Origin of the sequence: Stygiolobus caldivivus (genome assembly GCF_019704315.1) — an archaeon.
In the GTDB taxonomy this organism is placed as follows: Archaea; Thermoproteota; Thermoprotei_A; order Sulfolobales; family Sulfolobaceae; genus Stygiolobus; species Stygiolobus caldivivus.
This window is the reverse complement of sequence record NZ_AP024597.1, coordinates 2183979-2299321: the sequence shown is the minus strand read 5'-3', so window position 1 is coordinate 2299321 and position 115343 is coordinate 2183979. Positions and strand designations below refer to the sequence as shown.

Sequence of the window (115343 nt, the reverse complement as noted above, 5' to 3'; positions counted from 1 at the left end):
TGAGTCTTATTTCCTCCTTTTAAAACCTAAGATAGTCAAAACGGTAGAGGAAAGAGAGAATGAAATAACCCGTAACGATATGGAGAAGTAACATACTATATTAAATAGCGGGTAAAGTGCTAGACTTATTATATACTTTTCATATCCACCTAAACAGCGAGTAATGTACATAACTTGACAAAGCTGACTAGAAGCCTCGCTTTTTAAGTTGGGCTAAAGCTTTTTAATCTTGGTATTGGTTTAAAACGTAGGCTGTGTGGGAGAGCCGCTCCAATCGGGTAATTATCAGGTTCCCTTATTATGTCCCCTCACAACTCTGCATATCTCCTAGTCCCGCTTGTTTTATTCACTTAATGGTATTAGAGCACGTTGGATTTCTCCGCCAAGGGGTATATAATCTCCTTAGTAGCTTTATATGTCTTTCTGGAAGGTTAAAGTAAGTCACCTTTAATTTAAGTACTCCTTATGATGGAAGCTGAATTCTAACCCCTTATATCCCGATAATTTTTTAAAAGTGAGTAACTTACATAATTATCAGTGCGGCCGTAGTCTAGCCTGGATTAGGACGCCTGCCTGCCACGAGCTCGCAGGAGACGCAGGAGGTCCCGGGTTCAAATCCCGGCGGCCGCATATTGATGGATATCCCTCTAATACCTCCATTATTATCTTTCAATTTTAGATATAATTCGACTACGTCAATTAAGGGACCCACGTAAGTTTCCTTTAAGTTACCGTCCACCGTTTCCAACTTATAGACATATTACCGCCCTTTCCTCTCACGTATAATTATATCGCCATATTTATAACGGGGCTTCCGGTCTCTCATTATTATTTTTATCACTCGACCTTAGTTTTAATAACCGACTTATGAGCATTAACAGTTAATTTTTATCATGGGGGAGGGGGTAAGTACACCTAGTTAGAAAAGACAATAAACAATTTACTACTGGGTTTTCCCCAGCTATCAGGACGGGCCTTGCTCGGAGTGCTAATGTAGTCCTTCCACTAGCAATAATAAATTATATCGTGACTAGTTGAGTATAGGTGAAATTATAATAGGCAAAATTCCCGATACTGCCGTTATAAAAGGTAAGGTATCATTCCTTTATTCCTTGATCTCTATTTTGGTCATAGCTTTATCTACTACTCTGTCTGTATCAATAGTCCCTTTAGCGGTAACTCTTGGTCTATTATTTAGGAGACGTAATATAGTCCTTCTCGAACTCCTGATATCGCTTACTTCCTTTGTCCTCCTATTTGAGTTCCAAAAACTCTACCTATACGTCTTTACTCTCAGGGCTTTAACTTATATAAACTTGTACTTTTTGATGTCAGATTATGTTGACTATCACACGGTCTTAAACTTATTGGGCGAAAAGGGAGTCCCGTTAGTGGTCGGGCTCGCTTACTTCCCCTTATTTAACGAGGTAATGAGTCAGATAGTATTTAATGCCAGAGCTAGGAAGATAGGGTTTAAGCCTTCGAAGCTCCTTTTACCTTTCGTTGTACAGACTGTGAAAATAGCAGAGGACCTATACGTAGCATATACGATAAAGCTCTACGGTAAATATAGGGGGCATATAACTATTGCTCCTTCAAGCTTAGACTTGGCCTTTACGCTAGTAAGCGTAATTATACTCTTACTAAGTGTTTTCTTTCCTCTAAATCTACCACAGTATCACATATCGATATGAGGTCTTCATCATGAGTAGCGATTATTATACCCCTTCCTTGTTCCTTAAGGGCTTTGATCATCTCATAAAAGCTCAGGAGGGCTTCTCCGTCCATTCCTACACTGGGCTCGTCCAACCCTATTACCTTATACGGAGAAGCGAATGCTGTAGCTATCAAGACTCTCATTTTCTGCCCGTAACTTAGAGAGAAAGGACTTTTATCTGCAATATCTTGGAGCCTAAAAAGTTTGATTGCCTCGTCGTCCTTTACCTCGTCTCTAACAGTAGGGTTGAAGAACTGTAAATCTGGGTTCTGGAATATTAAGTACACTTTTCCTACAAGGCCTTTGAGAGTAGTAGTCTTTCCAGCCCCGTTTCTGCCTATAATACAGAACACTTCTCCTTCTCTAACTTTAATCCATTCGTGTTCAAATATTAATTTCCCAAAAGTGGTCTGGATAGGCTTTAGTTTAAACCCCCTTAAACCTTTTTCTATCAGGAATTTTTCGTCATATAACATAACCTTGTCTATTTCCCTAGCACCGTCCTTTGTAAGGAGGTAAAACCTATCTCCCCATTCCCTCACTTCCCTAACTCTATGTTCCGTGGTTAAACTCCCTTTAGGTATGACCTCTTTTACGAGCCCTATTGAGTACTTATCGAGGTTAGCAAAGGGCTCATCAAGCATAACGTGCTTAGGCCTAGAAGCTAGCACGGTAGATATTACGAACCTCTTTTTATACCCATCGGATAGTCTGTAAAAATTGACATTGAAGAATTCACCCATTATCCTTTTAGGGACGTTGAAGTCTACGTCATGGAACAAAGACTGTAATTTCAATTCTTCTTCACAAGTCAGCCCTAGGATCTGTGTAGAGGGTTCCTGAAAAACTGCGGAGAGCAAAGAGTAGTCCTTTTTCTTGCAGAAGTCTTCCCCATCTACCGTTACCTTAATCGGTTCCCCTAAACATAGGGCCCTCCTGATGAGAGTAGTCTTACCTATACCGTTCTTCCCTAAGAGGACAACTCTTTCGTCATCTCTAACTTCTATTTGGTCATTAATGATAAGCACAAATTTAATTGCTAAAGTCGTTTTAATAAGCATGAGATTAGGGTTTGCCCTAACGGAAGACGGCAGAAAAGTCGTAGTAGTATATGAAGAGGACAAATTCCTTGAGTTTGATAAAGAGGGACTCGATTGCGTATTTTCAGATATTAACAAAGTAATAAGTGCGTTCGATGTCGTTAAGGACCTTCCGCTAAAGGAGGTTATGGTAAAAAAGCTCCTCCCTCCCGTTAACCCGCGAAAGGTATTTTTACCTGCGGTGAACTTTAGGTCCCACTCATCAGAGACTTCTATGGCTCCTCCCCCTTTTCCTTATTTCTTCACAAAGTTCAATAATGCTATTATAGGGAATGAGGATTACATACTAATACCTAAGGAATTGAAAAGGACTGACTACGAAGGGGAAATAGGGGTTGTGATAGGTAAGAGGGCTAAGAACGTGAGCAGGGGCGAGGCTATGGATTACGTGTTCGGGTTCACTGTAGTTAATGACGTAAGTTTTAGGGACTACCAATTCCCTGAAGTCCACCCATACGGGTTAAACTGGGTCATGGGGAAAGGTCTCGATACCGGTCTACCCGTAGGCCCTTGGATAGTGACTAAAGACGAAGTCGATTTTTACTCGCTAGAGATAAAGACTAGGGTAAACGGAGTCCTAGTTCAAAACGGTGTTACAAAGGACATGGTCTTTTCGGTAGAGGATATGATCTCGTACCTAAGTAAAGGTATTACACTTGAACCCGGGGATATAATAACCACTGGGACTCCTGCGGGTGTTGCTGAATTTAGCGGTAAAAAGTACTTACAAGAAGGGGACGTAGTCGAGGTAGAAGTGAAAGGTATAGGAGTTCTCAGGAATTACGTCAAGACCATTTAATGACCGTCTTTACCTCACCCTTCACCTTCTTAGTAAGGACATTCGGAGCTTCTTCTATGCTTACAACCCTCGTTATCATCCTCGTTAGGACGTCACCATACCTATATTTCCAAATGGAAAGGTAATTAAGTGCACCTTGGAAGTCCTTTTTACTGGCATTTACACTACCCATTATTAGTATATTTTTCTCTACTATTTCTGTAACTAAATCCGATACAAACTCAGCTTTTTCTCCTTCTACAGTCCCGAATAGAACTAGAGCTGAGTTGTGTTTTAACTTTTTCATTAAAGGGATAAAGGCCTCTGGGACTCCACTAGTGTCTACTATTAGGTCAGCTTCAGGTAGTCCTTCAAGTCCTTTTCTGGTATCATAAAAAGTCGCACCGATTTTTTCGGAAATATAGGCCTCTATATCGCTCGGTTCTCTCCTATTAAGCATGAAAACTTGAAGACCTAGAGTCCTTAGTACCATCGCAAAAAATGTACCTATTGGGCCAGTACCTACTATATAAGCGTTTCTACATTCAAGTGTCGAATCCTCACAAGTCCAGATCATTCTTCTCTGTAGGAAAAGGAGTTCGTCTATGGCCTTAACGACGTTTGACAGGGGTTCTGTTAATACCGCCACGTCCCTTACTTCTTCTGGGACCTTAACAAGGTATTTTTCGTCGTCTACGAATTCCTCTCTCATAAAACCGTGTTTTCCCCTTATTCCCGCTTCTACAAACTTTCCGGTTTCACAAAAGTCCTGTCTTCCTATCTTACAGTTTAGACATTCCCCGCACCCTCTCCTAACTACGGGGACTACATAATCTCCTTTTTTTAGTTCATTTACGTCTTCGCCCGTCTCTTCCACTCTCCCTAGTCCTTCATGACCTAGAACTAGGTAAGTATAACCTTCTGGGGGATATGCGAAAGAGATTTTTCCGCTTACTATACCCCTATCCGTGCCGCATATACCGGTCATAACAGTCTTGATCAACGCTTGCCCTTTTCTTAACTGTTCTCTTATTTCAACGTCTTTTACCTCAACTCCTATATTATTAGGCTTTATAGTTATAGCCTTCATACTATCCTTTTTCTAATCCGAGTAAAAAAGTCTTTTATTTACTCTTTCAAAAATTAAACTTATGAAGAAATTACAGATAGGAGATAAAAGGCCTCTCATAGTCTCAATAATACTTACTTTAGCCTTTATTAACCCTATAGTGGAAGAGCTTATGTTTAGTGAAGAACCAGTATTTATGGCGTCCCATTATGCCCTAGTGTTTGCAGGTGCATTGGTAGGTTATTATTACTGGGGGAAAAATATCAGGTTGTCACTCCTAGGTTACCTAGGGGCGGTTCTAGTAGTAGTATGGCATTTGCCTCAGCTATTCGTTTTGGGTGGGGCAGAGGTACCCTTCCGGGCTCTGGACGAACTATCTTTGTTTTTAGGTGGTGCATTGCTGGGAATAGGGGTAAGGAATATGAGGTTAATAGAAAAACTTCTCCTCCTTGTCTTATGGATGATAGGTGACACTACTTTAGCCGTCGTCTTAATTATCTCTTATCCTTTTTATACTATACCTCCATCTCCCTATACACTGAGTCAAGAGCCTTTAACGGGCTATGTCATGGTCATAGCGATGACATTTGTTTTGGGATATCTGGTGTTTAAGGGGTTTCAGAACCTCAATATCTTTGGCTAAAACGTATTAATTGCTGTTCTATGATAGAATAGAAGGGTAAAATGAAAGCCTATGAGCTCCTAGCCTACTTATTAGAGCATACCCAACCGGGGTCAATAGTCGTGGTTACCACTCTAGATAATGTACCAATAATGATAGATAAACAAGACGAGTATAATATTGTAGCCTACGTCTGTAAAAATGAGGAAGTTAAGAAGTTCAGGGAGACCTTTGACAAACCTACAGTCCACAGGGCAGTCATAGACTTAATAAATAACTTATCAAGCTACTTACAGACGCAGGTGGACGAACTTAATTTAGCCAACTCTGTTTCTTTTCCTGACTGTGTGGAGAAGAGGGAGGCAAGACAGAGGGAAGTCAAGAGGGAGAAAACTAAAGTAGCTAAGCCACAAAAGGAAGACATTAAACTCCTCATAGAGCAGATGAAGGCATTACCCAATGAGTTTGATGTTTTACCCCTGCTCACTAAAGAAGGTAAGTTAGTCTCTTTTGTCCCCCAAAACCTGTCACTCATCTCCTTTGATAAAATAGTTAAAACTATGTCGCATGTTGAAGGAGAAAATTTGACACCTATAAACCCTGACCTCCAGGTACTTAACTACGTGCTAAGTACGGTGAAGTTTGACCTACAAAAGGGTAACCCCTTTTCTTCCCTTAACGAGCTTACTTTCTTCACAGCCATGTTCGTAGATATGGGAGAGATCGGTGAAGGTGAGTTCTTAGGGAGGAAAATGCCTAAGAGAAACGGGAAGTTCTTTACTTCTAACTCAAAGGGCGGGCTTAAACCTATACCCCTCGAGTTCCTCGATTATTCTAAGAACAGGAAAAACGGACTTTATGTCGGGTATTTTGTTCATGACGGGCAACAGTTTATAAGGCTTGGCGGATACGACTTGCTGGAATACCATGAGAACGGAAAGTTTACCATAAATTCCTATTTGTTTTCATCATTTATTGTAACAGAAAGGGACTTCACGGTGGACTATCAAGCTTTTGACAGGCTTGTAAGTAACTTTGTGAATAGTGTAATATCAAAGGGTATAGGGGCCAAATTCGTTAAAGAGGTCTTTGAACTAGAAAACTTAATATATGATATCCAGCTCGTACGGGCCGTGAGTAAAGAGGCAATAAACGTTGTTGACCCTATCTCGTTCTGGTACTATAAGACTAAGGGACAGGACGTTACGCTATGTACGGATTGTGAGTTAAAAGAAAAAGTTAGCTTATGGAATAGGGTAATAAGGAACTGGTTCAGGGAGTTCTTATTATGAGGTACCCATCGCTTGGTTTATTATATTTAGTATAACATTCTCCTCGTCTTGTATATAACTAACGGCTTGTATTTGGCTAAAAGACGCTGAAGTCACATTAGGTAACTGCCCTTTGGTTACGTTAGAGTAAAGTTCTTGCGGCGTGAAGCCAGATGTAGCGAGGTAATAGGCTGCAGCGTAACCCACAGACTGGTCGTAACCAATTATCATCCACGTACCCTTAGGGCCGGTTATTATTAAGGCTGTAGCTATATGTGGCGGGTTCCCAGCATCAGCTAGGTTAGGGAATTGCCCGAACGGTGTATTTAACTCGTATTTAGCTATCAAGTTATACACCCAGCTAGGTACGTCTTTCTGGAGTTCTTGCTGTTCAAGGGTCACTATTGAATTTCCAGAGTACGGTATTATAGTCCCGTTTGGCAAACTGATACTGTTGTTGTTAGTAAACATCCTACCGATCATATAGAAGAAGTGGAAGTGGACGCTACCGTTAGGGGTGAAAGAATTGAATAGTAGACTGGGTACTGGCATGGGAGGCGAGGTAGGTGGGTTTGAACTAGGTGTAGGTAAAGGTTCGGGGTCAGACCATGTTGGTGTAGCGTTAATAGTGCCGTAATGGCTCAGGGCCAAGTATAGAGGCCATGACTGGGTAGCGCCATAGGGGCACCCTTCCCAAGATATAAAGTATACGTCTACAGTGTTCGGTGATGAAGCGTAGTCTTGGTTAGATACTTTTTGGAAGTGCATGAAAGGCAGTGAACTTGAAGGCTGGGCAAAGGGACTTTTTATAGAAGGTAGTACTAATATTAAGGCTAAGACAGCGATAAATATTATAAATGGGACATAGATCAGTTTACTCTCTTTCTTAGTCTTTTTAGTTTTAGCCATTAGTTTTTATCTACGGTTATGATTACTAAAAGTTTTTCCTAAAACAGATCTTGTTCCTAACTCCAAGACTAGAACTTGTACCTTGTTCTATCTATCTAGTTACCTTTTCTGAATGTCTTATCTCTTCTGCAAGAATAGAGTTTTATACTTTACTTATCTATCGTAATAAAAATAAGAAATAAGTAGAGTATTATTTAAATGTAATTTAAGAATTTTTTTATTTAAACCCAAATACTTTTTTTGGTAAGCTACAACTTGTAAGTATATGAAAAAGCGACTCAGGTTCTTGAGTGCTTCCAGCAAAGTAGGAAAATCTGTGTTTACAGTTCTCACTGCTTATTACTTAAAATCTCTTGATATCCCCTTTCTTATTGAGGAGCTCGACCCCTTTCATACGGTAGGGACTTTTGTTGACGACGAATTTGAAATAATTTATTATTTTGACCTGAACCAGTTTTTGTATTCACATGGGAACTTAATAATTGACCAATCTAAACTCAAAAGAGGGTATGATAATACGATATGGAATATCCTAATTTCAGACATGTTAACTAAGATTAGTCCAGAACATGAGGCTATAAAATTCCAGAATATAATTACGTCTAATAACGTTAACGTCTTTCTTACGGAGTTAAATAAGTTAGAGGAAATAATAGAGTATGCTAAGATGTGGAATGACGGACAAAAGATATTGGTGGTAAATATGGTTCCTGATAATCAGCTGTCTACCGTTGAGGACGACATTATAGACTTGGTTTATGAAAAAGGTATTTTTAAGGCGACATTCGTATTTCCGTTTGATAACAAGATAAGGTTTTTGGATCCAGAAAAAGTAGGCTGGTTCAGAGAATCCCTTCCTAAGATTTTATATCTGGAATAATTTTAGAGGGATTAAAAAAAAAAGAAACCGAGAAAAAATCTTTTCTTCACTTTACATATATTATATAGTGGTATAGCTGTAATGCACCACCAAACAAGATCAGGATCACGCCTAGATCCATACCAGCGTATGTTGCTTGCGGACCTACTGAAGGCAGAGTCCACATAACACCTGCAAGTATCGCAACAATAACTAAAATTGCAACTATTCCAACAAATGCTATATCTTTTCTCTTATACCCTCCTGCCATCGAAGTAGCCGTACCCTCTCCTCTTATTATAGCTCTACCTAACTTGTAGGTCCATATAAACGTAAATATACCTAGAGGGAATAGGGCTATTAAGTTAACTATAGCCGGTTCTTCAAAGAAGTTAACTAGGCTCCCTGCGAAAGCTAGTCCTGCCACCGAACCTATCAGAACTGTGTAAGGTGTCATTTTAACGGTTTTCATGAAGTTCAGTGACACTCCCTTATCTCTATTCTCCTTACCCCTACCCCAGAATAATATTATTAAGCCTACAATTACTGCTGGTGGTCCCAATAACTCTACTTGTTCCGTGAAAGGAGCTGGAACTCCAGGTTGATAGTATCCCCATAAGCTAAGCTCTACTAGGTATATCCACGCTAAAGTCATAACCCATACCCAGAACTTCCTATTCCTCAAGTACATCCATTGACTATTTTCATAAAACGGTAGTAACATTACTATTAGTAATAAGAACACCAATACGGCTATTACCATTGCAGGAGTTAGGGGCTGTCCGTTAGGTAGTTCAAAGTCTACGAACTTGTACAAGAACAAGAAGAACCAAGGCGGATAGGGCTGGACACCTGCTGCTTGAGGCGTCCCGGCCTGAGGTGCTGGGTAGGGGTTTATGACTATAGGTAGTCCGTTGATATTGGCTAAGAGGTTGGGTACGAATAATATTATCCCCCATGTCGTGAGCACAATGGACATCATATACACTACATTTCTTGGCCACCATTCATTGAACTTACTCCACTCCTCTTTAGTATAATATGCTGGTACCTTTGGTTTCTCCTTTTTAGAAGGTGTCATGCCGTATCTTTCTGAGAGCATGAAGTGGAAACCGAATAACGCACCTATCAGGAATACAAGGATTATGTGCCAGCCTAAAAGTCTGTCAAATAATTCCGCCCTAGTTAACGGGCTGCTTGATATTGATGCTAGAGCACCAGGCCCAAATAACCAATTCACAATTACAGTCGCACCGGGGAAGCCTGTCCCTACCATTAACTCACTCCCTATGTCTACAGCATTGACACCTAACACGTCACTCACAAGGCTGTAACCGAAAAACGAGGCACCTAAAGTCAGTAGTAGTAATAAGACACCGGTTACCCATTGTAATTCTCTAGGCTTCTTATACGCCCCTGCGTAGAAGTTTCTGAACATATGGATATATGCTAGGATAATCATAATGTAGGCCCCGTATAGGTGGCTAAAGAGGAGTACTGGCCCGTAGGGTACGTGATAGATGATATTCATTGTGGACTGATAAGCGTATGATGGTTGGTAATAAAGCAAAAGCAGTAGTCCGGTGATGACAGTGTAGACGAATGCACCAGCTACCATCGCACCGAGCCAGTAGGACGGGTTATACATGTAGTCTGGGGTCTTGAAGAAAGGTACTTCTTTAACTCCAACTCTTTCTAATACGTCTTCCACTATACCTTTCTCCTTTTCAGCCATCCAATTTCACCTCCTTACTTACGTTCATTGATATAGAGGTGGATGCAGATATAGATACACCTCCAGTAGTAACTCCCCTCGTAATGTAATCACCAATAGCAGTAGAAATTGCTAATACAAGACCGGGGATCCCGATCTCTGCAAGCAGGGAAATGGCGAGGTTAAAGGGCTCGAACATGGCAGGATAAGCTATAACCCTCCTGATCATCCCTAGATATCCTTCTACTGACATTAGGTACCCTATAGTCATGAACGGTATAGTCCAGAGTAAAAGCCCTGCAGTTATTAACCTTGAGGCGGTCTTTGAGTAGTCGAATCCCGTGGAACTGGACTTTAATAGGTCTAGGAATACACCCGTAAAGCCAACTAGTATTAACGTCCAAATTATTAAGTGGAAGTGCCCTACTATATAATACGTATTATGTATGATTGGGTTTACTATATTGAAAGGCTGAGGTAATGCCTGTACTCCGCCTAGTATAAACCCTATTAAAGCTATTAAGAACGACATTCCTATGGGGTCTCTGTAGTTATAACCGTTTGATAAGAGAATTGTAAGGCCTAGGTTTAAAACGGTCAACCCGGAACCAGCAGCTAAGACTAAAGTGGCGAAGTTAGCCCACAGCCTCAGGACTACTGGCAGTGGAAAAGTCTGTAAGTGGTGCACCCAAATTAACATCGAACCTATAGCCAAAAGGTATATGTTCCATCTAGCCCATTTCTCGCTGTACAATGCCCTACCAGCGGCCTTAGGTATATAATAATATAATGCTCCAAATAGAGGGAACGGTACATAATAGACTACCGGGTGTCCGTAGAACCAGAACAGTATTAACCAGAGGAGCGGGTCTACTTGAACACCAGCTAAAAAGTGCAACGCATACCAGATCTCCGCTGCTGATAATGCAGGCATTGTAAGGGCTATTATAGCCGCAAAAGCTACACCGTATGCTGCGAAAATGTTCAGTTTCTGGTTCTTGGGCTTTGTTGCGTAAGCATCAGCCAGTAAAATAATAGGGATTATAGTCTCCCCAATAGAGTTTACAGCTAAGGCAATATAAGCGAGACCTATTAGTAAGGGGGACTGGTAGATGAGGAATGCCTTAAAGGTACTATTTTCTTCTATAGCTAATGGCGGATACATATACCAGCCCATATCGGGTCCTCCTAGTAACGCTAACAATAAGCCTAAATTCGACGCCCAGAACAGATAAGCTATCTTCTTAGTGTTCACTACAGATAGACCACTTTTATACATAGCGAATGCTATTACAGCAAATGCAGCATCGGGAACTACTCCGAGCATTGCACTCCATCCGTGTAGTGTCAGGGCTAGGTAGTATGTGGGCCCTATACCTGCAGAATTACTGGGAAATACAAGGTAAGTCCTCATGTTCATAGCTGCGGTTCCCACTATTACTAGCCAACCTATCGCACCGAGAGTGAATAGCCAGACTACTCCTAAGGTATCTTTTGGTAACGCAACACTCTTAAATTTACTTAAAAACATAGACATATCTTTCTTTAAATTTCCAATTATTTGCTTAGATAAATTATAAGCCAACTAGACCACCTCTAATGTCCCGGTCATATTCGTAGAAAACGCATAGCCCGCGTATTCGGGCTCATACCAAGTATAGTTCCCCTGAGAACTGGGGGACACAAAGTATGCATAACTCGGGATCCCTGGTACTGCGTTTACGTTAATTACACCGTTAGGGAGCCGTAAGTATATTCCGGTTATGACTTGGGGGGAGTTTAATATTAGGACTACTTGCTGGTTAGGTTGAGCCTTGATTACGTTAGGTGAGTAGTAATACTGGTATATTGTCATGTTAACTACTAATATGCCGTTAATGACTTCAGACGTGTGGTTAGACGGTGGGTGGGACTCAAAATACGAAACGGCTTCTTGGGCTTGTTTAGGCATCCCTGAATACAAGGGTAGACCGTATCTAAAACTTACGTTAGCACCGGTCTGTATTTGGACTATTTCCCATGAAAAATAGCCTAGAATAATGGCTAGCATTACAATAAACCAGACAGCTTCTGCCTCGTGTTTTATTTTATCAATTAGTGCTATACTCGTTCACCTAAAATTCACTGTAATTATCATTATATTTAACTTTTTCTGTGATTTATTTATTTTTGAAACTTAGTTTATATAAATAAAATAATTTAGCATTATGAATTCAAACTTAACATACTTTAATCTATCTAATTGAAAATAACATTAAACTATGTTTAAGTTTTAATTACAAAGAAGATTAATTTTGTGAGCTAGAAAAGATATAAAATAAAAATTTAAAGATTTCAACTATAACTAAATTTGTGAAAAGAAATGAAACCATTTGCCCTCAAGAGAGATGACCTAATATTTTTACACCGCCTCGTGTATAAAATGAGGAACCCCCCAACCAAGTTTGATGAGAAGGAGTTTGTAAAGAAAGGGAGGGACTACCTATTTAAGTATGCCGAAGACAATGTAGGTCCTTTAAACCCTGAAAGGAGACTATTTTTAAAGGGACTACTAGTAGGGATAGGAGCGCTAGCAGTAGTTTCCGTTTTACCGGTTTTAGGTTACCTTAATCAGCCAGAGATAACACTTAAGGACTTTCCGTGGATGATAATAACGGATTCTGACGGGAACCCTATTCAGGCTTCTAAATTGCCGGTAAATAATCCCGCTATTTTAGTATTCCAGTACCCTATGCAAGGTGATATAACTTTCCTGTTAAACATTGGTGATGAAAACGGGAACCCGGTGAAAGTCCCCTCTACTACTGTCACGATCCCAGAGACTGGAGCTACTTATACTTTTCCGGGGGGAGTAGGGCCAAATAACTCTATAGTAGCGTTTAGTGCAATATGTCAACACTTAGGCTGTATACCTCCGGAGATACACTACTATCCTCCCGACCTAGTCAAACCTAACGGGCCTTTCCCTGATTTTATACCCTCCGATGTATACAACATCATCATCTCTCAAGGTATTAAATACGGTGTGATCCATTGTGACTGCCACGGGTCTACTTACGACCCCTATAAGGGTGCCGCTGTAGTTACTGGTCCTACGGTCAGACCCCTTCCTTACGTCCAACTTTATTGGGATCCCAACACCGACTATTTATACGCTGTTGGTATGAACTTACATGCACCCGTAATCTTAGGTAGGAGCAGTGATCTGTCTGGTTTCGCTACTCTGTCCAGTTATGATGAGAGCACCGGGTGTAGTAAATTATTGGTTCAAAAGGGACAGACTCCCACTAACTGTTATACAAGGATTTTGACCAGTTTTGGGAATCCCTTCCAGCAGTCGGGGTGAAAACATGACTAAATTGGGCCTCTTCATACTCGGTCTGATTTTCGGTGGTACTATAGCTATGGCACTGTTCATTGCTTATAACATTATATGGGAAACGGCACCGGTGAAGTGAAATGAAAGAGAAATCGATATTATATATATTTTTAGCGTCTCTGGGCCTCATATTTTTCGTATTCTTATCAATACCGTTTAATTACCTTACAGAAAACGTGATAGGGACTGAACTGACTACAATAGTGGCTGCTAGTTTCTACATGCTCTTCGCCAGCCTCTTGTTTTTATACCTATTCAGGAAGCTAAGGTAAAATTTTTTAATTTCACTTGTAAAGTATTTTTTGATGAGTGCGACAAATTTTATAAATAAAACTATAGATTTGATGTATGCTGAAAATTATATCCTAATGCCTACTTTATTTCAATTAGTAGTATTAATAGTCCTTTACAGTGCAGGTATGGCAATACCGATATTTAACCTCGGACTTGTGGGTGACGCAATTACAGCACATATCTACGGTGCCGCTATAGTAGTAATTTTAAGCTTTTTTGTCTTAGGGTCTGCTATGCGTGGAAATAATCTAAAACTAAAAGCGTTAGGGCTATTAAACGTCTTGTTCTGCATATTTGCGGCTTTTGAAGGCCTATTTTATTTCGGTGGGTATGTAGACCCGTCTTACGCTTTGATGATGGGGTTAGGGTTTTTAGGTGTATTGTTCACGTCTTCAGCTATCACAGTAGATGTAATTCAGAGAGCGATACATTACGTGAGTATTTAACCAAACTTTTTTAACTATTAATTATTAACATAATAATGATAAGTATGGCGCTTTATCAAAAATCGAGGGCTTTAACTGTATTTGCAGGCTCAGAACTTTTATCCTTAATTTTTCTCTTCAGTTTCGGTCTTGCTACTCTCTTGTACGATAAGTTCCCATTAACTAATGCATACCAGTCAGCGTTACTGTCCCTTCATATTAGTTTTGCAATGCTTACCGCTTTCTTGGGAGTTGCTCTCTTTGCGTTAGGTACATTAAGCAAGGACAAGGTGCTATTCTATCTTTCTACGGCTAACATAATATTTATTGGGATGGCAGCAGCTGGAGGCCTGTTATTCTATTCCACTTTAGACCCACTTTACTCATATATTATGGCTTTAAGTTTTGTAGGGTCTTTCTTCAGTACAACAGGGTTCCTTTTTAGGTCTATATAATGATGAGGAAAACAAAAAAGTTAAATTCTTTTTTAAATTTTAAATATTATTTATCTTAATTATGTCTCTCATGTTTCTGAGATATAAATTAGAGTAGAGTAGATAGAGAAATAGGAGATAAGGTATTTCCTTCTCCTCAGCTTCTATATATTTAGTCTACGAATTTTTTCCTTCGGATCGTAAATTTTTAGTCGAATTTAGGAAAGTTAATGAGATTAAGGTATAATACACCGCCTAAATCCGGTCAGCACTAATCGGAAAAACCGTGGCAGTTAAGCGTTATCCTAAATCCTTACCTTAATACTTTAACTTCATCTCGGCATTGGATAGTTGGGGGTTCAAGGCTCGAATCGGAAAGTATAGAGCGTCAGACATCCATTTAGTAAAATATGTCGGATATAAAGGTTCTACGTAAAATGCTACCTAGTATCTACAATAAAATCGATGAGGTTTTACATCTAATAAGAAAAATTTAAGGTTCGAAAACAAGTTTTTGTTTAAAACTTAAAAAATAACTTTATAATAAATATCCTTTTTAAAAACATAAGCTATCTTTTTTAATAATATTAGACTAATTTCAAAGATATCTTTTTAAAGCCTAAAATCAAAATATTCATTAATGTCGCAAGTTACATTCCAAAAAATACCCGGTCTGTTAGCCGTTTATCGGTTAAAAGACGATCACTTAGAGAAGGTTTATGGGATGGATATGATCAGAGTAGACTTGGGTAAATTAGCTAAGATTTTAGTAGAAAATATGGAGATAGGTCAACAAGAGGCAAAGAAGTTGAAATTATTAGACCCCCTTTTGGGATATGCTATGATAATTGACGATATCGGGGTCGTGGTGGTTAGAGACTTAGTTTACTTCGTTAGAGCTAGGGAAACTAATTGGGATTACGTGATTAAACATGCAATTAGTAGTAGCGGAGAGGGGTAAAGATGGGGATAAAAGGTTATGTCGGGCATATAAAATTAGATGATCAAGGGAACGTAATCGAAAGTAAAAATGTCGAAAACCCAGAAGAATGGGCGGAGGTAATTAAGTTCAACGTGAAAAAAGGGAATGAAGAAGCACATGAACTAGGATTTGGGCACATGAATGGGTTTGCAATGATCGGTAAGGATTACTCTCTAACTTTTATGAAAAATGGGGCATATATTGTAAAGACTAAAGAGGTGGACTGGCATGAACTGTTCGTTAAGTACACTTACTCCTTTTCAACGCTAATTGCGGGGTTGTTCTTTACGATTTTATCAATACTCATATTTATAATAGACGTAACTCCCTTAATTAACTACATACCTTACTTTAATAGTATAACACCTGAACCAAGATATTATATACCTATAGGTATGCTGTTAGTGGGGATAGTCTTGCTTGCATCTTCAAAGTCCAAGTTCAACTACAGACTTGAGTGAAAGGTACTCATTCTGTTTTTTCCCATTTACTAAATGACAGCGCGTTATTTTCCGTGTATTCTATAAGTTTAAACTTTTGCTCTTCCATTTCTTTTCTGATCTTTCCTCTGGTCATTATTGGGTCTACTATGAGTACTTGCCCGTGTGTTTTAAGTATCCTCCTTATCTCAGATACTACTATTTTCATGATATCCCTCTTTAAGTTGTAGAAGTACATTACACTATAGATAAAGTAAAAACTCTCGTTACCAAAGGGGATCTTGGGTAACCCGTCGAAAAGTTTAACGTTAGCGTTATATTTTTTTATTAACTTTTCAGCGTCTTCTCTCTTAAAATACTTCCAGTCATCTACAGCTAGGATTTCTTTCCCCAGTTCAACGGAGAGATAGATGGGGATTAAACAATTACTAGGTGCTATATCTAAAACTCTGTCTTCTACTTTGTCTACCACGGGCGCTAATTTTCTTGCTATATATGCTTCCTCATCAACAGTTATGCCCATCCTTAAAACGGGCTGGAAGTCATTTACATCTATCATATTTCTAATAATTTATAAGGATTAAATTAAAGCTTTTTAATCTAATTAAATTGATATGAATCAAATATAGAAGAAAGAGGAAAATCTTTAGCGTTTTCTCCTTAGCCTGAAAGAGATCAGGAACCTACTAACAGCGATTATTAGTGTAATAGAGGATAAGTACACTAGGTCTGTTATGCTATTTATACCGTTTATCAGGTCTATAATAATTTCTCTAAGTACAAAGCTCATAGTAGCGTCCATGACGTAAATTACACTCCTCCCTCTTCCTCTACCGAAATCTACAATGCTTTGGAATAGCTCTAATAAGACAACTACTAAAAACGCGTTACCTACTAACCCAAAGATCTCACTAAGAAGCCCTGTTGGTATTAGGAGGAATATGTCGACCACAGTATATGCAATTACAATTGCTATGGCTAACAGTAGGATGATTTCAACTATCTTGGCTACATACATCACTATTTTTTCTTCTGGTAAATTGAGACTAAATCGCTTTTTTATATTCTTTTTTTCTGCCTTCAATTCATAAGTCCGACTTTTACCTTTGTCGTGTAGACTAAAAAAGCTAAGCTAGGGGTTTAACTTTCTTCTTCTCCCTTCTCTTCTTCGTATAACGTTTCTTCAAGTTTAAAGGTCAGGTTTAGGTACGGGACTATGTGGTCTTTTATTATATGGTTCGGGAAGTCAAATTCTTTCTTTAATTCTCTTATCTCTTTTCCAAAGATCTTATGTTTTAGAGAAGGATTATATATTAAATTAGCATTTATCGTAATCACTGTTTTGTTGCTCAGTTCTTGGGATAAGAACTGCATGGTCAACTCAAACGTGTTATCTACGTCTTTACCCTTATATTCTACTCCCCCCATTATTATTTCAGGTCCCTTTAAAGTCCCTAAAAGTGTCCTTATTCCAGTATCTGGTGTCCCAAAAACGTAAAGGACTTTATAATAATTAGGTAATTTTTCTAATGTTACTTTGCCTGGACTTACGAAAGTTTCACTTGCAGTATCATAGACTTGTAAGATTACGAAATGAGAAATAATACCGCTCAGTCTAAATGGGTCTGTAAAGATCTTCATTATCTCAGATCTAGGCGAATTAAATGTGAGTTTAACAGAGTTTAACATTTAATTTAATAATTTAGTTTCTTGTATATAAACGTTATTATCATTAATTCAATTAGATTAAAGGAACTTAAAAATCTCTATGTAACACCTAGTTGATTTATTATTAGCTGAATTATTAACTTAAATTCCCTGATAATCAAAACCCCGGAACCCTGTTTTTAATTTTCAATTTTCTTAATGTCCCCCACATGGTAGCAGTATTTTCAGAAATTACCGGTATTCCTAAGTCCTCGTGTAAGTATGTTACTGCCTCATAGGTAGATAGTGCTGTACATGCGATGTAAATAGCGTCAGCGTTAATTACCTTATCGAGGTTTCTCTTTACAAGCCTGTAAATAGTAAATATTGGAGTATTAGAAATATCAACACCTTTTACCTTTCCTAACCCGTCATAACCGACTACCTCGAACCCCTTAGACCTCCAAAACTCTACCTCTTCCAAAGTTCTCTCCTTTATATACGGTGTTCCTACCCAGATTTTCTTTACTTTTAATTCTCTTAATAAGTTGTAGACTTCTTCTTCTGGGATCACTACTTCCTTCCTTATTACCTTCCTTATAACGTCTACATGTCTATGTGTACCGTAAGTCCTCCCGTAGACTATGACGTCTGATACTTCCTCTAGTAGGGAGTAGACGTACTTAAGCTCTCTTTCGAACTCCTCTACGTTGTCAGGCTCACACCCTTTCGTAGGTTTCATCCTCGTCGAATGGATTGTTACTCCTTCTGGTGCCATTTTCCACATGTCGTATTCCATAGCTGCGTTATTTGCAGGTAAAATGAGTCCTATCCTCCCTCTTCCGCCTGGCATTTTAATACTTAAAAGCTACTTGTATTTTAAAGTAGTTGTTGAACGTAAGAAAAATGATATTAAAGGAAATAAAGTCGTTCTTTCAGTACCAGAAGGAGGGGGATCTAGAATTATTAAAGGAAGTACTTAAAGAAGTACGGTATAAGGACGGGTATGTAATTTTAAGAGAGGAGAAGATTAAGGTAGAGAACAAGGAAGATGCTGTGGGCGTTTTTCTCGCTAATATCCCTTATGCCATCCTCGGGGAAGGAGAGATTAGAGAAGATTTACCAGATAAAGTGAGAAAAATCCAGAGTGATGCAATAAAACTGGTCACATTAGGGATAAACGAGGTAGCTACATTAGAGATTTACCTAATGTTAGAGATGAGCTTACGTACACTTTACTCAGAGTATTTGTCAAAAGGGGTGACCATAAAGTATAAAGAGAAAAAAGTAAAGGTTAAGGGGTTGGACTACCGTCGCCTCAAACTATATATAAGGAGAAAGGGCTGGAGTAAATATAAGGTGAAGGTCAACGGTGAGGTTTTCCCTTTCTCTCAAGGTTCTCTATTAGCTTGGGCTGAAAGGTATATGGACCAGAAACTGAGTTTGACTTACAGGTTATCGGTGAATGTCAGGAATTTACTTGCTCATGGAGAGGTAGAATGGGATCTATTCCCTACTCTAAGTTCGGTTAAATCTGCTTCTTATGCCTCATGGTCTCTGTTTGATAACTTCAGAAAAAAATATGAATAGTTGTACATATTATCTAATATATTTTGACAAATTTTGAATGTAATTCATAGTAAAACTTTAGTATCAAAGAGACCTCTCACGTAGTATTTTTGTATATAACGAGATTGAGAGTGGGTTAGTATCTCTGATATTACAATCATTACACCAACAAAATAGAAGTAAAATTTTTAAGTTTCTTATCCAGTTACATATTGATGACAGAAACTGTAATGGGTAGAAAAAAGAGGACAAGGTATGAAATAATACATGATATATTATCACAGTGCGAGAACGGTGCAAAGAAGACTTGGCTAATGTATAAGGCAAATCTAAGCTATGAACTAACAAATAACTACATAAACAGACTAGTAGAGAAAGATTTAATATCTCAAAAAGACGGTCTGTATTACCTCACCGAAAAAGGTAAGAAGTTACTAGAGCTACTAAAGGAATATAAGGAAAAGAAGACAGCACTAGATAAGGTAACGTCTCAGATTAAGGATATATACGGAGAAGACTAAGCCCCGTTTTTAATCTCAAAGGTGTTTTAATCATTCTTTTTATTTTTCCTTTCCTAAGTATTGTGTATGGATGTAGTTATCTTCACTTCGAGTAGGGAAGCAGAGGCAGAAGAACCGGTATTTTGTGATAGGGATAGTGTCAAAGTCGATAAGAGTAAATGCACTGGGAAGAGTATAAGTGTTGCACCGATCCTCTCTAGGTATTTAAAAGACCTGGGGTTTAAGGTTACAGTAGTAGACCCTTTTGCAGATGATGTAGCTTATGAAGCTGATGAAGTGATAAAAGGCGACTCGTTTAAAGTCCCAGATGAAGTCGTAAAAGGGAAATATGTAGTAATAGCTACTAAACACGTTTATGATACATGGGCTATAATGAAATCAATAATAGGTGGAGCTAAGGAGATCGCCGTAGTTATGAGCATAAAGAGGGCAAAAGTTATAATGAGGAGACTCCTAGAAGCAGGGATACCAGTTGAGCAACTTAAGAGGCTGAGGATACCTGCGGGCTTGGATATAGGTGCTAAAAGCGAAAAAGAAATAGCGTTAAGCATATTAGCCGAGATTATTACGGTGGAAAGAGGGGGGAGCGGGAGGCCACTTAGAGAAGTAAAAGGTTTCGAAAAAATCTTCGAAGAAGTGAAATAGGGTTTAAAGTATAGGTCTTCTTTTTAAACCGCTATGACTGAACCCTTTTCCCTTAAACCTCTCTTCCTCCCACACATTACCTCTTTCGTGATATCCCCTCTCCTCCCAGAATCCATCTTGATATTCAGTGGTGAACTGGATAGCAGTAAGCCACTTTGCACTTTTCCATCCGTAGAGGTGGGGTATAAAAGGACGGGCAGGGAACCCTGACTTTATATCTAAGGGCTTTCCGTTCATCTTTAGGGCTACTATAGAGTCTTCAGATAATGCGTCCTCTACCGGCACTACAGAGGTATAACCATCGAGTGAGTAAAAGATAACCCATTTGGCTGAGTCTTTGACCTTTGCCATTTCAGCCAATGTCTTTATTTTTACCCCCTCCCATTTTACACCAGCTACACTCCAACCTGTCACGCAGTGGAAATCTTTAGTATATTCAACGTCGATCATTTTAAGTAGTTCTTCATAACTGAATTCTAGTTTCTTCTCGACCTCACCGAAAATTTTCAGTTTGTAAGTATTTACATCTACATCTGGTACTCCTAACGCCGCATAGTATATGAACTTTTTAACGTATTTTTGTCCGGGTGGAATTTGTTCTTGCACGACTAAAAATCACGTATAAAGTTAATAAAGTGGTATTAGAATGATGCTAATACTCTGTATTTAGCCATAGTCTGAGCTTTTGAGTAACAGCTGAGGAGTTGTTTTACTGAGGCAGACCACCTAAAGTTTTCCTCTACTCTTCTAATGCTATTTTCCCTGACTTTATTCCAATAGTTTACGTCCTCAGGCTTGAATAATAAACTCTTATTATCTAGTATGGAGACGTCTTTTTTCTCTGTAGCCATAGATAGTAACAGAGAAGTTGTAATAGCCCTACTTAGTTCCCATATATTTTCCGGTTCTACTAAGAAACCTGTACCGTTTTTACTATCTTCCCTAATGTCTACTATTGTCTCTCTAAGTCCTCCTACTGCGTATGCCACTACAGGGGCTCCTAAAGCCATGGCTTCTACAGATACTAGCCCAAAAGGCTCCCACCTAGACGGTATTACAAATACAGACGAGGCATAGTAGAATAATTTGTAGATGTCTTTAGGTAATGATGAAGATATTATTAGCCTAACGTTTCCTCCCATTTCGGATGACTTGTTTATAACGTCTTGTAATAGACCGTAATCACCGGAAGGTAAACCGAGGACTACTAACCTAGCATTAGGGATCACGTTAAGTGTTTCCCTGAATGCCCTGACCAGCAAGTCTACTCCTTTTTGATAAACCATTCTACCAGCAAATAGCACTAAGGGACCGTCATCGAGCCTTGAATATGTCCAGTCGTCTTTGATACCTATCCTGAACCTGTTGTTCCATAATAGGTTCCCTGTTACATAGTCTTCCGGGATCACTCTCAACCTTTCCAACTCTTCGTATAACCTTCTCCTTACCGTCTCCCTCTCGGTGGTGTTGAACCTAGACCTAGCGTATTCTACTGCTTCGTTTACATTCCATTCAGTCCCGTTATAAGTCACACAGCTCTTATTTTCGATCCAGTTACCGATGAAGTTGTAGACGTCGTAAGTAAGGTAACTTTTGCTTACAGTAGCTAGCATATCAGCCTCATACGCTCCGAACTTTTCAATTAACCCCGAGGATAGTTCATCCCATACTTGTCTTGTGGTATATAGTTCATGTTTTATTACCTTCCAGATATAGTGGGGGCAATTCAGTAGGCCAGCCCAATCTTCGGAAGCATAGTGCCAAGGGAATCCTACTTTATTCAGTAAGTGGATAGTGTAGATTAGGGGGACTATTATCCTCCTAGTTTCGAAGGTCTGTTTAGCCCCTACGCCTGCTAATACCGAGTGCCAGTCATGGACGTGGATTATAGAAGGGACATTAGACGGTATAGAGAACTCGGAATATTTTATTACTCCGCGTGCTAGGAGCGCCGATTTTTCATTAATGTTCGAATAGATATTCCAGTCATCCATTATTACTCCGGTAGAATGGTCTAAACCTTTTACTAAGACCACGTTAAAACCGTCCAGTTTGCCTTCCTCAAAACCTAGCTTATAATGGTATTTTCTGCCATCTAGGCCTACTCTATCCCCTTCAGCTACTAAAGGGAGGTCTTTTAGGGAAAGGTATTCCCTTAGTTTGGGGTCAAAATGCCTTCCGTGGCTCGGCATTATCACTGTTACTTTGTAGCCCTGCCCAGCTAGCTCTCTACTTAGATTATATACTACCGGTCCTAGTCCTCCAAGGCTAGCCACTTTAGTAAGTTCAACCGAGATCATCCAGATGTTTTTTATTTCGTCTGGCATCCAAAGGGATTCATATCTTTTCATTTAGCCCACTCTCTAACATATTTTTCCAATTCCTTATATTCAGGGTGGGTTTTCACTACGTCGTAAAATTGCTTCAAAGTCCAGACTTCTTTCCCCCTTTGACCGTTTAAGTGAAATATGAACGGTTCATTATTAATATTTAATTTCGTTCGCATTTCCTCCTGAAATAGGGTAATTGCATAGAATTCATTAATAAAAGCATCTATTGGGGAATTGAAAGAACTGAAATACGAGTGGACTTCAGCCGGCCCCCCTGTACCTAGGAACATATAGTAATAATGGTCGCTGGTGGTGAAGTACCTCCACGCCTTTAAGTAATCCCCACCTAGTTCTTTTGCTAACATTTCAGTCCTCCGTACCATCTCGTCATATGCCCATTGCATTATATTCCCTAACCAGCTCGACTCATCTTTATTTACGTCAGCCCAAGAAACTGTCTGGTCTAGAGGTAGTTCGTCGTATACGTTCTGGTATACTTCCTTGGGGAGTATCATCTTTACATTAGCCTTGTAGAGTTCCCTCGGTAACCAACGTAGGAAGTCCAGTATCCCGCTTTCAGGCCAGTGATGTTCACCGAATGTCTCATAGTCTACGAAGATCATACCAGTATCACCCTCTGACCAGCTTACCCAGTCAGCGAACTTCTTTGCAGTTAACGGGTACTGGTCCCAGTTTCTGTTAGAGAACCTAAAGGCTATGTCATCGCTAAGCCTGTAGTTCCTCAAGAAGAGGGACAAATTAGTCCCCTTCACTTTATACACGTGGTTAGGGCTTCTACCTTTTAGCAAGCTTTCTTTTCCTTCAGTGACTATCGCCTTAAACCCTAGTTTTTCAGCTTCACTAGCTATCCTAAAATTTGCTAATAGTTCAGTGTTCTCAAATGTTATAGGGTTTTGCCCAAAGAGTTCCCTGATGAGTTCCCTATGTTTTTTAACTTGTTCCTTCCACTCATCCAAGTCAGCCCAAAGGCTTGTGACTGAATGGTAATAGGTCTGGGAAAGGAATTCTACCTTTTTAGTATATGAGAGCTGTTGTAATAGCTCGATTACTTCCCTACCCCATTTCTCTGCTTGCTCTAAAAACGTCCCTGAAACGGAATAAAAGAACTTAGCGTCGTATCCTTCATTTTCTCCCCTCTCAATTTCTTCAAGGATAATCTTTGTTGCAGGTATGTAACATTTCCTTTTTACCCTTTCAAAGACTTCTTTATTTAGAGAGTCGTCAAAGAACTTACTCAGCACCTCACTTCTGTATATGGGGTTCCACAGGAAGTCTTTTCTTATCCTAAAAGGTTGGTGTACTTCAAAGCCTAGGCTAACGTGCCTCATATATATGTTTTATAAGTGATTGTATAAAAATTATTATTGATGTCGATCAAGATAGAGGATGTAAAAGTAATTATACCAATAGGAGGAGAAGCGACAAGACTTAGACCTCTTACGGTAGAGACTTCAAAAGCAGCTGTAAGACTGCTGAATAGACCTTTAATTGAGTATACTTTACTAGAACTTGTAAAACAAGGTATAAAGGAAATAATATTCGGAGTAAGGGGTTACGTAAATTATCGATCGCTCTTTGACTTGTATAAAGAAGGCATCGGTTTTTCAGCCAGGTACCATATAAAACCCAGAGTCCACTTTAAGTACCAACCGAGGGTGGACAGTATAGGGAATGCTGACGCCGTGAGGATTAACTTGGAATATTATGATATTCAGGAGCCTTTCATAGTAATCCAAGGGGACAATTTATTTAAACTTGACGTAAAAAAGGTCTTGGAATTCCATGAAAGTAAAAACGCTTTCATGACTATAGTCCTTAAACCCGTAGACAACGTAGAAGAATTCGGAGTAGCTGAGTTGGAGAGTGACGGCAGGATTAGGAGGTTTGTAGAGAAACCGAAAAAAGAGGAAGCGCCAACAAACTTGGCAAACACCGGTCTATATGTCATTAGCCCGGAGATAAGGAAGGTGTTCAAGAGCAATGAAGTGCAAGAGATGTATAAAATGGGAAAGATGGACTTTGGAAAGGACATAATCCCTTACCTGATAAAGAAGGGGTATCCAATATACGGTTATATAACAAATGATCTCTGGTTTGACGTAGGTACCCCTGCTAGGTATCTGGACGCTATGCTTACTTTGTTAAAGTACCTCGACGCGGGAGATATGCACGGTATTAAGATAGACCCTAATAGGAGGATATTTGTACAAGGTACTAGCCCGGACTCGAGGAAGAGAAGGATAGCGATAAAGAGGATGTATAAGAAAGGTGAGCTAAAACTGGAAGGCGATATACTAATTGGGAGGCATTGTCAGATAGGTAAGAAGACATATATTGAAGAGTCCAGCATTGACAATTTCACTATAATAGGCGAAGGTGTAAAGATAGTGAAGAGCTCTATAATGGATAGGTGCTATATAGGAGACTATGCAGTAATAGAAAACTCAATAGTCGCTAGGCATGTAGAGATAAGGTCTTCGAAGTCGAGGCCTACAAAGATCGTTAATAGTGTAATAGCTGAAGATGTAGTAATAGGCGAAGGTAGTGAGATAGTAAATTCAAAGATATATCCTCATAAGCTTATTAACGCCGAAAGTAAGTTATACGATACTGTGCTCACATGAGGGTCTTAAGCGTAGGTAACGGCAAACTATTAGTGAACCTTGACGAATTAGGAAGGATCATCGACTTATATTACCCATACGTGGGAATGGAAAACCATACTAACGGAAAACCTGTAAGACAATACATTTTTACGGATAGACTTTATCAAGATACAGAATGGCGGGTTAACCTAAATTACTTGAACAATACAAATATTGCTGAAGTAAAGGCAGATATTAATAGTAAAATCTCTTTACTGTCATATGATTTTACGGACCTATACGAGCCTATTTTTTACAGAGTAATAAAAGTCTACAATAAGTCAACTGAAGTTATAAGGGCTAAATTGATATTTTTATTTGACCTAGACCTTTATTCTAACCCTTATGGAGACACAGCGTTCTTTGACCCCGAGACTACTTCAATTATCCACTATAAGGCCAAGAGGTATGTCGGGATTAAACTGTTAGGGATTATGAAAGAGTTTAACGAATTTACAGTAGGCAAAAATGACGTATTTGAGGACGTGAAAGACGGCAACCTCATCGGCAAGACTATTGAAAACGGTAACGTACAGTCTGCACTGGCTCTACAACTATCGTTAAGCCCCCTCGGAAGCGAGAAGGCATACCTTGCGATAGCGTTTGACAGGACTCTGCAAGGGCTGAGGAAACTGTTAAAAAGGGTAACTTCTACAGAGATCGAGTCCTCATTTACTACTTCTTATATGTTTTGGAAAAATTGGTTCGATAAGTTTGAGCTAAAAGAAGTGGACGACAAGATCAAAGACTTATTCCAGATTAGCCTTTTAGTGATAAAAAACCACATGGATCAAAACGGTTCAATAATAGCTTCCTCTGACTATAGCTTTGTGGGTGTATACGGTGATTCGTATACTTATTGCTGGCCTAGGGACAGTGCAATAACTGCCCATGCGTTAGACCTAGCGGGCTACGGTGACTTAGCGGTAAAACACTACGCGTTTATTTCAAAATTAGTTAGTGAAGAGGGGTTCCTTTTCCACAAATATAATCCCGACAGTACGTTGGCTAGTTCATGGCACCCATGGCTCATGAACGGTAAAAGGATTTACCCGATACAAGAAGATGAGACAGCATTGCAAGTGTGGGCTATAGCTAAACACTATGAATATTATAAAGACATTGACGAACTAGTTTCAGTTTATAAGGACTTTGTAAAGCCGGCTGTAAGGTTCATGATGAGGTACATAGAAGACGGTTTACCTAAACCGAGTTTTGACTTATGGGAAGAGAGGTACGGGATACACATCTATACCGTGTCAACAGTATACGGTGCTCTGAAGTCGGCTTCTAAACTTGTATCAGATATGGGGGATGAAGTCCTTTCAGGAGACATGGTGACTATTGCTAGGTACATTAAAGAGGAAGCTTTGAAGAGGATGGTACATAATGATAGATTTATAAGGCGTCTTGACGAAAACGGGAATAAGGACTTAACAGTAGATGCGAGTATGTATTCTCCTTTCTTCTTTGAGATGGTCGATGCAGGACACCCAATAATGAAAAATACTATAAAGATCATTGAAGACCTCTTGACTGTTAACGGTGGCATAATCAGGTATGAAAACGACTATTATAGGAGGGAAAGGCCACTCCCTAACCCTTGGATAATAACTACTTTATGGGTTGCCCAGTACTATGCTGAAATACAAGACATGCAGAAAGCAATGAAATACGTTAAGTGGGTCATGGATAGGGCTTTACCTACCGGCCTTTTGCCTGAACAAGTATACCCAGATACTTTACAGAGCTCTTCTGTAATGCCTTTGGTATGGTCTCATTCGGAATTTATCATTACTTTAGATAAGCTAATAACTAGTAATGACTAAATTTAAAGTGTGTTACCACCCGAGGAATGTGAAAGGCGTGAGTGGCTTTTATCGCTTAGGACTGGAGGGTATTCTTCCTCTACTATCTGCGGTATAAATTCGAGGACTTATCACGGATACTTAGTAGTCCCCCTTAACCAACCTCATAAAAGGTACTTAATGCTGTCAAAATTTGAGGACTATTTAATAACAGATGAAGGAGAGTTCCCCTTGTCTGCAAACCATTATGAAGGTGCGTATTACCCAGAAGGCTATAAATACCTTAAAGAGTTCAAGTGGGGGAGGAATTACGTAAAGTGGATTTATGAGATAAATGATAAGAAAGTCGAAAAGACTTTAATTGCTCATGAATTCGAGAACGCTATAACCGTAGAGTATAAGACAAGTGAGGGCAAGATAAGGGTGTGCCCATTAGTCACTTACCGTAGCCACCACTTGGTAACACCAAAGTCTCTGTTTTTTGATGTGTCTTATCAGGGCCAGAAGGTTAAAGTAATGAAAGAGGGTACGTCATTCCTAAATTTTCTGTTCGAAAGCGGGGTTGACGTAGAGCTTACCGGATATTGGTATTATAACTTCTTTTATTTACTTGACTTCGAAAGGGGCTCTAACTATAAAGAAGACCTATACAACCCGTTTTGTGCTACGAGTAAAAATAATAGCTTAGCGGTTCACATTTATTACGATAGGGCAGGTTTTGAAAAACCAAAGGAAAGCCCCTACGACGTGTTAAAGCTCTTAGCCTCAGCTTCTACAGATTTCTTAGTGAGGGGGAAAGACGGGTGGGCGATTATTGCCGGGTACCACTGGTTCGATGAGTGGGGGAGAGACACTTTTATTTCAATGGAAGGTATCCTTTTAATGAACGGGCTCTATAAATTAGCTGAAGAAATAACTGATAGGTATCTAAGTTATATGGAGAAAGGCCTATTGCCGAACCACATAACACCCGAAGGAGAGCCGATTTATGTTGGAGTAGATATTAGCCTGTGGGCTGTTAACGCGGTCTATAAGATCTATACATATAGTGGTGATAAGGAGTATGTTAGGCGAGTTTACCCTAAACTCCAAGAAATAATAGACTGGTACTCAAAGGGGAATAGTATAGTTTACTTAAAAGATAACTTATTATTCCACAGAGGGGCCCCAAGGACGTGGATGGACGCCAGTTATAACGGTAGAATTGTAACACCTAGAGAAGGGGCTGCGGTAGAGATTAACGCGTTATGGTATAACGCTTTAATGATAATGGACTTCTTTTCCAAAATGTTTAATGACAACCAAGACTACGGAATAATGGCGGAGAAAGTAAAGAATGCCTTTAATGAGAAATTCGTTACCAGTTGGGGGCTTTACGATTATATAGACCAATACATGATACCCGATAAGTCGATCAGGCCCAACCAGATTTTCTCCCTTTCCCTCCCTTTTAACGTCTTACCCCCAGAGATGGGAAAGGTTATGTTGACTACGGTGGAGAATGAGCTTTTAAGGCCTTATGGACTCAGTACTCTTTCTATGAGAGACCCTAGGTATAAACCTATATATAGGGGTGATAGGGCTAGTAGGGACGAAGCGTACCATAACGGTCCTATATGGCCGTGGCTTATAGGTGCGTATATAGACGCAAAACTGAAAGTAGAAAACGACGTAATTAAAGCTAAGATGCTCATAGATGTCTTCAGGCCACTTCTAGATGTAATTAAGGAAAATAATGGATATATCCCTGAGTTATTTGAAGATATTCCGCCTTACTTAGCAGGCGGGTGTATAGCCCAAGCTTGGAGTGTCGCCGAGGTCTATAGGGGGTTTAACAAAGTTATAGGGATTTAGCTTAACTTTTACGTAGAAGGTAAGAATTATAAACGAGCAGATAAAATAGGAAAACCATGATAATTAAAACACTCATGCTTTCTGACCCACCAATAGTCACAGTAAAAGACAAGCTGGTAGAGGCGTTTAAAAAAGTGAACATTAGGGGGATCGGAAGAGTTATAGTAACCAATGATAGTATTGAAGGGATAATTTCTACCCGTGACTTACTAACCTTTGTAACCGATAGATGTGAGGAGGGATGCAATAGGGGAGATATATTCGCACTGATCGAAAAACGAGTAGCCCAGGTTATGACCCCTAAGCCTGTCTTTGCTTATGAAGACGATGACGTTATGGACGCGTTAACTTTAATGGTAGCTAGAAACTTTGGGGCATTACCTGTATTAAGCAAAGAGAAAAAAGTATCGGGCATAATAACTGAGAGAGAGTTCCTCCTTATCTTTCAAGACCTAGACGAACTGTTCCCAGTCAAGAAATTCATGACGAAGAAAGTCACCACGGTATATGAGGACGTTCCTGTGTTTGAAGCAGTTAAACTGATGATCAGGAGGGGGTTTAGGAGGTTACCCATAATAAATGACCAACAGAAGGTTATTGGTATAATTACAGCTGCGGACGCTCTAAAGCTCTTTACAAAAGCTGTGCTGAAAAGTGACCCTGAAATGTTCTTCACTAAAAAGGTGTCTCAAGTTGCAACGAAAGACGTGCTGGCTATTGACCCTGAGAAGTCAATAAACGAGGCAGCAGGTATAATGATCATGAAGAAGGTGGGTTCCCTGCTTATACTGAAAGAAGATGGAAGTGTAGGGGGTATTATAACTGAGAGGGATCTAATTATTGCATTACACTATCAATTACATTTGAAATCTGAGTGAGTTGTTAAAAAAGCATATTTTATATAAGTGATACTAACTATCTTTATTAGCTTAGCTCGCGTTTGCCTATGGTGTAACTTATCCTTATAGTTACTTTTAACTCCGCCACGTGCACCCTCCTAAGGGATCATACACAGTCACCCTTACCCCATTGGGGCTAGTTTGGGGGGACGCAACTACTCCCATCCGTATTTATCACTTCCAAAACTTCGTGGGCAGAGCCCGTCATCAGTAGGGAGGCCGTCAAAATATCCTACTTATTAAGTAATACTTAATATAAACACAACACAATAGAGGTCATATTCAGAGTGAACAAAAGTAGTTAAAAGTAACGTAAAGTTGTTACAGTCTCCTGAAGAGACTCCAGCCCTGAGGGCTAAGGATAAAAATTAATTCTTTGCAAATCAAGTTTTATAATGATGAAATTGGAAAAGGAAGTCAAAATCTCGCATGAGATAGATGTTGTGTTGAGGATTCTATCAGATCCTTCTTTCTTAATACCTAGGATATTTCCAAATGTTACGTCGATAAAAGTCCATGAAGATACATTTGATGTTGAGGGAAAATTAGTAGTCACGTCTTATCATGTTTCGGGTAGAGTATTTGTAGGGAGCAGTGAAATAAGATACGTTTATGACTCAGACAAAGGCGGGGGAGTCTTAAGGATAAATAAAGTTAATGATAACACGATAAGGATCACACTGGAGCATGACGGTACACTATTAGCTAGATTAGGTTATCCAGCTGTGAATTCTAACTTAAATAAACTTGAGAAGAACCTTGATGAAGAAATTAGGTTAGAGAGGATAAAACGTAAAATCTGATATGTTATTTTTCCACTATGGAAATAGTTTTCTCGCCCGATGCACCAAAACCAATAGGACCATATTCCCAAGCCATAAAGGTCGAGAATACAATATATGTTTCTGGACAAATACCAGTAGACCCCAAGACTGGAGAAGTAGTGAAAGGAGGAATAAAAGAACAAACAAAGGCTGTATTAGAAAATATTAAGGCTGTGCTAAACGCTGCAGGGTTTAGCTTGAGCGATGTAGTTATGAGTTTCGTGTATATTAAGGATATGAACTTGTTTTCCGAATTTAACGCAGTCTACGCCGAGTACTTTGGAGAAAAACCTCCGGCTAGAGTTACAGTAGAAGTTTCGAGGTTACCAAAAGATGTGTTAATCGAAATAGCTGTTATAGGCTCGAAAGGTGTTTAAGAAAAAACTTTTTTCATTAGTCTTTCTACGTGGGGGCAACCATATGGGTTGCAATGGCTACCGTGCTCAATGCACGTCGCTGATATAGGCTTTCCTTCGAACAGCAATAGCGATGCCTCGTCATCCTCCACTATCTTGTAAAATGCCCCCTCAAAGACTATTTTATATGTTGTCTCTGCCATGTTTTATTCCCTCTTGTTACTTACTTTTTAATCATTATTACTATCAAAACACTCATATAAGCTTTTCTACTCAAGTGATGTGGTTAGTCCCCTTTTCTTTTATTTGTAGTTTAATTTCAAGAGACCATGAAAGGAAAAAGCAAAAAATTATAACCCTTTCTTCTTAAAACCGCTTTTAAATATTAAGTCTCTTTTTCTCGTTAGGATAGTTGCTGTTTGCATTGTAATTAGACTAAATGATTCATTTAAGCTAGTAACATTAGCTGTTTTTCCTCTTACTAACGTTAAAACAAGGTTAATTAACCAAACAACAGTTGCTATATCTGCTATAAATGCACCAGCAGTAGCTATTAGTTCAGCTGGTATAAATGTGGATGATAAAGGAAAGATTTCAGCCTTTCTGATCAGTCCAGTTAGACCTAATTCATCAAATCCCAAAACTACCATTGAAGAACCTACTAAATAACCGTAAAAGTGAACCCACATTAGCTTTGAAGAATACCAGCCTCTTCCAGTCATCATTGGTATCATGAGATAGAGTACAGCAAACCCTGCTGGTACGATGGATAACAATATAAATCCATGGAAATGCCCTACGACCCACATAGTCTCGTGAATGATGGCATCAAATGTTATGGTCGCATTGGAAATCCCAGTTACGCCAGAAAATATAGACCCTACAAATGATAGAGAAGTAAAAGCCGTAAGGATATTCCACTCTACTCTAGCTCCTTTTACAGTCGCTAATAAGTTAAAGAATGTCATTAGAGAAGGTAGTACGACACCGTAAGTTAGTATTTCAGTTAGCACTTTAATCGCTATCGGTAAATCGACCATGTAAAGGTGATGAATTGGGACGTTATTAGAAAACAACAAATATAATACGGCTGCTACTCTAGCCATTTTATCGCTATAGAGGGGTCTGTTTGCCAACATAGGTATAAGTAGATACATTGCACCGACCGCAGGTAACCAAGCCATGTACACTACAGCATGCCATAATATGCCAAACGCTATCTGATTTGCAATAGGGTTGAGTCCTACAAATCCGTAAAAAGCTAATATGTCCCATATATTCGCCACTGTCTCTCCTGAATATCCTATAGCGTATAGTAATACGTCCATTAGTGTGAACACAAGGAAGATAGGCAATTTTTCTCTGTTGGGACTTTTACTTACTAAATAGTAATGGTAAATTATCCACAATGTCTGCATATAAGTTGCTATGTCAATTAACATCCAGCCAAAATACCACAAAGGCGATACGACATATAGTGAATAGTTCGGAAGTCCTAATGGAACTAAGTAGTACCAACCCTCTGATGGAAAATAGTTATCGAACCCTTGTTGATTTACTAAAAGTATTGGCCCTTCAAGAAGCATGAAGGCTATATTGAAAACAATGAAGGATAGGTTAAAGACCCATTTAGCTTTTGGTTCTATCTTCAACATTTTAAATGTAAAGTAGATAAAAATAGCAAATTCAAGTTGCTGAGCAAACCCGAATAAATCTCTCATCCCATGAAGAGTTATTGAAGCATAATATTCTTGAGGTGTTAGAGGCAGTAATTGTGCAACCCCCCATGATGCTTCTTGTATTCTAACCATCAGTGCATCAATAACTCCTAGTGCTCCCCAGATAAGACTCATTACTATCATCGCCATAGTTATTCGTGTTATCCAGTCTTTATCAAGTTGGAATACATCTTTTACGAAGGAAATTATCTGCTTCATTATTAACAGAGTTTGAAGCTAATATTAAATATTTGAATTTATAACTTTTTGGCGAAATTTTCTTTTTTGTAGAAATATCTAATTTGCTAAATTACAAAAATTACAAAAATTATCGTGATGCTATAGTGAGTTAGAGCCTGTGAAATAATTAAAGCTTGAGAATAATTCTGTAAATGCTATACAAATAACTTATATTATTTGATCCCATTTGCATAAGTCGAGGCAGTGATTTCATCAACTTGTAATTTTCTTCTTAATGTTGTAAGACGTATATGACAACATGCAAGTTCAATATCTTGTTTATACAAAGATTGAATAACTTAATAAGCACCCGTGCTAACGCCTCTAAAAGACTTGGGTTTACAACAGTGGGAGGTTGTAAATCAATTGGAGGAATTTGCCAGACACTCCTTCTCTCTATTTAGTACTAAAAATACTTAAGGGAATGTAGTCCAGCGTTAATATTAAACTCTTTAAAAGACAAAGGCTTAATAATACTCTCATAATACCAACCACACTCACTTAAATGGTATTATTTGTAGGTATATTAAATACTGGTTTCTGATAATGAGTTAATCATGTTTATACTGTTCACTAAGGATGGAGAATACTATTTATACCTAGACGGCACTTTGAGGAAAACTCAAGAGAGACCGAGGCTAAAGGGAAACGTGATTGGTTACGTAATTAGGTATGAAAATGGCAGGGTTAAACTCACATCTACGCCAGTTTATGACTCTTCTAAACTAGATGGACTTGTTGAAGCCGTTTTAGTCGGCTCAATAAAAGAATTGAAGGGGTATATCTTTCAGACTAACGATTCAATAATCCTACATTTCGGTGAAGTTAAGGGTAATGCTGTAGAAAACGTCCAGTATTTATTAGTCCACGGTATGCCGGTTCAGAAAGGGGATATAAAGACCCTAATCAACTATATGGATACTAGCTACGACTTGGTCAAATACATGCTAAAGGAACATAATACTCCGGAGGTAGTACGGAGTGCTGTGATTGCTCTCTCGCGACTGAATAAATGCGAGGAAGCGATACAGCTCTACAACTCCTTGGACTCAAAGTTCCCTGAAGAGTCGTTAGCCGTAGCAGAGTGTTATGAAAAAGTAGGAGAAGAGTTACAAGCTTTAAAAATATACTCCTTCTTTTCTGAGAATAAATATAGAGAATTAGAAAGAAAATTAAGAGAAAAAGTCAATACTCTAATAGATGAATTTGACAGGACCGGAAATGTAAAGACACTGTTTGAAGCCCTAAAAGTCCTGCCCACTTACGATGCCCCATCACTTAAATTGGGCTGGTATTTTATGTCCAAAAAGAACTATAGAGAAGCCGTCAAGTACTTTGAAGAAGCTGTTAAGCTCAGGAGAGATTTTAGTAACCTTTTAGCGTTAGCTAACGCTTATGTAAAGAACCAGCAATATGAACAAGCCTTAAAGATAATCGAGGAAGCAGAGAAGCTCAGGAGAAACTCCTCAACCGCATATCTTAAAGGGCTTGCGTTTGAGGCATTGAACTCACCTTCCGGTGCAATGAAAGAGTTCTTGTTCGCTTGTAAAGAAGGGCTAGTAGAAGCTTGCAGTAAGATTAAACCTTACATGTTATACACTCCTAGGGACGAATTTGACCCCAATAGTTGGATAGGTTATGTCCTCTATGGGTATAAGGTAGAGAAGGTTATAGGGACAGGTGGTATGGGCTATGTCTTGTTAGTTGAAAAAGGGATGAGGAAGTTTGCGATGAAAGTGGTAAAGAAGGAGTTCAGGTATGACGAATTACTCTATGAGGTAGCTAAGATGCAGGAAATATCTAAGGGGTCTACCAATCTTGTCAGGATCTTTGCCAGTTTTGTAGACGAGAATTTTACCGATTATTACTCCTCTCCGCCTGCAATAGTTATGGAATACATGGAGGGGGGCGACCTAAGAGAAGTCCTAGTAAATTCCGAATATTCTACACTGAGGCATTCGAGTAAATGGAGCCAATTAGTTGCCGTAATATTTTCTAAGTTGGCTGATGCCGTAGTCCACGTTAATAAAAACGGGTATGTCCACTGTGATATCAAGCCTTCGAACGTCCTCTTCACTTCCAGGCTCCCTAAGTACGGAGATGAAGCATTGGATGCATTAGTTAGCGGTAAGGTTGAGCCCAAACTTTCTGACCTCGGTTCTGCCGTTAAATTAGGCTTACCTGTTATCCACTATACGCCATATTATGCTCACCCGTTGCAAAGGTTTGGCGGTAAAGCGGAGTATAACTTTGACGTCTATTCGTTCACTGTCTCGCTATATGTAGCACTTACTAACAACTTCCCCTTCCCAGAATGGCTAGAAAGGGAGGTTGAAGAGGCAGTTACGAACCCCTCAAAAAGAGAGAGCGTGATGAGAGATTTCTACAACGTGGAACCTAGAATGGATTATGTCCCTGAAGAGTTTAGAGACTTAATCGAAAGAGGACTTAGAGGCGAGATATCGATGGAGGTCATAAGTAGAGAACTAAAGTATCTGATACGTTATAGCTATGGGATCGACATTACATCTAATCCTAGTACTTCAACTATAGAAATATAAGGAAGTTTATCCTAATTCAATCAGGACATTTTCCTAGTTTTGGATAGCCATAAATATAAATATGTTTTTATTTTTAATTATCACTTTTAGAAAAATTGTTTTTATGTAATTGTGCTTAATTTTGCATACTTTCATTAATATAAAACTATATAAGATTCAAAAACAACAGTTAAATATAGTGAAATATATGGAAGGACTTGAGAAACAATTACAAACTGTCAGGATTATGGGTGCTGCCATTTACCTTATTAATATATTCTTTTCCACCTCGATTTATACTGCATTAGAAAGTTTAGGTCTAGCGAAAGATAACCTAGTATACTCACTCTTGTTTGCTGTGCCTCTATTTTCAGCGATCTTGAACGGGATAATCCTAGGTCTAATAGCTGCACAATTAAAGGACGCGGTTTCATACGGAATTATAAAGTCGATTATGGCAATCATAGTGTACTCAATTTATCTTCACTTCTTCTCCTTACCCTTATACATTGTTTTAATGGCAGTGATTATAATTGTCCTATCCCTAGCTCAGCTAGGTGTACTATATATATACAGGAAAATACAGAAGCAGATATTCGGGTAAGGAAAATGTTGATAAAAGTCCCTTACAAAACGATCAAAGTTTTCCCTTCAGAGATTAAAGGGAAGTATGTATTTATGAAAGATACAGTTGTGATTATCAAGACTCAGAGTAAGGTATTATATGTAGACTGCGTCCATGAGAATTTAGGAAATTACAGACCTCCGCCATTCCTTTCTAACTATATCTTCGAGTACGAGATCATGGAAGGAGGAGAACACTGCGAGTGTGTAGCTAGGGCGTTACAAGAGGATCTTAAGCCCTTATTTAAAAACCAGAAACTATGCAAGAAAGGTGATATAACAGTGGTGATAGAAAGGTGATAGTGTTTAAAGATGTACAATGGATAGATGACGAGAAATTTAAGTTGTTAGTCCATGGCATTGAGGTAACATATAAGGTGGAAATAAAACCTGGGGCTATAACAAAAATAATTCTCAGGAGCTTAAACTATAACTCTGTTTGTGTATTGGATGTGGATATTAGTAAGAATAAATTGGTAGCATTACAGTGCATAGGGTTTGAAAAAGATGAGGTGAAGAAAGCAATAATTTCTAAGTTAGCTATACAAGTCCCTCAGTCCTTAAGGCTGTGAAGGTCCTAGCTGGAATTTAACTCGTTTAATTTTTTCTCATATTTTTTTATAACTTCTTGGATTTCGTTTTCTGCTTCCTGATATATTTCGAGGATTTTCTCCAGCTTTTCAGATAGGACAGTCCCACCAGCACCCTTACCGCCCTTTTTTGTCTCTATTCCACCCAATAGCCCTTCTATCTTCTTCACGTACTCCCACGCAAACTTATAGGATACGTTTACATTCTTTGCTGCTTCTGCAATACTCCCCGTGTTTTTTATATTCTCTAGAAGCTTAACCCCACCTTTACCTATAATAGGTTTACCGTCATCAGTTTCTATCCAAATCTTGAACTTTATTCTCATAGATCAAAGCCTTCAGGATATATTAGACTAATAATATTATCAATCTTTTGCTTTACATCCTCTAAATCTTCACCTACTACATTTATGTGGCCCATCTTCCTTCTCTTTTTCACTTCACTTTTACCGTACCAATACACTTTTCCGAACTTTGACACCTCTGGTGGGACTTTGTCAGTCCCTAAAATATTTACCATACCACCATAAGATAGTAGCCTCGTATCACCTAACTCCATACCACCAATGGCCCTCAAGTGCTGCTCGAACTGGGAAATGAAAGCCGAATCTAAAGTGTAGTGACCGGTATTATGGACTCTCGGTGCAAACTCATTTATCAGGATCTCTCCGTTCCTCACAAAGAACTCTATGCCCATAGTGCCTACGTATCCTAAATATTCGGCAAGCCTTCTCGCTATTTCCTCAAACCTGATGTCATTGAGCGGACCATAATTGTATATTAAGATCCCTTTCTCGTTATAATTGAAAGTAGGTGGATATGCCTTAAAGTTACCGTTTTTATCTCTCATTGCTATTATAGAAGCCTCATAGTCATAATTTACAAACTCTTCTACGACAAATTTGCACTTCATATCCTTTATAAACAGGTACTTGTCTACGTCACCCCTAATGAAGTATTGACCTTTACCGTCATATCCTCCCTTACTCTGTTTCAATACTCCTATGTTATTGAACTCCTCCTTAAGTATTTTCAGGGCCTCCTCTCCGTCCTCAGCGACATAGAATCTGGGAGTAGGTAAAGAATGGTCTTTGTAATATGTTTTTTCCTTCCACCTTTCTCTTTTGAGTTCTACAGCATTAATGTCTGGGTACAGCTTACCTTGTTCCTCAGCATAGTTCAGGGCTTCATCTTTTACATGCTCAAATTCAAACGTGACCACATCTGCTTTTTCAATCATCTCCTTATAGTCTTCTGGTCTAAAGCACTTATCAGCGATCCTGCAGGCCGGTGCATCAGGCTCATCCATAACATAAAATGTAAAAGGGTATTTCCTCCCCTCAAGTATCATCATCCAACCCAGCTGTCCTCCACCCAATATGGCGATTTTCTTATTCAAGTCTTGTATTAAGGACTTCATTTTTCATATCCACCATGAATTTCTTCATTTTTTCAGCTAACTCAGGATACTTTATGCCTAAAATTCTTATAGCTAATAATGCGGCGTTCTTTGCTCCTCCTATAGCGACCGTAGCTACCGGAATACCGTAAGGCATTTGGACTATGGAGAGTAAGGAATCTAGCCCATTCAGGTTCTTTGAAGGTATCGGGACACCTATCACGGGTAAGTGTGTTAATGAAGCGGTCATACCGGGCAGGTGTGCTGCACCTCCAGCCCCTGCTATTATTACCTCGATACCTTTCTCTTCGGCAGATTTAGCGAATTCTACCATGAACTCAGGAGTCCTGTGGGCTGACACCACCCTAACTTCTGTTTCTACCCCGAAGTTTCTTAGTACTTCAACAGCTTCTTTCATGTATTCCCAGTCTGACTTACTTCCCATAATGACGGCTACTTTAGGCATATTTAGTATTTTGTATAGAGAAATTTAAGCTAAAGGGCTTTAATTGGAAAAATTTATTTAAGATTTAAGTTAATACTATACATGAATGAATGAGATCACATTATTACGTAGGGCTGAAGAGCTCATTTTAATGTTGTCCAAGAATGACTTCTTAGAGAGCTTGGGTTTTACTGTTGTTGATAACGATACTTTTGAGACAACGCTTTTAGGAGTAAAAATAAGGGGCAAAATAATAAGAAAGATAGAGGAAAACTCTGTATCTTTACTCCTTCACACCAAGTTTGGTTCATGTAAGATAGACGTAGGAGTCATCCCGTTGGACGATTACTCCAGCAGGATAAAGGTCAATCTGAGTAGTTGGGGACTGGCGGGAAAAGTAATAAAAAACAAGGTTTTAAGTAACTTAATTAACTTTGTAATAAAAGCCGAATTTGAACCCACAAGTAGGATACAGAAGAAACTAAAGCTTAAACTCTATACTAACTATAAAGGTCTACTCAAACTCTTAGACACACTTCCCAAAGACGAATCCGTGTATTATTTTCTAGTTATAAATAAGTCTTATATAGTAGAAATTGTGAACGGGATACCATTATATGGCGATGAGATTAAAAAGAATTGTGAAGACGTATGTTATATAGAACTCTACGAGTTTAAGCCAACCACTATTTAAATCTTTCCATCATAATAATGTAATTGTATGGACGTTTACTCAGAAGAAGAGTTATTTAAAGTTATTAGGAGTGCTTATGAAGGAGGACTAAGGATACAAGTATTGGGTAAGGGAAAACACGGAAAAAAGGAAGGAGTAGACGAATACGTCTACACGAGAAAAATGGACTGGTTCGAAATCAGAGACGGTATGGTTGAGGCATTAGCAGGTGCAGATATAGGGGAAATACGAAAGGAAGCTAGTGAAGAAGGCCTCCTCCTACCAACATTATATGATGGGACTATAGGAGGGCTATTAGCTACTAACTTCCCTTCACCCCTTTCCACGGCTTACGGTAAACCAATAGACTTTACCAATTGGGTAAGGGTCTTAACTCCATACGGCGGGATAAAGTGGAAGATGCTAGTGGGCTCAAAGGGAGTTATAGGGGCTATTTCAAGAGCTGAACTAAGGTTATATCCTAAACCGAATAAGATATTCACATACGAAAAGGAAGATTTTAATGAAAGAGAGCTCGAGAAGGTTATGTCGTTGTCTCCGCTTGTACTTCTAGTGGACTATCAGGGGGGTAAATTTAGGATCCATTCGTCTTATAGTCATGAAGTAGGACTGAAGGGCTATTCAGTCGATGAGGGAGTCCCCCTCGTAGAAGTAAACGATGAAAGAAAGGAAATAATAGTAGAAGGAGACGATTTTGATACATTCAAGAAAGTGATAGAGGTTTCGCAGCCTATCTATGCTTATTGGATATGGAAGAGCGGTATGTTCATACTTTTCAATGCAGATACCGACATGCTTAGAGAGTATAATATTAAGTACTATACTAGGGATCAGCCTAAAGAAGTTCACATAAAACTAAAGAAGCTGTTAGATGTTAAAGGTATATTCGCCTGAACCCCTTACTGAGTTCAACAGTATCCCTAGTCGGTGGTCCAGTAGATGGCTAGACACTTCATAATAGACTGTGATACCGCTGAAGATGACATAATGTCCTTATTTATGTTGGTGAGGAACGGCATATCAGTGGAGGCAGTTACGATCGTAGAAGGTAACATTTCCTACCAACAGGAGATAAATAACGCCTTATGGGCTCTAGAATTTATAGGAAAGGACATAAAAGTCTATCCAGGTAGCGATAGACCTATCGTTAAGTCCTTTAGAAGCGTAGAAGAAGTGCACGGTAAAGGAGGTATAGGAGACATATTAGTGAAGCCTAGTAGGCTAAAACCCGAAAATAAGAGTGCGATAGACGCAATAGTGGAGTTAGCTGATAGGTTTTCCGGAGAGATCGAATTTTTAGCCATTTCACCCCTGACAAACTTGGCCTTAGCATATCTTAAGGACAAATCAATTGTGGACAAGGTAAAGAAAGTCTGGGTAATGGGAGGAACAGCTTGGGGGCGTGGGAATATCACTCCCGTGGCTGAATATAACATATGGGTAGACCCCGATGCAGCGAAAATAGTGTTCAATGCTGGGTTTGATATCACTATGGTCCCCTGGGACGTAATAGTCGATTACCCGGTAGATGAGGGAGTATGGAATAAGATTAAAGGAATGAATACTAAGATGAGTGAATTTTACGTCCAAATATATTCTCACTATAGAGAATATTCTATGAAGAACGAGAAAATCGGAGGCACACCGCATCCAGACCTTATTACCACCAGTGTAGCAATAGACAGAAGTGTGATTAAAAGTTCTGAAAAACACTACGTAGACATAGAGAACTGTGACTGTATAACGAGGGGAATGACCGTCATCGATTATTTAAATATTTGGAAAAAGGCGGCTAATACGGAAGTTGTCTACGAAATAGATTTCCAAAAGTTCCTAAGTATGCTTTTTAATTTACTATCGTGGTTCTAACGTGAACAAAAAATTCTAATTTTTTAAAACATTAAATTAAGACTGGATCAAAATTTGTAAAGATTAGCATAGTATTTTTATTTCACATGGTTTTTAAAGTATACTTGCGTAACTAAGTCCATGGACATTGAAAATTTGAAAGACAGAGCCAAGTCATTTTATTTGTCTTCAGGAGGGTTTTTCTTAGATGGGTATGACTTATCAGTGATCTCCTATGCACTCCTCTTCATCACCAAGGAAATGTCGCTAAACGCAATAGAGGTCGGGCTCGTTACTGCTGCTTCTCTTATGGGAATGGGTATCGGTGCATTAATTTTTGGGTATTTGTCAGACAAGGTAGGTAGAAAGAAGCTAATGGGGATTGATTTATTTTTCTTTGCAGTATTTGCAGTCCTCTCCGGTCTGTCTACCAACTTTTATCAGCTGTTCACTTTCAGGTTCCTATTAGGCATAGGTATAGGAGGAGACTACCCAATAAGCAGTACTATAGTATCCGAGTTTTCCCCGTCAAGAAGTAGGGGGAGGTATCTAGTAGGTTCTGTAGCGATGTATTGGCTAGGTACCCTGTTTTCGGCAATAGTTAATTTGGTCTTTCTAGGTACTGGGAACTACTTTTGGCGTTATTCTTTTTTGCTCGGAGGTATAATGGCAGTCCCGATCATTGTAGGTAGGATAACCTTTTCTGAATCGCCTAGGTGGTTAGTATCAAAGGGGTTACTTAAAGAAAAAGGCCTGCCTGCTCCCGAGGAAGAGACCAAAGGTTTAACAATACGGGATTTACTCAAAGGGAGAGTTGGGTTGACCCTAGTTTCCTTATCAACTATCTGGTTCTTGTTCGACGTAGCGTCTTACGGGATAGGCCTATACTATCCTTCCTTACTCCACCAGTTCGCTTTTCCGTCTGAGCTCGAGACCCTATATGCTACTATGCTGATCTCTGTAGGTGCTATTGCAGGATACCTAATTGCACTTACTGTTATAGACAGTCTCGGGCGGAGGTTTACTTTGTTCACAGGTTTGGGGGCTATGGCGGCACTACTCTTAATTGGAGGAATAGGTAAGGTCTCAGGCTTTGTACTCCTACCTTACTTTATGGGGTTCGTTGCAATGGAACAATGGGCTGGTGCAGTTACTTTATTTTATCCTACAGAAGTTTTTCCCACATCGGTGCGGTCTACGGCACAAGGTGTAACAACAGCCGTGAGCAGGGTAGGGGCAGTGCTAGGTGTCTTCGTTTTCCCTTCTATGGTCAAGTCCCTAGGTCTCTCGGATTCGCTTATGTTATTCGGTATGACGTCACTTATAGCCTTACTTATTAGTGTGTTTTCAGTGAAGGAGACCAAGAAGAAGAGGCTAGAGGACACTGCAGTAGGTAAGGCTTCTACGATTAACACTCAAACTTAGTGCATACAGAAAATTCCATTTCCTTCATAAGGTCTCTCAAAATTAAATAATTTTTATAAAGCTCTTCTAATCCTTGTTCCGTAATCCCGAATATTACATCACCGTTACCTACATATGCCTTCTTCTGAATAAACCCTTTTCTCTCTAGGTCTTGTATTGACCTAGAGAGTCTCTTCCTCCGTGTACCTAAGAATTGCTCTATCTCTCTTATGCTCATCTCGTCCTCTGAGAGCACTGTGAGTATCGCTATCTGTAATATGTCCATTATGATTAACTTAACATTAGAGTATATAAATCGCTTTTCACAAATACGAAAGAAAAAAGATAAAAATGGGTAAATAACTGGTGTTTTGCGAAGTAATGCCCTTTTATACTACTTTACGAGCCCTCAAGCAGTTGGGAAGGTTAGTCTGGTAGAAAGTTAACCGTCATGACTCATCTCACCAAGAAGGTGAAATTTTACTTACTATACCAATAATCTTCCTCTAGTAAAAAATAGCAAGATGGACAGAGCTAAAGAGAATGCGGACGAAATTAAAATAGATATTAAAGGGGAGAAGGAGATCGCGCTTACTATAAACCCAATGAGCCACCCCACCTGTTGTAGAGAATTAATTACCGCATAGGTCTCCGGGCTGTTGTCTGTTAGGTTTTCTAACGAACTAGGTATTATGGCTTCCCAAGAACCGAAAAATATAGAAAAAACAGGAGAAATATAAATTAGCGGGATTAAAGAGAAGAGGAACAAATACACTGATAAGAGGGTCCTCTTCACATAAGAGGACAATAAAGTCAATACCATGCCTACTGCTTCTGCAGAAGTCGCAAAGACGCCAATATATACATCGCTTAGCCTATAAATTGTCTTTATTTCTAAAAATACATACGGAAATACTAACGCGATGGGAAACACGACTAGTACTGGGATAGTTATTGCCTTACTCATAGACATTTTGCCCCTTAAGACCGGCTTTTCATCCAAAAATAGTACGGGAAGTGAGGAAGCCCAGTTAAAGACCCCAGCTAGAAGAAATACGTATTTTAGCCCTATATAACTGCCTAAGACTCCTGCTATTGAAGGAGTAAACAATGAAGGGAGGATTGAAATCCCCCATACACGAGATATAGTCCCTTTTCCGCAAGAGCTCATGTAGGAGTAAAAGTTAGGTAAAGAGAGGAATGTAGTATATGATACCATAAAACCTATCACCATCTCCGAGAAGTCCTTTGCCAACGACACTACCAAGTAACCGAAACCCGATAGGAACATACCCAACCAAACAGTCTTGACTACACCTAGCTTCCTAGAGACCTTAGCACCTAGGAGAGGCATAGGGATAGCGGATAACGTAAAAAATACATATACCAGGCTAACATATCGGCTGGGAATAAACTGTACTGCATAAATAGATATGAAGGGGTAACTCAGGTAATAAGATACCCCCCAGAACAACCAGCTCAGTATAATTAAGCCTATTTTCCTCATCTCCCTATTCTCAACTTGGGAGGTAAAAGCTTTTTATGAGTGTTTAAACAATTTATACTGATCCTTATGGATGAGAAATTGTCAGAACAGTTACAACAACTCGGCGAGAAAAATCTAGAGGAGAAAGCAGATTATAATATGAGATATTACCAATACTTATATAAGAAAAGTGTTGAAGACCCTGCTGGCTTCTGGGGCGAACTTGCAAAGGAACTTATAGACTGGTATGAGCCATGGCAGAAGGCGTTCGTCCAAGAAGAAGGACTTTTGACAAAGTGGTTTGTAGGTGGTAAGCTGAACGCTTCATATAACGCAATAGATAGACACCTCAACTCGCCAAGGAAGTACAAAGCCGCTATCATCTGGGAAAGTGGAAAAGGAGAAAAGAAAGTAGTAACATACCAAGACCTCTACTATGAGGTAAATAGGTGGGCAAATGCACTCAGGCAGCTAGGAGTACAAAAAGGTGATAGGGTAACAATATATATGCCCTTAACTCCAGAAGGAGTTATTGCAAAACTCGCCGTAGCTAGGTTAGGCGCAATCCACAGTGTAGTCTTTGCTGGGTTCGGTGCCCAAGCCCTCGCGGACAGGATACAAGACGCGGGGGCTAAGGTAGTTATAACTGCGGACGCATATTATAGGCGCGGAAAAATAGTGGAGCTCAAGAAGACCGTAGACGAGGCCTTACAGATACTAGGAAATAACAGTCCAGTCCAGAAGGTACTGGTGTATAAGAGGACTGGTACGGAGATCTCATTTAATGATAAGAGGGACGTCTACTTTGATGAAATAGGAAAGTTTAAGCCTATAGAACCAGAACCGGTAGAGGCGACACACCCCCTCTTCATATTATACACTTCAGGGACTACCGGAAAGCCTAAAGGTATTGTACACAGTACCGGCGGGTACCTAGTGGGAACAGCTACAATGTTACTATGGAGCTACGGGTTAAGCCAGGAAAATGACGTCCTCTTCAATACGTCAGATATAGGCTGGATCGTAGGGCATTCATACATAACCTACTCGCCCTTAGTTATGGGTAGGACTATTGTTATCTATGAAGACGCCCCGGATTACCCATACCCAGATAAGTGGGCTGAAATAATTGAAAAATATAGGGCTACGACCTTCGGGACATCAGCTACCGCAATCAGGTCGTTTATGAAGTATGGTGAAGACTACGTCAAACAGCATGATATGTCTTCACTTAGAGTAATTGTAACCAATGGCGAACCTTTGAACTACGCACCTTGGAAATGGGGCCTTGAAATAGTAGGTGGAGGGAAAGTGTTTATGTCCCACCAGTGGTGGCAGACTGAGACCGGTGGGCCCAACATCGGTTATATACCTGGATTAGTCTACTTACCCATGAAGTCTGGTCCTGCTGTAGGTTACGCTATACCGGGCAATAAAGTCCAAGTATTAAATGACGAAGGCAAACCTACAGGGCCTAGAGAGAGAGGATATTTAGTGATGCTACCGCCGTTCCCACCTATGATGATGATAGGGATGTGGAATGACACTAATAACGAGAGGTTAAAGAAGACGTACTTTAGCAAGTTCCCCGGTATTTACTATCCCGGTGACTATGCTATGGTAGACGAAGACGGATATATTTGGGTTATGGGGAGGGCGGATGAGACTATAAAAGTAGCTGCGCACAGGATCGGGGCTGGAGAAGTAGAGTCGATAGTTACAGCCCATCCTGCAGTAGCTGAAGCTGCTGCTGTAGGAATTCCAGACCCGGTCAAAGGGGAAGCAGTACACCTCTTCGTAGTCCTTAAGTCAGGGTATACTGCTTCTCCAGACCTAGCTAGAGATATCCAGAACCACGTTAGGAAGTATATGGGAGCAATTGTTACGCCTGAGGTACACTTTGTAGACAAGTTACCTAAGACTAGGTCTGGTAAAGTGATGAGAAGGGTTATTAAAGCTGTAATGATGGGACAGAGTGCAGGGGATATATCAACGCTTGAAGATGAAGCATCTATGGAAGACATAAAGAAAGCCGTAGAAGAGTTTAGGAAATCACTGAAGTAAATTAATAAATTTTTCCTACTTTTTATCCCTGATTTAACTATTTATTCTCATTAAGTTAGAACCGTTTATCTTTCTTAGATAAGTAAGTATTAAAGACATATTTAGCGTTGAACTAGGGGATTGTGAATATAGATAATCTTATCATAAGCCGAGTTTTTAACGGTATAATGATGCGTTATACAACATGAAATATTAAAAAAAAATTAATAGATCTTTTTTTCCATCTACATGGTAAGTAAGAGGACATTATATGAACATACAAGGGAAAATGATAACATATTACTTAATATTTAATATTTTATGTGGCTATCCTTCTCTGAATTGCAAAAGGTTGAAAGCCACGCCTTTTTAAGGCAAGGATCATGAATATTTAAATACGCCTTTTTCTAACGATAATTCGATGGCTAGGAGCGAAAAACTAATCAGAGCCGCAGTTTCTATTAAGGTTAGCTTATCAAACTCCCCCTGTCTATATAGGCCTTATTAGCCGGGGGACAGTAATACTCCTTGGCTGGGGAAACATGGTAGAAAACCGAAGCTAAGTCTTCGGGCAAAGGCGTGGCAGTGACCTTTTGATACATCTATTCTTAGTATCCCTAGAACTTATCTCCATACAACTAGTAGTAAAAGAAGAGGTATTATAGATACTATAGATACAGCGACCCAGACGTAAAAACCGGTGATTGAGGGTAATAGTAGTTCATTCATACCAACACCTATTTGTATCGCGTTAACTACAGCAAGTGATAGAGAAGAATTCTGACTTTTAACGAAGTTTACTACTAACGAATATATGATCGAGATGCATAGCTCGTTGAATAGTCCCATGATAAAGAGCCCTATTTCATAGAAGTCAGTGTAGAGCAAAATAGATGGTAGGACACCTAGGATGCCCGTAAATACAATCCCTTTAACTTTGTCCTTGTTTTCAAAAAGCCCGGTTAACGTCCCTCCTAAGACAGATGAAAGCAGTAACACGGAAGACACAGACCCAGTAAGTATAGCGGATTTTCCTAATACATAGTATGTAAAAGAGGGGAAGTACTCACTTACTACGTAATACGCACCCCATACACCAGAAGTAGCTAAAGCTATAACTACCACTCTTAAGTCCTTAATCACTCTAAAGTCAGGCTTATTATTTGGATATACAGAAAACCAGTTGAGAAATCCCATAACTACTGTCACAGCACCCAAAAATAAGGACGCATAGCTAAATCCTAATAAAGCGTCCAGAAAACCCCAATTAAGTCCTATTATCCCTCCCACAGCAAACATAGCATTATAAAGGCCTAGAACAGTAGCTACCTTACCTTCATTTACCACCGCTAATGTACCCCCTGCTGAGGAAAAGAAAAAGGAAGCTCCGAAGCCTGTCATTGCATAAAAAGCTAAGACCGTATAAATGTTCGGGGAGAGACCTATAAGGGAGTCCCCGATGCCCATTATTATCAGACCTAATGTGTAAGTCTTTTTCATCCCTAACTTAGTCGATATTATACCAGCAGGGACTTGCATAATAGCTGCGGAAGCAAAAAAGGATATTGGGACTAAATTGGTAAAATAAGGAGGTGCGTCTAAACTTTTTATAAGATAAGGCAAGTAGGGTGAAAGAAAGAACCAGCTTATACCGTAAATAGCTCGTGCAATCAGGATGGGGATGCCTCTCAATCTTAATGATAATTTAAGCATTTAGTTAAAATTTTAACTCATTAAGGTCATGTTCTATCTAAAAACTTGGTCAGCCCACAAAAGGTAACGGTGGCTCGAATTCAAAGCATACACATCTCCTCTGTATATGACAATAAACTTGCCATTTAGTACTTGACTGACTATAATAAAAACTAGTGGCAAGTAAAAACGAATAACGAAACGGCTGAGAAGCTCCGATTAAAAATTACTTCTAATTATATATTTTCAGAAAACATCTCTCTTTATTTCATTTGCTTTTTATAATTTTCCTTTAGCCAATTCCTGAAATCATAGATAAATATGTTATCATGCGGGCATGATTCAATACATTCTCCAGTACCTATACACTTAAACGACCTTAACTCACCTTTTTTAATAAATGCTGCCCTCATATCTGTGATCCCTACCGGACACGCTTTAGCACAATCAACTGTCTTACAGTTAAGGCAAGTCTGTGTATCTCTTACCTTTAGCCTGAAAAACCCAAGCCTCCCGAATAATTGGTTGAAGCTCCCCCATGTACAAATACCCATATTTACACAGCTGTAATTACCTACAAAGGGTATTAGTAGAAATTGTAAGTACCATAGTAAATTAAAGTAAACCGCCACGTATAGTACTGTAGGGTCGTTACCCAATATATAAAAGTTGGTATAGCCTAACTGGTCTAACAAAGAAACTGTGGCAAAGGCTAAAAGCATTACCCATACTGCTGCTGTAACTACCTTATACCATGTAGAGAGCCTACTAGTTAGCATCTTTTTTCCGACCTTAGCTGTCCTGTTAAAGACCTTCATGTCCCCTATAACAGTTCCTTGTAGCATGAAAGGTGCCGTACAAGTCACTGAACATATTTGCCTCGAACCGAAGAGAAAAGACAGAACTGCTGTTACTGCGTAAGTGCCTAACGCCCCTATGAGTAAGGACGGAGCTAATGGACCAAAAGTCCCAAACCCGTTAAACCATGAATATGGGATGTAGGGGAAAATTGAAGAGACAGGAGAAAAGTTAGGTAAATATGTGCTGTAAATCCAGTAAGCTAAAAGCATTAATGTCAACCTTATCTTATTGCCCCTACTCCTTGATGATAGGATTTTGTGGACAACCAGAGGTGTAAAGAAAGAACCAAATATAACTAACAACCATTGACTTCCAGTAATTGTAACAAAATAAGATATTGCATTCCACACGGGGTCGTATAAGCCTAGAGATGGTTGGAACTGGTCTGTGTAGATCAGTATATCGCTTGATAAAAACAACGCTGTAGCAAAAGGTAAGAATAAGAGGGGTAAGGCTACTTTGATGTTGTTTATACTCTTTTCTTCCCCTTTAATAGGTGAGAATTTGCTTGACATAAGGAATACAGAAAACAAATATATAAAATCTAGAGAAATTATCCACAATATGTTAATATTTGATAAGATTGTTAAGACTAATAGTATAGTAGATATGATTAGCCCTTCTGTTAATAATACTAAAATTTTTAAGAAATTTATCCTAAGCGATGGTCTTTTATAATTCTTTATGTAAGTTATTCCTTCACCTACTGAGATCAATACGCTACTTAAAAGGAGGATTAGAGTAGTAGTATCATTAGCCATTTGCTCTTCCCTAAATATCAATCTTAAAAAAAGTGTGTTAAAAACTTTAAATATCAACCCACAGTAACGGTTAAAATTTATTTAACACTTTTTTATTAATCGCTTAGAAAGTCCTTATATCAGACGCAAAATGGAGAGAAAATCTACAAAACATAGTTCAGATAAGAAGAAAAAAGCAGTCTCAAACATAGTATTTGGTGCAGCTGTAATAATACTTTTAATAATAGCAGCAATAGGGTTTTACTTATATGCAACTAAACCAAGTGTGACTTCTACAGTAACATCTACAGTGCCTACTACAGTGCCTACTACGGTAACTTCTTCGACTACGGTTATAAGTACATCTACAGTGCCTACTACAGTAACAGTTAATCAAACGGTAACTTCTACAGTAACAGCTACTCAAACTGTTACTCAGAGAGTTCCTGTTATGTATAATTTGTCTGCTGCTTTTCTTAATGGTCAGGTTATAACTTTTAATTATACTATGGACTTTAGTTGTAATACGTCTGGTATTACGATTTTTGCTAATGAGTCTCAGCAGGAGAGTGTTGCTGATGGGTGTGAGGTTGGTCAGGGTTTGCCTTCTTCTGATTTGCCGTCTAATGCTGCTCCGGTTTATGTGATTGTTCCTGCTTTTGCTGGTTTGTCGATTTTTGGTGTGCAGAAGTTGGGTGCTAATGCTCAGGGTTTCCCTACGTTTACTTATAATGGTACTACTTATACTGTATTGACTCAGTGTGGTGCTGCTGATACTCCTGCTGCTTGTCCCGACCACATGTCTTTGATATATTCTCCTGCTTTTACTGCTGTTGAGGAGTCTTTGGGGATTAAGAATGGTGTTTTTGGTCTTCCTGAGGGTGTTTTGCCTACTCCTGCTCATGACCACATTGTGACTTTTAGTACTACTCAGTCTATACCATGGTATATTGTAGTAGTACTGGTGTTTAATCCTAATATTTTCCCTAACCCGTTGACGGGTCAGTGTGAGCAGATTGTGCCTTCTAATGTGACTAATGATACTTCCTTGTGCTTGAACTCTTATGCTAATTTGCAGAAGGCTTTGAGTACTTATGATAGTGCTGTTTTGATGGCTAACCAGAATAACCCAATATGGAAGACGCTGTTGAACGGTAAGGCTGTTGACGCTATTGAAGTACCTTCAAATATGATATTGTACTTCAGTGACCCCAACGTATACCCATACCCAGACGCATACTACACATACACAAGCTCATAAACGGTGGATACGGTTGAGAAGTCATAAGCAAGTCGCTTTAATTTTTTTAATTATTTTCCTAATTATAATCTCTTCTTTTGTGGCATTTAATTACTTCACGTCAAAGACTGTTTCATCTGATTCTTCGATTATCGGAGTAAAAGTCTCACCATCTGTATATTTTCAGTTGAAATCTTTATCCCAACAGGGGTACAATATTACTAACACAACTCTCCTTGAGGCAGTTTATCCTACTTACTACACTGAATCCTTAGATTACGGAGGAAAACCCGTAATAATATTTGTTGGAGCTGAATGGTGTCCATTTTGTGGCGCCGAGATGTGGGCTTTTCTGATTGCTTTAGATAGGTTTGGGAATATCTCTGGCTTAAAGTACATGTTATCAAGCTCTACTGATGTTTATCCTAATACTCCGACCTTTACTCTTGTAAACGTGTCTTATAGTAGTAAATACCTCTCTCTGTTAGCTTATGAATATCAAAATAGGGATCACCAACCATTACAGCCCGTCCCTCAAAATATTTACGAGCTATGGCAGGAACTAGGTCATGGTTCAATTCCATTCATATACGTGGCGGGGCTCTATTATCAAGTAGGTTCTACAGTTAGTCCTTCACTGCTGAGCGGAAAGAATTGGAGCTATGCTTTTTCCCAGCTCTTAAACCTTTCTTCACCCCTAGCTAAACAAGTGTATTCAACGGCAAACATTTTAACCGCTGAGTTCTGTATAGCCGATAATAACCAGCCCTATAACGTGTGTGGGATAACCGAAATACAAATGTTAGAGCACCAGCTGATAAGTAAAGTGACTGGGAATAGTGAAATGACGACCCAAATTAAAGGTGTTCTCCAAAATACCCCTTTTAACTACGGGTCGGAATATAACATATTACCCACTACCGAGAGTAGAGCGATCAGGCAGATTTTCATAGTAACTATTTGGAAACCCATCTACTGAATTTTATTGATAGGTAATAGAATAAAGCTGTTTCAATAACTAGCAAGATCAGGCTCTGTACTACTAATTTAGTGCTTATCAGACCGGTTAAATTTTGAATAAGCAAGGAGGCTAAAGTCGTAGGCAGAGGGTATACGGTTTCAAAGATCGTGTTAGGCAGTAAATAGTAGGGGTAGAATACTGGAGGTAAAATGGTAAGCAAAGTCCCCATTATAGACCCTATCCCCCATGAATACCTTACGTGTGGTATTAAACTACCTATAAAGAAGCCCAAGGCTGAGGTATTAAGAAGCAATAGCAGTAAGACGAAAAGTGCTGGCACGAAGTTAGTTATGTTCAACAAGTGGTATATGAATGCTAGTACAAGATAAGTTATGATCCCCGGTGAGGAATAGATGAGGTTAGAAACAGTTAAAGCGAGGATATAGTCCCCGGCAGATATTTCTGTAGCTACTAGTAGGTCTTGTAATTTTAACTCAAGTCTCAGAAAAGCGAAATCTGCTATAAAGGAAAGACCGTTAGTAGCTATTACTGTGATTAGTCCACCGGCTATGGCAAACTTAACGAATGCCCCTTTCGTAATTATATAAATGAGGAAGAGCTCTGCTAAAGGTACGGTCAAGTATGAAAAGACGTATACTGCCCCCCTAGTTAAAGGGGCGTAACCGTAAAACCTTGCAAAAGCCAATATGAACTTAATCTTCAAGTGCCTCACCAGAGTAGATAATAAATAGGTCATCTAAAGTTACGGGCTTAACCACGTATTTTCCGATATACTTCAAGGCTTCCTCTTTGTCTATATAGGTTATCTTTAATTTCCCCACTGTTATGTCTCCCACACCTTCGACCCTTACTTTATTCTTAAAACCTGAAAGTAGTTCTTCTACAGAACCTCTAGCAATAAGTTTACCCTTATGAAGTAAAATTACCTCATCAGATAACTCTTCTGCTTCTTCCATATAGTGCGTGGTAAGGACTAGCTTGACTTTACTCTCTTTTAAGACAGACCAAACTTCAGTCCTTGAATAGGGATCTAGACCAACAGTGGGTTCGTCGAGTAGGACTAGTTCGGCGTTCGAAGCTAAAGCCATAGCTACAAATATCTTCCTTTTCATACCCCCGGACAAGAAGTCCGACGGTTTATCTTTTACCTCCCATAAGCCTACTTCTTTAAGTACCTTCCTCGAGACCTCTGAAGCTTCGGACAACGAAAAACCCCTAGCAGTTAGATACATTAGTAAGTGCTCGTAGGGTGTCGACATCCCTACTGGATGTGCTTCTTGAGGTATAGACGCGATTATCTTCCTTACTCTCTTCGCATCCTTAATTACGTCTAACCCTTCTATACTAGCAGTCCCTTCTGTGGGTAAAAGTTGTGTGGACAAAATTCTGGTCAGGGTCGTCTTTCCAGCACCGTTTCTCCCCAAAACGGTAAGGTTTTTCGCTTTAGTGGTAAATGATAGGTGATCCAGTGCTATAGTACCATCTCTATAACGTTTAGTGAGGTTAATAGTTTCTATCATGATATTGAATTTTGCCATTAATCCTAAAAACACTGATTTTGCTCCTTTTAATAACGATCAAGCTTAATACTAATCTTTTAATTTTTATAACCATGGAAGGAGAAAAAGTAACTTTCCCTGATGGTCGCAGTGTAGAAATTCATGAGTTCCTAGCCTTTATGTACGGGTTATCTTCAAGCGATGTCAGTGTACTACACCTTTTAATGACTAAAGGAAAAAAGATGTCGGCTGACGAGATATCAGAGGAGCTAAACGTGACTAAAGCTTCAGTTAGCAAGTCATTGAATAACTTACTAGATAAAGGTCTACTCATTAGAGAAAAGGAAGAAACCGAGGATAAGAAAAAAGGCAGACCGGGCTACCTATACTGGGTAGATAAAAACAAACTATATGAAAAACTGGAGAAAGACCTAGAAAGATTAGCCACAAATATTAGAGAAGGGTTAGAAGAGCATTTACATTAAATTAGTGGCACTCTCTCTGTCGTTATGAAGACTCAGTTTGTTTAGGTTCCTCCTTACTTGCTTCTTTCTTTTCCTCACTTGTCTCCTTCTTTCCTTTTTCTTCTTTTTCCTTTTTAATTTTCTTTATCCTTTCCGTCCTTATTTCAACCTTAATTGTCAATTTTTCACCGTTACATTCCCTGGTTAATAACCCGTTTTGCTGAGAATACTCACCGCATTTTACTTCTCCTTTAGAAGTGAGCTCCCTTACGAATTCTTTAGCATTTTTTAAATGCCTAAATTTTCTCTCTATTTTTTCTTCCTTATCGCCCCTAATAATTTGAGCCGTCAAATGGTATTTTACAACTTTCATACCCTTAACTAGTCCCCTTAAATATAAAAAGCTGATTTACGTAAAATACCAAAATGATTACAATACCGGACATACCTAAAAGCGAAATAGTTTATGCCATAGTAACGTTCCTTTTAGGTCTATTAATAGGGTATTTAGTAAAGAATATAGTGAAGATAGGGGTAGTAATCTTAGCTATAATAATCCTTTTAGTAGTAGCTGGGGTCATATCCCCCCATACTATTTTATCTTTTGTCCAGTCAACTGCAAGTACTGCAATACCTGAAGCTGAAAAATACGCTAACGAAGCTATAACTTACATACCTTATAACTCCTTGATCTTTATTATAGGCTTTGTATTAGGGCTTATTAAAGGCTAAACCATAACGCACGTAATAAAGCCTGAAAGTCTATACCTATACACTGCCTATTTCAATCCTGCTTATTTCACCTCAAGAGGTTACTCTATTGCACTCCTATAGATCATTTGGACCCTTTTCACCGGGTCAGGGTGAGTAGAGAGTATGTCTGAAAAGGGAGAAGGTTTTTTTCTCAACCATTCCTCAACTAGTACCGAAGGGTCAGTCTCTTTGACTTTCACCGGAGAAGCTGTAACAATAATCCCGGTGAATGGGTCGAGCCTAACGTTCTGCATATATATTTCTATCTTAGCTAACGCGTTTGCCAGATATACTGAGTCCCTACCGAAAAGCTTTACAGCGTGGAGGTCTGCATAGCTCTCCCTTAATCTGTTAAACCACAATACGAATAGCTGTAAAGTAAGGGTAACTACAAATAAGGCTCCACCAATCGTTAGCATTATAATGCCCAATATTAGGTCACTCTCGTCTATAGCAAAAATTATGCTTAACCACCCGATGTTTATAAGGAGGTTGCTTACAAAACCGAGGACCGTGGGTATAAGTCCTATAGCCATGCCTATTTCAACGTCATTGTGCTTTATGTGGCCTATCTCATGACCTATTACTGTGGCTAATTCCTCCTCGTTAAGGATATTTAATAGGGGCCTTGTTATCCCTATCCTCTTTCCGGTCACGTAGTTACCGTAAGCAAACGCGTTAGGATAAGGAGCATTAACGATAAATACTCTTGGGGGCCTGACACCAGAAGCTAACGCTATCCTTTTTACTAACTCATATACTTGACCGTAATAAGGGTCATTACCGTCAATTTCTACCGCATCCCTTGCTACAAGGTAAGGTGAGATGAGCCATTGGACTAACCAAAATACCCCGAGGAACGGAATAACGGCTATAAAGGGGAGGTTAAGTAACTGAGTAATAATATAAGTTACAAGCCCTTCTGATAGTACTGTAAGTCCTAAAGCCAAATATATCTTAAACTTTAATTGAGGTAAAACATCCATTTTGGAAAAGTTTTACTTAAAAGAAAAAATAGTTTATCCTCAATATACCGGGATAGAGACGTTTATATTCGTGCGTACCCATGTGGTGTTTACGTAATGTGGTGCCTGACCAGTTAGGATCTTATGGAGCATTATTACGCCGTATACCGATAGCGGACCGGGCTCATCTAATAAGTCCACAGCCAGACCCGATATTATGTAGACTTTACCGTCCTCTACTGCTGAAGTATTGGTGAAGTACTCCTTAATTAAGGTCATCGTATAAGAGTAGTTATAGACTGATTGAGCTATTATGATGGAAGGGTCAGCAAGCAAGACCTTTGAAGGCGTTACCTCAGGATAGCCTGAAAAGTTTTCAAAAACATTATAGCCCCCGGCTAACTCTAAGACGTTGTTAATGAACACGTCCCCGCCCGCAGTATACGCTTCACCGTTACTACATATCCAGTCAAAGTATGCAGTACTAACGGTAGGTGTATAGTTTTCGACTTGGGACTCCATCCACTTTACGACCTGCATACCAGCTTGTGTATCGTTTAAAGACTCGGCAATACTAATGATGTTCTCCTCTATTTGAGCTAATGATAATGCGTAGTCGTTATTCGTAATCATTAGAGGTAAGCCAGCTTTCTCCATTTCGGGTATGTAATGAGCATCTAAACCGTATTCTACCAGGACCTTATTGGGGTGGAGGAGTAATATACCCGAGATATTAGGCGGGCATATATTATTAAACACGGTCACGTTTGACGGCACCAGCGAAGTCTCGTTAAGGTCTTCCAATAACTGATAAGAGTAAATGTCCATTCCCACAATGTCCTTACCCAGACCTAAAGATATTAGGATCTGCGTATCAGACGGTGCCAAGCTCACGATCCTAAGGTTTTTAGGCGGTGCAGTCGTGGTACTAGGGACTACTGTCTGTGTACCTGAAAAGTAATGCATATACACTATAACAGAGACTAGAATAATCAATACTAGTACTACCCCGACTATTACCGAAGGCTTCATTAGACATGGTTAGGTTATCCAACATATTTAAGTTTTTGGGAACTATCTGCTTTGTGGGTCGGTCGAATTTTTATCAGAGACAAAGTTAAACTTGCTCTTAAATTAACGCTTAGTTTTTTGAACTTAACAAAAATTTTCGGGCCCTAGTCTAAGAAAATTGAAGCATGCGGTAAAGTAGGGAGTATCCTTTACATCTTACGTCCATTTCTTAGTCACGGTATAATGGGGGGGGGGGGTGCAAGCTCAACCCCAAACCTTCTTCAATTTATTCTTAAGCTTACGCCTCAAGAGTAGGACCCTACTAGGGGAGATGAGCAAACATTACGAGTTGTCTCCGTCTTTTCCTGACCGTTTATTTAAGCCCCTTTTCTTATTTTTTAGTAAATGTGAGGTAAAATTTATTACATGGATAAGCTATCCATATTTTGTGAACAAAAGGGTTTTAGGCTTATTGTTATTCTTAACTCCTATCCCGTCATTCCTGTTAGCCCTAGTGGTGGGTCAAGTCGTAATCCCACTTAACCAGATTGTCCACCCTTCGGGTCTGTATTCTATAATTATCTATAAAATTAGGTTGCCTACAATAGTTACCGCAATCCTAGTAGGAGTATCACTCTCAATAAGCGGTGCTATAATGCAACACTTACTCAGGAACCCCATAGTAGACCCTTATATTTCCGGCACAGCTTCAGGAGGAGCTTTGGGGGCTGTCCTCTCTTATTTCCTCTTCAGCTACTTGACAATTCCATTTTTACAGCCTCTAATGGCTTTCCTCTTCTCCCTGGTCTCAACAGGGCTTACTATCCTAATAGGTAAAAGAGGGGGCATATACGGCCTTGTAGTAGGTGGGGTAGTAGTATCTTATATCTTCACTTCTATCTACACTATCCTCCTGACTATACTAGAGGAAAAAGACCCGCAAATACCCCCACTACTATTCTGGCTTTTAGGGGAAGTGAGCGTAGTAGGGTGGGGACAAGTCATGCCGCTAGTGATAATGACCTTCGCTTTAGTGTCCTTATCCCTCTTTTACTCTAAGACTATTGACTTAGTCTCTATAAGTGATGAGATCAGTTACGCCCACGGTGTTAACCCTCAGGCGTTCAGGCTTTTTTGGCTAGTCTTTATAAGTCTCGTAGTCTCATACGAGGTATCTTTAGTCGGAGTAATAGGTTTTGTAGGAATACTGATACCCCACCTAGTCAGAAAAATGGTAGGGGGTAACATGAGGGACCTAACAATATATTCATCCGTCTTGGGTGCTTCTCTAATGTTAATCGGGAACGTGATATCCCACGCTGCGTTCGGTACATTAATCCCTGTTACCCCAATTATTGCACTAATGGCTTCTCCGGTACTTATTTCGCTTTTGGTGAGGTTAAATGATGGTCAAAGGGTTGAGGGTTAAGTTCGGGGACAAAGTCGTTATTGATGAGTTAAGCTTTGAGTTAAAAAAAGGGGTGACTTTATTACTGGGCCCTAACGGGTCTGGCAAGACCACGCTTTTAAGGACGTTAATTGGGATGATTAAGCCTGATGGGGGTGAGTTATTCCTTGAGAGAGGCATCTTGTCCTATTCCCCTTCGGAGTTCTTCTCGCCGCAGATGAAAACTTATGAAGTACTAACAGCCGGCAAGAGGAAGGGAGATTACGATAAGTATGTAAAACTATTAGGTATAGAAAGGCTTTTGGAAAGGGACTTTTATACTTTAAGTAGCGGCGAAAAGAGGCTTGTGTTGGTAGCTAAAGCCTTGAGTGAAGGGAACTTAGTATTGATGGATGAGCCGTTCTCGTACGTGGACTTTGCTAACAAGTATAAGTTAGTCCAGATCATAAACCAGTTGAGGGACGAAAAACAGTTCCTTATAGCGGTTCACGAATTGGAGATGGTAAACTATGCCGATGAGGTTATCGTGCTCAATAGGGGCAGAGTTAACTTCAAGGGGAGACCAGAACTCCTGACAGAAGAACTCCTCTCTTCCGTCTACAACTTTAAGGTAAGAAAACTGAAAGTAGGCGGGATGACATTTTTTACACCAGACCTTTAACAGTGTTAATTAACCCCTCCCTTTAAGAATTATACTTAGTACTATTAGAAATGGTTTAAAGATCTTACATGTGAAGAAGTTAACTACACCTTGTGAGGACGCGTTTAGAGAGGTTGTACCAGTGCTTAGGATAGCAATAGCTAAGAGGCTTATAGAAAGAGGAATCCCAGTAGTAAAGGCTTCGAAAGAAGTAGGTATCTCTGCCACTACTTATGAAAAACAGATAAAGAATAAGAAAGAGGAAGTAAAGAAGGTCATTAGTGACGAAGAAATTAACGATATGATCGAGTCACTCGTAGGCAGGATACTTAGTGGTCAAACAGTGGAGAGCACGTCGTTCTGTATACTCTGTTCTAAGTCTAGGAGGTTATTTAACTTACCTCCGTGTCCGAATCTTTAAACAGGAAAGAAATACCTGCAATAACTCCCCCAGCAATAAGGCTTACTATAAAGAACATTAATGAAAGGGAGTATACTAACAAGTCTGGGGAATTATCCAGTATTACGAAGCCTATTAGCACTCCCTCTGTATAATTATTTTCTATAATAATTTTAGACCCATAAAAGCTATTTCCTATTAAGTAATACGTACCGTTCCTATAACTAGTGTTAATGATCTGGGCGTTTATTGGGACTACTTTGAGCGGTTTTGATATGTTATCCTTGTACTCAAAGATAAAATTTTGATAGTTTATGTCGAGTGAGCGGGACTCACCCCTGTTAAGCACAATTATACCTTTCTTGAAAGTATCTGAGGTAAGAGAATAATGCAGATAAAGGAATATAAAACTGACAATTATGAATACTATACCTATAATAAGAAAGCTTTTCTTCACATAAATAGTTAGGGAATTATAGGCTTTAACTTTAATCATTAGATAGGAAGAACTGTTGTGGAAGTGTATTGGATAATAACCGACTAAGGTAAAAAGCCTCAAACCACTACAGTTAAGAAATTGTACGTTACTGTCAAAAATTACTTTGCCTTAACCCTCTGCATTTCCTTTACGGTCCTCATGATGACCTTAATTATTTCGCTCCTAGGGGGCTCTTCGTATGTCCCTTTACAAAAGGCGTCCACGGCGATCACATAAGTGTTAAGCGTCGTGTCAAGGACTTTAACCTGCGGTTCTTTAACTACAAAGTCTAATTCCCCGATCTTTTCCTTTAGTTCTGGGATTAACTCGTCAGGGTCTATCTCCTTAGGCACTTCATATTTAGTCCTGACTAGCCTATAGTCCTCTTTATGCACAAATACAGCAGCTTGGATCATGATATTATTAGGTATTTTCATGACCACGTTCTCGTCAGTGACTATTGTAGTGTACATTAAGCTGATGTCTGTAATTACTCCGGTATACCCGGGTATTAGAAAATCATTACTCCAGAACTTAGGCGGGTATGTAGGGGCTAGAAGGCCGTATTGCCACGTATTAATTGTGACCCTATCACCTATCTCGAAAGGCCTACTGAATATCAAGAAGAGGCCTGAGAACACATTAGCAAGAGATGTCTGTAAGGCCAGACCTGCCACGAGCCCGAACACTGTCCCACCGAATAACGCACTGGTTATCCCGACATGGAGAGCAGTTATAGCTATTACACCTACTACCGTATACCCTAAAATTTGTACTAACAAGCTCAGGCTCTCACCTGTAGTCTTTCCTATTACATTACTTACGTTCTGTTTGAGAACCCTTGCAATTACAGTAGTAATCGCAACTCCTGCTACTGCAATTATTATAGCGTTAACAACGTCTACTATACTCAGAGAGACTTTGAGTACAGAGGCTACTATGTAAGAAGCAGCTACCCCTACCCCTATTACTACTATCGTAAAGATAATTAATCCTATTAACCTGGTTACGCTACCTACGTTCTGTTTGAGAACCCTTGCAATTACAGTAGTAATCGCAACTCCTGCTACTGCAATTATTATAGCGCTAACTACGTCTACTATACTCAGAGAGACTTTGAGTACAGAGGCTACTATGTAAGAAGCAGCTACCCCTATTACTACTATCGTAAAGATAATTAATCCTATTAACCTGGTATTCATAAAACGATTTGGGAGCGATCATTTAAAAAATTTTTACCACTCTACCTTGAGTATCTTCTCAACACCGATCTTTATGAAATTGTTCACTATTAAGTTGAGGGTAAGGGAGAGGGCAAGTATTTCTAGGGCTAAGGTGGGAGGTATTGCGACCAGCCCGGGTATACCGAAAGTGACCAGAGCAAAAGCTGCTATAATATCCGCCAACATTGTCAGCCCCATTACCTTGCTAGGTGCACTGTCCCAGAAGTTCCTTTTCTCCCTTATATTTAGTAAGTTGAAGATATTCGAATATAATAAGTAAAGGAATATACTGGTTTGTAATGGTCTTGTTGGTAATGAGTTTACCAAGAATAGGATCATAAAGCTTTCAACGACCATTACTATGCCCAAGATTATTGACACTTTAACCAAGTTGAATATATTCCAAGAAGCGGGCCTCTTACTCCACGGTACATTATCAGTAGACATTGTTAGAGTAACAAAGTCGAACATAAAGAGCAAGAGGACCATTCCGAATGTAGATATCACAAACTTATTCAGGAGGAGTAAGGCTAGAGCGATAAATACTACGTTCTGAAAAGTCCTCGTAATCCTACTTAAAATCCATATATTAATCCTCTCATATATCCTTCTCCCTATCTTGACCATATCTACGATATTTCTCAACCCAGGTGAAGTCAGGACTACAGAAGCAGCAGCCTTAGCCACATCGGTAGCATTACTGACAGCGATCCCAACGTCCGCTTGCCTCAAAGCAGGCGCGTCATTTACTCCGTCTCCCGTCATACCTACTACTCTCCCCTCCTGCTGGAGGAGCTTTACTACTGTATACTTATCCTCTGGATAGACTTCGGCTAAACCGTCTATCTGGTCTATTATCTTGGGGTTCTCCTTAAACTCATTTACCTTAACTACATTAGGGCCTATACCTACTTCCTTAGCGATCTCTTGGGCTATAGGCTGTGCATCACCCGTGAGCATAATTACTTTCACTCCAAGGTCTCTTAGCTCTTTTACGAGCTCAGCTGAGTCCTCTCTAGGAGGGTCTCTGAGGGAGACTAGGCCCACCAATTTCCACTTCTCTCCGTCATTTTTTGCTACCGCAAGTACCCTACAACCTATTTTGGCCTCACTCTGGGCTTTCTCGTATATTTTTTCTATGTCCTTTAGTCCACAAAGCTTACCTAAAGCGTCTATAGCGCCTTTAGTTACCCTAAAAGTAGACCCGTCTTTTTCAACCAAGCTTTCAGTCCTCCTCGTAGACGGGTCAAAAGGCTTAAACTCTACTACTTTCCAGCTCTGTAGTTCTACTCCTAATTCTTTAGCTTTGTTTATAAATGCAAGGTCTATGGGGTCTTGGTCTTCTTCCCTAGAAGCTAAAGCACCATATGTTATTACTTCTTTATCGTCTCCCTCTAAAGGAATAACGTTATGAACAGATAGCTTGTTTACAGTCAACGTTCCAGTCTTATCTGAAGCTAGTGTGTTCATTGTGGATGCCCCCTCAATTGAGTCAAGCCTAGTCACCAAAACACCTGCCTTTGACAGTTCTTCACTACCTAAAGCTAAACTGATAGTAAACATTGCGGGTAAAGCTATGGGGATCGCACCTATAACCAGTACAAGTGCCAGAGGCAAGAAATCTAGAGGGTTTTCATGCCTCAGTAAGATAACTGCACCTGATATGCCCAAGATTACTATGACAATCACCATCATCCAAAAGACGACTCTAGAGATCACCTGTTGTACCCTGAGGCGAGGTTTCGCTATGCTGACTAACTGGGCAGTTTTACCGAAATATGTGTTTTTCCCTGTTAAGATTACTACTCCAGTAGCTTCACCTCTCTTTATTATACTCCCGGAGTATACAACATCGCCCTTACCCTTGGCTACTGTAAGGCTCTCCCCGGTCAGGGCAGACTGGTCTACTTCGAGTTGGCCCTCTATTAGTCTAACATCCGCTGGGACGAAGTCACCTAACCTTAGCCTAACGATATCACCTGGGACTAGAAGGCGTGAAGGTATACTTTTCCAGTTTTCGTCCCTAAGAACTCTAGCTTGGACTTGTAATCTACTCTTTAGCATCTCAAGGGCTTTGTTAGCCCTCTGTTCTTCAGAGAAACTTAAAATGGCGTTAAATATTATTAGTGCTACTATAATGTAAAAGTCAAGGTACTTGCCTAGTATAAGGGATAACACTGCGGCAGCTTCTAAGACCCATGCACTAGGGTTCCAAAACTTCTTCGCAAGGTTAATTAGCGGGTTCTCCTTCTTTTCTTCGATCTCGTTAGGCCCGTATTTACGTAAGCGATTCTGTGCCTCTCCTTCTGATAGCCCCTTAGTATAGTCTGTGGAAAGTTCTTTTTCTAACTCGTCTACAGGTTTTTTGATAAGATTGTCTTTATTAGTCTCTTCCATTACAAAATTGATTATATTAGGTTAGAAAGTATAAACTTTTCGTAACTATACTATGGTAGACACTATAGGGCAAGTCCTTCCCCTTCTACTGCTGCAAACTTAAATGTGTGGGAGGTAGGTTATATAGCGCCTAGCTAGTGTCTCCTTATATTAAATTACCCTCGTCCTTTATTAACTGACAGAGTATAACAGAGAAAATTGCAGTTCACAAAGAATTCCTGAGTCGCCCGCGCTAGGTTTCACCTTCTAACTTGGTCATGAACTTAACAAAAATTGATAAAACTTAACATCTCGGAAAATTAAAGGGCTTAACAAAGGGTGGGAGAAGAATAAAAAGAAATTAGCTTTGGGACTTAAGTTAGCAGGTTTGGTACCTGAGTGACGTAAGTAAGGGCTATTTGCATTACTATAATACTTACTACAGCGATTATTGACACTTGGAATATTCTGAAAGTGTTCTTTACAGTACCGTCTGCAGCTTTAGCATATAACACACCGAAAATTACACCGGTCTCGGCTATCATCAACTCCAGTGTAGGCAGCATCTGATCCACGTCGTTTCCTACATTAATGAAAGCTGTGAAAAAGTTCAACAGCCCCGTTATCCCCGAAGGTATGGCGATCCCGTTAGTGCTCTGTAAGTTCAGGTTAGGTATCTGGACTAGACCGGATATACTGTGTAACACGTATACTGTCATAACTACTACACCCGCCATTATCGCCGGGGCTAGTGCAGCCGCTCCCACGAACATGTAAAGGCTCCTCTTTTTAGCCATGATCGCGTCGTAATATGAGTCAGTAATTTCAGCCAACCTGGTGAATATGTTATACCTCAATACTCCCTGCTTATCCATCTCCATCAAATTCCTAAATACTGTGTTGAGTATCCAAGAGTCAGTCCTAGGGTTAAAGTTACCGGTAGTCACCATCGCGGACACATAACGGGATATGGTATCGTCTATAAGCTTACCGAATGTAGTCACTTTAACCAAAGTGGTAGAGAGCAAATCACCTTCCTCAAGCTTCCTTAACGCGTTATATAAGTTATCGCCAGTACTCCTGATAAGTTCAGCCACAGACCTCACGAATATAGGTAGTTTCTCGTCAGCTTCGTTCTTGGCCTTTATCCTCTGGTATACCGAATACCCGTAGAAGAACGAAAAGGACATTACCGGCACTTCAAAGTATACCCACAATAACTGGCCGGTCGGGGTAATCACCTTGAAAATAGTTAACGCTACTAGGACTATTATAGACACGACCAGAGCAATAACTCCTTTCTTCACGTCCCCACCTATCTTCACGTCCTCTGGTGGTGCACTTAAGCTCAGGTACATGTAAAGCGCAAAACCTACCAGAGGTACCATGAAAAACGCTACACTGTCTGTACCGTAGATAGGGTTATTGGACGATACCGAAAACCATATGGCAAAGAGGGGGACTATTAGCAAGAACAGTAAGGCTAGTTCGCCGAGGTTCGAAGCTGCTTTTCCGAAGTTCTCCCATCTCCTCCTAAGTTCTAACATCACCTCAACAGATATCCTGTTCATAAACTCCATCAGGCTCCCTCCACTCCTCGATATAGACACTGCACCCAAAAGCAACCTCTCAAACACCTTAGACGGGTGGTCCTTTGCTTCCCTTACTATAGCCTCTTCAGGCGGGATATTGAACAAGACAAAATCGCGGTGGATCTTGAGGAACTCTCTAGGTATAGCCTTTAAGTACTCCAGTTCTACCTTCTCTTTGACTTCCTCATGCCCTCCATCGTTAGGGGCCTTTCTCTTGCCGAAAAGTAAAAGCGACCCTCTCTTTTTCTTATTCTTTTTCTCCTTCTTTTTACTGCCCTTCACCTTGAGGTCACTATAAGTCTCGTTTGATTTCAGTTCCTCCACCATCTTCATTACACCGTAACCTAACTGGGCCATGCTCCACATCATAATAGAGACTACAGGGAGCTCTTTTTCTACCTGAGTCGCTAAGGAGTTCCTATAGTCCCACGTCTTCACCCACGGGTAAAAATAGGTTATTACTGCTACAGCACCTGCTGAGGCTGAGTAGAGGACTACTCCGCTGCCCATGTACACTACTATACCGAGGATAGCCGAGAGCGGTAACCCCAGCCACGCGTATTGGATCATCTCCGACAGCCAGTTATTCGGGTCTTCGATTACCTTTGCCTTGTCTACTAAAGGTATTATAACTGCCTCTAGGTAGTCGTCATACCTATGCATGTAGTTATAAACAGTTATTACTACTGAATAAGCTAGGAGCCCTAAGAACATGCTCTGCAGGTAAGGTAGGTTAGGTATACTCAGGAACTTAAAAGACAAAACTGTTAGGGCTAGGATAACAATACTTATAACTAGCGTGAAGAGGAAGTTTATCGGTGTAACTTTAAACTCCAATCTTCCCTTGTTTTTCTTAGGCCCCTTTTTCGGGGCTGTAGCTTTTTTAGTCTTTTTCCCCTTATTAGATAATTCCCCTAGCCTCATAGAACCTCATCAACTCCTCCTTATACTGGTTTAAGGACAAGTTCTTCTCATACACAATCTCCAAAAAATCTACCCTTGACTTTAACTCGTCTTCAAGTTCCTTCTGGGTCAACCCGTTCCTCTGGGCTATCTGCAGTAACCTCTCACTCATGGGTATTTTAGAGTCATCCCAGTCGTCCTTCAGCGGGTTGTAGTACGAAAGCTGCTTGTAGACGGCCTGGCCTCCTTTCAATAGGACTTCTCCGGACTCCTGCACTCTCCTCCTCAGGCCCCCTTTCTTCTCTGGGTTAGGGTACGTGTTTATGAACACCACCATCGTGACTAAGGCGAAGAACGAGTCATCGACGCCTGAATAGTTAAACCTAGCTTTTAACGAATCATAGTCCTCAGCGTGTAATGACGTTACACCTCCATGACCGCTAGCGACCGAGTGGATGAACTCCCTTATTTCCTCCTTAGTCCTGACCTCGCCTACGGATACGAAGTCCGGTCTTATCCTTAAGGTATGTGAAATCAGCTTGTCCAGCGGGATCTCGATAGCATCACTGTACTCCATGAAGGTGGTAGACTTCCTAGCGACTAACCTAGTCCAGTTAGGGAAAATGACCTTAAGCTCAGGTACTTCCTCGACAGTGACTATTTTCCAAGAAGGTGGGAGTATGGTCATTAATGCATTGATGAACGTAGTCTTACCAGTTCCGGTCCTACCCACCACTAAGATAACGCCCCTGTTTTCTAGTGCGTACCACAGTGCGGCGGCAGTCATAGGTGAGACCGTCTTCCGCTTATACACAAGGTCAGACAGAGTCCAGACCTCCTCAAGGGGCTTCCTGATAGTGATCGTCGACCCGGGTAGGGAGACCTCACTACCGAATGTAACTGCAAACCTGTACCCTTCAGGAGTTATACCGTCAACAATAGGCCTTGCAAGGGTCACCGACTTACCGGACTTTAGGACGATCCTTTGTATTAGGTAGTCGGCGTCCGCCTTAGTCAGGTGTACGTTGGTAGGTAACCAGGTTCCGAACTCCCTGTGGAACACCCATACGGCGTCGCCATAGAGACCTGCTCTAGAGCCTGAATACGATATATCCTCTAATTCTTCGTCATCAAACAGCGGGGACAGTGGACCATAACGTAAGACGTCACGGTATATGAAGTAGCCTATGTTAGGATCCCCCTTGACGTCTGGGTGCATTAGTATTTGCTGGATCATTTCGTCTTCGTTGGAGGAAGGCTTTACAATATAGTAGAGAGTCTTCTTAAGCTTGTCTACAGTCTTGATCTGTTTGTCGTCTAGTTCAGGTTCATCGACTTGGTAATAGAGGTCTCCAGACTCGTCCTTGACTACAAAGGCTCTGGGGTAGGAGACCCCTTTTTCTTCATACCTCCACTTCAGTTCTTTCTCAAAAAGTACAGTTCCTTTAACTTCGGGTTTTAAAATTTTGATTAAGGACTGTTCAGACACGTGGATCACCTCAATAAGGGTCAGGGAGTGGGACGTATGCGTGGGCTTCATTACCGAAGTTAGTAAACGCTATGAAGTATACATTACCGTAAGGCGTTACTGGACTTGTAGGTAAGTTGTGCCAGTCAGTTGGCACGTAACTACCAATAGTAGGTGGAGCACCGTAGTACGGGTCGTACAGTTTATATTGCTCATAACTGTAGTAGGCGTAATAATGTGTACCAATATACCATGGCCCGCGAGTATGTGTAGGTCCACCATAGGAATAATGTATGACCTCAAAACAGTAAACTTCTATCTTGACCTGGTAATATTGGTAAGGTATATATAAGTCCACTGGAGAGCTGGCGGGGTCGTTTAGATAAGGCGAGTAGAGTTGGTCGCAAGTGACAGTCGCTGTGTAGGACGAGCTGGGAGCTATGGTGTGGCCTACACCTTGTATCACTAGTTGGGTCAATTCAGGCTTAGCTAAGCTCTGGTAATTGGGCGGAGAGTTCTGCTGGTTACTTGCTATATAGCTAGTATATTGCGCGTCGGGTGCGCCGGAGGCCAGTATTAAGTACTCGACGGTCTGTGTTATTTGAGAGGGGTTACTAACAGTCACACTGACTTGTGGGTCTGAATACTGATAGACTTTGACATGAAATTGGTAATAATAATCGCAATAGACTGTATAACCAGGATAATGCGGGTCATAAGGGTTAGAACAAGAGACGTAGCGACTCCCACTGTGAGAAAATTCCTGACATTGGCCTTGATAGATCTGGCTAGACTCTAGGTATTGGATGCTAGGGCTAACGCCTAGTTTAGCGTTGTTGTGGTCGTATATGTTTATCTGGGCTTGTGATAGCTGTGCACCTACGGCCTGGAACTCACCCAGATAGGACAGTATTAGTGCTAAGGCTACTAATAGTATGAGGATAAATATTACTATACCTATTACGGTACCCAAACCTTTCCTACTCCGACTCTTCATTGTATCACCCCCGGAGATAAGACAAACTCCTCAGAGTACCCATTCGTGAAGACTAGTGTTATAAAATATGTGTTTAGGGAAGTCGGGACGTTAGCTACAAGCACCGCATACTCCTTCCCCGGCTGTATTTCGCCCGTAGGGCAAGGTATAAACTTTGGTTGACCACCGGTACTGGAACTAGGTGGGACTACCAAGTATACATAAGTTACGTTAGGCTGTTGTGCGTCGTTTACCATTGCATAGGCCACTTGGACCGGAGATGAACCGTAATTTACGAGGAATAGTATAATGCCGGGCTGTTGGGGATAACCTTGTGTTTGCGGGTTTATTATCAAGTAGAGGGGCTGGAGGAGAGGTAGTGTAGAGGCGACTTGAGGTCTCTGAAACGCAGTGATAAAATACCCTCCGTTAAAGGCAAAAAAGGCTCCCAGTAAAACAAGAGTTATTACTATCGAAAGCAGTGCTGCAACTACATCTGACAACCCCTTATTATAGGCCTTTTCTCTTAATTTTCGGGATAATGCTTTCATGCGCTCACCACCTGTGCGGAAGTCTGGATTTGTATCACGGAGGGACCTAGCTGTCCCTGAACTGTGACTATGGTGTAATTACCTTGGTTGACCCAGTCCGAGTACTGGTTTACTTGGAAGTTTGGTGCAAATGTGTATACCATCTGGGTGTAAGCCTGCCTTATGGAGATCGGTAAGGTCACTTCATAATGGCTTAACTGCGAATACGGGACTATTGCGGTGTAAAACGTGTTACTGCTCAAGTCTTTTTCAATCCCGTTGCTGGTCAGGTAGACATGTTGCAGGATAAAAGGTGTGTAAGCGTCGTCTGAAATGTAGAGCTCTAACATAACTGTTCCGGGGTTTTTAACAGTCTGGTAGTTCATCAATATCACCACAGCCCTGACCGAAATGTCAGGGGAAGAGGAAAGGATGTGAATGTAATTTAAGCCGTATTGGTAGAGGAAAGCCCAGGCTAAAAAAACGATTAAAATCAGGAGGAGGGAGCCTAATATATTGCTAAGCCCCCTCCCCTCCCTTTGAACCATCTCAGGCTCCACCTTTTCAGTCTTGTATCACTACGCTCATCTGCTGGCTTAACGACTGGGCTGTTACGTTGTCTACTCCTGAGACCTGGAAGACTACCGTCTGCCCTGTTTGTAGTAGAGCCGGTCCGTTAGCTGAGCTTATCACACCTTGTAATGTCAGCGACTGGCCTGGTTCAATTAGGTATCCGTTACCAACTTTTTGGTATACAGTAGACACTGGCTTTATGTAAGTTTTGCCACCGCCAAACAGCGTGTATGAATTACCATTGGCTACTAGAGTTACATATTGTAGTACTAAGGGGTCGTTTCCGCTGTCAGTTATAGTTATGGTAACACTTGCCCCATTTGTAGTGTACTCTCCGGCGGGGATTATCACGGAGGCATCACTTATTGATATTCCTGCGTTATGACTGTTCGCAGAGAATAGTCCAAATACGAAGTGGCCTATCAGAAGTGCTGCTACTATTGTTAATACTATTAATAGTAGAGATCCAACTATATTAGATAGACCTTTTTTTGTCTTTTTACCAATTTTTTTATGTATATGAGCCATTTTTTCTCAAAAACTGTCTTTAGCTTTGGTCTTTAAAAATAAAGTCGATGAAACGCTAATTGAAACGTAAATTGAAATTGTGAAGTTTTACAATTTTTCTGTGTTTCATTATAAAAAATTCCCTTTTTCACCCTATTTCCACTATATTTTTTAATATATACTTTTATAATTTTTTTTAGTTTTTAATCTAAAAATTTAAGAAAATACTTTCTATACCAAAAAACTTATCATAGGAAGGTTAGATTACTAAATGTAGAAAGCCTTATATATCAAAATGAGTAGTAAAGATTATGCTAAGTGCTGGAACTTCTATTTCACTTCCTTACTTTGAATATTCTATTAGTATGAATATGGGAGAGAGTATATCGAAATTTCTCACTTATTTTATTAGCCTCAGTTATATAGTGGCGCTTCAATTTGTTATCCCTATATTTGTTATCCCTATATTAGGGATTTTACTAATATCGATTTTTTTCCTAAAGAAGCATAAAAGTGCAAAAGAAGAAGTAGAATTAGTCAGCGAAAAATTAGATAATAGAGACCTTATGATACTGGAAGCAATCAAAAGAGGGTATAAGACCTTGACCGAGATTTCTACTTTTACTGGGTTACCTAAATCCACTACCTATAGGAGGTTAAGGAAACTTACTGCACTAGGTTATCTTAATGAAGACAGAGGATACGGAAAAGTGTTCTACCAATTCAACGTCAAGGCGAAAAAAACTAAGCTAAGTAAAAAGAAAATTACTGAAGGTATAGTAGAGGGTGAGGATAAAGGGAAGTCAAAGAAAAGCAACCTTTGATAAAGAAATAATTATAATTTTAAGTTTAGATATATTCAGATCTTAGGAATAGAAATAAATATAGGATTGATGTTATGATTTACTTTCCAGATCTATTGAGATAGTTTTACTCTTTACAATACCAAATCCTTCTTTGCTTCGAACAAGTACTCCTACTACCTTAATAATGAGCATAATTAACAATTGGAAAGTTTAAGCTAATAGGTTGTAGTTATACTTTGTATCTGTGTTAAAGTGACGCATTATACAAAAAACTACTTTCCTAGTTCTATCACGGCTCTATTTTTAGCTTTGCCGACAGACGCAAAACCTGAATTACTCTCTGGTCCTTTACTACACTAGGATCTGGGTCATAAAGTGTAAATGACTTCTACTAACTATGTGATTTTTCGTTTACATTTCTTTTACTTTTTTATAGTGAAAAACAATGAAAATTCTTGTTCCGCAATATCCTTATAAATAGGGTACGAGTTTTTACTCTTCGTATGAAAGGGCTTGGCTCTGTTATCGGGATAGTCATATTACTGCTAATAGTGGCAGCCTCAGTGGCTTTGATCTTATATTATTTCGACTCTTTCCAGGCTGTGGGGGCAGAGCTTTCTCAGGGTCAAATAAGTATATATGACCACGAGAACGAGGACTTGTCAATATCAGCTACAGCGTATTACAGTGAGGTCTCTCACAGTGATTGTGGGGTAGGTATAGGGTCATACCATGGTAAAGCTTTGGGAATTTACAAATATAATTTAAGCAATATAACGATTACTATAACTAACACTGGCAAGGTACCTAGTACAATTACATACATTATAATAACTAATGGGAGAGGTGTACAGCTTTTCATTTACTATGTAGGTAGGACAATAGCTCCATCTGAAACTGTAAACATTATCATTTATCCTCAACAACTGTATTCACCTTATTGGCCGAATTGGCAAGGAGCTCCTATAGCCCAATACATACCTTATCAGGTCGTGAACGATTCGTGTCATAATCAAGTGACACCTTACTATAGCGTCCCGGTTTCCTCTTTAACGCAATTCGGAAATATCTATTGGGCTTCATTATCCTATCAGTTGAGCGTGTAACTTTAAGGGATTTGAAGTTATGTAGTTTTTTCTAAAAACTTTACAACATAGGGACTGATTAAAGAGAAAAAATCTTTACCTCTTTTACGAAATCATAAGAGATGTATTACAGCTATTCCCAGCAGTGCTAGGATGAACGCTATTATTATGTACACGATCACCGCTAAAATAGCTATACCTAAAGCCCCTAACCAACCTGTATCGAATACGGATTTCAGCACTGCTAATATTCCTATAAACCCTACTATCACTCCTATAAGTGGTAACCCTATGAAGGTAAAGATGAACACCAGTATACTAAATACTATGTAAGCCATCAGGGTAGCCAATAAGGCCCTACCGAATGAACTGTCCTTAGAGAAAGCTTTGGACGCTATCCACACCGGTATGGAGGTTATTACCCAGGCTATGATAAAAGTTAACAAGGCCCCTAATAACCCATGCGTATCTACGGTTATGTGCATAGTAGTACAGTATATACTTCTTAGCTTATAAAATTATTCTGAACATAGATAAAATTAGTAAATTAAGTGTATTAGTAACAGAACATTCAATTTGAAGGATAATCAGATCTAAGTAATTGAGAGTTTATTTATAGTAAAATGGTAAAGAAAAAATCGATAATGTAGATTATCTAATTATTTAAACTACTCGGGGGGTATTTCTTTGTAGACCAAATCTACGTCTATACCTTCTCTTTTTCTTATGACCTTAGCTAGAGTATATGTTACCAACCCGAGGCCGACCAGAGACAAGATATATCCCGTTGCTATCCAGTTTACCCCACTAGTCCCGACTACACTAAAGCCGTAGTTATTATAGGGGTCAAGGATCTCAGCTTCCATTAAGGCCATTATAATGGTAGAGAGTGCCGAACCAATAAGTAGGGGGTAACTCTTCTCTTGAAGGCCCACCTTAACTCCAGCTAACGACACGAGGATCAAATAGGCTAAGGCCAGCGGAGTATAAGAGTATAGGGCGGTAGCCCCACTCACCGAGATGATGGGGAGGCTGAGGAAGACTAGAGTAGTAGCTAAGTCCAATAGGTGGGCATATACCGGTGAGGCGAATTTATTAAGCTTAGCAAATATTGATGGAAACAGCCTGTCAAAGGCAAAGGCGAACACGTATCTAGCAAATACTACTACACCGAAAGCCATAACAAAGAAGTTCCATGCTATGAGCCCCAGTCCCAGTACCCACTCCAGTATAGGGCTGTGGGAGAGGAATATCGCTAAGCTCCAGAAATTGTACGTAAAGGTGGGATAATAGGCTGTATTAGTTGGGCACCCTACTTCTACGTACATTTCCAAAAACGGGACGGTTATTGTAAGCAGTGTAATTAAACTCCCTAGGTACAAGTTCCACTTCAAAGAGCCTTCCTTTGCTTCAGACGCTACAGCAGGTCCCGCATAGAGCCAAATGTAAGCGAAGGACAAGAAGAAAGGTATCATATAAAGTGTTGACCCCCAACTGAAACTCCAAGGGGACGTTGAAGTAGGCGATAGGTCAAACTCTTTAACAAAGACCGGAAGTTGAGACCTGATAGAGCCTGCACTGAGCCCCACTACAGCAATAGCGAGTACTAATGTAAAGACTGAGAAAAAGCCTAGTACCGTTGTCAAGGTGAAGCCCCATTTAGGTCTCAAGATATTTATTAGGATGATAATTATGAACGCGGTAGCACCTAAAGCATAGATCAGTAGGTCTTGCGTTAAGGTGACCGTACCGTACGGGTTTACAAAGACGTTATTCGATAGGTAGACTAAGCTTGGTTGGCGGTTAAGTACCCCAATCTCGTATAGCACTAGGTTTATAGCTGAGACCGAAAAGAACGCTGATAGTGCAAAATAAGGTGGCATATTAAAAGCAAAGGCGACTCCCATCACAGCCCCTACCTTACCGTTTAATTTTCTAGATATCCAAACATAGTCTCCTCCCGTCCTAGGCATCCTCATTAGTAAGTTAGTGTATGTGAATACTAAGGGGAGGGTCAACAGGAAAGTAAGGAGAGAAGTTAGCCAGAGGACAGAACCAGGTTGGATATAAGGAGAGATACCTTCGAATACGGCTAACCCTGCGCCCATATTTGCTACGTTTAACATAACCAAGTCCTTCAGTGTAGCGTTTTTCACTAACCCTGAAGACTCTCGCAGGAAAGGCCTAGACATACTTTTAAACTCGGTTAGCGAGATAAAAAGTCGAACTCATGTTTAATATTAATAGGTCTATCTTTAAATGGCTATTTATTATACAACTAGTCCCGCAATATACTGTTTATATTAAGTTGAAATTTCATCTGTTGTACCGTACCTTAGTTTAATTTATAAAAAAGGAAAAGAGGTATATAGTAGATATTACGTATTATATAAACGGAGGAGAAGGTCAGCAAATAGTCTTATCTAGGTAAGATCGATAACTTGTTTAGCCCTAAGTCTTAAGTCGAAACCAGCGAATTTTTGCAGCTGGAAGTACCCTCAGTCCCAGACCAGATATACGAAAAGTTTGTCATACTCAGTGAGTGGATAAGAGATGTCAAAGATGTACCGTTTTTTTTTTTTCCAAATATATAGGAACTTCAGTGAATCGGGAAGACTTTTATTTTCTTTACTTTCTGTAGCTTAATAAAGTACAAGACACCATTCCACAAAAGGAAAAGGGGAAAGCTGTTAATAAAGCGGAGTTTCATCGTTTGTCTATTGGTACATATTCTTTGTACTCTGGTCCTATATACAGTGCCCTAGGTCTTATGAGCCTGTGTTGTTCTTCGACATACTCTATGAAATGTGCAAGCCACCCTAAAGTCCTAGCTAAAGCAAACAGAGCCGTGTACATGTAAATTGGGAACCCTAGGCTGTAAAATACTATCCCGGAATAGAAGTCCGTATTAGGGTAAATCCCCTTAGGGCTGAAGGTATCTACTCCTAATTTTTCGAGTCTTTCTGCTATTTCAAAATACCTCCTTCCTTCTTTATTGTTTTTAGTTAGCTCGTCAGCTAGGCGTTTAAAGATCTTAGCCCTAGGGTCATAAGTTTTATATACTCTATGACCGAAGCCCATAAGCCGTTTCTTACCTTCGATGATATTAGTCTTAAACCACTCTTCTACTTTCTCTGGTGAACCTATCTCAACGAACTGTTTAAATGCCTCTTCAGCGGCTCCTCCATGTAAGGGGCCCTTGAGGGCAGCTAAAGCCGCTACGATGCACGAGTACATGTCCGAGAGCGTAGAGGACGCCACTAACCCTGCCGTAGTTGAAGCTGGGACTTCGTGGTCTGTGTATAAGATTAGTGCAGAGTCCATGACTTTTGCTTCTATATCGCTGACCTCCTTGTCGAATGACGCCTCCAAGAAACTCCTGCTATAACTACTGGAAGGCCTGGGTATCTTGGGCTTTAGCCCTTCCTTAGCCCTAAAAGCGTTAGCCGTAACTGTGGCGGTTTTAGCTATTATCCCAATGGCTACATCACGGTCTTTTGTCCTGTCCCATTTTGGGTTGTAAATAGATGCCATTATACCGAATGCACTCTCCATTATACCGATAACATCACAGTTTCTAGGTAAGGAGTATATTATGTTAATTACTTGCTCCGGTACATCATAGCTTTCATTTATCTTAGCTTTTAGTTCGCTCAGTTGTTTTTGAGAAGGTAGTTCACCGTATAGCATAAGGTATATGAGCTCTTCATAAGAAGAGTGCTCCACCAAGTCGTTTATATCGTACCCCCTATAGCGTAAAACTCCGTGTATACCGTCAATAAAAGTCAAGGACGTGGTCTTTATTAATACGTCCTCCAACCCCCTACTTATCTGTGACACTTCAGTCACCTCCTAACCATTCTTCTTCAGGCTTAGTGGATAAAGCAGAAAGTAAGTGCCTTTCACTTATTATATCGCGTATAGAAATAACGCCAATGACTTTATCTAGGCCGTCAAGAACTACTAGGTGTCTGATGTTATGTTGGTGCATTAGTAAAGCTGCCTTACCAACGGGGTCGTCCTCCTTAACGGTAAATAATTTTCCCTGAGTCCCCAGCTCTTCGACGGGCTTGTTCAAGTCTTCGCCCTTCGCTACTGCCTTTAACAAATCCCTCTCGGTAAATATACCCACTGCTTTTTCACCGTCCATGATCAATACGGAACCCACGTTGTTCTGTGCCATTAATTTTACGGCGTCTAACGTCCTTGTCCCTTTTGAGACCTTGATTGGGGGTCTTGTAATTAAACTCTTGACTTTAATCCCACTCATAAATACTTATATCGAATTTGTAAACTATAAATCTTTCTCAAATTAGTTATGAAAGAAAAATATTAAAATAGGTTTAAAGAAGAAAAAATTCAATAATAAGTCTTTTAAAGAAAAATATTCAAAAAAGGGAAAAGAGCTACTAAGTGCTAAATGAGGGAGCCTATAGAAATGAGTTCATTGTAAAATGATAAGGGGCAAGGTCATTATAGGATTTCTAGCGAATTTCCTAGGCAAGTTTAAGATCTTTTATGGTATGACGAAAAAAGAGGTTAGAAGTGACATTGCAAAATGCTTTAACTGTCGTTTGAAAGTGTTTTATCGAGGTTCTCATAGAAGTAATAATTGATGACTTCGTACTGCTCTTTTCGTGTCATCATTTTGTCCAGTAAGTTTTTCTGCGTACCCTCTTTAAGGAGGACTTCAAGGGCTTCCTTCATAGCCTTGGCAGCTACGCGGAAGATAGTTACTGGGAAGATGACATACTTGTAACCTAAATCCCTGAATTCTTCGGCCGTTATAAAAGGCGTCTTTCCAAACTCCGTCATATTAGCTAACAAAGGGGCCCTGACTTCTTTTGAGAACTTAGCAAATTCCTCTTTGCTTTCCAGTGCCTCTGGGAAAATTACATCAGCACCGGCTTCTAAGTAGAGCTTGGCCCTGTTTATCGCGTCGTCTAAGCCGTTTATAGCCTTAGAATCAGTCCTCGCTATTATTAGCATGTCCCTCCTAGCCTTAAGGGCGGCCTTGATCTTTAAAACCATGTCCCTCGGTGTTATCACTTCTTTTCCCTCCAGATGCCCACATTTTTTAGGTAATACCTGGTCTTCTATTTGGATCGCATTAGCACCTGCTTTTTCAAGCACTCTAACAGTCCTATACACGTTAATCGCCTCTCCAAAGCCCGTATCAGCATCTACTATTATTGGTAAGTCCGTTACTTCCCTTATCCTCCTGACCATCCAAGCTAATTCATCTAAGGTTATCATACCCAAATCTGGTAGCCCTAAAGAGGACGTGAGGGCCCCACCGGATAGGTATACGGCTTTAAAGCCTACCTTCTCAGCCAATAACGCGGTAAAAGGGTTAAACACGCCCGGTATAACTAGGAAATCAGACTTCCTTAAGACTTCTGACAAATTCCCCCACCTTCATATCGTCGAAGTTGTTAATTATACTTATCTGCCTTTTAGTCAGACCCAACCTCATTGCTTTCTCTTCTAACTCCTCATCACTCATAGGGTTATTGTAGTGCCCTCTTGGCACCCTGACTTCTTTGCTAAACTCGCCCTGATCAGTGATTACCGTGACCTTTGTAGGTAGCTCATTGGGGTAGACTTTAGTATAATCTTCCCTCTCTACTACTTCGACCTTGTCCATCAGTGACTCTACTTCAGAGTTGCCTATCAAAGAGTAGGAGTCCAACCAGAAGTCTTTCCTCAAGAGACTAACACTAACTATAAAAGGTAAACTGTGATCGGCTGTCTCCTTATTTTGAGGCCTCCATTTATCACGGCTGTCAGCGAGGATCGTCTTTCCGGCCTCATAAGTCTCCACCAAGACTTTCCTTATTTCACCTCTGTAGTCCAGAGATAAAGACGTCTCGACAGCAGCTTGGGCATGGTATTCTACGGGGTATTTTTTTATGAAAGTCCTTAATATCCCATTCCCGTCTAGTTTAATTTTTTCTACGTCCATGTCCTTGGCAATTACCGTAGAGAAACCGAAAATTCCAGAGAAGGGGAGTTCTGGTCCAGTGAGCCCCGCTCTGGCGAGGAGTGTCGCGAAGACGGCATTCCTAACGGCTTCTGCAGCTGCACCTGCTTTCCACATAGACAGTTTACCGCTCCTCGTCTCCCTTAATGCTACGTGAGGGATAATTGAAAGCGATATAGCGTTCTTAGCCTTAGCCCTATCTAGTGAAAGTAAGTTAGAGAGGGCTGATGCTGTAGCTACCTCAAGGAAATTTACGTGGTCGAACCCCTTCTTCCTTAGGGATGTCGTATCACAGAGGTTTACTCCAACATCGTATCCCACTACTATAGCCCTTATTATATCACTGCCCTTCACTTCGGTGGAGACCGATAATAGCCCGCCTATCATATCGCTTGGGTGAAGGGGCTCCAAGCCCAGATATGTATCATTAAAGTCTAAGTACCTTATTAGGAGTGTATTATAAAAAGATGCAAAGTCAGGTGTAGCGTTAAAGAAACCCAATGTAGGGGCTCCTCCTTGAAATACGGAGGAAAGCCCTTCCACGATTTTAGCAGGAGGAGAATTTTTAGACGCCATAGCCACTGCTATCGAGTCTAGTACTCTCCTCTTGGCTTCCTTATACGCTCTGTCATTAATGTCCTGGACTGAAGTCACATACTCTGCTAATATATCTGAAAGATCCATAACTTATTAGTTTAATTAATGATAATAAATTTAGTGAGGTAAATTTAAATAAGATAGATGAGAAGCTTCTCTTGTGATAAACCATGACAAAAGTCGCATTTATTGGAGCAGGTAAGATAGGTCAAACAATAGCGTTTAACGTAATCATGGGCGGTTATGTTGATGAGGCAATAATTTATGATATAATCCCTGAACTCCCAGAAAAGTTTGAACATGAGCTTAGACATGCTTTAGCATCTAGAAAACTTAAGACCGAGGTTCTTGGTACTAACAATATTGACGATGTGTCTGGGTCTGATATAGTGGTAATTACAGCGGGTAAGCCAAGGAAGCCTGGGATGAGCAGGAGGGACTTGTTTGTAGATAACGCTAAGATAATGATAGATTTAGCAGATAAAATAGCAAAGAAGAACAGAGGTGCTATTTACATTATGGTAGCTAACCCAGTAGATATGATGGCCTCGGTATTTATGAAATATTCGGGGGAGTACACAATAAGTACCGGGGATCAGGTAGAGACAATGAGGATGAGGTCTTACTTAGCTAAAAAACTGAAAGTCCCCGTATACGATATTAACGGGTATGTGGGGGGAGAACACGGAGAGGACGCCGTAGTATTGTGGAGCACGGTTACGGTAAAAGGAAAGCCCTTTACAGAAGAGATGGGAGTCAGTAAGAGTGAGGTCGAAGATTACGTAAAGAAAATACCGGGCGAAATAATAAGAGTCATGGGTGGGACTACATGGGGGCCGGGAACCATTATTGAAGAGATTGTAAGGGCAATAGCGTTAAACGAGAACAAGGTGATGAGTATAGCGTTCCCCCACAAGTATGAGGACGAGGTCATTCATGTAAGCGAACCAGTAGTAGTAGGAAAGACCATTGGGCCTTCCTTAGAGCCTCTATTAGACGAAAAAGACAGGTGGCACCTGATGGCCTCTATTAAGGACTTCTACAGTGTGTACAAAGAGAACTTAAAACAGCTTGAAGAGAGCATAAGCGCAAAATAATCGCTTTTTTGCCCAAGGAATTAGTTAAAAGAAACTTTTTCGTCTCTAACATAATATTTGTCTTCATAAACGATTAAATGTCATGGTGTCTATCTAACTCTTTCTTCCATCGCCTTAACTCGATACGCGTATTGCATATATTTTTAGTAAGTGCTCATATTTTCTTTTAGTTATTATGCGTGTGTATAAACTAGTTAAGCGTGTAAAATTTCATAACAATCCATCCGAATACGGGTTAGCGATGATACTATTCACCGCTTTCCTTTAAAGGGCCCTCTAACGGGCAAACGGTAAACGTATATGGGAAACGATGACGGTATTTGTAAAAATAAACTTGAATTGTAATTTTTGAGCTTATTCTTTATATATTTCGATATCAATAATGATATCTATGAGACGAAGGAGAAGATTACGCCATATTATACTGTCGATCCTGAGTAGTAAAGGTGCTATGACCGGGGCTCAAATAATGAGAGAGATCGAGAGAGTAACTCAAGGTTTTTGGAAGCCTTCACCAGGGGCGATCTATCCAACTCTCGATAAATTACTGGAGGAGGGTTATGTAGTTATAAGCAAGGTCGATGGGGCTCAAAAGTTCTATGAAATTACTGAATTAGGGAGAGAATTTCTAAGCCCAAAACACCAACTGGAGACGATAATAGAAGAGGTCGTCTCAGATCTAAGGTTTATTATGGAAAATAAAGACGAACTTGACCAGGAACTGAAAGATAAACTTAAAAAAGTGCTTCAGGAGGTGATGTCGTCCCTTGATAGAAGTTGAGCACATCTCGAAAACCTTTCGCATTAAATCCGGGGAGATCAAAGCCTTAGACGACGTGAGTTTTAATATCCCCAGTTCTGGGGTGGGAGCACTAGTAGGGCATAACGGTGCAGGAAAGACTACACTGATAAAAATCCTCTCTACACTGATTATCCCAGATAAAGGTGACGCTAGGATAAACGGTGTCAGTATTAGGGAAGAGAAAAAGGTGAGGAAAAACTTGGGTGTAATGATGGTTAGCGAAAGGGCGTTTTATTTTAGGCTTTCAGGTTTTGATAACTTAGTTTTCTTTGGCATTATTCAGGGGCTTTCCATATCCGAGGCTAAAAGGCGAGCTAAAGAGCTCCTTGAACTGGTAGGCCTTTCAAGCTTTTCAGACGTCCAATATATGAAGTATAGTACCGGGATGCAGAGAAAGCTAGCGCTTGCTAGGGCTTTACTATTAGACCCACCGGTAATCCTCTTAGACGAGCCTACATTAGGCATGGATCCGGTAAGCTCTAGAGACTTCAGGAGCTTGGTCAAGAGCTTGTCTAAAGAGGGTAAGACTATCCTGATGACCTCTCATAACATGAAGGAGGTAGAGGACCTAGCTGATAAGATAGTTTTGCTAAAAAGAGGAAAAATAGTAGCTCAAGGGACTAGAGAGGAGATAGTCTCGAATATAGGTAAAATAAAGGTCGTACTAACAGATACCGTACCGAAAGGTTACGAGAAGTATGTGAGCGGTTTCCTCCACGGGAGGGTCTTATTGAGGATACCTGATAAGGACGTAAAAATATGGGGGGACGTGATAGGGGTTGAAGAGCCCACATTAGAAGACGCTTTCGTATATTTTACAGATGAGGAGATAGACAGTACGAGGAACAGGAGGAGGGGAGGGTTTAGGAGATGGGAGGGATAATAGACAAGTTATACGCTTACATATATTTAAGGGGTTTTAAAATATGGGCTAGTTATAGGACTCAACTGGTACTAAATGTCTTATCTTGGGTGTTGCCGGTATTTACTTATTACTTTGTGGGGACGTCATTAGGAGGAAATATAGTGAGATCTATCGGGTTCAGAGGAGAGTCTTATATCTCATTTATTGTAGTAGGCCTAGCGTTTCAAGGTTACATATCTTCAGTAATAACTACTCTAAGCGGGAGGCTGAGGAATGAACAGCTATACGGGACTATTGAATACTATGTCCTATCTTCGGGCGGTGTAATATCCTTCCTTGTTTACTCCGCGTTATGGGGCTTTACCATCAACACTGTTAACGCTGTAGTGATCCTTGCTATTGGTTATGCGTTGGGCGTTAAATACGATATAAATTTCCTCTCCGCTGTCGTACTTATCTTATTACTCCTTACTTCATCATTAGGGCTAGGTATGATCTCAGCCGGGTTCACAATGATCGTAAAACAGGGGAACCCCATATCATTCTTCTTTGCCACTTTCACCACATTGACTACTGGAGTCGTGTTCCCAGTGTCGGTACTCCCTTCGTTTATTAGGTTTGTAAGTTATGCGATACCTTTGACCTGGGCACTTAACGGTTTGAGGTATGCGATACTTGAGGGATATACGGTATTCCAGTTATCTGAATATGTTCTAGCTCTCCTACTATTTACCGTAATTCTACTACCTTTAGGGATAGCATTTTATTCGTATTCGTTCCAGAGGGCTAGGAAAAAAGGGACATTAAGCGAATATTGAAACAAAGTTAATTTTTAATAATTGTCAAGAATTTTATCCATTAATGCAGAAAGTATTTGAAAACAACAACATAAACGTGCAGGCGTTTGCGCAAGACATAGAGAACTCCCTGAAAACCGACGGTTGGCAGACTACTCTGACCCAGAACGGCCCCAACGACTATTTAATCAGGGGGACTAAAAGGGCTGGGCATATACATCATAAAGAAGAAGAAATTATTGTGAGGATCAAGGGAGACCCCAATAACGTAATAGTGATTGTAGAGGAGGAGAATATAGGGGGGTTTGGCAGGATGTGGATAAACTCTAAGTTATTAGGAGAGATGGAAAGAAAAGTTAAGGACGGGTTTTACTCCTACTAGTTGGTTTTTTACTTTTTTATTTATTTATTTGCTTACACGCCTCTGCTTTTATCTTTACTTTAATTTCCTTTCTTTTGATTTATCGTGACTTTCTTTAAAATCATTCATCCTCCTTTTAGCTGAACTAGTGAGACTTAACAAGGCTAACTCCATAATAGCCCTGCGTACTTTTTCTTTATCAGCCTTACTCCACCTCTTTATGGCCCGTATTGAGTCTAGGTCTACAGAGGCGATTATCTTTTTAGAGGTTTCTTCAGCTTTCCTGACTACGTCATCTACTATGTAGTCTACGATCCCTATTTGCTTAGCTTCTTCAGCGGTAATTTCATCAGAAGTAATCGCAAGCCTTGTTACAGCCCTGCCCCACAGTCTGTGGCCTACGCTGATAGCCATAGGGGGGATCAACCCCAGCTTAGCCTCAGGTATGGAAAATTTCGAGTCTTTATTAGCTATAACTATGTCACAAAAGAGGAGTATCTCACATCCTCCTCCATACGCCAGTCCGTTTACCGCACAGATGAGTGGCTTTTCCAGTTCCATCATAGACTCTACAGCGGAGAAAAGAGTGTTAAAAAAACGTTTCGCATCCTCGACACTATTTAACTCCAGCATAGCATATATGTCATCTCCTGCTGAAAATGCCCTCCCTTCTCCGGTGAGCACCACTACTTTAACGTTATTATCGCCGTTCGCCCTCCTCATTTTTTCTCCCAGTTCCTCCCAGCTCTTTTCGTCAAAGGCGTTCAGCCTTTCCACTCTGTCTAATATGACCCAAGCTACCCCGTCTTTAACCTGATATTTCATCCTTACCAGCCTCCTTTATAGCCCTTATTATGTTAATATACCCAGTACACCTACATATGTTCTTCACAGAGTACCTCAGGGTCTCGTCAGACGCCTCAGGGTCTACATTTTTAAGGTAATCATAACTTACCATGAGGAAACCGTGGGTGCAATAACCACACTGAGACGCATAGTTCCTGACAAAAGACCTTGTGAGGTGGCTGGCATCCAACCCCCTTATAGTCTTAATATCAAGACCCACAGCTTGTATCGCTAAGACTAAACACGACTTCACCGAGACACCGTTAAGTATCACGGTACAAGCACCGCATTTTCCTTCATCGCACCCCCTCTTTACTTCGACAAACCCGTTTCTCCTTAAGAAGTCAAGTAACAACGTCCTCGGTTCTACTGTATCTTCTATGAGTTTACCGTTTACTTTGACCCTTATTTTTATCTCGCCAGTCGCCATTACCCCTATACCGGTCTTCCAGTTAATCTTCCTCCCTTCTATTAGGTGTATTTCTCGGTAGTCCTCGTCAAAAGTATTAATAAGGTCTTTTACGAGCTTTATCCTCCCTTCACCGGTCATGTGGTGGTCTGATAAAGGTTTCTCGTTATATCCCTCTATGCTTTTTACCAGTTCTTCTTTACTTTCACCTTCGAGCAATATGGGTTTAGGGAAAACGCCTCCAATAGAAGCGTGTAACTTTCCGTTACTTTCCTTTAATAAGGCTAGTACTGCGATGGGATAAGCCGAACCCCCTTTCTTTATAACTTTAAAGTAAAGTTTAGCATCTCTAGGCTCTTTTACTGATACTTCAGTTATTAGTTCACCTTCCCTTAGGGTAGTAGTGTAGGGGTTATCATATAGTTCCTTTACCTTTATCCTCCTACTGCCTTTCTTGCTTACAGCCTTGACTTCAGCCCCTAGGACTATTAGTGCAGGGTAATAATTCGCTGAGGGGTCTGCATTAGCTAGGGAACCCCCTATAGTCCCCCTATTTCTAACTTGCAGGTCTGCTATGGTTATCGCGACTCCCCTTAATAGGGGGACATTAGATGCTATTTCGTTATGTCTGGTTAACGCTCCAATAGTATAAGTGTTACCTTCCCTCCTGATAAAGTCTAGGTCTAGCTCGTTTATGTCCACCAAGCTTTCAAAGGGTATCCTAAGCCTCAACATAGGCAGGAGGCTCTGGCCCCCCGCGAGCGGTCTCCCTTCTTCCAACGCGTCTAAGGCTTCTTCTAACGTCTTCACCCTAACATATTTAAAAGGCCTCGGTATACCTAAGGCAAACACTTAAATCACCCTGATCGGGGTCTCACTTATCCTCTTCTTTACTAACCTGGACACCGCGTTAGCTATAGCTGCCGGAGCACCCATTATGGGGCCTTCTCCCCCTCCGTACGCACCTGAAGGGATATAGGGAGAAGGGGTCTCAAAGTGTATAAACTCTATTTCAGTCCCTACTAGGTCGCCTAGCGTTAACGACTCATAAGAATCTAGAGTGGTAACTATAGGGTTTCCCCTTTCGTCATATTTGAGTTCCTCGTATAACGCCATGTTAATCCCGTGTACGATACTCCCGGTCATGATCCCTTCTAGGATGTCCTTTTCAAGTATTTTCCCTATGTCATGTGCTACTACGTATTTGATTACCTTAATTTGTCCTTCAGACATTTTAACTACAGCTAAATGGGCGTTAATCCCGTAACCTAGGGCTGAGTTTATCCTATTCCCTTCTACCGGCCTTAGAAGAGGGGAGTAATAGTACCCTGTCGATGCTAAGGGAAAATTAACGTTAAAGGCTGAGGGGTTCCAGTGGTATGCCGAAACTAACCTCCTGATGTCAACTGACTTCCGGGGGTCTTTCGGGTCTACGAACTTCCCTCCTTTTAAGACTACGTCTTCCGACTCTAGGTACTTCTTTGCTAGGGTCGTCAGTTTCTCCTTCAAGTCTTCAATTGCCCTCATCAATGCACTGACTACTACTGGTGCGAACCTACTGGAGTAGCTCCCACTGGCGAGGTTCCAAGGCTGGTCAGTGTCTACTTGGTTGGTTACATTTACTTCTTCGGGTCTGAGCCCGAGTTCCCTGCATACTATGTCTACAATAGTAGTTTCATGTCCTAAGCCTTCATTTGTACCGTTAATGAAAACAGACAGTGTACCGTCCGGGTTAAAACTCAAAGTTATGTAATCAGCGGATGCTGAATGCGGGTTCTTCCTATTATCTAAGGCTAAGTCCACGTAGGCGAGGTTTGTCACTGAAGGTTCAACAAACACGGCCAAGCCTACTCCTGCATCTCCCCTATTTTTCCACTTTTCGTATTCTTCTTTGATCGACATCACCACCTTCACGTAGTCCTGCTTGGGATAGAGGCCGCCGCCTGGTGTCTCATAGAACTCTACACCGTCAATTACGTTGTCGAACCTTGTTATTAAGTTCTTTAACCGTAGTTCGAACGGGTCAATACCCAGCTCATCGGCGAGGTGGTCTACAGCAGTCTCAAGGGCGAAGAAGAAGGAAGGTGCACCATATCCTCTGTTTAGTCCAGTAGGTGATTTGTTAGTTACGACTACCCTGTACCAACCTGAAATGTTCTTTATATCATAAGCGCCGTTTAGGCACCCTTGTACTCTGAATAGGGCTCCAGGCTCTGGAGGCCTCACATAAGCCCCTACGTCTTCAATAAAGTTATACCTTATCCCGAGGATCTTCCCGTCTCTATTCGCGGCTATTTCTACTTCGCCCTTTCTTTCAGCCCCAGCTGAACTCGCTATGAAGTGCTCCGTCTTACTTTCATTCCACCTTACCGGTACGTTTAGTAGCTTAGACGCAGCGGCTGCCAACGTGATATAAGGGTATACCTCGTACTTGATTCCGAAACTACCGCCTATATCCCTAGGTGATTTTAGCTTGAGTTTAGTTACCGGGATGTTCAAGGCTTTAGTTATGAAGTACGCTTGGAGCATAGGCCCTTGTATATTGGACCATACAGTGAGCTCGTCTCTAAAGTAGGCCAGGACTCCGTAAGGTTCTAAAGGCATGGAGGAGTGCCTGCTAAACTTAAACGGGTGGGAGATAACTACCTCAGCTTTTGAAAAGATGTTAGGGTCACCGAAGGAAAAGTGCTTGTCCATAACGACGTTGGTACCTATTTCCTCATGGACCAAAGGTTCACCTTTAAGTGCGTCTTCAATTGAAACGACGGGCTTTAATTCTTCAAGTTCCACTTGTACGTAGTCTAATAAGTCTATAGCCTTATAGTAGTCTTTAGCTAATACAAGGACTATGGGTTCCCCCACAAACCTGACCTTACCCCTAGCGAAAGGGTAATATGCGACCTTCTTATCAACGGTGACAGGGAACGGGTTTATGATAACCTTTGAGAGTTCTTCCGGCGTAAGGGCTATACCACCGTGGTCAATGACGTCTTTCACGTCTATTTTTCTAATTATCCCGTGGGCTATTGGGCTCCTAAAAATAGCCATATTTAGTGTACCGGGTAGGTCGGGCAGGTCGGATATGTACATACCTTCCCCTTTAACCGCTCTCTCTCCTTCAATATACATAAAATATACATTGTATTGAAACTTAATAAACAAAATTATTCAAAGGTATTTAACCAAGTTATTTGTACACCGAATTGCACTAATGGTAATGGGTACAAAACTGACTACGCTGTAGCTATTAGCGTAAAGTTGCTGTAGAGCTTAGCTGGGCGGCTTACGTTTTTATTGTGAATTGAAATAACCTATCTTCATTAGGTAGTTAATTAAGTTATTTATAATTATTATGAGAAGATCCATATAACTAAATGTAACTAAATTTTTGTTTTAAATCGAGTAAATGCCCGTGATTTATAGTAAGCTATGTGTGTGCTAAAACTGGCAATATGTCAACGAGCGAAGCCACGATACCGAATAGTAAAAGGATCTCTACTAATAATAGTATTAAATCCCATTTGTCGACTTTGTCCTCCTGATGCCTTTCCTTTTCTTCGCTCATAATTAGGAATAACTAATTGACATTTATTAATAATTGTTTTGCCACCTATTATATGAGGATAGGTCAACTCCAAAGGTTAGGTAAAAGGGCTTAATAGGACAAGATTTAATGAAAAATCGTAACAGTTAAGGACCCTGAATGTTTACTTTAATAGGACGACCAATGGCTCTTCACGAATCGTAATTTTCTCTCTTAAATTAGTATAATCCGTGTACAAATAATACATTATACGTAAGGTGTTATACATTAAACTAAATTATAACCGCTTATAGACACGTCGCTTTATGCTCTACACGATCCACGTATTAATATTGTTGTTTTTTAGTGTATATTTAATGTGATAATCTTAGCCTATTTAGACAAATGGAAATCGCAAAGTAAACATGGATCGCCCTATTAATATTGATACTTAGTTTTACGCAATATGACTAAAATTTTAGATTATTTATGTAAGAGTGTGTGATACACGCACGAATTTAGTAAATAAATATTAGACACAAGGGCTTTTACGCAAAATGTTATATCAAGTATAATGTCTACTAAGCTTACCTCATAGGTCTAGATCCACAAACAGTCATTGAAAGGCTTAGCTAACTTCTCTACACCATAAAATTGGTGGGCGAGTAGATTAGCTTTAATACTGAGTTCGGTCACCTATCCCCGTTTTTCGACTCTAAACAGAAATAAATATATCTATACGTAAGAAACAGAAAAAATGTCAATATTCCACTATATTAAAGAACAGCTAATCAGTAAATTCTTGGTTTGACTTTTTGAACTAGCGATCGGCTATTTAAGTTTAAACGATATAATTGAGATATGCCTAGTATACCGGTAGTAGAGTTACACAACGTAAAAAAAGTATACCAAGGAAAAGTGCCCGTAGTGGCGTTGAAGGGCATTGATTTGCAAATTAACGAAGGAGAAACTGTAGCTATTCAAGGCCCTTCAGGCTCAGGGAAGACGACCCTCCTAACAATTATCGGTACCCTCAGTAAGCCCACTGAGGGAGACGTTATAATTTACGGTAAGAACGTCACTAAGATGAAGGATAAGGAAATAGCTAAGATAAGGAACCAGTACATAGGGTTTGTGTTCCAGAGTTATAACTTAATTGAAAGGATGACTGCGATAGAGAATATAGAGCTACCTTTGATCGCGCGAGGAGTGCCTAAATCCGAGAGGAGGAAAGTAGCGTTAGACGTATTGGCCAGGTTGGGGCTAGAACATTTAGCTAATAAAAAACCTAACGAAATGTCAGGAGGCCAGCAGCAGAGGATAGCAATTGCGAGGGCCTTAGCACAGAACCCTAAACTCCTTTTAGCTGACGAGCCTACGGCAAACCTCGATACCGTATCGAGTAAGGTAGTCATGGAGACCTTTATAAAAGCCAATAAAGAGTTCGGGACTACCATAATCCTTGTAACTCATGAACCTGATATTGCGTCTTATGCTGAAAGGAAGGTCCACGTAAGGGACGGTACGATAGAGAGGATAGAGGGGTGATGAAGGGTGAAGAGAGAGTTCCTTTACAGTATGTTAATAGTAGCCTTAGTCTTAAGTTCGATTTCAGCATTCGTCGCTTCTTCTAACGTAGTCATAATAGCCAGAGGCCCCGCACCTCCTGTTACTGCAATTGAATGGGGTTCCTTGGTACAGCCACAAAACGCTACACCGGGTGATATTAATATACCTCTATTCGTGGTAGTTAGGGCTTTTGCTATAGGTGCTTCAATAGAATCTATGGAGTATCAGCCTTTTGGTCAGCAGTTCGTAGCAATACCGGGTTATATTCTATCAGCCAATTCCACACAGTCCATTATAGTATTTTACCTTACGATCCCGCAAAACGTTTCACCGGGCCTTTACAAGGTCTTCTTAGGTGTAAATTACACATATGATGGTGGTGTGGTCGAGTCAAGCCAAGAGATCCCCATTTACATATCACCCGTAGTTTACCCAAAGGTGACCTTTGAGTGGGGAAACGGCAATTTCGTGTCTCCGGGTGAGGGCCTATCCCCGTTAACCGTGATAGTGGAAAACCCGAGCAGTAAAATAGACAGTAACGTAATGGTCTCCGTAGACTTGCCTAAGGGTGTTTACAGCTTATCCGGTAACCAAGTCGTAAACTTCACCATACCCGCAGTACAACCTTTCTCCGTAGTTTCCAGTACACAGATGGTCAACGTGTCGTCATCAGTCTCTCCGGGGTATTATAAGGTAAACTATACAATAACGTTCACGGACCAGTTAGGAGGTGTCCACTCGAAGACGTTTAATAACGGTAGCATTTTCATATACCCCAAGCAACCGCTTACTGTAAAGACAGACCCAATACTCCTATACCCGGGTAAGATAACGAGCTTAACGGTGTACCTTAACTCTAGCGGTGTTCAACTCACGTCCTTTAATGTAGAGTCCCAAAACATAATTATTTCGAGCTATAATATAACTACTCCCATCTCTTTTGAAGGGGTACTCCCAATACAAGTTAACTTATATGCACCGTACGGTACAACGCCCGGGGTATATCCCGTGACGATATCTGGGTCATATACATATGGGGGCGTCGAGTATACTTTTTCAGTCCCCGAATACGTAGAGATTGACCTTAACGAAAGTGGACCGGAAGTAGTGTCCATAAACTGGTTGACCCCTCCTTACCCCGGGAGTAGTGCACAAGGTGAGCTCACTGTCTTCAACCCTCTACCTTACCCAGTCTATTCCCTGAATATATCCACTACCTCCCTACCCTTATCTCAGCCCTATTATACTTTACCCGAAATACCTCCCTTTGGGTCTTCTCAGGTAGAAGTTGAGTTTATAATTCCTAAGGACGCTGAACCCATATACCACCTAACGTTTATGATAAACTATTTCACGGAGTATGGTAGATATAGCTCTATAAGCAGTATAATCACGCCAATTTATAGCCAGCCCTTACTAAGCGTGAAACTGTATCCTAATACTGTAGTCCAAGGGCAACAGACTCAGGTAGTCCTTTACCTAAAAGACCTCTCAAACCAGTCCCTATACGATATCCATGTAAGTGCCGTGTTTAGTGGAGTCCAACTCGTCGGCTCAAGTAATAATACGATATACGAACTGGAACCGTCTTCTACTTCACCTTTAGCCTTTAGTATATACGTGCCGTCCTACTTAGCTACCGGCGTATATCCGGTAGAGGTAAGTGTCGAGTATTATTACTCTGGCATACAGAACACACAGACATTTACAATACCGCTTATAGTGACTCAAGCAGAAAATGGCGTCGCAGTTACGGTTAGCCCATCAACACTATATTACCAAGTCTCTCAGCAGGTAAAAATAGTGGTCTCAAATAATGGTAATAGTACTCTTACCGACCTGAACTTGAAGATATATTCAAACCCGCAAGTCTTGTCTTTATCTCAGACACAATTTAACCTACAGATACTGCCTCCGCATGAAAATTACACTTTTACCGTTAACGCTTTCTCTCCGATATCATCAACAGCAGTTGCACCTTTATCAGTAAGTTTACAATACCAGACCCAGGACGGTCTAGTCACTTATAACGAAAACTTTTCCATAATGATTACTGGACTAATTTCAATAGAGGTACTACAGCCTTCCCTGACCTTAGTTAACAATAGTGAGATCTTTCAGGCTACTCTCCTTAATGAAGGAAATACACAGGCTAATAACGTGATCGTCTATTACCCGGGAGGCAGTAGCTATATTGGACAGCTACCTACTGCCTCACCTTTACCCATTTCCATTACATTACCTTTTGATGAACCCAACGTGAGCATCGTTATATCTTATCAGACTCCGACGTACCAGACAGTAAATATGACGTATAGCTACCACGGTACAATAACAACGATTTCTGTCCCTACTTCACAGCCATCACACCACAAGTTCTCGGGGATAGCTCTAGTCCTTGTAATTATAATAGTAGTCGCTATAATCCTGTTCTTAGTCCTTAAGAAGGTGAGAAGACATGAGAGCAGTTGACACTTTCGCCTACGCTTTTTCTTCATTATTTGAAAGGAAGACTAGGGCTATCTTAGTGATCTTAGGGATCTTGGTAGGCCCGCTGATAGTAGTGTCTTTGATCGCGACCATTCAGGGGTTTGATATCGGCCTCACACAAGACTTGACCAGCTTCTTCTCTCCCTTGAACATTTATTTATCACCTAAAGGACAAGGTACTCTAAACCCTTACGTGATAAACAGTATTTCGCACCTCCCCGGTGTGAAAGCCGTAGTCCCCTATTATTTGATCCCTGCTTATATAGCTACCCCTAAGGGGTTAGAACCTACCGTTATATTTTCAATGGACATATCTTACATAAAGGTAGTTATACCCGGTCTGAAGTTACAGAGCGGTATCCTCCCCTCAGAGACATCGTATAACGAACTAGATGTAGGTTACTATATCGCGAACCCGCAGTATTCAGGTCAGCCTACATACCACACTGGAGACATAATGGTAACCTATATCCTCTATCCTGACGGTCAAAAAGAGGCTAAGACGTTCCTAGTAGTAGGGCAATTAGCTCAGCTTACTTCTTTCGGCGGTGCTAATTTTAACCAAGCGTTATACGCGCCTTTTTCTCTCGGAGAGAGCGTTTGTGGTACAAACTACTCGGGGGCTATTGTGGTAGCGTCGTCAGAAGCCGAAGTGCCTACTCTGGTCAATGAAATAAAGGATGAGTTCGGGAACTACGTACAAGTTACCGCAAGTACACAGATCTTACACCTAGTTAATGAAGAACTTTCTTCTTTCGAAGCGTTACTGTTAGTCGCAGGAGTGGCTTCTTTTGTAGTAGCCTTCTTTACTGTCCTAGCTACAATGTTTACTGCTGTGGTGGAGAGGACTAGGGAGATTGGGCTCCTCATGTCCTTAGGCTTCACGAGGACGCAGGTAATGCTGACATTCCTAACAGAGGCTACAATAATGGGAATAATAGGAGGAGGAATAGGGACTATATTGGGTTATCTAGGCTCTTTTGCCCTCACAAGCTTGGCCTTTAGTGCGGGTGGAAGACATAATGCGGCTTTTCAGATCCAACCTTCAATATCTATATTACAGCTTATAGGTATATTCCTCGTAATAGTGTTGATTACCACTATTGCTGGTATTGTCCCTGCGTATAGGGCGTCTAAAATAGAGCCTGCGAAAGCACTGAGATACGAGGTGTGAAAGGTTTTGAAGCTTTATGACCTAATTAGGCTTGCGTTAGGCGCCTTATTCGAAAGGAGGACTAGGGCAATCTTAACAATCTTAGGTATAGTCGTGGGACCATTAATAATTGTGGCAATTACCGCTTCCGTCCAAGGGGTCTCTGACTCAGCATTAGGTTTGATCGAAAAAGATATCTCGCCGCAGGACATTATAGTCGTCCCTAATGGAAAATACATTTCTTCTTATGTCGTGGAAACGTTATCCCAGATACCCGGCGTTAAAGTAGTCGTACCTTATTATACCATCGCGGCCACAATGCTTACTCCTCAGGGGCCAAAACCCGTGACTATACTGTCGGCTAATTTGAAGGAGTTAGAAGTAGCCCTACCCGGGTTGGGGCTACAAAACGGGCTGTACCCCGCAGGGAGTTCCCTAAACGAAGTCGACGTAGGCTATTATATAGCTACCCCCCAGTACCTAGGACAACCCACTTATCACACGGGCCAAGAGATCACATCGTGTATATTACTGCCCGATGGTAGTAAGAAGACCATAACGTTTTTCGTGACCGGCGAGTTAAATAATTACGGTATAACATTAGGTACAATTGACATAAACAGAGGGCTCTTAGCTTCAGACTCATTAGGTAGGTCGATTTACGGTTCAGAATATTCAGGAGCCATAGTTGTTGCGTCTTCTTTAGGTAATGTTCAAAACATAGTGAACCAGATACATACGTACTTGGGTTCTTATGTCCAAGTATTTACTACCCAAGACGAGATAACTTTTATTCAACAGCAGGTATCGGCATTTAACTTGCTATTAGCTATTGTAGGCTCAGCGTCTTTTATAGTTGCGTTCATCAGCGTTTTGACTACGATGATTACTGCTGTGGTGGAGAGGACTAGGGAGATTGGGCTCCTCATGTCCTTAGGCTTCACGAGGACGCAGGTAATGCTGACATTCCTAACAGAGGCTACAATAATGGGAATAATAGGAGGAGGAATAGGAATACTGATAGGCTATCTCAGTTCTTTTGCGTTCCTAGACCTCATACTTAGTTCACCGATTTTTAGGGGTTTGAACGCGTCGCCGGAGTTTTATCTGGGGCAAGGAATCGGGCTCTTCATATCAATAATGATAATTACCACTATTGCTGGTATTGTCCCTGCGTATAGGGCGTCTAAAATAGAGCCTGCAAAGGCACTGAGATACGAGGTGTGAATGGAGCTAAAATCGAAACTTATTCGACCTGACCTCCTGCTCGAGGACGTGAAGAAAGGTCTTCCTAACTTATACCTTCCATCCAATACCAACCGGGAAATAGCTTATCTTGGATCTTTTCGAACGTATCATCTTTTGCATAGTTTATTGTTCTTATGTCAACTTGCTATGTCGCCAAGAATATACTTGTTTTTTTAAAATAACTCCTAACATAGTTGTAATTTATTTTGATAAAGTTCCCATATTTATACATAAGGATTTAAACATTTTCAAAATGATAATTAAAGTTTAATAAGGACCTACATCGCTAGGAACTTAAAAATCTAATGAATATTATGATGCAAAAAGTTAGCATAAAAATTTTGGGCACTTTACAAGATTGCTTAAGCGTCTATTACAAATTGTAATATTCTTCATGGAATTAATATAATTCATTCACAAATAATAGAATATGTATGGTTAATTCTTTACAATAGTATATGCTATAATGTCCTTGATGTACGCTTTATACACTACTCTATGTTAATATTACTTAATTTGCAATTAATATTTAAAACCTCACTTTAATAAGATAAATACAAATTTCGAAAGAGGTTTGAATTGCTGAAGTCACGCGAACTACATAAGGCTTGTTTAGTATATCAGATTAGGAGATGTAACCTTTAAAGCCTCAGGGAGTTCGCATTATATGTTATATACTGACTTATAGTAGGTTCTAACTAAATAAACATTTTTAGTTTTATAACCCTATATTTAATGATAATTATTGATTTAAAGGTGTTAAAATTTGAAAAAAGTAAAACTTATATTACACTATAAGCTTAGTGATCTGGAATGATAAGAATTCTCTACGTAAGCATAGGCGAGCCTACTTTATCTGGAGCTACTACAATTATTACTGAAATAATAAAGAGGAGTAAAGCTTTTGGTATATCATTTGGGATACTAGAACTATTAGGAAAAAAAGATAGGAGTATTACTGATGTATACCCGCAACTAGCTTCTAATATCGAAATGCACAAGATAATCAGAATACCTTTTTCTACGAGAAATATAATAGGTAAAAGTTATAGATATTTACTCCGCAATGTCTACGTACGCTACTTGGTGAATAAGTATTTGAAAGAATATGATTTTGTGATAGGCTTCTGGACATCAAAGACTATTAATATATTATACCTAGAACCATTTCTGAAGTTTCCTCTATATAAATTTTGGCTTAACCTCATTAGAAAAACTAATCCGATAGAAGGGACTATATGGTTTCTGAATACCTATTTTTCATATAGGAGAGCAAGGAAAAATAAAATGAACATCTGCCTCGGAAAAGTCCTCATGGAAAAGGTTTATAATGAATTTGGGCTCGAATGCAAACCATTAGAACCTCCAGCCGGTATAGATCTAGATTTAATTAATAAGTCAGAACCTCTAGGAGAATTTTCATTCGATGCTATTAATGTTGCCAGGCAGGGGTTTATGAAAGGAACACCGGACACTATTTACGTAATGAAAGAATTGAAGAAATATGGATACAATTCATTCGCAATTGTAGGGCCTGCAGATAACGGATTCGACATAGAGAAATACATAGCCGATACTGAGGGAATAAAATATTTCGGTAAAGTTGAGGATAAATCTTATCTTTATTCTATAATGAAATCCTCAAAAATTATGGTTTATCCCTCCTATGTTGACTCGTTTGGAATAGTAGTGGCAGAAGCACTAGCTAACGGAATACCAGTAGTGGCATATGATATCCCGGCGATAAAGTATTATTACGGTGATTGTAAAGCTGTGAAATTAGTCAAAACTGGTGATAAAGAATCTTTGTTAAAAGCAACATTAGAATTTCTTAGTAGTTATAAGGAATACAGAGATGTTGCCTTAGAATGTGCTAAGAAATACAGTTGGGATAGTACAGTTTATTCTTTCTCCAGCATAGTAAAGTCCTTCAAGGAAGGTAATCGGTTATGAGGACGTAAAAAAGGAGGAAAGAGAAAAATACTACAAAAACGGGATACAACCTCTGACGGGATTTAAATGAAGTTGATAGAGGCTACGAGGGAGGAAATAAGGGGAAAGATAGGGTTAATGCCAATAGGCAGTATAGAGCAACACGGACCCCATTTACCCCTAGGGACAGACGGTATAATCGCGGAGTGGATAGCTCAAAGGGTGGAAGAGAAGTTTAGAGATAAAGTCCTCTTGTACCCTACACTTTACTACGGCTGCTCAAAGGAACACTACGGTTTCCCCCACCTTTCAATCGGTTACATAAACATGTTTAATTTCCTTATGGACATAGTAACTACCTCTAAAAATGCGGGGGTCTCATCTCTGGTCATTGTAAACGGACATGGAGGTAATGAATCTGTTTTAGACCTTGTGAGGAGAGAGACTAATATGAACGGGGATAAATGCTTTAAAGTCCATGTTTTCTCGATGGTAGGAAGAGATAGAGAACTCTTTAATGTAATAGATATGCACGCAGGGTCTGCGGAAACTTCTAGGATTTATGCTATCAATAAGGAGCTAGTTAGAAAAGAAAATCTAGAGTCAGTAGACGACTACACAGTAAATGAAGGGGTGTTTAAGACTATACCTATTAGTGAGGCAAATAAATACGGTATTATTAATATTGGTGGTAAAGTGGAGATCGATGAAGATAAGGGTAGGAAGTCACTTGAAAAAGCTGTCGATGAGTTATCCATTTTAGTAAGTAAAATAATTGAAGAATTAAAGAAGTGTAATAACCGGGCTTAAACTCAAAAACGTGTATGGCTGATTTTAAATGACAAAGGTTGGACAATATTAACAAGATAGCCCTCATAGGAGCTTTCAGGGCTTTAGGTGGGTCTTTAATATGGCCTTTTATAGGGTACGCATTATATACTGTTTATAAACTTCCCCTTACCGTGGTTTCGTTATTTTACCTTTTACAAGGCGTTATAGGGTTAGGTGCTTATTATGTAGGAGGTATTTTGACCGATACTTTAGGTAGAAGAAAAGGCATGTATTTAGCTATCACCATGGCGTCTATTTCAATAATGATGGCCTCTCAAATTGCTTCAGCGATTCTCGTGTCTACGCTAATCTTAGCCCAAACTTTCTTTAACGATATTTATTTTGTCGCGTCTACGTCTATTGTAGGTGACATTTTTGAAGACGACCTCGACAGCCTGATCAGGGCCTTTAGTAGGCAAAGAGTAGGGATAAATGCCGGGTGGGCTATAGGACCGCTGGTCGGTGGATATATCTTTCAAACTTTAGGTTTTAATAAGCTACTGCTCATAGCGGGTTTTATTGCCCTAATACCTATATACTTTGTAAGGCTATTACCGGAGTTCCGTGGAGGTGTTGAAGTCTCATTCACTGTCTCTAAAAAATTACTCAAGTTCCTCATACCTTCAGCACTGATTTTCATGCTTATGAGCCAATTAGGGTTCGGGTTAATTACTTTTTACACCACAGTAACCCATTTTACTGTTGTCCAGGTGAGTTTTCTCTTTATGATAAACGGGATGATGATTGTAGTCCTGCAGGACTATATCGGAAAAATGCTTTCTAATGTTAGGAAATTCCTACCTTTAGGATGTATAATATACGGTGTGTCGTATTTTGCAGTAGCGTTTATTACCAACTTCTCTGAGGCTGCGGTGGACATAATTTTTATCACTTTGGCTGAAATTATTGTTTCCCCCTTAGTCCAAGCTGTGGCGACGTCTTTTACCGAGAAGAGGCAGAGGGGAAAGCAGATAGGAGTATTCGGGATATTTACCTCATTGGGTAGGGTCTTTGGCTCTTCCTTAGCAAGCTACTTAATGACTTTCTTCCTTTATTCACCAATCGTCTTGTGGGGACTACTCAGCTCTTTAGGGTTTTTGTCAGCTATACTGTTCTTTCTAGCGTTAAGGACCTTCAAGCCAGCTCAGAGTCAAGTACGCTGAGTTTTTAACTAGCTCCACTACGTTAAGCATTTCGTTCTTGGTTAGACCGTCTATGAAAACTATTTTGGCTATCTGTATTGACTTCGGGACTTCAGCATCGGGTGGGAGCAGGAAGAATTCTACGTTCATCCTCATTAGCTCTCTCTTTATGTTCCTAAGTAGTGAAGGTTCCTTTTTTATTTTATTTAAGTCAAGGTCTACTACTGTAGTAACTATATAATATGTAGAATTAGGGTTAGTCCTGATAATTGAGACTTTAACGCCTTCACCGATAGGCGGTGCTATTGTAATATGAAAATAAAAGTTACCGCTAGCTATTTTCTCTACTTTCATCCCTAACTCTGTAAACCAGTCATATATCTGGGAATCCGCTACCACCTTAACTACACCTCAGGGCAGAGTCTCCCATTGACGAGTCTACTTTATGCTGAGCTGTACTCTCCGCTATACTTTTTATACTTTTAATAACACTATCTGGCTGTAAATTAGAAGGGAATATGAAAACCTCACCTTTTCTATTCAACCAGTGCGCTTTCATGTTTAAAGACTTAGCTACTAGCACATCATAGGGATTTGAAGAAATTAACATAATAGAAGGGATAGGTGAATTAACTTTTTTACTAACATATTCGAAGAACTCCCTGGAAGGCTTATATCTTTTTACGTCTTCTGAAGATATTACATCTTGAACAAATACATCAAGGTTATTCCTGACCAGTAACTGTTTTACCGACATTTTGTCTAAATTTGTGACGATATATATCCTCGCTCTATAGCTTAGTTCCTCTAAAAACAAAGAGTCTTCGTATAAAGGTGACTTAATTAATTTATCCCTCCACTCCTTGTACGCCGTATCTAAAATAGAGGAATAACTTACGTAGACTCTACTCAGAGAGTAACCGTTTATTACACACTGTATTTCTCTCACTACTGATGCAAATTTCTCTTCAGGCTTTATCAGACTATCGATTACGTTAAATAAAATAACATACATATTATGACACCTTATCTCTGCTTTTCAGATAATTTTCAATCCACATCTTTGTGAGCTCCTTTTGTTTGCACTCATTACACACATCCGTGTATTGAGCAGCCCCAAGGAAACCGAATTGGACTAATAAAGTGTCTACTTTTCCCTTTATCTTTACTGTACCTATAGGTTTTCCACAATATCTACATTTAGTCACCTTAGCTTGGTTAACTCTAACTTTCTGGAGTTCTTTAAACTTAGCTATCCTCTCGACTTTTATAGCGTTTTCTGGGCAGTTCTTAACACACCTCTGCGAACCTATACAATAAGGGATATTGTATTCAAGAGACGTAAGGTCATTCTGTGTTTTCATATCAGGGACAAGCATTTGACATGCCCTTACACAGACACCACATAAAACGCATTTCTCAGGGTCTACCTCAACATAATACACTCCGGGAATTTCTGCCTCTGCGTCGATATTTACTTTCTTAGCCATCTCTTCTAACGCCCATAAATAGAGCGACCTTCTCCTATAGCGGTTTAACGAGACCCCCTCCGGGATTTGAGACCTAGGGAGTTTAGTCTCTAGGGCCGGGATCTTCTCCCCCGTTTTAACCTTGACAACACTCAGGTTAGTCCCCGGGAAAACATTAGGGATCTCCTCGACTCTTTTCCTGACCATATCATCCTTGGGGTCATAAAGGATAACAGGGATTAAACCTGATGCATAAGTTGCCAATACGAATGATTCATGAATAGACGCTACGCTGGGAATCAAGAGAGGGAAAAGGTCTTCCCCCTCCCCTAGGTCTAAGTTCTTTTCAGAAGTAAAGACTACGCCTTGTGGTTTCTCCGCCGAGTTATACTCCTTTACAATTTCGTTTATGAAAGATATGAACTGCTCAGTGGTAAAATTAGGCATCTCTAGATAACCTAGGAATCCCTTTGCTGTGCAATACCCGCACCCAGAACATTCCTGGGGTGAAGTTATGGTAACACCTTCCACAGATTTAGCGATGAGGCCTTTAGGACAAGACTGAATTAAAATATTAATCTCCCTTTCAAAGGTTAAAGCGTCAAAGAGGATTGGGTAGGATTTGTACTCATATAACCTGAACCTTATTAAAGACCTCCTGGTCACCGTAGTAGCCTTCACGGGCTGGAGCCTATAAACAAAGTCTTGTTTTGAGAGCTTCTTAATATAAGCTTTTAACAATACCTTAGAGTATTTAGGGCTTTTCCCCAGGAACCATGAAAGGGGTAGCACTTCAACAGCTAAAGGGCTTATCCCTAATTTTTCGTCTACACTAGATATGAAGTCCTGTTCGTCCTTTTCGGATACTATTAGCAACCCTTGTAGTTCATTACTTTTCACATCTTCGATCAAGTAGTCCCCGAACTCAGCAATATAAGGTAGGTTAGTCTCCTTATAGAGTTCTACTAAGAGCTGGTCACCTAATTTCTCTCTCGCTGTCTTCGTTACGATTAAGCCTATTCTCAATTCCCTTCCCCTATTAAATACTCCCTTTCGACCTCCAACCACTTCCTCAGTTCCTCACAGACCACTCTATATATATTTGCCCTCTTATCATTGATCACGTCATTTGCCCAGTCTGGTATCCAGCTATAGATGTGAGTTGTAAAGAAGTTCCTCTGGTCTGCCCTATTTTTATATATATCACCACCTTTCTGCAAAATTGTAATTTCCTCTTTTATTAGAACGCTCATGAAAGCTAGAATTGTAACTATGTTGTCGGGCTCTGGCTGAAACTCACCCAGCATATAATTTAACCTGACGTTTCGTGAACGTAAGAACCTAAGTATATCGTTATATCTAAAACTCGCTACTTTTTCCCCCATTAACGAGAAGAACCTCTTACTTTCAACCGGTGTCAAAGGTTTCACTCCGAGACCGGTCAAAAACAGTGTAGAATATTCTATCAATAACTCAGACTTTGCAGAGTTGAGCACCACGTCCTTTATGCGTCCTACATCAACGGCATCCTTATCTATCCCTAGAGAGGACACTTTCTCTAGTTTTTCCCTCATCTTAGTATAGTCCTCTTCGTGAAAGTTATAATAGAAAAGTGTTGAAAAAAGGTCATAAAGTAAAAACCGTAATGAGGCTTGGTCTAAGGTAGAGAGTGACATAAAAAACACCTTAACTTGAGGAATTAGAAGATGAGGACTGGTTTTGTTCCGTATACGTCGAGTTATTTCCTTGAGCACCTAAAATGACTACACCGTTTGATGTCCAGACATTATAATATTCAGATTCACTTAACAACTCTACGTCATTGTCTGCAGCGTAGTTACTACGCCAGGGTAGATAACCGCTTGCCGGGTTGGCTCCGGTTTCAGGGCCTAGGACAAAACCGCCCTTGTCTACGAACAGTATATTACCCGGGTCTGTCGGGTCTAGCCTATCTGCCCAAATCCTAGCCTGAACCATACACCCGTGGATACACGCCGGGATCCTCTCTTCGGGAGGTAATGTCGGGTCGTATATTCTGTCAAAACAGTGCGTACATTTCTTGGTCACACCTTCAACATAGTCGAAGAATCTATTACCATAAGGACAAGCATAGATGCAATATTTAGTCCCTATACATTCAGTGTAATCCACTAGCACAATACCGTCTTCTTCTCTCTTAAAGGTAGCCCCTACTGGGCATACCGGGACACATGGTGCGTCCATGCAGTGGAAACAGTTGATCGGGATGTTGTATACCTTTGTCTGCGGGTAGTTACCTACTTCTACGTACATTACCCTGAGCCAAAACATGACATCTAGGTCTCCATAGGGGTTGAGGTCTGGGAGAGGCCCAAACATACCTGAGGTGTTCCATTCCTTACAAGACATCTGACACCCTGCACAGCCGAAGCACTTATTTAGATCTGTTATTATCGCATAATTCTTTTTATTATGATATGGTAGGCTGTGTTCAACTCCTCCTTCTCTTATATTTAGAGTGATTTGGGGATTTTGGTTTGAGGACATGCGGACTTTTCACCTCTTGAGGAAAATTCACGAAAAAAGAACCTAACTTGTGGGTTCACCTGCGAAACCGTACCTTATCTTGTAGTTACCTAATTGGTAGTTGTTTTGCGCCAGTGAATACGGGGCCACAAAGCTCCATATGGAAGTATTCTGCATATTGTTTGCGTCAAATCTCAAATGTGGTACATCGACGGGCTGGGCGAAGGGAGCTCCATTAGACGTCCCACTAACGTTAATTTGCCCACCAAGCTGGTTCATTATCACAGTGAGGATATCTTGGTTTGAAAAGTCTTGTCCCATGTACGTGAATTTGTTAGCTGTTACTTGCACTTTAGTGGCTCCGCTGGCTACTCCTACAATTTTAATCCTACTGTCGTGCCAAGCGGTTTGTCCAGTTATCGGGTCTAGGTACATTACCGGATACGCCCCGTCTGTTTGAGGGGATAGCTTTCCACCTCTCGACTCAGGCATATATAAGATATTAGCCCAGTTGTTTAAGACGCTGTACTTAACTTGCGGTGACTCACTAGTCATACCCCTGAAGCCCGGTAACGCTTGGGAAGACACTATTACCCACGCCGCTCCAGGCCTAGTGGCGTTATCTAAGAATGCAATTCCGGTTAGTGTGGTCCTCAGCCCGCCTGACCAAGGTTCATTAATTGCCTCGAACTGGACGAAGTCACCCGATTTAATCCCCATGCTCTGTACGTAAGGGTCAGCCGAACTTAACATAATTGGCGTATAGGGCATAATAGCCATCAGCCACGGGACATTGAACGACCAAGTATGATATGTCCTATCGTGTCTCCTGACAAAGAATGTTAACGGGTATTCGTTGAGGTCGATACCGTCAGGCGTGATATCAGAGTTCCATGCTGGCGGAGGATAATAACCGCCGAAGGGTCTATGGTAGTCTAGTATCGTCTTGGATAGTGCTTGGCCGTAAGAATCATTGGGTAAAACACTCCTTATTAAGAAGCTCGTATTGCCGGTTAAAGTATAGTAGTAATAGTAAGCTGCATTATACCCAGTCCATTTACCTGCAGCAGCCAGTCTAAACTTCTGTAGATACTCTAGGTATATCCTATGCACGAAAGGTAACCCTATTCCTCCGTATCCACCCGGCATGAACTTACCCCAGCCAAGGAAGTAGAACATGTTGACATTTCTCATGTACCTGATAGAGGGTGGTAAGACGTAAACTGCACCGCCTTTTCCTACCTTAACATATCCCGGGTTTATCTCGTCTATCGTCATCTTTCCCTGAGCGTATGTGTTTATTATGTCTTCTAACATCTGCTGTAGCCCGGGCTGGAACTGGACTGGGACCCTGAAGTAATGTTCGATACCAGAAGACCTCTGGCTAGCTGAGATCTTATAAGTTGTCGCGGTAGAGAAAGTTTGTCCTTGAGGTACACTATTCAGTATCTGGTTAATGATGTCCTGCTGGTTAGCCCCGTTAGGTACAAATGAGGCATATAACTTCAGTTGTTGGGGATTGGGTGTTGGCGAACCCTTATCATTAGCCAATATGTACTGGAAATTGTCACCGTACCCTGCTAATAATGTACCGGACTTTAATATGTACATCCCAGTGGATATCATTCCCGGCTGCCCTTGTTGTAATATTGGGGTGCCGGTTACTGGGTCGTGAATAGTTACCGGGCTCACCAGTGGTAGCCCGGTTACTGGGTCTTGAGTCGTGTAGTGAGGACATTTTGTAGGGTCGATGGTGTCACCTTGTTTCGGGTATATCCTGAGGATCCAAGCTAGTGTCAGCATGAAATCCCCGTTAGATAGTACGGGGTACATCGCGGGCAATACGGGCCAGTTGAGGGAGTCTGACGGACCTTGAGGGAGGCTCGTGGGTCTGTCATATATCGAATGGAAACCGTATATTTCGAGGAAGGACAAGTCTGGGATGACAAGGTCTACCACGTTATCGGTCTCCTGCATAAACAAGTCCACACTAATGTTAAATGGGACTACGTAGTTACCGTTCTGGTCTTTCTCCGTGACTTTCTGTAATATGTCTGTTAATGAATAGGCGTTATTCCAGTATGGTGCGGTAATATACCATAGCATTGCCTGGACTTTATACGGGACTACCATATTTGGATACTTATTCATTAAATACGCTGTATAGGCAACTGCTGAAATAGAGCGCTGAGTAGTTAACGGCAACTCCCAGCTATATCCCCTATCTACCAGAAGGGGTCTGCCGTTCTTGTATATCACGAGGTCATCCGGCCCATCTGGGAACCCGTAGGGACCGGCTCCTACTATCTTTACGCTCTTGATATCTACAGTGCCGTCATTGTATATATATTCGGTCTTTAAGAAGCCTGACCTAGTCTTGGGGTTACTTAATGTCATTCCGCTAGTTGCATTTGCTATATCAGGGTCAATTGTCGGAGTATTAGCTAAGGGGTGAGGTGGGACAGCAACTCCAGGGAAGTAATGTGGATATGGGTACTTATAGAGGTCAGCACCTGGGTTGTCCCATGCACCGACCATTAGCACTAGATAATACATCGCGGCTGCACTCATGAAACCGTTTGCATGGCCTGCCAAGCCCCTCATAAAGTATATCGACACAGGTCTCCCGACGACGTGGTCATGGAACCTACCCAGATAGTCGATCCACTTTACCGGCTCGTATATGGACTTCTGAAATGCCGTAGTTGCAATCTCATTAGCAATCCTCACTACCGTGGTATGGGGTATACCGGTTACCTCTGCTACACTTAGGGCACCGTATTGCGGTGTTTGTCCGCTCGGAGTGTAAGGGTCGTAGTTCAGGAGTTCAGCCCTCAAGAGCTCGAAGGCGGTAGTCACGGTCACGGTTATCGTATCACTTGAACCTAATGCTTTAGGAACTGTGACTTGTATAGCAGGGACTTTAACTGTTTGTCCGTTCTTTAGTTTATAGGGGACTTGCACTATTTGAGATTGCATATTTTGAGGTAATTCGTCTAATGTCAGGATCGGCATTACGTTGTTCTGCCAAGGAGTATCAACATATGAGTAAACGTTACCGTCTGAACCCATTATGGCTTCCAGCCACGGATGAGCTGATACATATTGTTTATTTTGGACGGGCATCCTGAGGTGCAACCCTACGTTATTATCCGCACTGGGGTCGCTGGGGTCTAAACAGTCACCGTTTTGTGGATTCGGATTTACTATTACTAACCAAGATAAGTTAGTGTAGTATCTGAGGAACTCCTCATCTATATGAGGGAATACGGCAGTAGAGGGGATATCGCCTAATTGGGGTAGTTGTACAACTTGTCCGCTGGGAGTTATTGTCTGCATTATCAGTTGACCGGAAGACGTATCATATGCGGGGGAAACGGGCTGTAAGGTCTGCGGGTTTAAGACTTGAGAACCTTGCCCGTTGCTTGATAAATATGCTTTATACACATAGTAATGAAAGTCAACTAATACTCTTATCCAACCCATTGCCAATGCTCCATCAGTTGCCGGGTTAACGAATAAGTGCTCATCTGAGACTGAATAGAACCCAAACCTTTCAGGGGCTATAGTTACCACTTTTCCTCCATTTTCTCTAATTCTAGCTATTATCCTTCTCATCCAGTTAGGGAAATGGTCTCCGGCTAGCCCAGCGAGTATGAAATACTGTGCTCTTTCTTCATCCGGTCCAGCGTACTCCCATACGGGTGCCCCGGTGACATATACTCCTGCTGTATAGACATTCATTGAACAGAACCCACCGTGGGCACCTGCGTTAGCTGTCCCGAAATTACCTGCGAAGAAACCTGCATCTATGCCCGGGACTAACTGGTCTCTTCCTTGGAAATAGGCTAATGCGTGGGGGTTGGTCTCCCTTATCGTTTTTAAGCCAGGGAAGTTACCTACACCTAGTTGCTGTGGGTTGAGGCCTATCTTACTCCAGCTCGGGGCACTCGCACCGTTGACTATTATATCGATCGCCGTGTCGTAATCTATAGCCATCCATTTACCCGAACCTCTGTCACCGGCTCTGATTAACGGGAACCTTAGCCTAGCTGGAGCAAAATAGTAATAAACATCAGATGCTCCCCTTGGGCATACACCGCCGTCGTTTATATGCCAGCCTATTGTCCCCGTTATGAACCTCGGAAAACCGGTAGGGGTTCTCACTATCTCTAGAGAGCACCTGCCCAGACACTGGAAACAGTTACCGTAAACTACTTCGTCAGAAGGGTAATTCAGCGTATAGTGATAACCTTCTTCTTGCGAGTTAAATAATTTACTAGCTATCGACCCTGAATTAAGGAGTATGGCAGTAGCCGCTGCCGTGACTCCGCTTACTTTTAAAAAGTCCCTCCTCGTCAGCTTTAAATTACTCATTTCTCTCAAAACATGGTTAATTTACCTCATTATATATAGTTTCACTTCACTTTATTAATATAACTGAGTGTTCATATATTAAAATAAAATATCTTCTAGCTGGCTCTTCATTTTCTGGTCTACATTAACAGCTTTCTCTGCGAACACTCTAGCTGTTGAAATGTCTCCTAGTGCTTTCATTATCCTAGCTTTAAGGACAAGGTATTGGGGGTTTTCAGGATCCAGAGCCAGAGCTTTATCTATGAACATTAATGCGTCTTGGTTTAGGGATAAAACGTAGTAACATAATGAAACCTGATAAGAGTAGTCTGAGTTATTCGGGTTTAGCCTATACGCTGTCTTATATTCGGATAAAGCCAGTTTGTAGAAACCAGTCTCATAATAAATTTTCCCCTTTAATGCATGCAATGTCGGGTCATCTTTCTTGAGGTCTATTGCTTTATTAACCTCCGATAGAGCGTCCATCTTTAGGCCAACATTATAATAACATAAGGCTTTCATTAGTCTAGCTTCTACATCTTTAGGGTTTAGTGCTAAGACATCATTAAGATAAATAATTGCGTCTTCATATTCATCTAAAGCGAAGAGTATTCTAGCCTTTAGGTACTTATAATCATAGCTTAGAGGCATTATTTCAAGCGCTTTATTTATATTCTCTAAAGCCTCTTTCAGTTTACCTAAACTGAACTGGTAGTCTGCAAGAGTATAGTATAGAACATGATTATATGGAGACTTACTTATCCCTTCCTTTATTTCCTCTTCAGCTTCCTTATCTTTACCCAGTGCTCTATATGCCTCAAATCTAAGGTAGTTTGCCTCACTCCTACCTATAGCTTTCAACTCATGCAAAGCTTCCTCATATTTTTTGGCCTTAATTAATATGAATGCCCTAGTTAGTCTTGACTCTTCGTCTCCCCCAGTTATTTGCTTTAATGCTTCCTCATACTTACCTTGTGATATTAATTCTTCTAATTCCACATTACGGGTTTTGATACCGAGAGTATAATAACCTTACGAGTGCTTAAAAATATGTATAATCATTCATATTAATTTTCCGGAGTGAAGGTTTATTTAAAAAATTAGTTAATTAACACACGATTAGAGATGGGGTTATTTACAGCTCCGACACCGCAGCCATATGGCGTACAATCGCCAATAATCCAGATAAATCAGTACCCTGTATGGGGAGAAGAAGTGGCACTGGCCCTTTACTTTACTGAAGTCGCCGGGATGCTAATGGCGATCCTCGGAGTTTTGGAATACACTGGCAAATATCCTTCAATGGCTAAGAAGGGAGGGCCTGTAGCTTTTGTATCTACTATCTTAGCATTTGCCTTCTTTGCATACGACTTAGGAAGACCTCTAGCTGGAGTTTCAGCCCCCCTAGAGGCTTTAGCTAATTTTTACAACTCGTGGATGGCTAGGGGCATAATCTTCGTCAGCGGACTGCTGTTATTTTCGCTCCTATACACTATTTCAGTTCTATTTTCCGTTAAAAAAGTATGGCTGAGAGTTACTTTCGCAACACTTGGTATGTTGTTCGGGCTGTTCTCTACAGTATATAGTGGCTTCGAGCTGGCAGCTACTACAGGTATACCGTTCTGGAATAACGCTGGTCTGCCCGTACTATTTTTGGCAGGAGGAGTATTTGTAGGTGCAGGTATAGGGTATGTACTTGCTTTCTTTACTAAAGGTGATGAGGGGGTAATGGCTAGGAGGTTAATGGCCAAGCTGTTAGCTTTCTCGGGGATAGCAGAACTGGTCTCTTGGTTTCTATTCCTAGCCACGGTAAATTACATTAACGTCTTTGATGAGGTAGCATATGATTACCTGCTCTCCCAAGCTACTTTCTACGCAGACCTAATACTTTCTGGTCTTGCAGTGTTAATATCTGGTGTTGGGTACCTATTCTCTGGGCCTTATCTGGCTGTATTATTTAACCCTTCATTAAAGGGGCAGAAAGCTTTAGGAGGGGAGACTAAACCAGCAGACCTCCCTAGTGCATTAAAGTATGCTATCTTAGTAGCAGCAATATTTGCGATAGTTGCCGCATTCTTAACTAGGGCTGATATTCTGTTTGCTGGCCAATATGCTTACCAGACTGCTCCTCAAACTCCATTCCAGATCGTGAGTAACCAGCCTATACCTATAGGTAGTTTCGGTTGGAGAGGTTAAGTAAAGGTAAGTTTTTTAGTTATTTTCTTGTAAAAATAGTTTTAATTAAATTAATATATCCATAATCTTTTTAAATCTACATTATTATTATTAAAATAAGGGGCAAAAAATTTATGCCTGGCGAACTATCACTGGTATTATTCGTGTTAGAGCACGTAAGGTTTATATTAGACCATTTCAAGTTTCACTTTTTTGCAGTCCTCTCAGCTAAACTTTCAGTCAAAGAGGTCAAGGTGCTGTATAAAATGGTTATCTTAGGGCCCATATCTTCCTATCGCTTATCTCAAGAATGTGATCTACCTTCAGCTACGGCGTGGAGGATATTGAAGAAGTTGGCAAAAGAAGGCTATGTTAAGATGGGTTATAGGAGCTTTTACATTACACCTAAGGGCCTTATCGCTGTATTTCGTAGTGAAGGAGATGAGAGGATCAAAAGGCTAGTATCTATAAAACTTAAGGAGGAGTGGAAGTATGAGGGGTCTGATAGTGAAATTTATACTTTTCTGAACGAGATAGTAAAGCTATCTGATGAAGGCAGATTCAATGTCGATAACCTATGCTTTAATCATCCTACTTCACTAGCAGCTTTCCTATATCCTTTTGCTGATGATCTCTCAGATACGTCAAAAAAGATAATTGCCTTCTATATGCTTAAGATTTTCCCTCCCATACCAATTACGCCATCATGTAGAGGGGTTATTGGTTTTAGAGAAAATGGAGAGCCTTATGCTATAGCTATGGATTGTACAAAAGAAGGGCTAAGGCTTAATTTCTCTTGTGAATGCATAAAGAGAATGGTTTGTACTAACAGTAATCTAACTAAAAAACAATAAAAACTGTGAAGAACTTGCTATGTTCTGATCTCCTTACTCCTTAATTTTTCCTCCTTTTTGAATGCTTAGAATATTCCCAACTTAATGTTCATGAAACTAGATTTATTCTTCTTTAACTTTTATTTAAGTAAGATCGGATCACCGCCATAATTTTATATTACTTGCTAATTTATACTCAGTCAAGCACTAAAGGGCAAGTGCTTCGTCGTATTCATAGCGAATGCGTATACTTTAGGCTAGAGCTCCTGTTGTCCTTTACAAACTAACCGAGTATATTTCACAAGGTTGTCACTAAGCTATTAAGTCTCTTCACAGTACTAAGGCGTGTTAAGTCCTTTTTCTTACACCGTCGCTCTGGGAAAGGGATCCCTTTCATATACAGTTTATAGGTTGGTAAGACACTATGGTCTATTTCAATGAGAAATAATAGTTACTATTACTCATGATCAATGTATGAGAACAGAAGATATTGAGAGGATGAGAGAGCTAGCAATTGAATATGATAAGTTACTAAACCGCCTCCTTAATGAATTACAGTCTTTAGTGAGAGAATGTTTGGCGCTTGAACTAGATGATACTCTTTCACCCGTTTTCGCAGTCGAAAACGTTAAGACAGAAAACGCGTCTTTAGCGTTACCTTACAAGTGCGGTGATAGAGCAGGCTACATAGTCGTTACCAAAGACGGTAAAGTATTTTTTGAGGATTTGGAAGGAAATGTAGAAGAAAGGGGTGTTTTAAGTGATCAAGAAAGTGGTTGATAATAAAGGGAGGCTCTACGAAGGGCCGGTTTGGTACAGAGATACCTTATACTTTGTGGATATCTTAAGGGGAGAAATCCACAGTTTACGTCACGGTAAACATGAAATAATGAAAAAGATTGGCTCATACGTTAGCTCGCTACAACCGTACAAAAAAGGGGGACTGATAGTAACATCAGGTAGGGGGTTTTATCACGTAATAGGAGACGATATAAGGCTAATATATGAAGTTAGGGACTGGGATAGCCGGAACAGGTTTAACGACGGGAAATGTGACGCGATGGGGAGGTATTGGGTAGGGACTATGAACCTAGAGGAAAAATACCCTACCGGTGCGCTTTTCGTGCTGGACAAACACTTACAACTTAGGAAAGTACTAGAGGGTGTCACAATATCCAACGGCTTAGGTTGGAACATAGATAATACTAAAATGTATTATATTGATTCGCCTACCAAGAAGGTATTTGAATTCGCATTTAACTTGACCTCCGGCGAGATAAGAGATAGAAAGGTCTTAGTAGACCTGACTAGATACGATGGTGTACCGGATGGGATGACAGTCGACTCAGAGGGGTATTTATGGGTAGCGCTATACGGAGGAGGTAGAGTCCTAAGGATAAGCCCTAAGGGAGAGATAGTAGGAGAAATTAGAGTCCCGGCGTCTCATACGACGTCTGTAACTTTCGGCGGTCCAGATTTAAAGACCTTGTTCATCACGACTGCTAACGATGAGCCTGACGGAGGGTATGTATATGCTGTGGAAAGTGATGTAAAAGGGACGGAGACGTTTGAATGTGATGTGTAATTGCTCAACCTTCTTCAAGATACTTGAACAAAATAGCGTCAATAACGAGCAACGACCCCGCTATCATGAAATCAACTCCGTAACCAATATAGTGCGTAAAATACCCAGATAGCAAAGAGCCTAAGAAAAGTGAGACCCCAACCACAGTACTATAAACACCCAATCCTTTTCCTTGGCTTCTCTCACCTACTATCTTAAACACTAGGGTCGTAGACGAGGAATAGAACAGGGAATATGCAATACCTGCTGCTAGAGGGTAGAAGATCAAGCCTGAAATGAAAATAGGTAAACCGAAAAATACTTGTGCAAAAACGCCCAATACGGAGTATGATAAGCCCCTGAGTAAAAGGGATAGATAAGCTATCTTTTTTTCCTCGGCTTTTTCAAGTAGTAGCCCAGACACCTTAAAACCTATGATTTGAAAGACCATACCTACCGTGATGACTGTTAGTACTCCGGATTTATCCAAGCCTTTAACATAGAGACCTGCAGGGTATACAGTGTTAAATATACCGCTACTTATGTAAAAAGTTACAATACCTAGGTAGAGTAAAGGTATATAATTCGTGGGCTTTGTCTTAATTCTTCTCCACGAAAATATCTTAAAAGAATGCGGGTTGGGTATATGTAGAAACATCATGGGCAGGTGCCTCATCCTGGTGAGAAATGATTCTTTATGGTGTAGGATAGCCACTCTTTCGAACGTGAGTATAGGTCTCGGTATGAGCTTTATTCCTGCGATCAGAGTAGCTAAGGCTATTATACCTAGTATTTCTTCTATTTCATAGATCTTTAGAAAAACTACTAGAATTGTAGACAAGATAAGGCTGGTTAGCATACCCATCGAGGATAAGAAAGAGAACCTTGAAAAGAGCTGTCCCCAGTGTTTCTTTTCTGCAGACTCCATCACTAGTAAGTTAAAAGGAGTCGTAGACGCTGTGCTCATAAAAGTGATTAGAGAGTAATTAATGGCTAGTAGTGGGATCGAGTTAGCTAAAGGCATAAGTAACAATGACGCCGAAGTACCGCCCATACTGATGAGTATCTGTTTCTTTCTGTCCATCCTGTCAGCCATAAAACCCCAAAACAAGGACGAGGGGATTAGCACTGCATTGCTTAATGACAAGGCAAAGGACACGTCTAAAGCGTTTCCTCCTAAAGTTAATATTTGGAGGGTTATGAGAGTTGACAAGGAACCGGTAGAAGCGTTAAAAGGTAATACTAGCCACATCCACCTTGTGTCTTTGTACTTTATCATTCTTGCTTAAATGGACTTACTAATTTTAAAAAGTTTGTTGAAATGTTAAATGGAGTTGTACTCTACTTACTTTAGAGACCTAAAGGTTATTTCTAAGACTAGTTTACGTTAGATATATCTAGAAAAGACCGAATACACCTCGCTGGCTTTAGGTCTTGATCTAGGGTCGCAAGACAGCATATTGTTTATGACGTGAAAGACCTCTTTCTCTATCATAGGTATAGAAATACCCCACTTACACAAGTAATATTTAGCCTCTTTTGCCTTAGCTAACGCTCTCCCCACTTCGCTTTTAACGTAGTAGTCCACTCCCTCATTGAGAAGAGTCATATCAGGTCTGTCATTCTTTCCGGTAAGGAGCAAATACGTAACAACACCTAAAGCAAATATGTCCATTGAAGGGTCGGCACCCTTTCCGCTCACAGCATTTTCTAATTGGTCTGGGGGTGCATATTCGACGGTCAACTGTTTTATACTTCCGCCTATTCTACTAGCACTTCCTAGATCTCCTATCCTGATCATACCTCTAATTCTATTGTAAACCTCTTCCCCGGTCTTCCCTAAGGGCTTAGAAATGAAAATGTTCTGGGGTTTTATGTCCAAATGGACATAACCTTGCTTGTGTATGTGGTCCAAAGCGAGTGAACTTTCAGCGATAATGGAGTACACGATCTTTCTCCAGAAGGAAGAATATCTAACGTTGGGGTTATTAAAGAGGTCCATAACAGTCCCCCCTTCCATTAATTCCATTATTAATCGGGGCGGATCCCTCAAGTAGAGCTCTCTATTGCCCTTCAAGATCTCTTTAATCAAATTCTGATCTATATTTACAGCATAGATCTTTACAGTATACTTACTGTTGGAGAGGGCTATGAGGTTAGAGGCTTCTACTTGTAGATCGTAATAATAACCTTTAACTATAGTCGTACCCCTATTACTGGAACCTAATTTTAAGACCTTTATTGCGTAAGACGTATTCTCATATACTCCCTTAAGTATATAGCTCGTCCCACCTTCTCCTATTACTGAAATTATGTTATACACTCCTATATTCTTTCCTACCCATAATTTAGGATCCCATTGGTCTATGCTAGGGAGGGAGGGTGTAAATGGTTGGGGGCGGTTATTAAAGGGAACGGGCTGAGGTGTAGTGTACCCGACTATTCCTAGTTTGATATCAATATATTCACCAGTGGAAAAATATATTCTAATAGGGATCATATTTGTCTGAGGAAAAGGTAACCTGAAGGTAATTGAAATGCTGTTTACTCCAACGTTTAATACTCTTGGATTAACTTCAGTAGATATGACGTTATTGAGGAGGAGTTGTACACCACTTATGCTCATAGACCTATTAATGTAAAATGTTAGGGATAACGTAAACCCCCATCTGTGTTGCTCTATGGTACTGTTGATTAGCTTTAGAACTAAAGGGTTTCTATATAAAGTAATAAATGGGGCCAAGAAGTCTGGAATGGGAATTAATTGACCATTACAGTGCGGGCAAGTGGTGTAATTATCTGGTAATGTTACTTTACACTTCCTACAATATTTTGCCATAATTGTTCTGTTTTTATCTTATCAATAAATAAGTTATGATAGGAAATTATATCAATTTAACATCATTATTCTTAATATATATTCTGACATCATCTACTCCTTTTCTATTTACATTATCTATAATTACGGGGATAACATTGGTTAAGCTGTTAAATTTATCTATATAGATATACACTTTAGACGAGTAAATATTATTTACTAATTCTATTATTTTATCATAAATTTTATCTACTTTTTTGATACCATCTAGTGAAAATATTGTTATAATCTTATCTTTACGATATATTACTAATTTACTCTTCGAGTAAAAGAAAGCTGACGAAGGTAAGAACACATCTTTGCTTCTTTTGAATAACCTACCTAACAAGTTAGAATCGTCCTCCTCTATATACATAGAGTTCAGGCTCTCACTGTACTTCAAAACATATTTTGAAGTCTTAACTTTATCAGCAAATACTAGGAGTTTGTAAAGGTCTTTTAAGGTCATCGGGATCCTTAATTCCTCTCCAAGCGCAATTTCTGTTAGGATTCTCTCGAAGTCCGCAAGTTTAACTTTAGGCGCATAAATTATGATATCGACTGGAACAGAGGCAAATTTATCTCTATATGATGATATATATTGATTACCGTCACCATTTAAAAAGATTATCACATATACACTATTTGCACTAAGGATTATTAATTTTTCTATTTAATATTATCTCTTTACATCAATTCAATCAACCTTATTGTTATTTCAGAACATAAATTTAAAAATTGAAAAATAATTTTAATTTTCTCTTACTTTCCCCCATTATGCCAATGAGGGACCTTAGGACTGTCAACCCTATCCCACGTATCATAGGGTTTAATGTCTAATACTGGAGTCCCATCGATTGCGTTAATCCCCTTGACTATCAACACGTTTCCTTCTCTCCTTATGAGGGATACTACAGATATACCTATGGGGTTAGGTCTGAATTGGGAACGCGTAGCAAAGACACCTATTTCTTTACCATCCCTAACCCTCTTTACCCTACCGTCAAAAGTAGCCTGATGTAAGTGGTAAATTATTATTAGGTGGGAAAATTCCTCTATTCCTATTAGCCCGTCTTCAAATTCTTCGTTAATTATAACTTTTACTAAATTGTCCCTACTGGCTGAATTATCTTCTCTTCTAACATAGCCTATATACTTAAAACAGCAATCCACGTTTTCATACATTGGCGTAATAATAAAAATATTCCTAAACTGAGTGGGTTAAATTGTCTATTCTACCCCCATCGGCTACGATGACTTGTCCGGTAATATATCTTGCCTTTTCTGATGCTAAGAAGGAAACTATGTAAGCTATATCCTCAGGTTTACCTGTAGTATGGAGGACTGTCTTATTTCTAAAATTTTCTCTCAATTTCTCTATTTCTTCTTGACTCTTACCACCAATTGTCATATCAGTCTCTATCCACCCCGGAGCTACAGCATTTACCCTTATACCATATTTACCTAACTCAAAGGCTAGCCTTCTGGTAAGTATAATGACCCCAGCTTTAGTTATTGCATAAAACGTTGTACCTTCAGCCGCAGTCCCTATTCCAGCATTAGATGCAATATTAATAATTGAGGAACCGCCCGCGTTCTTGAGCAGGGGCAGGAATTCATAAGTAACGTATATCAATCCATTAAGGTTAACCTTTAACATTTTTTCATACTTGTCCTCATCGAACCTCTCGAACGGCATTAGGTACCATAGCCCAGCGTTGTTAACTAAAACATGGATTTTATCAGTTATTTTCTCGACCTCTTTTTTAGCTCCTTTTACACTATCTCTATTTGAGACATCGCATTTTATTGTTATAATTCCTTTTTCTTCTAATTCTTTAGCCTTTTCCTGAGAAGAGTTATAAAGTATTATTGTCTTATAGCCTTCTTCATTCAAAGTCTCAGCTATAGCCCTGCCTATCCCCCTAGACCCCCCAGTTACGATCGCGTACTTCATTGAAGATCGTGGTAAATAAATGGGCTAAAAAGTTAATAAGCGAGAATATATAATACCATCAAAGGGGGGAAATATCATCTATATAATCTTTGTCTAAGAAAAGTTAGTAAATAGTAATCACATTCTAAATAAACGCGTTAATTAATAAATAAAAAATTACATGACTTTTATTTTGGACTTTATCGCATTTAGGGTGTCCTGAGGAATTGAAGTCATATTATGACTTAATTTAGCGTGTATTGCTAACTCATTTAATAGTTCTTCCTCAGTATCAGCATTTACTATCTCGAATCCACACTTCATCCCTACATCAGCACAGCTAAAACTGTACTTTCCACTTTTCTTTATATTTTTCTTTATTTTATCTAATACGTCTGCTGGGATTGAGGTTAACCCGTGAGACATTTTAGCATGTATCTTTAATTCTTCCAATAACTCGTCTTCACTCGATGCACCCTTGATCTGGTACCCGCAGTTCATTCCTATATCCGCACAGCTGAAGTTATATTTCATTGAAATAAGTGCCGTGATAATCGTATTAAGCTAATGTTAGAAATTTTTATCTTTATATCGACATTTATGTTAAATTATTTTTAACACATGAAGATATACCTCTGTTATTATGTAAATTTTATGCTATTCGGTAAAAAGAAGTACAGCTTTAGCT

General features: G+C 40.2%; 115 protein-coding genes, 1 tRNA gene and 1 pseudogene (2 of these 117 cut by a window edge). 57 read left to right on the top strand and 60 right to left on the bottom strand.

The genetic code is table 11. The features are described 5' to 3' along the window. Window positions 1–91, top strand: partial view of a DUF3800 domain-containing protein gene (locus KN1_RS11415; RefSeq protein ID WP_221287754.1) — the 3' portion only. The gene continues 488 nt to the left of window position 1, outside the view; 91 of the gene's 579 nt are visible here — the last part of the coding sequence; its start codon lies off the left edge, out of view; the stop codon is at window positions 89–91. Between the two features lie 448 nt (window positions 92–539). Further along, window positions 540–630: transfer RNA gene (locus tag KN1_RS11410), tRNA-Gly, on the top strand. A 28-nt stretch (window positions 631–658) separates the two neighbouring features. Here KN1_RS11410 and KN1_RS15125 read toward each other — a convergent pair. After that, window positions 659–712: pseudogene (locus KN1_RS15125) on the bottom strand (hypothetical protein); the annotation flags it as partial. A gap of 322 nt (window positions 713–1034) precedes the next feature. Between KN1_RS15125 and KN1_RS11400 the strand changes: the two are divergent. Then, entirely contained in the window at window positions 1035–1694 is a 660-nt protein-coding gene (locus KN1_RS11400; protein ID WP_225905675.1) for a hypothetical protein, read from the top strand. Here KN1_RS11400 and KN1_RS11395 read toward each other — a convergent pair. Beyond that, window positions 1633–2745: an ABC transporter ATP-binding protein gene (locus KN1_RS11395; protein WP_225905674.1), complete on the bottom strand. Its 1113-nt coding sequence runs from the start codon at window positions 2743–2745 to the stop codon at window positions 1633–1635. The genes KN1_RS11400 and KN1_RS11395 overlap by 62 nt on opposite strands. 31 nt (window positions 2746–2776) lie before the next feature. Between KN1_RS11395 and KN1_RS11390 the strand changes: the two genes are divergently transcribed. Continuing rightward, window positions 2777–3616, top strand: coding sequence for a fumarylacetoacetate hydrolase family protein (locus KN1_RS11390; RefSeq protein ID WP_221287752.1), 840 nt, complete (start codon window positions 2777–2779; stop codon window positions 3614–3616). Here the strand turns inward: KN1_RS11390 and KN1_RS11385 are convergent. Beyond that, a complete protein-coding gene (locus tag KN1_RS11385) occupies window positions 3603–4685 on the bottom strand; it encodes a glucose 1-dehydrogenase (RefSeq protein ID WP_221287751.1) in 1083 nt (360 codons plus the stop codon). The two genes, KN1_RS11390 and KN1_RS11385, sit on opposite strands and share 14 nt — an antisense overlap. Window positions 4686–4746: 61 nt before the next feature. Here KN1_RS11385 and KN1_RS11380 point away from each other — a divergent pair, with 61 nt between their 5' ends. Together KN1_RS11380 and KN1_RS11375 are read left to right on the top strand one after the other, a co-directional pair. Further along, window positions 4747–5307 (top strand): DUF1404 domain-containing protein, encoded by a 561-nt coding sequence (locus KN1_RS11380; protein WP_221287749.1) that lies wholly within the window; start codon window positions 4747–4749, stop codon window positions 5305–5307. A gap of 41 nt (window positions 5308–5348) precedes the next feature. Then, entirely contained in the window at window positions 5349–6578 is a 1230-nt protein-coding gene (locus tag KN1_RS11375; protein ID WP_221287747.1) for a hypothetical protein, read from the top strand. Here the strand turns inward: KN1_RS11375 and KN1_RS11370 are convergent. Further along, window positions 6573–7466 (bottom strand): DUF929 domain-containing protein, encoded by an 894-nt coding sequence (locus KN1_RS11370; protein WP_221287746.1) that lies wholly within the window; start codon window positions 7464–7466, stop codon window positions 6573–6575. The two genes, KN1_RS11375 and KN1_RS11370, sit on opposite strands and share 6 nt — an antisense overlap. Before the next feature lie 265 nt (window positions 7467–7731). Here KN1_RS11370 and KN1_RS11365 point away from each other — a divergent pair, with 265 nt between their 5' ends. Beyond that, window positions 7732–8346, top strand: a complete 615-nt coding sequence (locus KN1_RS11365) for a hypothetical protein (protein ID WP_221287745.1) — start codon at window positions 7732–7734, stop codon at window positions 8344–8346. Between the two features lie 46 nt (window positions 8347–8392). Here KN1_RS11365 and soxC read toward each other — a convergent pair whose 3' ends face one another. From soxC to soxA, 3 genes are read right to left on the bottom strand one after another with little or no spacing between them, the layout of a single operon-like run. After that, a complete protein-coding gene (soxC, locus tag KN1_RS11360; RefSeq protein WP_221287744.1) occupies window positions 8393–10060 on the bottom strand; it encodes a proton pump complex cytochrome B SoxC in 1668 nt (555 codons plus the stop codon). Then, the gene (locus KN1_RS11355; protein ID WP_221290723.1) at window positions 10053–11576 is read right to left on the bottom strand and encodes a cbb3-type cytochrome c oxidase subunit I; all 1524 of its coding nucleotides are present in this window, start codon (window positions 11574–11576) and stop codon (window positions 10053–10055) included. The genes soxC and KN1_RS11355 overlap by 8 nt, the downstream gene beginning before the upstream one ends. A gap of 48 nt (window positions 11577–11624) precedes the next feature. Continuing rightward, on the bottom strand, window positions 11625–12089 hold the full coding sequence (soxA, locus tag KN1_RS11350) for a proton pump complex quinol oxidase subunit SoxA (protein ID WP_221287743.1): 465 nt from the start codon (window positions 12087–12089) through the stop codon (window positions 11625–11627). Between the two features lie 312 nt (window positions 12090–12401). Between soxA and KN1_RS11345 the strand changes: the two genes are divergently transcribed. The 6 genes from KN1_RS11345 (at window position 12402) to KN1_RS11320 (ending at window position 16014) form a co-directional block, all read left to right on the top strand. Next, window positions 12402–13385, top strand: coding sequence for a Rieske 2Fe-2S domain-containing protein (locus KN1_RS11345; RefSeq protein WP_221287742.1), 984 nt, complete (start codon window positions 12402–12404; stop codon window positions 13383–13385). 113 nt (window positions 13386–13498) lie between these two features. Further along, window positions 13499–13690 (top strand): hypothetical protein, encoded by a 192-nt coding sequence (locus tag KN1_RS11340; RefSeq protein WP_221287741.1) that lies wholly within the window; start codon window positions 13499–13501, stop codon window positions 13688–13690. A gap of 33 nt (window positions 13691–13723) precedes the next feature. Beyond that, window positions 13724–14158: a hypothetical protein gene (locus KN1_RS11335; RefSeq protein WP_221287740.1), complete on the top strand. Its 435-nt coding sequence runs from the start codon at window positions 13724–13726 to the stop codon at window positions 14156–14158. Window positions 14159–14193: 35 nt separating this feature from the next. Continuing rightward, the gene (locus KN1_RS11330) at window positions 14194–14592 is read left to right on the top strand and encodes a hypothetical protein (RefSeq protein ID WP_221287734.1); all 399 of its coding nucleotides are present in this window, start codon (window positions 14194–14196) and stop codon (window positions 14590–14592) included. Window positions 14593–15211: 619 nt separating this feature from the next. Beyond that, on the top strand, window positions 15212–15532 hold the full coding sequence (locus KN1_RS11325; protein ID WP_221287733.1) for a hypothetical protein: 321 nt from the start codon (window positions 15212–15214) through the stop codon (window positions 15530–15532). A gap of 2 nt (window positions 15533–15534) precedes the next feature. Next, complete coding sequence (locus KN1_RS11320) at window positions 15535–16014, top strand: hypothetical protein (RefSeq protein WP_221287732.1); 480 nt, start codon at window positions 15535–15537, stop codon at window positions 16012–16014. 7 nt (window positions 16015–16021) lie between these two features. Here the strand turns inward: KN1_RS11320 and KN1_RS11315 are convergent, their stop codons facing one another. The 4 genes from KN1_RS11315 to KN1_RS11300 form a co-directional block, all read right to left on the bottom strand. Next, window positions 16022–16552, bottom strand: coding sequence for a methyltransferase domain-containing protein (locus KN1_RS11315; RefSeq protein WP_221287731.1), 531 nt, complete (start codon window positions 16550–16552; stop codon window positions 16022–16024). Between the two features lie 87 nt (window positions 16553–16639). Beyond that, a complete protein-coding gene (locus tag KN1_RS11310; protein WP_221287730.1) occupies window positions 16640–17077 on the bottom strand; it encodes a phosphate-starvation-inducible PsiE family protein in 438 nt (145 codons plus the stop codon). Window positions 17078–17133: 56 nt separating this feature from the next. After that, complete coding sequence (locus KN1_RS11305) at window positions 17134–17682, bottom strand: hypothetical protein (protein WP_221287729.1); 549 nt, start codon at window positions 17680–17682, stop codon at window positions 17134–17136. Between the two features lie 136 nt (window positions 17683–17818). After that, entirely contained in the window at window positions 17819–18493 is a 675-nt protein-coding gene (locus tag KN1_RS11300) for a maleate cis-trans isomerase family protein (RefSeq protein ID WP_221287727.1), read from the bottom strand. A gap of 38 nt (window positions 18494–18531) precedes the next feature. On the opposite strand from KN1_RS11300, the gene KN1_RS11295 reads away from it, so the two are divergent. The 3 genes from KN1_RS11295 (at window position 18532) to KN1_RS11285 (ending at window position 20375) form a co-directional block, all read left to right on the top strand. After that, window positions 18532–19230, top strand: coding sequence for a hypothetical protein (locus tag KN1_RS11295; RefSeq protein ID WP_225905673.1), 699 nt, complete (start codon window positions 18532–18534; stop codon window positions 19228–19230). A gap of 194 nt (window positions 19231–19424) precedes the next feature. Next, entirely contained in the window at window positions 19425–19730 is a 306-nt protein-coding gene (locus KN1_RS11290; protein ID WP_221287726.1) for a winged helix-turn-helix domain-containing protein, read from the top strand. Window positions 19731–19796: 66 nt separating this feature from the next. Continuing rightward, window positions 19797–20375: an XdhC family protein gene (locus KN1_RS11285; protein ID WP_221287724.1), complete on the top strand. Its 579-nt coding sequence runs from the start codon at window positions 19797–19799 to the stop codon at window positions 20373–20375. A 3-nt stretch (window positions 20376–20378) separates the two neighbouring features. On the opposite strand, the gene KN1_RS11280 is transcribed toward KN1_RS11285, so the two are convergent. From KN1_RS11280 to KN1_RS11270, 3 genes are read right to left on the bottom strand one after another with little or no spacing between them, the layout of a single operon-like run. Then, window positions 20379–20981, bottom strand: coding sequence for a sulfite oxidase-like oxidoreductase (locus KN1_RS11280; protein WP_221287722.1), 603 nt, complete (start codon window positions 20979–20981; stop codon window positions 20379–20381). A gap of 35 nt (window positions 20982–21016) precedes the next feature. Then, window positions 21017–22726, bottom strand: a complete 1710-nt coding sequence (locus KN1_RS11275) for a glycogen/starch synthase (RefSeq protein ID WP_221287720.1) — start codon at window positions 22724–22726, stop codon at window positions 21017–21019. After that, window positions 22723–24054, bottom strand: a complete 1332-nt coding sequence (locus KN1_RS11270; protein ID WP_221287712.1) for a glycoside hydrolase family 57 protein — start codon at window positions 24052–24054, stop codon at window positions 22723–22725. Before KN1_RS11270 ends, KN1_RS11275 begins: the two co-directional genes overlap by 4 nt. Before the next feature lie 39 nt (window positions 24055–24093). On the opposite strand from KN1_RS11270, the gene KN1_RS11265 reads away from it, so the two are divergent. From KN1_RS11265 to KN1_RS11240, 6 genes are all read left to right on the top strand, one after another. Then, window positions 24094–25350 carry a DUF4954 family protein gene (locus KN1_RS11265; RefSeq protein WP_221287711.1) on the top strand — a complete coding sequence of 419 codons (1257 nt, stop codon included), beginning with the start codon at window positions 24094–24096 and terminating at the stop codon, window positions 25348–25350. Next, entirely contained in the window at window positions 25347–27200 is a 1854-nt protein-coding gene (locus KN1_RS11260; protein ID WP_221287709.1) for a glycoside hydrolase family 15 protein, read from the top strand. The genes KN1_RS11265 and KN1_RS11260 overlap by 4 nt, the downstream gene beginning before the upstream one ends. Window positions 27201–27209: 9 nt before the next feature. Next, on the top strand, window positions 27210–29033 hold the full coding sequence (locus KN1_RS11255; protein WP_221287707.1) for an amylo-alpha-1,6-glucosidase: 1824 nt from the start codon (window positions 27210–27212) through the stop codon (window positions 29031–29033). A gap of 56 nt (window positions 29034–29089) precedes the next feature. After that, window positions 29090–29911, top strand: coding sequence for a CBS domain-containing protein (locus tag KN1_RS11250; RefSeq protein WP_221287705.1), 822 nt, complete (start codon window positions 29090–29092; stop codon window positions 29909–29911). A 416-nt stretch (window positions 29912–30327) separates the two neighbouring features. Further along, window positions 30328–30735 carry a DUF3211 domain-containing protein gene (locus KN1_RS11245; RefSeq protein WP_221287701.1) on the top strand — a complete coding sequence of 136 codons (408 nt, stop codon included), beginning with the start codon at window positions 30328–30330 and terminating at the stop codon, window positions 30733–30735. Window positions 30736–30752: 17 nt separating this feature from the next. Continuing rightward, window positions 30753–31133, top strand: a complete 381-nt coding sequence (locus tag KN1_RS11240) for a RidA family protein (protein WP_221287698.1) — start codon at window positions 30753–30755, stop codon at window positions 31131–31133. Here KN1_RS11240 and KN1_RS11235 read toward each other — a convergent pair. Together KN1_RS11235 and KN1_RS11230 are read right to left on the bottom strand one after the other, a co-directional pair. After that, window positions 31130–31315: a hypothetical protein gene (locus KN1_RS11235; RefSeq protein WP_221287697.1), complete on the bottom strand. Its 186-nt coding sequence runs from the start codon at window positions 31313–31315 to the stop codon at window positions 31130–31132. The genes KN1_RS11240 and KN1_RS11235 overlap by 4 nt on opposite strands. A 147-nt stretch (window positions 31316–31462) precedes the next feature. Beyond that, window positions 31463–33049, bottom strand: a complete 1587-nt coding sequence (locus KN1_RS11230) for a cbb3-type cytochrome c oxidase subunit I (protein ID WP_221287695.1) — start codon at window positions 33047–33049, stop codon at window positions 31463–31465. Window positions 33050–33627: 578 nt separating this feature from the next. Here KN1_RS11230 and KN1_RS11225 point away from each other — a divergent pair. The 4 genes from KN1_RS11225 to KN1_RS11210 all read left to right on the top strand — a co-directional run bounded on the left by KN1_RS11225 (window position 33628) and on the right by KN1_RS11210 (window position 36806). After that, window positions 33628–35631, top strand: a complete 2004-nt coding sequence (locus KN1_RS11225; RefSeq protein WP_221287693.1) for a protein kinase domain-containing protein — start codon at window positions 33628–33630, stop codon at window positions 35629–35631. 187 nt (window positions 35632–35818) lie between these two features. Continuing rightward, window positions 35819–36214 (top strand): hypothetical protein, encoded by a 396-nt coding sequence (locus KN1_RS11220; protein WP_221287691.1) that lies wholly within the window; start codon window positions 35819–35821, stop codon window positions 36212–36214. A 5-nt stretch (window positions 36215–36219) separates the two neighbouring features. Further along, the gene (locus KN1_RS11215) at window positions 36220–36534 is read left to right on the top strand and encodes a hypothetical protein (protein WP_221287689.1); all 315 of its coding nucleotides are present in this window, start codon (window positions 36220–36222) and stop codon (window positions 36532–36534) included. Continuing rightward, window positions 36531–36806: a hypothetical protein gene (locus KN1_RS11210; protein WP_221287687.1), complete on the top strand. Its 276-nt coding sequence runs from the start codon at window positions 36531–36533 to the stop codon at window positions 36804–36806. The genes KN1_RS11215 and KN1_RS11210 overlap by 4 nt, the downstream gene beginning before the upstream one ends. Before the next feature lie 5 nt (window positions 36807–36811). Here the strand turns inward: KN1_RS11210 and KN1_RS11205 are convergent, their stop codons facing one another. The 3 genes from KN1_RS11205 to purE are packed head-to-tail and all read right to left on the bottom strand — an operon-like array spanning window position 36812 to window position 38689. Continuing rightward, the gene (locus KN1_RS11205; RefSeq protein ID WP_221287686.1) at window positions 36812–37150 is read right to left on the bottom strand and encodes a winged helix-turn-helix domain-containing protein; all 339 of its coding nucleotides are present in this window, start codon (window positions 37148–37150) and stop codon (window positions 36812–36814) included. After that, complete coding sequence (locus tag KN1_RS11200; RefSeq protein WP_221287684.1) at window positions 37147–38244, bottom strand: 5-(carboxyamino)imidazole ribonucleotide synthase; 1098 nt, start codon at window positions 38242–38244, stop codon at window positions 37147–37149. The genes KN1_RS11205 and KN1_RS11200 overlap by 4 nt, the downstream gene beginning before the upstream one ends. Continuing rightward, on the bottom strand, window positions 38216–38689 hold the full coding sequence (gene purE / locus KN1_RS11195; RefSeq protein WP_221287682.1) for a 5-(carboxyamino)imidazole ribonucleotide mutase: 474 nt from the start codon (window positions 38687–38689) through the stop codon (window positions 38216–38218). Before purE ends, KN1_RS11200 begins: the two co-directional genes overlap by 29 nt. Before the next feature lie 85 nt (window positions 38690–38774). Between purE and KN1_RS11190 the strand changes: the two genes are divergently transcribed. The 4 genes from KN1_RS11190 to KN1_RS11175 all read left to right on the top strand — a co-directional run bounded on the left by KN1_RS11190 (window position 38775) and on the right by KN1_RS11175 (window position 42635). After that, on the top strand, window positions 38775–39362 hold the full coding sequence (locus KN1_RS11190; protein ID WP_221287680.1) for a hypothetical protein: 588 nt from the start codon (window positions 38775–38777) through the stop codon (window positions 39360–39362). A 27-nt stretch (window positions 39363–39389) separates the two neighbouring features. Further along, window positions 39390–40256: an FAD-binding protein gene (locus KN1_RS11185; protein WP_221287678.1), complete on the top strand. Its 867-nt coding sequence runs from the start codon at window positions 39390–39392 to the stop codon at window positions 40254–40256. Between the two features lie 45 nt (window positions 40257–40301). Beyond that, window positions 40302–41231 (top strand): nucleoside hydrolase, encoded by a 930-nt coding sequence (locus tag KN1_RS11180; protein WP_221287676.1) that lies wholly within the window; start codon window positions 40302–40304, stop codon window positions 41229–41231. 120 nt (window positions 41232–41351) lie between these two features. Next, a complete protein-coding gene (locus KN1_RS11175; RefSeq protein WP_221287674.1) occupies window positions 41352–42635 on the top strand; it encodes an MFS transporter in 1284 nt (427 codons plus the stop codon). Here the strand turns inward: KN1_RS11175 and KN1_RS11170 are convergent. Then, window positions 42619–42900, bottom strand: coding sequence for a MarR family transcriptional regulator (locus KN1_RS11170; RefSeq protein ID WP_221287673.1), 282 nt, complete (start codon window positions 42898–42900; stop codon window positions 42619–42621). The genes KN1_RS11175 and KN1_RS11170 overlap by 17 nt on opposite strands. Window positions 42901–43101: 201 nt before the next feature. After that, on the bottom strand, window positions 43102–44121 hold the full coding sequence (locus KN1_RS11165; RefSeq protein WP_221287672.1) for an MFS transporter: 1020 nt from the start codon (window positions 44119–44121) through the stop codon (window positions 43102–43104). 66 nt (window positions 44122–44187) lie between these two features. Between KN1_RS11165 and acs the strand changes: the two genes are divergently transcribed. Continuing rightward, entirely contained in the window at window positions 44188–46164 is a 1977-nt protein-coding gene (gene acs, locus KN1_RS11160) for an acetate--CoA ligase (protein WP_221287671.1), read from the top strand. Between the two features lie 603 nt (window positions 46165–46767). Here acs and KN1_RS11155 read toward each other — a convergent pair. Next, entirely contained in the window at window positions 46768–47835 is a 1068-nt protein-coding gene (locus tag KN1_RS11155) for an MFS transporter (RefSeq protein ID WP_221287670.1), read from the bottom strand. 263 nt (window positions 47836–48098) lie between these two features. Then, the gene (locus KN1_RS11150; RefSeq protein WP_221287669.1) at window positions 48099–49457 is read right to left on the bottom strand and encodes a 4Fe-4S binding protein; all 1359 of its coding nucleotides are present in this window, start codon (window positions 49455–49457) and stop codon (window positions 48099–48101) included. A gap of 130 nt (window positions 49458–49587) precedes the next feature. Between KN1_RS11150 and KN1_RS11145 the strand changes: the two genes are divergently transcribed. Together KN1_RS11145 and KN1_RS11140 are read left to right on the top strand one after the other, a co-directional pair. After that, complete coding sequence (locus KN1_RS11145; protein WP_221287668.1) at window positions 49588–50697, top strand: hypothetical protein; 1110 nt, start codon at window positions 49588–49590, stop codon at window positions 50695–50697. Between the two features lie 79 nt (window positions 50698–50776). Continuing rightward, entirely contained in the window at window positions 50777–51655 is an 879-nt protein-coding gene (locus KN1_RS11140) for a DUF929 family protein (RefSeq protein ID WP_258712510.1), read from the top strand. On the opposite strand, the gene KN1_RS11135 is transcribed toward KN1_RS11140, so the two are convergent. Both KN1_RS11135 and KN1_RS11130 read right to left on the bottom strand, forming a co-directional pair. Next, window positions 51633–52370, bottom strand: a complete 738-nt coding sequence (locus tag KN1_RS11135; RefSeq protein WP_221287667.1) for an ABC transporter permease — start codon at window positions 52368–52370, stop codon at window positions 51633–51635. The two genes, KN1_RS11140 and KN1_RS11135, sit on opposite strands and share 23 nt — an antisense overlap. After that, window positions 52351–53178 (bottom strand): ABC transporter ATP-binding protein, encoded by an 828-nt coding sequence (locus KN1_RS11130; RefSeq protein ID WP_221287666.1) that lies wholly within the window; start codon window positions 53176–53178, stop codon window positions 52351–52353. Before KN1_RS11130 ends, KN1_RS11135 begins: the two co-directional genes overlap by 20 nt. 92 nt (window positions 53179–53270) lie before the next feature. On the opposite strand from KN1_RS11130, the gene lrs14 reads away from it, so the two are divergent. After that, on the top strand, window positions 53271–53642 hold the full coding sequence (gene lrs14 / locus KN1_RS11125) for an Lrs14 family HTH-type transcriptional regulator (protein WP_221287664.1): 372 nt from the start codon (window positions 53271–53273) through the stop codon (window positions 53640–53642). Window positions 53643–53664: 22 nt separating this feature from the next. Here the strand turns inward: lrs14 and KN1_RS11120 are convergent, their stop codons facing one another. After that, a complete protein-coding gene (locus tag KN1_RS11120; protein WP_221287663.1) occupies window positions 53665–53994 on the bottom strand; it encodes a hypothetical protein in 330 nt (109 codons plus the stop codon). Between the two features lie 53 nt (window positions 53995–54047). Here KN1_RS11120 and KN1_RS11115 point away from each other — a divergent pair, with 53 nt between their 5' ends. Continuing rightward, complete coding sequence (locus KN1_RS11115) at window positions 54048–54353, top strand: 6TM ABC transporter family protein (protein WP_225905671.1); 306 nt, start codon at window positions 54048–54050, stop codon at window positions 54351–54353. Window positions 54354–54433: 80 nt separating this feature from the next. On the opposite strand, the gene KN1_RS11110 is transcribed toward KN1_RS11115, so the two are convergent. After that, entirely contained in the window at window positions 54434–55360 is a 927-nt protein-coding gene (locus tag KN1_RS11110) for a zinc metalloprotease HtpX (protein WP_221287661.1), read from the bottom strand. Between the two features lie 39 nt (window positions 55361–55399). Beyond that, window positions 55400–56371, bottom strand: a complete 972-nt coding sequence (locus KN1_RS11105; protein WP_221287652.1) for an ABC transporter substrate-binding protein — start codon at window positions 56369–56371, stop codon at window positions 55400–55402. A gap of 427 nt (window positions 56372–56798) precedes the next feature. Here KN1_RS11105 and KN1_RS11100 point away from each other — a divergent pair, with 427 nt between their 5' ends. The 3 genes from KN1_RS11100 (at window position 56799) to KN1_RS11090 (ending at window position 58819) form a co-directional block, all read left to right on the top strand. Continuing rightward, entirely contained in the window at window positions 56799–57779 is a 981-nt protein-coding gene (locus KN1_RS11100; protein WP_225905670.1) for a FecCD family ABC transporter permease, read from the top strand. Then, window positions 57754–58419 (top strand): ABC transporter ATP-binding protein, encoded by a 666-nt coding sequence (locus KN1_RS11095; RefSeq protein ID WP_221287648.1) that lies wholly within the window; start codon window positions 57754–57756, stop codon window positions 58417–58419. The genes KN1_RS11100 and KN1_RS11095 overlap by 26 nt, the downstream gene beginning before the upstream one ends. 70 nt (window positions 58420–58489) lie before the next feature. Further along, entirely contained in the window at window positions 58490–58819 is a 330-nt protein-coding gene (locus KN1_RS11090) for a transcriptional regulator (protein ID WP_225905669.1), read from the top strand. Here KN1_RS11090 and KN1_RS11085 read toward each other — a convergent pair. From KN1_RS11085 to KN1_RS11045, 9 genes are all read right to left on the bottom strand, one after another. Then, the gene (locus KN1_RS11085) at window positions 58791–59255 is read right to left on the bottom strand and encodes a hypothetical protein (RefSeq protein WP_221287646.1); all 465 of its coding nucleotides are present in this window, start codon (window positions 59253–59255) and stop codon (window positions 58791–58793) included. The genes KN1_RS11090 and KN1_RS11085 overlap by 29 nt on opposite strands. A 140-nt stretch (window positions 59256–59395) precedes the next feature. Continuing rightward, window positions 59396–60478, bottom strand: coding sequence for a mechanosensitive ion channel family protein (locus KN1_RS11080; protein ID WP_221287644.1), 1083 nt, complete (start codon window positions 60476–60478; stop codon window positions 59396–59398). A gap of 33 nt (window positions 60479–60511) precedes the next feature. Next, complete coding sequence (locus KN1_RS11075; RefSeq protein ID WP_221287642.1) at window positions 60512–62896, bottom strand: plasma-membrane proton-efflux P-type ATPase; 2385 nt, start codon at window positions 62894–62896, stop codon at window positions 60512–60514. Between the two features lie 353 nt (window positions 62897–63249). Next, window positions 63250–65391, bottom strand: coding sequence for a type II secretion system F family protein (locus KN1_RS11070; RefSeq protein WP_221287641.1), 2142 nt, complete (start codon window positions 65389–65391; stop codon window positions 63250–63252). Then, window positions 65369–66859, bottom strand: a complete 1491-nt coding sequence (locus KN1_RS11065; RefSeq protein ID WP_225905668.1) for a type II/IV secretion system ATPase subunit — start codon at window positions 66857–66859, stop codon at window positions 65369–65371. Before KN1_RS11065 ends, KN1_RS11070 begins: the two co-directional genes overlap by 23 nt. A 10-nt stretch (window positions 66860–66869) precedes the next feature. Further along, complete coding sequence (locus KN1_RS11060) at window positions 66870–67835, bottom strand: hypothetical protein (protein WP_221287637.1); 966 nt, start codon at window positions 67833–67835, stop codon at window positions 66870–66872. Then, on the bottom strand, window positions 67832–68365 hold the full coding sequence (locus KN1_RS11055; protein ID WP_221287636.1) for a hypothetical protein: 534 nt from the start codon (window positions 68363–68365) through the stop codon (window positions 67832–67834). The genes KN1_RS11060 and KN1_RS11055 overlap by 4 nt, the downstream gene beginning before the upstream one ends. Beyond that, window positions 68362–68892, bottom strand: a complete 531-nt coding sequence (locus tag KN1_RS11050) for an archaellin/type IV pilin N-terminal domain-containing protein (RefSeq protein WP_221287635.1) — start codon at window positions 68890–68892, stop codon at window positions 68362–68364. Before KN1_RS11050 ends, KN1_RS11055 begins: the two co-directional genes overlap by 4 nt. 16 nt (window positions 68893–68908) lie before the next feature. Continuing rightward, window positions 68909–69445: an archaellin/type IV pilin N-terminal domain-containing protein gene (locus tag KN1_RS11045; protein WP_221287634.1), complete on the bottom strand. Its 537-nt coding sequence runs from the start codon at window positions 69443–69445 to the stop codon at window positions 68909–68911. Window positions 69446–69735: 290 nt separating this feature from the next. Here KN1_RS11045 and KN1_RS11040 point away from each other — a divergent pair, with 290 nt between their 5' ends. Together KN1_RS11040 and KN1_RS11035 are read left to right on the top strand one after the other, a co-directional pair. Further along, the gene (locus KN1_RS11040) at window positions 69736–70248 is read left to right on the top strand and encodes a helix-turn-helix domain-containing protein (RefSeq protein WP_221287633.1); all 513 of its coding nucleotides are present in this window, start codon (window positions 69736–69738) and stop codon (window positions 70246–70248) included. 485 nt (window positions 70249–70733) lie between these two features. Next, on the top strand, window positions 70734–71336 hold the full coding sequence (locus KN1_RS11035; protein WP_221287632.1) for a hypothetical protein: 603 nt from the start codon (window positions 70734–70736) through the stop codon (window positions 71334–71336). Between the two features lie 92 nt (window positions 71337–71428). Here KN1_RS11035 and KN1_RS11030 read toward each other — a convergent pair whose 3' ends face one another. The 6 genes from KN1_RS11030 to KN1_RS11005 form a co-directional block, all read right to left on the bottom strand. Beyond that, a complete protein-coding gene (locus KN1_RS11030) occupies window positions 71429–71800 on the bottom strand; it encodes a hypothetical protein (RefSeq protein ID WP_221287631.1) in 372 nt (123 codons plus the stop codon). Between the two features lie 183 nt (window positions 71801–71983). Beyond that, the gene (locus KN1_RS11025) at window positions 71984–73507 is read right to left on the bottom strand and encodes an amino acid permease (RefSeq protein ID WP_221287630.1); all 1524 of its coding nucleotides are present in this window, start codon (window positions 73505–73507) and stop codon (window positions 71984–71986) included. A gap of 514 nt (window positions 73508–74021) precedes the next feature. Next, the gene (gltA, locus tag KN1_RS11020; protein WP_221287629.1) at window positions 74022–75155 is read right to left on the bottom strand and encodes a citrate synthase; all 1134 of its coding nucleotides are present in this window, start codon (window positions 75153–75155) and stop codon (window positions 74022–74024) included. Window position 75156: 1 nt separating this feature from the next. Continuing rightward, the gene (locus KN1_RS11015; RefSeq protein ID WP_221287628.1) at window positions 75157–75585 is read right to left on the bottom strand and encodes a CBS domain-containing protein; all 429 of its coding nucleotides are present in this window, start codon (window positions 75583–75585) and stop codon (window positions 75157–75159) included. A 293-nt stretch (window positions 75586–75878) separates the two neighbouring features. Further along, entirely contained in the window at window positions 75879–76721 is an 843-nt protein-coding gene (gene prpB / locus KN1_RS11010) for a methylisocitrate lyase (RefSeq protein ID WP_221287627.1), read from the bottom strand. Further along, window positions 76696–77982 (bottom strand): MmgE/PrpD family protein, encoded by a 1287-nt coding sequence (locus KN1_RS11005; protein WP_221287626.1) that lies wholly within the window; start codon window positions 77980–77982, stop codon window positions 76696–76698. The genes prpB and KN1_RS11005 overlap by 26 nt, the downstream gene beginning before the upstream one ends. An 83-nt stretch (window positions 77983–78065) precedes the next feature. Between KN1_RS11005 and KN1_RS11000 the strand changes: the two genes are divergently transcribed. The 5 genes from KN1_RS11000 (at window position 78066) to KN1_RS10980 (ending at window position 81838) form a co-directional block, all read left to right on the top strand. Next, on the top strand, window positions 78066–78992 hold the full coding sequence (locus KN1_RS11000; RefSeq protein ID WP_221287624.1) for a lactate/malate dehydrogenase family protein: 927 nt from the start codon (window positions 78066–78068) through the stop codon (window positions 78990–78992). A 391-nt stretch (window positions 78993–79383) separates the two neighbouring features. Further along, complete coding sequence (locus tag KN1_RS10995; RefSeq protein WP_225905667.1) at window positions 79384–79773, top strand: PadR family transcriptional regulator; 390 nt, start codon at window positions 79384–79386, stop codon at window positions 79771–79773. Continuing rightward, the gene (locus KN1_RS10990) at window positions 79760–80677 is read left to right on the top strand and encodes an ABC transporter ATP-binding protein (RefSeq protein ID WP_221287621.1); all 918 of its coding nucleotides are present in this window, start codon (window positions 79760–79762) and stop codon (window positions 80675–80677) included. Before KN1_RS10995 ends, KN1_RS10990 begins: the two co-directional genes overlap by 14 nt. Beyond that, entirely contained in the window at window positions 80665–81477 is an 813-nt protein-coding gene (locus KN1_RS10985; RefSeq protein WP_221287619.1) for an ABC transporter permease, read from the top strand. The genes KN1_RS10990 and KN1_RS10985 overlap by 13 nt, the downstream gene beginning before the upstream one ends. Window positions 81478–81520: 43 nt before the next feature. Then, a complete protein-coding gene (locus KN1_RS10980) occupies window positions 81521–81838 on the top strand; it encodes a hypothetical protein (RefSeq protein ID WP_221287617.1) in 318 nt (105 codons plus the stop codon). Between the two features lie 54 nt (window positions 81839–81892). Here the strand turns inward: KN1_RS10980 and KN1_RS10975 are convergent, their stop codons facing one another. The 4 genes from KN1_RS10975 to KN1_RS10960 all read right to left on the bottom strand — a co-directional run bounded on the left by KN1_RS10975 (window position 81893) and on the right by KN1_RS10960 (window position 86637). After that, complete coding sequence (locus tag KN1_RS10975) at window positions 81893–82642, bottom strand: enoyl-CoA hydratase/isomerase family protein (protein ID WP_225905666.1); 750 nt, start codon at window positions 82640–82642, stop codon at window positions 81893–81895. Next, window positions 82626–83924: an FAD binding domain-containing protein gene (locus KN1_RS10970; protein ID WP_225905665.1), complete on the bottom strand. Its 1299-nt coding sequence runs from the start codon at window positions 83922–83924 to the stop codon at window positions 82626–82628. Before KN1_RS10970 ends, KN1_RS10975 begins: the two co-directional genes overlap by 17 nt. Beyond that, window positions 83925–86201, bottom strand: coding sequence for a xanthine dehydrogenase family protein molybdopterin-binding subunit (locus KN1_RS10965; RefSeq protein ID WP_221287610.1), 2277 nt, complete (start codon window positions 86199–86201; stop codon window positions 83925–83927). Between the two features lie 298 nt (window positions 86202–86499). Then, window positions 86500–86637: a hypothetical protein gene (locus KN1_RS10960; RefSeq protein ID WP_221287608.1), complete on the bottom strand. Its 138-nt coding sequence runs from the start codon at window positions 86635–86637 to the stop codon at window positions 86500–86502. An 819-nt stretch (window positions 86638–87456) separates the two neighbouring features. Between KN1_RS10960 and KN1_RS10955 the strand changes: the two genes are divergently transcribed. The 7 genes from KN1_RS10955 (at window position 87457) to KN1_RS10925 (ending at window position 96981) form a co-directional block, all read left to right on the top strand. Beyond that, window positions 87457–88143, top strand: a complete 687-nt coding sequence (locus tag KN1_RS10955) for an ABC transporter ATP-binding protein (protein ID WP_221287607.1) — start codon at window positions 87457–87459, stop codon at window positions 88141–88143. A 6-nt stretch (window positions 88144–88149) separates the two neighbouring features. Beyond that, window positions 88150–90636, top strand: coding sequence for a COG1361 family protein (locus KN1_RS10950; RefSeq protein ID WP_221287605.1), 2487 nt, complete (start codon window positions 88150–88152; stop codon window positions 90634–90636). Beyond that, entirely contained in the window at window positions 90623–91828 is a 1206-nt protein-coding gene (locus KN1_RS10945; RefSeq protein ID WP_221287603.1) for an ABC transporter permease, read from the top strand. Before KN1_RS10950 ends, KN1_RS10945 begins: the two co-directional genes overlap by 14 nt. Window positions 91829–91834: 6 nt before the next feature. Continuing rightward, on the top strand, window positions 91835–93034 hold the full coding sequence (locus KN1_RS10940; protein WP_221287602.1) for an ABC transporter permease: 1200 nt from the start codon (window positions 91835–91837) through the stop codon (window positions 93032–93034). Window positions 93035–93868: 834 nt separating this feature from the next. Next, window positions 93869–95008 carry a glycosyltransferase family 4 protein gene (locus tag KN1_RS10935; protein WP_221287601.1) on the top strand — a complete coding sequence of 380 codons (1140 nt, stop codon included), beginning with the start codon at window positions 93869–93871 and terminating at the stop codon, window positions 95006–95008. A gap of 66 nt (window positions 95009–95074) precedes the next feature. Continuing rightward, window positions 95075–95797 (top strand): creatininase family protein, encoded by a 723-nt coding sequence (locus KN1_RS10930; RefSeq protein ID WP_221287600.1) that lies wholly within the window; start codon window positions 95075–95077, stop codon window positions 95795–95797. A gap of 38 nt (window positions 95798–95835) precedes the next feature. Further along, a complete protein-coding gene (locus KN1_RS10925) occupies window positions 95836–96981 on the top strand; it encodes an MFS transporter (protein ID WP_221287599.1) in 1146 nt (381 codons plus the stop codon). Here KN1_RS10925 and KN1_RS10920 read toward each other — a convergent pair. The 7 genes from KN1_RS10920 to KN1_RS10890 form a co-directional block, all read right to left on the bottom strand. Continuing rightward, window positions 96943–97359, bottom strand: coding sequence for a DUF2299 domain-containing protein (locus KN1_RS10920; protein ID WP_221287598.1), 417 nt, complete (start codon window positions 97357–97359; stop codon window positions 96943–96945). The two genes, KN1_RS10925 and KN1_RS10920, sit on opposite strands and share 39 nt — an antisense overlap. A 1-nt stretch (window position 97360) precedes the next feature. Next, complete coding sequence (locus KN1_RS10915; protein WP_221287597.1) at window positions 97361–97975, bottom strand: HAD family hydrolase; 615 nt, start codon at window positions 97973–97975, stop codon at window positions 97361–97363. 1 nt (window position 97976) lies between these two features. Then, on the bottom strand, window positions 97977–99455 hold the full coding sequence (locus KN1_RS10910; RefSeq protein WP_221287596.1) for a 4Fe-4S binding protein: 1479 nt from the start codon (window positions 99453–99455) through the stop codon (window positions 97977–97979). Beyond that, entirely contained in the window at window positions 99452–100105 is a 654-nt protein-coding gene (locus KN1_RS10905; protein ID WP_221287595.1) for a TorD/DmsD family molecular chaperone, read from the bottom strand. Before KN1_RS10905 ends, KN1_RS10910 begins: the two co-directional genes overlap by 4 nt. Window positions 100106–100115: 10 nt before the next feature. Continuing rightward, entirely contained in the window at window positions 100116–100955 is an 840-nt protein-coding gene (locus KN1_RS10900; protein ID WP_221287593.1) for a 4Fe-4S dicluster domain-containing protein, read from the bottom strand. A 42-nt stretch (window positions 100956–100997) separates the two neighbouring features. After that, window positions 100998–105311, bottom strand: a complete 4314-nt coding sequence (locus KN1_RS10895) for a twin-arginine translocation signal domain-containing protein (protein ID WP_221287590.1) — start codon at window positions 105309–105311, stop codon at window positions 100998–101000. Window positions 105312–105389: 78 nt separating this feature from the next. Beyond that, the gene (locus KN1_RS10890; protein ID WP_221287588.1) at window positions 105390–106289 is read right to left on the bottom strand and encodes a tetratricopeptide repeat protein; all 900 of its coding nucleotides are present in this window, start codon (window positions 106287–106289) and stop codon (window positions 105390–105392) included. Between the two features lie 126 nt (window positions 106290–106415). Here KN1_RS10890 and nrfD point away from each other — a divergent pair, with 126 nt between their 5' ends. The 4 genes from nrfD (at window position 106416) to KN1_RS10870 (ending at window position 109883) form a co-directional block, all read left to right on the top strand. Further along, window positions 106416–107486: an NrfD/PsrC family molybdoenzyme membrane anchor subunit gene (nrfD, locus tag KN1_RS10885; protein ID WP_221287586.1), complete on the top strand. Its 1071-nt coding sequence runs from the start codon at window positions 106416–106418 to the stop codon at window positions 107484–107486. 113 nt (window positions 107487–107599) lie between these two features. After that, window positions 107600–108319, top strand: coding sequence for an IclR family transcriptional regulator (locus KN1_RS10880; RefSeq protein ID WP_221287585.1), 720 nt, complete (start codon window positions 107600–107602; stop codon window positions 108317–108319). Between the two features lie 453 nt (window positions 108320–108772). Further along, window positions 108773–109078: a hypothetical protein gene (locus KN1_RS10875; RefSeq protein WP_221287582.1), complete on the top strand. Its 306-nt coding sequence runs from the start codon at window positions 108773–108775 to the stop codon at window positions 109076–109078. Beyond that, the gene (locus KN1_RS10870; RefSeq protein WP_221290710.1) at window positions 109062–109883 is read left to right on the top strand and encodes an SMP-30/gluconolactonase/LRE family protein; all 822 of its coding nucleotides are present in this window, start codon (window positions 109062–109064) and stop codon (window positions 109881–109883) included. The genes KN1_RS10875 and KN1_RS10870 overlap by 17 nt, the downstream gene beginning before the upstream one ends. A 4-nt stretch (window positions 109884–109887) precedes the next feature. Here the strand turns inward: KN1_RS10870 and KN1_RS10865 are convergent, their stop codons facing one another. The 6 genes from KN1_RS10865 to KN1_RS10840 form a co-directional block, all read right to left on the bottom strand. Next, the gene (locus KN1_RS10865; RefSeq protein WP_221287581.1) at window positions 109888–111141 is read right to left on the bottom strand and encodes an MFS transporter; all 1254 of its coding nucleotides are present in this window, start codon (window positions 111139–111141) and stop codon (window positions 109888–109890) included. A 108-nt stretch (window positions 111142–111249) separates the two neighbouring features. After that, the gene (locus KN1_RS10860) at window positions 111250–112701 is read right to left on the bottom strand and encodes a DUF973 family protein (RefSeq protein ID WP_221287580.1); all 1452 of its coding nucleotides are present in this window, start codon (window positions 112699–112701) and stop codon (window positions 111250–111252) included. Between the two features lie 46 nt (window positions 112702–112747). Then, window positions 112748–113353 carry a hypothetical protein gene (locus tag KN1_RS10855; protein ID WP_221287579.1) on the bottom strand — a complete coding sequence of 202 codons (606 nt, stop codon included), beginning with the start codon at window positions 113351–113353 and terminating at the stop codon, window positions 112748–112750. 128 nt (window positions 113354–113481) lie between these two features. Next, on the bottom strand, window positions 113482–113892 hold the full coding sequence (gene tsaA, locus KN1_RS10850; protein WP_221287578.1) for a tRNA (N6-threonylcarbamoyladenosine(37)-N6)-methyltransferase TrmO: 411 nt from the start codon (window positions 113890–113892) through the stop codon (window positions 113482–113484). Between the two features lie 34 nt (window positions 113893–113926). Beyond that, window positions 113927–114676, bottom strand: a complete 750-nt coding sequence (locus tag KN1_RS10845) for an SDR family oxidoreductase (protein WP_221287577.1) — start codon at window positions 114674–114676, stop codon at window positions 113927–113929. Between the two features lie 156 nt (window positions 114677–114832). Next, window positions 114833–115189, bottom strand: a complete 357-nt coding sequence (locus KN1_RS10840) for a DUF1059 domain-containing protein (RefSeq protein WP_221287576.1) — start codon at window positions 115187–115189, stop codon at window positions 114833–114835. Between the two features lie 87 nt (window positions 115190–115276). Between KN1_RS10840 and KN1_RS10835 the strand changes: the two genes are divergently transcribed. After that, on the top strand, window positions 115277–115343 hold the beginning of the coding sequence (locus KN1_RS10835) for a DUF1059 domain-containing protein (RefSeq protein ID WP_225905664.1). 161 nt of this gene lie beyond the right edge of the window; 67 of the gene's 228 nt are visible here — the first part of the coding sequence; it begins with the start codon at window positions 115277–115279; its stop codon lies off the right edge, out of view.

Excerpts from the sequence above, each read along its gene's own strand:
- KN1_RS10875 (WP_221287582.1), top strand. The coding sequence starts at position 108,773 with ATGAGAACAGAAGATATTGAGAGGATGAGAGAGCTAGCAATTGAATAT.
- KN1_RS10965 (WP_221287610.1), bottom strand. The coding sequence starts at position 86,201 with ATGTATATTGAAGGAGAGAGAGCGGTTAAAGGGGAAGGTATGTACATA.
- KN1_RS11260 (WP_221287709.1), top strand. The coding sequence starts at position 25,347 with ATGAGGGTCTTAAGCGTAGGTAACGGCAAACTATTAGTGAACCTTGAC.
- KN1_RS11305 (WP_221287729.1), bottom strand. The coding sequence starts at position 17,682 with ATGTTAAACTCTGTTAAACTCACATTTAATTCGCCTAGATCTGAGATA.
- KN1_RS11235 (WP_221287697.1), bottom strand. The coding sequence starts at position 31,315 with ATGGCAGAGACAACATATAAAATAGTCTTTGAGGGGGCATTTTACAAG.
- KN1_RS11205 (WP_221287686.1), bottom strand. The coding sequence starts at position 37,150 with ATGAGAATAAAGTTCAAGATTTGGATAGAAACTGATGACGGTAAACCT.
- lrs14 (WP_221287664.1), top strand. The coding sequence starts at position 53,271 with ATGGAAGGAGAAAAAGTAACTTTCCCTGATGGTCGCAGTGTAGAAATT.
- KN1_RS11165 (WP_221287672.1), bottom strand. The coding sequence starts at position 44,121 with ATGAGGAAAATAGGCTTAATTATACTGAGCTGGTTGTTCTGGGGGGTA.
- KN1_RS11105 (WP_221287652.1), bottom strand. The coding sequence starts at position 56,371 with ATGAAGCCTTCGGTAATAGTCGGGGTAGTACTAGTATTGATTATTCTA.
- KN1_RS10945 (WP_221287603.1), top strand. The coding sequence starts at position 90,623 with ATGAGAGCAGTTGACACTTTCGCCTACGCTTTTTCTTCATTATTTGAA.
- KN1_RS11120 (WP_221287663.1), bottom strand. The coding sequence starts at position 53,994 with ATGAAAGTTGTAAAATACCATTTGACGGCTCAAATTATTAGGGGCGAT.
- KN1_RS11325 (WP_221287733.1), top strand. The coding sequence starts at position 15,212 with ATGTCGCAAGTTACATTCCAAAAAATACCCGGTCTGTTAGCCGTTTAT.
- KN1_RS11240 (WP_221287698.1), top strand. The coding sequence starts at position 30,753 with ATGGAAATAGTTTTCTCGCCCGATGCACCAAAACCAATAGGACCATAT.
- KN1_RS11345 (WP_221287742.1), top strand. The coding sequence starts at position 12,402 with ATGAAACCATTTGCCCTCAAGAGAGATGACCTAATATTTTTACACCGC.
- KN1_RS11045 (WP_221287634.1), bottom strand. The coding sequence starts at position 69,445 with ATGGCTCATATACATAAAAAAATTGGTAAAAAGACAAAAAAAGGTCTA.
- KN1_RS11250 (WP_221287705.1), top strand. The coding sequence starts at position 29,090 with ATGATAATTAAAACACTCATGCTTTCTGACCCACCAATAGTCACAGTA.
- KN1_RS11145 (WP_221287668.1), top strand. The coding sequence starts at position 49,588 with ATGGAGAGAAAATCTACAAAACATAGTTCAGATAAGAAGAAAAAAGCA.
- KN1_RS11080 (WP_221287644.1), bottom strand. The coding sequence starts at position 60,478 with ATGAATACCAGGTTAATAGGATTAATTATCTTTACGATAGTAGTAATA.
- KN1_RS11270 (WP_221287712.1), bottom strand. The coding sequence starts at position 24,054 with ATGAGGCACGTTAGCCTAGGCTTTGAAGTACACCAACCTTTTAGGATA.
- KN1_RS11355 (WP_221290723.1), bottom strand. The coding sequence starts at position 11,576 with ATGTCTATGTTTTTAAGTAAATTTAAGAGTGTTGCGTTACCAAAAGAT.
- KN1_RS11110 (WP_221287661.1), bottom strand. The coding sequence starts at position 55,360 with ATGGATGTTTTACCTCAATTAAAGTTTAAGATATATTTGGCTTTAGGA.
- acs (WP_221287671.1), top strand. The coding sequence starts at position 44,188 with ATGGATGAGAAATTGTCAGAACAGTTACAACAACTCGGCGAGAAAAAT.
- KN1_RS10930 (WP_221287600.1), top strand. The coding sequence starts at position 95,075 with ATGAAGTTGATAGAGGCTACGAGGGAGGAAATAAGGGGAAAGATAGGG.
- KN1_RS11075 (WP_221287642.1), bottom strand. The coding sequence starts at position 62,896 with ATGGAAGAGACTAATAAAGACAATCTTATCAAAAAACCTGTAGACGAG.
- KN1_RS10975 (WP_225905666.1), bottom strand. The coding sequence starts at position 82,642 with ATGAAATATCAGGTTAAAGACGGGGTAGCTTGGGTCATATTAGACAGA.
- KN1_RS11330 (WP_221287734.1), top strand. The coding sequence starts at position 14,194 with ATGATAAGTATGGCGCTTTATCAAAAATCGAGGGCTTTAACTGTATTT.
- KN1_RS10960 (WP_221287608.1), bottom strand. The coding sequence starts at position 86,637 with ATGAGCGAAGAAAAGGAAAGGCATCAGGAGGACAAAGTCGACAAATGG.
- KN1_RS11245 (WP_221287701.1), top strand. The coding sequence starts at position 30,328 with ATGATGAAATTGGAAAAGGAAGTCAAAATCTCGCATGAGATAGATGTT.
- KN1_RS11180 (WP_221287676.1), top strand. The coding sequence starts at position 40,302 with ATGGCTAGACACTTCATAATAGACTGTGATACCGCTGAAGATGACATA.
- KN1_RS11175 (WP_221287674.1), top strand. The coding sequence starts at position 41,352 with ATGGACATTGAAAATTTGAAAGACAGAGCCAAGTCATTTTATTTGTCT.
- KN1_RS11005 (WP_221287626.1), bottom strand. The coding sequence starts at position 77,982 with ATGGATCTTTCAGATATATTAGCAGAGTATGTGACTTCAGTCCAGGAC.
- KN1_RS11015 (WP_221287628.1), bottom strand. The coding sequence starts at position 75,585 with ATGAGTGGGATTAAAGTCAAGAGTTTAATTACAAGACCCCCAATCAAG.
- KN1_RS10980 (WP_221287617.1), top strand. The coding sequence starts at position 81,521 with ATGCAGAAAGTATTTGAAAACAACAACATAAACGTGCAGGCGTTTGCG.
- KN1_RS11290 (WP_221287726.1), top strand. The coding sequence starts at position 19,425 with ATGACAGAAACTGTAATGGGTAGAAAAAAGAGGACAAGGTATGAAATA.
- KN1_RS10915 (WP_221287597.1), bottom strand. The coding sequence starts at position 97,975 with ATGTATGTTATTTTATTTAACGTAATCGATAGTCTGATAAAGCCTGAA.
- KN1_RS11190 (WP_221287680.1), top strand. The coding sequence starts at position 38,775 with ATGAATGAGATCACATTATTACGTAGGGCTGAAGAGCTCATTTTAATG.
- KN1_RS11220 (WP_221287691.1), top strand. The coding sequence starts at position 35,819 with ATGGAAGGACTTGAGAAACAATTACAAACTGTCAGGATTATGGGTGCT.
- KN1_RS11150 (WP_221287669.1), bottom strand. The coding sequence starts at position 49,457 with ATGGCTAATGATACTACTACTCTAATCCTCCTTTTAAGTAGCGTATTG.
- KN1_RS10935 (WP_221287601.1), top strand. The coding sequence starts at position 93,869 with ATGATAAGAATTCTCTACGTAAGCATAGGCGAGCCTACTTTATCTGGA.
- KN1_RS10955 (WP_221287607.1), top strand. The coding sequence starts at position 87,457 with ATGCCTAGTATACCGGTAGTAGAGTTACACAACGTAAAAAAAGTATAC.
- KN1_RS11115 (WP_225905671.1), top strand. The coding sequence starts at position 54,048 with ATGATTACAATACCGGACATACCTAAAAGCGAAATAGTTTATGCCATA.
- KN1_RS11030 (WP_221287631.1), bottom strand. The coding sequence starts at position 71,800 with ATGCACATAACCGTAGATACGCATGGGTTATTAGGGGCCTTGTTAACT.
- KN1_RS10985 (WP_221287619.1), top strand. The coding sequence starts at position 80,665 with ATGGGAGGGATAATAGACAAGTTATACGCTTACATATATTTAAGGGGT.
- nrfD (WP_221287586.1), top strand. The coding sequence starts at position 106,416 with ATGGGGTTATTTACAGCTCCGACACCGCAGCCATATGGCGTACAATCG.
- KN1_RS11320 (WP_221287732.1), top strand. The coding sequence starts at position 15,535 with ATGGGGATAAAAGGTTATGTCGGGCATATAAAATTAGATGATCAAGGG.
- KN1_RS10880 (WP_221287585.1), top strand. The coding sequence starts at position 107,600 with ATGCCTGGCGAACTATCACTGGTATTATTCGTGTTAGAGCACGTAAGG.
- KN1_RS11385 (WP_221287751.1), bottom strand. The coding sequence starts at position 4,685 with ATGAAGGCTATAACTATAAAGCCTAATAATATAGGAGTTGAGGTAAAA.
- KN1_RS11185 (WP_221287678.1), top strand. The coding sequence starts at position 39,390 with ATGGACGTTTACTCAGAAGAAGAGTTATTTAAAGTTATTAGGAGTGCT.
- KN1_RS11070 (WP_221287641.1), bottom strand. The coding sequence starts at position 65,391 with ATGAGGCTAGGGGAATTATCTAATAAGGGGAAAAAGACTAAAAAAGCT.
- KN1_RS11050 (WP_221287635.1), bottom strand. The coding sequence starts at position 68,892 with ATGGTTCAAAGGGAGGGGAGGGGGCTTAGCAATATATTAGGCTCCCTC.
- KN1_RS11055 (WP_221287636.1), bottom strand. The coding sequence starts at position 68,365 with ATGAAAGCATTATCCCGAAAATTAAGAGAAAAGGCCTATAATAAGGGG.
- KN1_RS11340 (WP_221287741.1), top strand. The coding sequence starts at position 13,499 with ATGAAAGAGAAATCGATATTATATATATTTTTAGCGTCTCTGGGCCTC.
- KN1_RS11060 (WP_221287637.1), bottom strand. The coding sequence starts at position 67,835 with ATGAAGAGTCGGAGTAGGAAAGGTTTGGGTACCGTAATAGGTATAGTA.
- KN1_RS10995 (WP_225905667.1), top strand. The coding sequence starts at position 79,384 with ATGAGACGAAGGAGAAGATTACGCCATATTATACTGTCGATCCTGAGT.
- purE (WP_221287682.1), bottom strand. The coding sequence starts at position 38,689 with ATGCCTAAAGTAGCCGTCATTATGGGAAGTAAGTCAGACTGGGAATAC.
- KN1_RS11230 (WP_221287695.1), bottom strand. The coding sequence starts at position 33,049 with ATGAAGCAGATAATTTCCTTCGTAAAAGATGTATTCCAACTTGATAAA.
- KN1_RS11335 (WP_221287740.1), top strand. The coding sequence starts at position 13,724 with ATGAGTGCGACAAATTTTATAAATAAAACTATAGATTTGATGTATGCT.
- KN1_RS11285 (WP_221287724.1), top strand. The coding sequence starts at position 19,797 with ATGGATGTAGTTATCTTCACTTCGAGTAGGGAAGCAGAGGCAGAAGAA.
- KN1_RS11040 (WP_221287633.1), top strand. The coding sequence starts at position 69,736 with ATGCTAAGTGCTGGAACTTCTATTTCACTTCCTTACTTTGAATATTCT.
- KN1_RS10865 (WP_221287581.1), bottom strand. The coding sequence starts at position 111,141 with ATGATAAAGTACAAAGACACAAGGTGGATGTGGCTAGTATTACCTTTT.
- KN1_RS11215 (WP_221287689.1), top strand. The coding sequence starts at position 36,220 with ATGTTGATAAAAGTCCCTTACAAAACGATCAAAGTTTTCCCTTCAGAG.
- KN1_RS11095 (WP_221287648.1), top strand. The coding sequence starts at position 57,754 with ATGATGGTCAAAGGGTTGAGGGTTAAGTTCGGGGACAAAGTCGTTATT.
- KN1_RS11000 (WP_221287624.1), top strand. The coding sequence starts at position 78,066 with ATGACAAAAGTCGCATTTATTGGAGCAGGTAAGATAGGTCAAACAATA.
- soxA (WP_221287743.1), bottom strand. The coding sequence starts at position 12,089 with ATGCTAGCCATTATTCTAGGCTATTTTTCATGGGAAATAGTCCAAATA.
- soxC (WP_221287744.1), bottom strand. The coding sequence starts at position 10,060 with ATGGCTGAAAAGGAGAAAGGTATAGTGGAAGACGTATTAGAAAGAGTT.
- KN1_RS11315 (WP_221287731.1), bottom strand. The coding sequence starts at position 16,552 with ATGATAGATGTAAATGACTTCCAGCCCGTTTTAAGGATGGGCATAACT.
- KN1_RS11390 (WP_221287752.1), top strand. The coding sequence starts at position 2,777 with ATGAGATTAGGGTTTGCCCTAACGGAAGACGGCAGAAAAGTCGTAGTA.
- KN1_RS11035 (WP_221287632.1), top strand. The coding sequence starts at position 70,734 with ATGAAAGGGCTTGGCTCTGTTATCGGGATAGTCATATTACTGCTAATA.
- KN1_RS11275 (WP_221287720.1), bottom strand. The coding sequence starts at position 22,726 with ATGAAAAGATATGAATCCCTTTGGATGCCAGACGAAATAAAAAACATC.
- KN1_RS11225 (WP_221287693.1), top strand. The coding sequence starts at position 33,628 with ATGTTTATACTGTTCACTAAGGATGGAGAATACTATTTATACCTAGAC.
- KN1_RS11370 (WP_221287746.1), bottom strand. The coding sequence starts at position 7,466 with ATGGCTAAAACTAAAAAGACTAAGAAAGAGAGTAAACTGATCTATGTC.
- KN1_RS10895 (WP_221287590.1), bottom strand. The coding sequence starts at position 105,311 with ATGAGTAATTTAAAGCTGACGAGGAGGGACTTTTTAAAAGTAAGCGGA.
- KN1_RS11265 (WP_221287711.1), top strand. The coding sequence starts at position 24,094 with ATGTCGATCAAGATAGAGGATGTAAAAGTAATTATACCAATAGGAGGA.
- KN1_RS10860 (WP_221287580.1), bottom strand. The coding sequence starts at position 112,701 with ATGGCAAAATATTGTAGGAAGTGTAAAGTAACATTACCAGATAATTAC.
- KN1_RS11170 (WP_221287673.1), bottom strand. The coding sequence starts at position 42,900 with ATGGACATATTACAGATAGCGATACTCACAGTGCTCTCAGAGGACGAG.
- KN1_RS10905 (WP_221287595.1), bottom strand. The coding sequence starts at position 100,105 with ATGTCACTCTCTACCTTAGACCAAGCCTCATTACGGTTTTTACTTTAT.
- KN1_RS11375 (WP_221287747.1), top strand. The coding sequence starts at position 5,349 with ATGAAAGCCTATGAGCTCCTAGCCTACTTATTAGAGCATACCCAACCG.
- KN1_RS11200 (WP_221287684.1), bottom strand. The coding sequence starts at position 38,244 with ATGAAGTCCTTAATACAAGACTTGAATAAGAAAATCGCCATATTGGGT.
- KN1_RS11025 (WP_221287630.1), bottom strand. The coding sequence starts at position 73,507 with ATGTCTAGGCCTTTCCTGCGAGAGTCTTCAGGGTTAGTGAAAAACGCT.
- KN1_RS10840 (WP_221287576.1), bottom strand. The coding sequence starts at position 115,189 with ATGAAATATAACTTCAGCTGTGCGGATATAGGAATGAACTGCGGGTAC.
- KN1_RS10900 (WP_221287593.1), bottom strand. The coding sequence starts at position 100,955 with ATGTCCTCAAACCAAAATCCCCAAATCACTCTAAATATAAGAGAAGGA.
- KN1_RS11380 (WP_221287749.1), top strand. The coding sequence starts at position 4,747 with ATGAAGAAATTACAGATAGGAGATAAAAGGCCTCTCATAGTCTCAATA.
- KN1_RS11130 (WP_221287666.1), bottom strand. The coding sequence starts at position 53,178 with ATGATAGAAACTATTAACCTCACTAAACGTTATAGAGATGGTACTATA.
- KN1_RS11365 (WP_221287745.1), top strand. The coding sequence starts at position 7,732 with ATGAAAAAGCGACTCAGGTTCTTGAGTGCTTCCAGCAAAGTAGGAAAA.
- KN1_RS10845 (WP_221287577.1), bottom strand. The coding sequence starts at position 114,676 with ATGAAGTACGCGATCGTAACTGGGGGGTCTAGGGGGATAGGCAGGGCT.
- KN1_RS11300 (WP_221287727.1), bottom strand. The coding sequence starts at position 18,493 with ATGCCAGGCGGAAGAGGGAGGATAGGACTCATTTTACCTGCAAATAAC.